Source organism: Streptomyces sp. NPDC044033 (genome assembly GCF_056434425.1).
The window spans coordinates 810,640-922,602 of record NZ_JBWKFF010000001.1 but is presented as its reverse complement, the minus strand read 5'-3'; the positions used below and the strand labels follow the sequence as shown (position 1 = coordinate 922,602).

The following is a 111,963-nucleotide window of genomic DNA, read 5'->3' as shown; positions in this document are numbered from 1 at the left end:
AGGCCGTACTTACAGTCCTCGATTTCATCGGCCAGCACCGCAAGGAATTTCGCTTCGAGGAACAGTTCCGGGCACTTACGAACCTAAGTCGAAAACGACTCGTCGACAATGTAGAGCATGACTTCCCATTGCTGCCCTCTGGATGTCAGATCATCCTCGATCGAAAGTCCAAAGAACGCATCCTTGAGAACATCAAGACGCAAATCAACATCAATGTAACCCAGCTCGCACGCGAGGTCGCTTCCTACGCCGAGCCTCAGCTTTCTGTTTTCCTAAGGGAAAGCCAACGAGAACTCAAAGAACTCTACCGCTCCAATAACTCCTGGACCCGTTTGCTGCGGAGAGCAAACGTCCTCACCTCCCAGGCGCCAGATGGCGAAGAGGCATTGCTTAAGCGCATGTCTGCCTTTTTGCACGTCGACGACCCTGAGCGCGTCGCCGCCTACACACTGCTGCTACAGGAAGACGCTCCGGGATATCATTCCCTTGATGCCCGCGGGCAAGCGTACGCTCGCATGCTCTTCTTCTCCCTCTGGCCGCTCGGCGGAGGATATTCCTCCTACGCGGCAGGCTTCAAAGAGCTACACAATCAACCAGAGTTGCGGAACGAACTCAGTCAGATCCTGGCCTACAACCTCGAACGCACAGAGCATTACCCCATTGCTCTACCAATCGAACAAGCCCAAATCCCGCTCACTATCCACGCCGCTTACAGCCGAGAAGAGATTCTGCCCGCCCTCGGCCAGGCTGACATCAACGGGTTCCTACCAGGGCACTTTCGCGAGGGCGTGAAGTGGTGTGAGAAAATCAAGACTGATGCACTCCTCATCACACTTGAAAAAGATGACAAAGATTTCTCACCAGAAACTCGCTACAAAGACTACGCAATGAGCCCAGAACTGTTCCATTGGGAGTCCCAAAACCAGACCTCCAGCACCTCCCCTACCGGGCTCCGCTACCAGCGGCACACACAACAAGGCTCCCATGTACTCTTGTTTGTCCGCCGCTACAAGAAGAACGACATCGGCGGACCACAGCCATGGATGCTTCTTGGCCCCGCTGAGTACGAATCTCACAAAGGCAGCAACCCCATGGGAGTCATCTGGAAACTCCAGAGTGAACTTCCCGCTGATGTCTGGACATACTCGGCCATCGCATCAGGGTGATCACTAGATGCTAATCTCACTCAAGGCTGAAGACACTTCCCACGCTTCCAAAGCAAAGTCGAACCTAGACTCGTCATAGGATCGGAGGCATTCCTCCTTTACCTCTCCGCTCTCCTCTCGGAAGCTGGCCCACTGTTTCTCCCAGCGCCGCTCAATTGCTTTGGCCGTGGAAGCGAGTTCGCGAATTCGTGTGAACTCCGGCGAGGTGACGAATGGACCGACTGTGGCGAAAGCCGATGTTACTTCTGCTGAGATCTCAGCGAGGCGAGTCAGTAGCTGTCGGACTGCAAGGGTTCCTGTGCGTGGAACTGGAGGCTCGATCTCACGCCATTGGACAGGAGGCGAGGTAAGAGTGATCCCCGGCACGACAAGAACGGCCAGCAAGAATTGATCGTCACGACGGCTATCAGGGATCAACTGGTGAATCTCAACGCCCGGCAAGTAGGCGAACTGCTGGGCAACCTGCACTAGGAAGGCGAGGTCCAACGAGTCCGCCCACTCTCGGTCAGCACCGCCCAGCTCCTCGACAATTTCCGCAAGGTCAGCGTCCGAGAACCCCATCATCCTGCGTCCTCCAGCTCGGCCTCGAAGTGCATCTGCGCATAGTCGAGGACGGTTTCAGGGTCTCGGCCGTGGGTGTGGAGCCAGTGGAGGAGGTCAGCGATCAGTGCGATCGCGGTCTCTTCGGCTACGGCGAGGCTGAGCGGGGTGGCCTCCCTCGCGGCGGGTGGTGGGTTTCGGTAGAGGGACAGGATGGCCTCGGCCTGGGTGGCTCGGGGGCGCGGTTGGGGTGGCTGGGCGCCTTGGACGGTGTGGTGGGCGGCCAGTTCGCACCAGGTTGTCTTGCCACTCCCCGAAGGGAGAACGCCCCAGCGTTCGGACACGGCGCTGATGAGGCCGAGGCCGCGGCCATTCTCTGAGGTGGGGGTCGCGGCCAAGAGGGTGGGGAGGGCTCGGCTGTCCGGGTCGCGGACCTCGATGCGGAGGTTTGGGCCGTCCATCGACAAGCCCAGGGTGGCGGGTGTTCCCGGTCCCACGTGTGTGATGACGTTGGTGACGAGCTCGCTGGCGCAGAGTTGAGCCGCGTCGATGAGCGCCGGCAGGCCCCACGTCATCAGGTGCGTTCGGATGATTCGCCGCAGTGCGGCCACTTCCTCGGGTTCGGCCAGGAAGGGAATCTCCCATGCCCTTCTCAGCCTGCTGTAGTCGATGTCCATACGCGCCAACCCCTTTGTTCGCCGCAGACGCGAGCACTCTCCGTCGTCTTGTGTGCGAGCATGGCAGCGCCTATCCCGCCATGCAATGTGCACAGAAGGATTCGCCCCATCGAGTGACTGGCGGCAGATCCTCTGCCCGATGAGACTGAACTCCACGTACCAAAAGAGGGGTTGAAGTGGCAGGTTCACCAACCGCTCGTCGCCGTCGGCTGGCGATCGAGCTCAAGAAGCTCCGTGAGGAGAACAGACTCACCTGCGCCCAGGTCGGGCAGGCGCTCGACTGGAGTGGCTCCAAGGTCAATCGCCTGGAGACGGGCCAAGGGCGAGTACAGCCGTCCGACATCGATGCGCTCTGCCGCTACTACAAGACCTCCGATGAGCTGCGTGAACTGCTGAAAGCGCTCGCCAAGGAGTCGAAGACCCGAGGGTGGTGGCATGCGTACGGCGACGCCGTGCCGGCCTGGTTCTCCGTCTATGTCGGGCTGGAACAGGCGGCTTCAGGGCTACGGACGTACGAATGCGAGTTTGTTCCCGGGCTGCTTCAGACGGCGGAGTACGCGCGGGAGTTGCACCGTGCGACGACGCGGTCCCATCCGGATGACACGGAACGAATGATCGCCGTGCGCATGGAACGCCAGGCCCTGCTCACCGCCCCCGTACCGCTGGACCTGTGGGCGATCGTGCACGAGAGCGTGTTGCGCCATGTCATCGGGAACGCCGAGGTGATGCGCGAACAGTTCCAATACATACTGGACATGGCCCAGTTGAAGAACATCACGGTCCAGGTGCTGCCGTTCGACGCTGGGGCCTACCCGGCGACCGGAGCGTTCACGCTGCTGGGGTTTCCCGAGCAGGAGGACCCCGATGTCGTGTACCGCGACGGGCTCTCGGACGCGGTCTACCTGGAGGACCCGCGAGACATCGCTCGGTACACGAAGGCTTTCGACAACCTGCGCGCGTTGTCCTTGAGCCCGCGGCGTTCGAGCGACCTGATCAAAAACGCGATGCAAGGACTTGCCTGATGACCGATTCAGCACCTCTCCGCTGGCGCAAGAGCAGCCACAGCAACGGCTCCGGCGGCAACTGCGTTGAGATAGCCATCCCCCGCGACGGGATGCTCGTACGGGATTCCAAGGACCTGGGGGGACCCATGCTCGGGTTCTCGCGGCAGGCTTGGGGAACGTTCGTTGACTCCGTACGACGGGGCGCGATGAGTTGACGGGGCCGGGTTGACGGAGGAATGCCCCTGCGGGCTCTTCGCGATCACACCGTCCCGACCCGCACCCCCCGTGCCCACCCCGCCCGGTCCCCCCTCGCCAGGGCCTCGGTCAGTGCCCTGACGAGGGCCGCCGGGGTGTCGCGCAGGGTGGTGGGGGTGGTGGTGAGGACGGGGATGGCGTGGGATTGCAGGCGTCGGCGGCGGGTCTGGGTGTGTTGCCGGGCGTCGCGGAGGAAGTGGTGGGCCGTGGAGTCGACTTCCAGCGCCACTCCCGCGCCGGGCCAGTAGGCGTCTGGGGCGGCGATGAACTCGCCGGTGGCGGTGTAGAGGTCCGGGGTCCACAGCGGGGGCGGAAGGGGCGACTCCGCGATCACGGTCCTTGCCTGTTCCTCCGCCGACGAGGCCACGCCCGCCGTGAGTTCCTCCGCCGCCGACGCGACCGTGGGGCTGCGGTCGAGGCCGGCCGCGGAGAGTTCGTCGATCAGGTCGTCCGCCGTGCAGAAGTCGTGCCGGACCGCCGCGGTGAGGATCGCCCGCAGGCCGTGCGGGCGGCCGGGCCAGCGTGCCGCCGTGTCGGCCGCGGCGCGGGCCGCGCTGGTGATGGGCAGGCTCCCGACGAGATGGTGCCGGGGCGGCCAGCGGCGCGTTCTGATGACTCGGACGTACCCGGCGTCCACGACCCGGCGGCCGTCCGGAATGAGCACCTCCACCGATGTCAGCCGAGCCGCCTCGTGCCGCGTCGTGGAACCCGGCGCCATATGGAGCGCCGCACGGCCCGTAAGCAGCGCCGAACTGCCCGAGAGCGGTGTCGCCGCCGCGCGCTGACCCGCCGCGTACAGCACCGCCGCCAGCAGGCGTTGGACCGTATCCGGCACGCCGGACTGGAGCAGGTATACGCGCGGCAGCACACGTTGCCACGGGCCGTTCTCGCGTGCCCTGTTCCAGATCGCGCCCTGGGAGACGCCCAGGGCGCGCAGCTGAGCGTGTGTCGCGAGGCCGCGTTGGCGGCGCACCAGTCGGGTCAGTACCGCCCGGTCGTACGAGATCGGCGTAGGCATGGGCAGTTGCTGCCCAGCAGGAACGGTCCCTCTTCCCCCGGGTCTCCGACTTCTCTCCGCGCGCCCCTCCCTGCGGAAGTCCGCACCTCATCATCGGGTGGCTTCTTCCGCGACGCGTCAGCCGCTCGCTGCCGCCCCCCTCCGCGTCAGCCGCCCGCTGCCGCCGCCCCCTCCAGGCGTAGGGTCGAGGACACGTTCGAGTTGTCTTGTCATGGATCGTGGAGGTTGCGGGAATGGCTGGGGTTCCGACATCTGTAGTGGCGGCCGGTGGGCTGGTCGGGGGTTACGGGGTGGCCCGTTGGACCAAGAAGCGGCCGCTGGGCGGGGCCGCGCTGGCCGCGGCCGGTGCCGTCGCGGCGCGGCAGTGGCAGCAGCGGTCCGGGACCGGCGCAGCCGCCGCGTTGACCGGGCTGTACGTGGCCGCCTTCGCCGGATCGCACCCGCTCGCCAAGAAGGTCGGCGCCTGGCCCTCCGTCTTCGCCGTGGCCGGCGGGGTCGCCCTCGCCTCCTGGGCCGTCGAGCGGCGGAGCTGAGCAGAGCCCTGGGCCGCTGAGCAGCCCTTCCTCGGCCGTCGAGCGGCGGAGCTGAGCAAGCCCCTCCGGGCCGTCGAGCGTCGGGGCCGAGCAGCGGCACAGCCGTACGCGCCCCCGGCCCCGTCCGAAAGACGGCTTTACGGGTCCGGCCCTGCCCCGGCCCGTATCGCCGCCCCTCCCTCTGACTACTTCGACGCCTCCGTCAGCAGGTCCACCTCATCGGCCGTCAGCTGGAGGTCCGCCACCGCCAGCAGCGCCGGCAGCTGCCCCGTGTTGCGCGCGCTCGCGAGCGGGCACGCCACCGTCGGCCGGGCGGCGAGCCAGGCCAGGGACACCGTGGCCTGCTCGGCGCCGTGGGCCTCCGCGACCTTGTCCAGCGCCTCCAGGACGCGCAGGCCGCGCTCGGTCCGTACGTACTCGGCCGCGGTCCCCGACCGCGCGCTGTCCACGGCCGCGCCCGGGCGGTACTTGCCGGTCAGGAAACCCGACGCCAGGCTGTAGTACGGGACCGCCGCCAGGCCGTGGCTCTCGGCCGTCGCGGCCAGGTCGCCCTCGTACGTATCGCGCGAGACGAGGTTGTACTTGGGCTGGATCGCCACGTACTTGGCCAGCCCTTCCGCGTCGGAGAAGGTCAGCGCCTCCGCCAGCCGGTCCGCCGTGATGTTGGAGGCGGCGATCTCGCGGACCTTGCCCTCCCGCACCAGTTCGTCGAGGGCCGTGATGAACTCCGGCACCGGCACGGACGGGTCGTCGTAATGCGTGTAGTAAAGGTCGATGTAGTCGGTGCGCAGGCGGCGCAGGGACTCCTCGACGCCTGCCTTGATGGCGTTGGCCGCCAGGCCCCGGGGCTCCGGGACGCCCGCGCCGACCTTGGTGGCGAGGACGACGTCCTCGCGGTTGCCGCGCGCGGCGAACCAGTTGCCCAGGACGGTCTCGGACTCGCCGCCCGAGTTTCCGGGGACCCACGCGGAGTAGACATCGGCGGTGTCGATGAAGTTGCCGCCCGCCTCCGTATAGGCGTCCAGTACGGCGAAGGACTCCGCCTCGTCGGCTGTCCAGCCGAAGACGTTGCCGCCGAGGCAGAGCGGGTGGACGGACAGATTCCCGATCTTCTTGCGCTTCTCAGCCATGCGCCCATTTAACGCCTTGCACAGGCGCGTTAACGGCATGGATGGATTCATCCGTCCCGTTTTGGCCACTGTGGCCACAGTGGCCTCAAGCGTCCCAACACCCTTGTGGCGTTACGGCTTCATCCCGTGCCCCCGCAGCCATGTCATCGGGTCCACGGGCGCGCCCCCGCCCGGCCGCACCTCCAGGTGCAGATGCGGGCCGGTGGCATTGCCGGTCGCGCCGACCCGGCCGATGACATCGCCCGTCCGCACCGTGCCGGAGTTCACGGCGATCGACGACTGGTGGCAGAACCACAGCTCAGTGCCGTCGTCCAGGGTGAGCACCGTGCGGTAGCCGTACGAGCCCGCCCAGCCGGCCTGGGTGATCGTGCCGCCGTGCACCGCCTTGATCGGCGTACCCGTCGGCGCCGCGAAGTCCTGCCCGGTGTGGTTGGCCGACCACATGTCGCCCGACTGGCCGAATCCGGCGGTGAGCGTGTACGAGCCGACGGGCAGCGCGTACGCGGTGGCGAGCTTCGCCTGCCGCTCCCCCTCCGCCTTCTTGTGGGCGGCCTCCGCCGTCTCCGCCGCTTTCCGCTCGGCCGCCGCCTTCTCGGCCTTCTCCTTGGCCTTCTCCTCGGCCGCCGCCTCCGCCTTCCGCTTCGCCGCCTCGTCGGCGGCCTTGGCCGCCGCGTCCCGGGCGGCGGCCTCGCGCGCCTCGGTGTCGGCGAGGGACTGCTGGTGCTCGGCCTGCTGGAGGATGCGGGCGCGGAGCGCCTCGCCCGCGTTGGCGGTGCCGTTCGCCGCGTCCTCGGCGGAGAGGCCGAGCCCGGACAGCGGCTGGTCCGCGCCGGGGGCCTCCGCGGCGGCCGGGGCGGAGTCGTCCGCCACGAGTGAGCCGATACCCGGCAGGTCCTTCGCCGCCGGCAGCTTCCCCGGCAACTCGCTGATCTGGTCGGCCAGGTGCGCCAGGTCGGGCATGGATATCGGGGGCGCCGGACGGTCCTCGGCGCTGGCCATGCCGCCCGCTCCGACCGCCGCGATGACGCCGACGCCGAGCACCGCTCCGCTACGGGCCATCGTGCCGCCGCGCTGCTTGCCGACCCGGTGCTTGCCGCGGACCGGGCCCACGGAGTCCTCGGTGGGGTTCCACTCCTCCCACAGCTCCGCCCCCCGCTCGCCCGACCAGCCCTCGTTGGGGTCTGCTTCGAAATCCGCGGCTACGTCCGCGTCGAAATCCGCGGCGGCACCCGCGGCGAAATCCGTGGCGAGGTCAGTGCCGGGGCTCAGACCGGTCTCGGGGCCGGAGGTGGGTTCCGCACCGCCGGGAGCGCCCGGCGAAGCCCCGAGTGAGGTGCCGAGGGCAGGTTCATACGACGGCTCATACGAGGACTCATACGGAGGGGCGTACGACGGGTCATACGTCGGCTCGTCGAGGGCAGGCTTGTTGGACGCCACGGGGGCGCACTCCTTTCCTTCCTTCTCGCCTACCGGGTTAGCTGACGGGTTCGGAGCAGGAAGGTCTCCTACGGGCCCCTTCTCGCGAAGGCGCCCGACTCACCCCAAGGTTGGTGGTTCCCCGGTTCCCTGGTGCCTCGTGTCGCCGGTGTTGCCGATGGTGCTGGTGCGCACGGTGTTGCCGGTGTTGCTGGTGCCTGCGGGATTCGGCGAAGGCGCACGGTGCCGCCTCTTGCGACGGTTGTGACGACCGCGCTGCGTTATCGAACGTTAATAGAAGCGAGACCCGGATACCAAGCTGTTGCCCGTAATCCGCACAGGCTTTGGTGAGGACTTTATGGACACGCGTCGGCGAAAGCGGTCGAGTCGGCGCGCGGGCCGAAACCCCTCAGCGGCGATCGTGCAGCAGTCGTTATGCGCAGGGATCAAGATCCACTACGCACCGTGCTCGCCTGCCGGCCGCCGCCCGCAACGCCGGATCGCCAGCAACGCCATGTCGTCCGACGTCCCCCCGCCCGTATGCCGCGCGACGTCCGCGGAGAGCGCCTCCAGCAGCAGGTCCGGGCCGTCGAACAGCCGCCCGCTCAGCCGCGCTTGCGGGTCGTAGAAGTCGCCCCGCTCGTCCCTGGCCTCCGTGACCCCGTCCGTGAACAGCAGCAGCGTCGTCCCCGCCGGGAAGTCCCACGCCTCCACCCGGTCCGGCCATACGCCCAGGTCGCCCATGCCCAGCGGCAGCGCCGGCACCTCCGGTGACGTCTCCACGGCCTTGCCGTCCGCGTACAGCAGCAGCGGCGGCGGATGGCCGCGGTTCACGATGCGCAGCACCGCGCCGCCCGACGCCGCCACCTCCACCTCCGCCAGTACGGCCGTGGTGAACCCCTCGAACTGGTCCAGCCCCTCCCGGCGCACCCCCTCCCGCTGCAACGCCCGCTCCAGGCGGGCCGCGAGCCCTTCGAGGGTCGCCTCCTGCTCCGCCGCCTCCCGGAACGCGCCGATCACGACGGCGACCGCCTCGACCGCCTCCAGGCCCTTGCCCCGGACGTCGCCGACGATGACGCGTACGCCGTGCGGGGTGTCCTGCACCGCGTACAGATCGCCGCCGATACGGGCGTCCGCCTGCGCCGCCACATAGCGCGCCGCGACGCGCAGCCCCTCGCCGATACGGGCCGGGGGCGTCGGCAGCACGGCCCGCTGGGCCGCCTCCGCGATGCCGCGCGCGGACCGCAACTGCTGGTCGCTGCGGCGCACGATGCGGTTGATGCCGAGCGCGAGCACGGCGACGGTCAGGACCGTGGCGACCTTGGTCGCGGACTCGAACGAGTTCACCGCACGGTGGTACGCGTTGGTCCCGGCCGCGGCGGCGACGGCCGCGACGGCGGTGACGACCGTGCCGCGCCGCCCGAAGAGCGGGGCCGCGACCAGCGGAGCGGCCGAGAGGAAGGGGGCCCCGGTGTACTTCGGCGGGGTCAGGAGGTCGAAGAGGACGCCGCCGACGATGAGCACGGCGGGCGCCCAGCGCGCCAGGCGGTTCGCGATCGCGCCGCGGCGCGAGAGGCCGTGCGCGGGCGCTCGTGCGGGCGTGCCCCTGCGTGCCCGGCCTCCGGGGCCTCGCTTCCCCACCGTTCTCTCCTGACCGGTCCGTCCCGCGCGGCGCCCCTCCCAGGCTTCCGGTCGACGCCGGTCCCGGCGACCGCTGTTCGTCCAATCGGGTGACCGCCACCCGCCCCGTCAAACGGGGCCGTCGACGGCGGATCGGGGCGCGGCACGGGCGTAGGCGCTGGTGAGGGTGGTGAGACGGGGAGCGCGCGAGCCATCGGAACGGGCGTACGAGTCAGGAGAGCCGCGCGCGCCGGAGGCCGCGCGCCCCGGCCCAAGCGGCGAGCCGCGCGCCGGGCGCCCCGCCCCGAAACGGACCGGGCCCTGGACACCCCGATCCGGGGTGCCCAGGGCCCAGGGCGTCACAACAGCGCCAGGCGCCAAGCGTGCAGGTGCAGATGCCAGGTGACACGCGTCAGGCACCATGCCTCAAGCGCCAAGCGTCAGGCCGCCGGAGTCCGTCCCCGGCCGCGCCCGGAGCCGCCGTTGCCGCCGCCGCTGCCGCCGCGCCCGCCGCCGCTCCGTCCACTGCCGCCGGCCGCGCCCGAGCCCGAGCTCTGGTACGTACGGCCGCGACCGCCCCGGCTGCCCCGGCTGCGACCGCCGGTGCCGGTGCCGGAACCCGAGCCGGAGCCCGTACCCGGCCGGGACGTCCGCGACTTCGGCTTGCCCTGGGGCTGCGCCGGGGCCGGCGGAGTGATGACGACCGGGACGCCGCTGGGGACGCGGGCGCCCGTGATGCGCGCCAGCTCGGCGTCCTCCGGGCCCACCTTCACGACCTGCGGGGTGATCTTCGCCGTGACCATCATCCGGGTCATCTCACGCCGCTGCTCCGGCAGTACGAGCGTGACGACGGTGCCGGACTCGCCGGCGCGCGCCGTGCGGCCGCCGCGGTGCAGGTAGTCCTTGTGGTCGACGGGCGGGTCCACGTTCACGACGAGGTCGAGGCCGTCGATGTGGATGCCGCGGGCCGCGACGTTGGTCGCGATGAGCGCCGTGACCTGCTCGGTACGGAACTGGTCCAGCGTGCGGTTGCGCTGCGGCTGGCTCTTGCCGCCGTGCAGCGCGGCGGCCCGTACGCCGCTCGCCAGCAGCCGCTTGACCAGCCGGTCGGCGCCGCGCTTGGTGTCCACGAACATGATCACGCGGCCCTCGCGGGCGGCGATCCGGGTCACGGCGTCGCGCTTGTCGTCGTCCGAGACGTGCAGCAGGTGGTGCTCCATGGTGGAGACCGCGCCGACGGACGCGTCGACGGAGTGTGTCACCGGGTCGTTCAGGAAGCGGCGTACGAGCCGGTCGACGTTGCGGTCCAGCGTCGCGGAGAACAGCATCCGCTGGCCCTCCGGCTGCACCTGGTCGAGGAGCCGGGTGACCTGCGGCAGGAAGCCCATGTCGGCCATCTGGTCGGCCTCGTCGAGGACCGTGATGGATACGTCGCCGAGCGCGCAGTCACCGCGCTGGATGAGGTCCGCGAGGCGGCCGGGCGTGGCGATCAGGACCTCGGCGCCGCGCGCGAGGCTGTTCGCCTGCCGGCCGATCGACATGCCGCCGACCACCGTGGTCAGCCGCAGGTTGACGGCGGTGGCGTACGGCGTGAGCGCGTCCGTGACCTGCTGCGCGAGCTCGCGGGTGGGGACGAGTACGAGCACCAGCGGGCGCTTGGACTCGGCCCGGCGGCCGGCGGTACGGGCCAGCAGCGCCAGGCCGAAGGCGAGGGTCTTGCCGGAGCCCGTACGGCCGCGGCCCAGGACGTCCCGGCCGTGCAGCGCGTTGGGCAGCGTGGCGGCCTGGATCGGGAACGGCTCGGTGACGCCCTCCCGGTCCAACGTGGCGAGCAGGCCGTTCGGCATGCCCATGTCGGCGAAGACCTCCACGGGCGGAAGCGCCGGGGTGGTGCTGACGGGCATCGCGAACTCGCCGCCCTCGGAGGCGGCCGGCCGCCGGTTCGGCTGCTGGCGGCCGGGCTGCCGGCCGCCGCCGGACTGTCGCGCCGGTGTCTGCGGGCGGGAGCGGGGCGTGCGGGCGGGGCGTTCGGAACGAGTCATTCGAGAGGACCTTCCCTCAATGGGGTGGCACGCCTCAGGAACGACTTCGCATCGCAAGCCCGTACCGGGACGGACGGGCGCGGAAAAGCCGGGGCGTGCGGGGAGAACTGGGCGGTGGAGCGGTGGTGAGGCTGTGGAGCGGTGGCGCGGTGGTGAGTCGCTGGAACGGTGGAACAGCGGTGGAGCGGAGCAGCAATGGGGCCCGCACCCAGCGGTGCGGGCCCCATTGCGTGGTGCATACGTCTGATCAAATGATCAGGCGCCGACGATGTTCTCCGCCTGCAGGCCCTTCTGGCCCTGCGTGACGTCGAAGGTCACCTTCTGGCCCTCAAGCAGCTCACGGAAGCCGGAGGAGGCGATGTTCGAGTAGTGGGCGAAGACGTCGGGGCCGCCGCCGTCCTGCTCGATGAAGCCGAAGCCCTTTTCCGAGTTGAACCACTTCACGGTGCCGGATGCCATGTCTATCTCCTTCAATGGGGTGGGCCCCACACCGGAATAGACCGGCGAAAAACAAAAATGCGCCTTCGGCTACATAACCGTCAGGCGCACACGAGTTCATGGGTACCACAACTGCAACTCGAACAACCGTAGCACGATCTGGGCCCGGCTCGCACCACACGCCGGGCCCAGGGGAAATCGGATCAGAGTTCGACGCCCTGGGCGCGGGCGTGCCGGTCGGCGGCCACCTCCGCCTCCGCCTCGTCCAGGTAGACCTCGCAGACCAGCCGGCCGCCCTCGGTCAGGTTGTGCTCCAGCTCCCAGAGGCTGACCTCGCCGCCGCCCTCCAGCAGAAAGGCGTGCTCGTAGAACCGGCACCAGGTCGCGTCCCGCCCGCAGCCGCGCCGCCGCGGCTTGGTGATCAGCGAGATGTGGTGCCCCCGAGCGGCCTGGAGCAGCTCGCGGACGACCTCGCCGGGCCCGTCCGCGTTCTCCGCGCGGCGCAGCAGCCGGCGCGCGTGGTCCGGCGAGTCCTCGGCCGCGTACTCCCGGCGCGGCTGCGTCGGCACCATGGCGAGCAGCAGCTCCTCGGCCAGCCAGCCGGGCAGCTCCTCGGCCTCGGAGGCCGGGCCGCTGCCGCCGATCCGCTCGTGCACGCGCCGCTCCGCGCGGTCCAGCGCCGCCTCCTCGGCGTACACCTCGTAGAGGTAGCGCTCGTCGGGGCCGGTGTCGTGCTCCAGCTCGTACAGCAGCAGGCTGCTGCCGTCGGCGAGCAGGAAGACATGCCGGTACGTGTTGCACCGCAGCGGCCGGGGCGGCTCGTTGCGCTGCCGGTACGAGCGGAGCTCGGCCTGGTGCATCAGCGCCGTGCCGAGCCGCGCGAGCACCGGCTCGTCGATCTCGAACCCGTTCTGCGCACGGTCCAGCAACTCCGACAGCTGCCCCGCGGGCGCCCCGCACCCGCTGCCGCCCCCGCCCACTCGCGAGCTCTCCATGAATCCGCACCTCCCGGCTCTCGCCGAACCCGCCCCGCGCACTTGGCCCCGCGCACTTACCGTAGCGGCGCGAACACACGCCACGGGCCAGATTCGGCCGAAGTGCCTCCGCATCCACGTCGCCCCGGTACCGCGCGGATACCGCTTCCGCACGTCAGCAGGGGTTCGGGCGGTGCGTGGGGGCGTATCGACGGGATTCCGGGCGCGACCGCCCGCCCAGTACGCGGGTCGCGCGCTCCGCCCCGGCACGCGCCGAACTATTCATCATGGTTACGTAGCTTTCATGAGCAATGATCCGATCCGTACCCCGGATCTGTCGGACCGCCCCTACCGGCTGACCGCCGAGCGCACCATGGGCGCGTCGCCCGAGACGCTCTACCGCGCCTGGACCGACCGCTTCGACAGCTGGTTCGCCGCTCCCGGGTCGGTGCTGATGTCGGCGGCCGAGGTGAACGCGCCGTTCTTCTTCGAGACGGAGCACAAGCCGGAATCCCAGGACCGGGTGCGCCGCCACCCCCACTACGGTCGGTTCCTGCGGCTCAAGCGGCCCGAACTCGTCGAACTGACATGGGTCACCGGGGCCGGCGGCACCGAGGGCGCGGAGACCGTGGTGACGGTGGAGCTCGCGCCGCACGGAAGAGGTACGCACCTGCGGCTCGCCCAGGCGGGCTTCCCGCACGACAAGGCGCGCGACGGGGCCGCGGACGCCTGGCCGATGGTGCTGGAGCAACTGGACCGGCGCACGTCAGGGTGACGGGCGCGCTGACCACCGTACGCCCGGGTAACCGACGCGCTGACCGGCAGACGGCCGGGACGGCGAAGACGGCGGGGCAAGAGCGTGGGCCGAGCCAGCCGCACAGACGCGGGGCGTCCTCCAGCGCGGACAAGGCTTGGCCGAAGCGTTACGGCCGGGGTACAACGCCCTACTGTCGTCGACATGACGGAGTCAGTGGCAGAGAGGCGCCCACACGAGAACGACCCCGGCGCGGCACGCCTGATCGTCCTGTCCGACGGCATCTACGCCATCGCGATGACACTGCTCGTCATCAACGTGGCGATCCCCGCGCATCTGGAAGACGCCGCATTCCACAAGGCCCTGGGCGATGTGCTTCCCAACCTCGGCGCCTTCGCCCTCAGCTTCGCCCTCATCGCCGGATTCTGGCGTGACCACCGCCGCATCCTCACCGCACGGCCCGCAGAGACGGCCGTGGTCACCCGCCTGATCCTCCTCGGCCTCGGCCTGGTCGCCGTGCTGCCCTTCCCCACCGCACTCCTGGCCGAGTACGCCTCTCAGCCTGAAGCCGTCGCCCTCTACGCGGGCGCCATGGCCGCGATCCACGCGGTGCACACAACCCTGCTGCTGCTCACGCAACGCCAAATGCACCCCTCGGCCATGTCATCCGCCGCCGCGGCGCGCCGCCGCTTCACCGCCCAGCTCGGCTCCAGCGTCCTGATCTTCGGCCTCTCCATCCCCCTGGCATTCGTCGACACCCAGGCAGCCATGTGGTTCTGGCTCACGCTCGTCCCCGCCCACTACTTCCTCGGCCGACGCCTCCGCCGGCACCCGCAACAGTGAACGGCCGGGGCCGGCACGATCCAGTCAGAGTCGGCCCGCACTTCACCGTCGGCAATGCGGCTGGACTGCGTACGACGCCGCCCGGCACGCCATGGCCGAAGAGTTCGCCCTGATGGTGCGCGCCGCCACCTCTTCCGACGGGCCCGGTCGTCACCTCCGGCACCCGCTCATTCCGGGCGGTCGTGAAGGATCCCGGAGGAGACCCCCACGAGCCGACCTGCCCCGCAATGCCCTCGGACAGTCCGCCTCGTGGGGCGGAACCCCGCATCGCGCTCACAAGCGACGCCAGCGGGCCGAGGCGAAGGAGAAGACACCGAAGAGAATCAGCCCGATCGCGACGGCGACCAAGAGCCAGGGGCCCGCCGGGGTCTGCGTGAAGCTGCGGAGCGTGGCGTCCACCCCCTTCGCCTCGTCCGCGTCGAACTGGACGGCTGCGATCAGGATGAAGATTCCGGCCGCCGCGAACACCGTGCCGCGCGCCACGCCGCCGCCTACCCCCAGACCGGTCACGATCTGCCGCGTACGGTGACTCAGCGCGCCCACGTACAGCTGGCGCAGGAACTTGCGCATGGCCGCCCGGCCGGCGGCGCTCAACGTCTCCTCCTTGGCGGCATGAGCGGCAGAACCTGCGCCCCCGCCCCTGTGCTGCGCTTGAGACGACGTCACCGGGTCCTCCCCACGGCCATGGGCGCGCGATGCGCACCCTGCCCCCGAGTGCCCCCGCGAGGGGGCGTGATGCGCCGTCCTCGAAGCAGCCTGTTCACCACCGGCAGGGGTACTCGGCCGGCATGCGCACCCCCGAACCGCGTCTCGGCGAACGCACGAAGCTCGCCTCCTCGGCCGTGAAGGGCTTGACCGGCGGCCGAAGCACCCGCCGTGCCGCCTTGCGCGCCACCGGCTCACTGGCCCTTGCCTCGGCCGCCATCCAGACCGCCACCAAGGTGCTCGACAAGCGCCGGCCGCTCCGGCATCCGCCGAGCGAGGCGGCGTCCTCCCACCGCACAGCCGGTGCCGCCGCCTTCGCGACGGCCGCCGCCTTGGAGACACCCCGCCTGGGGGCCGCCCTCATTCCCATCGCCGCGAGCGTCGCCGTTCACCGCCTCCGTGCGGGAGTTCACGCTCCGGGCCGCGTTCTGACGGACGTCGCCTTCGGCATGGGCGTCGCGGTGGCCACCTGCCACTGGTGGCCGCCGCACCGCGACGAGCCCGCCGACAGCGCCCGCCCGACGATCCCGGTCCCCGCCCTTCCGTCCGGCGAGGGACTGGTCGTGGTCGTCAACAGCGACGCCGGCAGCGAGATCCCGGCCGAAGCCGAACTGCGCGCTCTCCTGCCGAAAGCGGACGTGCGGCTCTGCGCGGCGGGCGAGGACCTGCACACCGTGCTCCGGCGGGCCGCCGCCTACGTATCCGCGCGCGGCGGTGCGCTCGGGGTCGTCGGGGGCGACGGCACCGTCAACGCGGCGGCCGCGCTGGCCGCCGAAAGCCGCCTGCCGCTCGCGGTGTTCCCCGGCGGCACCCTCAACCACTTCGCCGCCGACCTCGGGCTGCCGACCCTGAAGGACACCGCCGAGGCGGTGGAAGCAGGCCGCGGCGGAACCGTCGACCTCGGCCGGATCACCGGCGACGGCAACCGCACCTACTTCCTCAACACCTTCAGCATCGGCGTCTACCCCGAACTCGTCCGGGCCCGCGAGGAGCGCGAGACGTACCTCGGCAAATGGCCGGCCCTCGCCATGGGCCTGCTCCGCGTCCTCGCCGACGGCGCCCCCATCGACGTCACCGTCGACGGACAGCCCCGGCGGCTGTGGCTGCTCTTCGCGGGCAACAGCCGCTACGCCCCGCCCGGCTTCGCCCCCTCCTCCCGCCCGACCCTTGACGACGGGCTCCTCGACCTCCGCCTCGTCGACGGAAGGCATCCCTTCGCCCGCACCCGGCTCGTCGCGGCTTTCCTCACCGGAACCCTCGCTCGCTCCCGCGTCTACCAGGAAACCACCGCTGACCACCTGCGGATCGACGGCGTGGGAAAGGCCACCGACTACACCCGGGACGGTGAGGTGAGCCCCGCCGCCGACACCCTCGTCCTCGACAAGAGGCGCCACGCCCTCACGGTCTACCTGCCCGCGCCACCGTGATCCCGTGCCACTGGCGAACGGCGACGCGGCGCCCGTCCGGGGCTACGCTGCCGAGCAGGCTCCCCGGCTCCCGGCTGCGCACCACTCCACGCTCGCCGCCTTCGAGGGCTGGCGATGGCAGGAGATCGGACAGATCCGCCGGCAGCCACCCGCCCCGACAGCGGCACGCGTACTGATCCTTCGGCTGGGAGAGCGCACGACAGACCATCCCGACGCTCTGGCTCACCATGCCGGGAGCCGGCAACCCGAATAGCCGTGCCCGCCGGCCGGATCCGGACGTGCGAAGACGATGCCGGACCCTTGTCCGGGAGCCACACGGCGGGATACCCGAGCGGAGCGCCCGAGGGTCGACCCGGACGAAGGCACCGGAGAGTTGGGCAGTTCGATGACCTCAGCCAGAAGAGCCGAAGCCGCGGCCGTCACACGCTGCGCGGCGTAGGACGTGGTGGCTTGACGCGTAGTGCCTACCTCACAACGCGGCGGCAAGAGCGACGGCCTGTGCATGCCCCGAGCCGCCACAGGCGCTCACCGGCGGGCGAGTTGCCGCTCACCGGCCGCGCCGGGCGCGTAGGGCAGCCCGTAGTGCTTGAAGATCGCTTCCTCGCCCTCGGCGGGCAGGACATCGTCGGTGCCGATCGAGGGGGCCGTCTTCACCAGCGCTTTGGCATAGGTGACCTTGAGGTAGTCCGGGCCCGCGATCGCGCCGTCGAGGGGGACGAACAGCAACCGGTGCCGGGTGGGCAGTCCGGTCCGTACGGTGGCCATGGCCGGTTCGTCGGTGGTGGTGTCCACGTAGACCGCTTCGAGGACACCGATCTTGTGCGCCTCGGTGTCGATGACGGCGAGGTCGCGCCACTCCCGGACATCGGCTGCGTGAATCATGACGTCTCCCTCCTGAGGTCCCATCCCACCAGCACGCTGCTCAACGCCGTTCCACCGCATGAAGCCGCCGCAGCCCACGGCGCAACGCCCGATCCATCCGCTCGGGAAGCGACTTGCCCTCCGTGGTGGCGACCAGGGCCGCGGCAACCTCTCGGAGTTTGAGATCGCACTGCCGCGCAACGTCCACCAGCAGTCCCCTCGCTGCCGCGCGGCGGCAGGGGGTCAGGGCCATCACCATGCCGCATGCCTGGTCGACTACCGCGCGGCCGGCCATCATGCGGCGCAGCTGGTCGATCTCGGTGCGCAGAGCGGTGACGTCCCGTCCCGGTGGCGTGCTTCCCCATGTGGCCTCGGCCCTCAGATTCCACCGTTCCTCTTGGATCGTGGTGGTCCGCCGCATGACAGGTGCCTCTCGCAGAGTTCCTCGTATCCAGCCTGACCGACGCCGCCGGGAGCATCGGGTTGGGCATCCCCAAGGTCACCGGCGGTGTTCGCGGTCCCGGCGGTCCTGGCGCATCCAGCGCCCTCGGCGCTGGCGTCGGTAGCGGCGGTCCCAGCGTTCCTGGCGATCCCGGCGGTCCCGGTATTCCCCGTACTCGGAATCACTCCCACGCCTCCAGCCCCGGGTACCGCCCCTGCCGTAGTGGACAAGGGCGAAGACCAGCACGGCCGCGGCCACCCACCACAGGGCATTGAGGAAGCCGAGCCCGACCAGGATCGCGAGGAGGATGAACAGGAGCACGAACACGACGGGCCTCCCCAGAGCGGAACGAGTGCATCGCTGCCGGGGGCTGGGGCCTCACTTGACAGCATAGTCCTGCCCAAAGATTGCAGATACCGTGCGACGCACCGCTTATCTCCCCGGCAGAGATGGCCACTTGACATCTGGCCAGTGAATGCGGAAGGGGCTAGCGTGCGCTGTGCCGCCCCAGCCCCTGGCAGCGCCGAACAGCCCTCGCGCCCCCGGGGCGCACCGTGCGCATCCCTGCCGCAGCCCGCCTCGTCACGAGCGTGGCCGCTCCCGCACCCTCCCCTCGCCCGGTATCCCGGCGCGGCCTCGATGCGCTCCATGCGGGCGACGATCCGCTGCCCGCCGCGTCGCACGCATCTGACCACAGGCGGTACGCATGTACGCGCTGATCGTTCCGGCCTCGGCCCCCTTCGTCCTGCTCGCCACCGTCATGGGCCTGTCCTGGTGGGAGGACCATGTCCTGCCACCGGCCGAGCCGGCCGAAGCTCCGATCGCCCCGGTGGCCTCGGCCGCGCTCACTCGGCACGACAGCCCCCAAGGGGTGCTGACAAGGGGCGTTGACAGAGGAAGTCGCCGGGCGTTGACGGACAGCACGGCGTAGGGCCATGCCGCTCCGGATCGTTCGGGCGCGGCATTCCGCCTTCCCGTTTCGCCCGGACCCAGCGGAAACCAGGAACCCTCCCAGCGATCTGGAGGCCCGGCGACGGTGTTGTGGATTCTTCTCTTTCTGCTGATCCTGGTGGTCTTCGGGTTCGGTTTCACCCTGCAGATCCTGTGGTACGTCGCGGCCGCGCTTCTGATCCTCTGGATCATCGGCTTCACGATGCGCGGACGCGGCGGCGGTGGCCGGCGCCGGTTCGGACGCGGCGGCGGTGGCCGGCACCGGTTCGGCCGTAGCCACGGCTGACCCACCCCAGCTTCCCCTCCCTCGCCCGCGGACAGGGCGGCTTGCACGGCGATCAGGCGCGGGAACCCATCCAGTGGACGGACGACCAGAGGACAGCCATGAGCGTGGGACGGACGATCAGGCACAAGGCACAGGCATTCACAGGCCGGATCACGGAACGCTTCGGCAGGAACACCGGCAACAAGCGGCTGCGGCGGCAGGGCAGGAGCGACCGGATCTCCGGAGATCTGAAACAGTCCGGCGACCGGGCCAAGGGCGCCTTCCGGCGCTGACCACGAACGCCCCGGTCGGCGCCCACGCCGCATGGGCGCCGACCGGCCGGCCTCAGCACGAGTGAACCGACAGGGTCTGGTGGAAACGCGGCAGAGCCGCCTGCGGATCGGTGAGGGAGGCGGCGCAGCCGTTTCCGAGGAGTCGCCGGAGAACGCCCCTTGGCCAGGACTCCGGCGCTCCCGCTCACGCATCGCTCACGCACGAGCCGGAAACGAAGCGGCGCCCCGACCGGCCTGAGCCGATGGGAGCGCTGTCTCGCAGGTCGGAGGAGGTCTCTCGACCGATGACGGTGGGCCATCAGGGGCTCGAACCCTGAACCAATGGATTAAAAGTCCACTGCTCTGCCAATTGAGCTAATGGCCCGCACCCCGCAGCATAGCCCGGCGGTGCACGGAGTCCCGAGTCGTGTCCCCGCGAACCGCCGCCGAGGTCCAGGCGTGCGCCACGCGGGGGCGTGCCCGAGGCGGCTCGGGCCCGGACAACGCACAGGGCCCGTACAGCACTTGCGTGCGGTACGGGCCCTGCGGTCAGTCAGCCATGTCAGCCGTTGCGCTTCCAGCGCGGCTTGTCGTCGCGACGGCCGAAGGAACCGGTGCTGGTGGCGCCGCGGTGGCCGGAGGTGCGGCCCTGCGGGCGGTCGCCGCCGGTGCGGAAGCCGCCGCCCGAGGCGGGGCGCTCGTCGCGGCGGTCGCGGTTGTACGGACGGTCGCCGCCACCGGAGCGGAAGCCGCCGGTCGGACGGTCGTCGCGGCGGAAGCCACCACCGGAGGACGGACGGTCGCCACCGGAACGGAAACCACCACCGGAGGACGGACGCTCGTCGCGGTTGTACGGACGGCTCGGACGCTCCCGGTCGCCACCGGAACGGTTGAAACCGCCACCCGAACGGTCATCACGACGCTCGAACGAACGGCCACCACGGTCGTCCCGACGGTCGCCACCGGTGGACGGACGGTCATCGCGGCGGAAACCGCCACCGGAGGACGGACGCTCATCACGGTTGTACGGACGGCTCGGACGCTCCCGGTCGCCACCGGAACGGTTGAAACCACCACCCGAACGGTCATCACGACGCTCGAACGAACGGCCACCACGGTCGTCCCGACGGTCACCGCCGGAACGGTTGAAACCACCACCGGAGGACGGACGCTCATCACGGTTGTACGGACGGCTCGGACGCTCCCGGTCGCCACCGGAACGGTTGAAACCGCCACCCGAACGATCGTCGCGACGCTCGAACGAACGCCCACCACGGTCGTCACGGCGGTCATCGCGACGGTCGTCACGGCGGTCGAAGCTGCCCCGCTCGTCACGGCGCTCGTTCGCCTGGGCCGGCACCGACGCCGCGGCGGCGGCCGCGGCCGCCTCCTGCGCCTTCTCGGTGGCGGCGGCCTCGGCGGCGGCGGCCACGGCGGCCTCCGGGTCCTCGCCGCGCTCACGGGCCGAACGCGCCAGCAGGCGGTCCGCCTCCCCGCGCAGCTCGGTCGCCCGGCGCTGCACCCGCTCCAGCTGCCGGCCGAGGTCCTGGACCTCGCGCTCGGCCTGCTTGGCGGCGTTGTTCGCGGAGTCCGCCTGCACCTCGGTCAGCGAGCGGGCGCCGGTGATCTGGGCGACCTCGTCGTCGAACGCGCCGGCGCCGCCGACGATGTGGCGCGAGGCGTCGACGCCCGCGTCCTCCATCAGCCGGAAGATCTGCTTGCGCTGGTGCGGCAGGGCGAGCGAGACGACGGTGCCGGACTGGCCCGCGCGGGCCGTACGGCCGGAACGGTGCAGGTAGTCCTTGTGGTCGCCGGCCGGGTCGACGTTGAGCACCAGGTCGATGCCGTCGACGTGGATGCCGCGGGCGGCGACGTCGGTGGCGACCAGGACGTTGACCTGACCGTCCTTGAAGTCCGCCAGCGTGCGGGTGCGCGCGCCCTGCGTCATGCCGCCGTGCAGCGCGTCCGCCTGGACACCGGAGTCGATCAGCTGCTCCGCGATGCGGTCGGCGCCCAGCTGGGTCCGTACGAAGATGATCGTGCGGCCCTTGCGGGCGGCGATGGCGGCGGTGACCGGCGCCTTGTCCTTCGGCTTCACGACGAGCACGTGGTGGCTCATGGTGGTGACCGCGCCCTGGGCGGCGTCGACCTCGTGGCTGACCGGGTCGGTCAGGTACCGCTTGACCAGGGTGCCGATCTCGTTCTCCATCGTGGCGGAGAAGAGCATGCGCTGGCCGTCGCTGGGCACCAGGTCGAGCAGCTCGGTGACCTCGGGGAGGAAGCCCAGGTCGGCCATCTGGTCGGCCTCGTCGAGTACGGCGACCTGGACCTTGTCGAGGGAGGCGGCGCCGCGGTTGATGATGTCGCGCAGCCGGCCCGGGGTGGCGACGAGGACGTCGACGCCGCGCTCCAGGGCGTAGATCTGGTTGCCCATCGAGGTGCCGCCGCAGACGACCTTCATCTTGAGGCCGAGCACGTCACCGTAGGGCTGGAGCGCGTCGGCGACCTGCATCGCCAGCTCGCGGGTCGGGGTGAGGATCAGGCCGCGGGGGTGCTTCTTCTCGGTGCGGCCGCCGGCCAGCTGGGTCAGCAGCGGCAGGCCGAAGGAGAGGGTCTTGCCGGAGCCCGTACGGCCGCGGCCGAGGATGTCCTTGCCGGACAGGGCGTCCGGGATCGTCGCGGCCTGGATCGGGAACGGCTTGGTGACGCCGTTCTGCGCCAGCTTGCGGACGATGTGCTCGTTGAGCCCGAGTTCGCCGAAGGTGACGGTCGGCTCGGCGTCCTCCTCGGCCTCTTCGACCTCCTCGACGGCTTCTGCGGTCTCGTCGGTCTCGTCGGTCTCGTCGGCCTCGGGCAGGGAGACGCTCTCGGTGCTCACGGTGTTCTCAGTGCTGTCGGTGCTGTCGGTGCTCACGACGTGCTGCGCGTCTTCGACGCTCTCAACGCTCTCGGGGATCACTGCGTTGTCAGCGGAGACTGCTGTGCTGGAAACTGCTGTGCTGGAAATGGACATGCGAAATGCGAAACCTTCCGGAGTCTCGGCACGCGCCCAAGCTCCGTGTCGGCTTCACAAATGACCGCCTCTATGCGGTCAGCCACGGCAAGGTAAGGAACGCGCCACGCGGCGCGCTTCGGTTCGGCGCCGGGCAAATGGGATCAAACGATCTACCACCATACGCACCCCACCCCGCGCCACGCAAGTCGCCCCTGTTTCGCCTCCGCCACAGGCCGCGGACCGCGGCCGCCCGCCCCGCCGTACGCCCCTCCGCACGCCCCCGTCGTACGTCCGCCGCGCCCCCGGTCGCCGTACGTCCGCTACGCCACCGGACCGGCCTGCGGCGACACCAGCGGCTCCCGCATGGGCGCCGATGCCGCCGAAGACGACGTCGGCGACGCGGGCGGCTGCGAGACGGTCGGCGGCGGGGTCGGCTCGACCGGGTCCGTCGGCTTCGGGGGCTCCTTGGGCCCGGACGGGTCGCCCGGCACGGACGGGGGCCCCGGCCGCCCCGGGAGCGGCGGCTTCGGCCGCGTACCCGGCCGGTCCGGCCGCTCCGGCCGTTTCCCGGGGGCGGGGTCGGCAGCGCCGGCGGGGGCGGAGGACGAGGCGTTCGCGGCGGCCGCCGACCCTCTGGGGGCCGGTTTCCCGCCGTGGCCGTCGGTCCGCGGGCTCTTGCCGCCCTCGGCCGTCTTCGTGTCCGTATCCGTACGCGCCTGGCCGTCGCCCTTCGCCACGCCGCCGTCCGGCTGCGCCCCGCCGCCCCGGTGACCGGACGACTTGGACGGCGCGGGCTTCGCCGGGTCGCTCACGCTCATGCACCCGCCGAGGGCCATGGCCGCGACGGCGACGGCCGCGGCGCGGACGAGCGCGACGGGTACCTGGGATACGGGCGGGGACATCGCGCGCATGGGCATGGGGACCACCTTCGGGTCGCGGGGCACGGGCCCCCTGCCCAACTGGCCTCCCCCCGCGCAGGACACGCGCCCCGCGCATGCCCGGCGCGGTTCGCCCGGCCCCGCCACCCCACAGGTCAGCCGCCGCTCACCCGTACCCCAGCGCGTGCAGCCGCTCGTCATCGATCCCGAAGTGGTGGGCGATCTCGTGAACGACCGTCACCTCCGTCTCCGCGACCACGTCTTCGCGGGACGCGCACATCCGCACCGTCGGCCCCCGGTAGATCGTGATGCGGTCCGGCAGCACCCCCGCGTACCACTCGCCGCGCTCGGTCAGCGGCGTCCCCTCATAGAGCCCGAGCAGCTCCGGCTCCTCCGCGGGCGGCTCGTCCTCCACGAACACCGCGACGTTGTCCATCAGCCTCGTCAGCTCCGGCGGAATCCGGTCGAGCGCCTCGGCGACCAGTTCCTCGAACTCCTCGCGCGTCATCTCCAGCACACCGGCCATTGTCCGTGACGGGCCCCGGCCCCGCCGGGCGGAAGCCGCTCCGGGCGCGACCCCCGGCGACCGCCCCAGGACCGCACCCCCTCCCCCAGCGGCCCCCCGAGGCCCCTTTGGCAGCTCTTCGGGAAACCGTTTTGGCGATACCTCCCCGCATCCCATATGCTTCTCACGTCCCCGACGCGCTGCGAAGCGCCCAGGTGGGCCATCAGCCCTCATCGTCTAGTGGCCCAGGACGCCGCCCTTTCAAGGCGGTAGCACGGGTTCGAATCCCGTTGGGGGCACGCATTACCGTGTGCGAGACTGGTTCACGCCGGTTTCGCACAATGCAAGGTCCTGTGGAGCAGCTTGGAGTGCTCGCCACCCTGTCAAGGTGGAGGCCGCGGGTTCAAATCCCGTCAGGACCGCTGCGGCTGGGTAGCTCAGTTGGTACGAGCGATCGCCTGAAAAGCGATAGGTCGCCGGTTCGACCCCGGCCCCAGCCACACCCTGTGGCACAGGCCCCGATCCCCCGGATCGGGGCCTGTCGCGTTGTACGGGGCCTTCACGAGACCCGGGCGCCCTGTCTTCGCTTGCGGAAACGTCACCGAGGCAGCGGACCAGGTCCCCCGAGTCGGCGCGGACGAGGAGCGGCGTCCGGCAACTCCTCCTAGATCTGCCCGAAGAGCGTCGCATGCCCGGAGGCGGCCCGAGTGAGGCCGAGGAGGAGGACGCACAGCACGGTGCCCTTGCCAGCGCCGCCCAGGCCGAGGAGACCGGCGATACGGCCGGGGCGGACGGCGAAGGAAAGGTCCCCGACCGCCGTGAGCCGACCGGATCTCTTCGTCACCCCCGTGGAATTCGATGACCGCCGAGTCGCGCAGAGCCGCCCCTGACCGCGGCGGCCCCGACGAGGGCGGATGCTCCCGCGACAGCGCAGACGAGCACGGCGGTCGCGATGACACGTGTCGAGCCGTCCAGCTTGAACGCGGTCGCGACGGCGGCCAGTGCGACCAGTACGCCGAGACCGGCGACGGACAGGGCGGTGCCGACAGCACTCCTGCGGTTCATGTCTCTCCTCTACCTCATGGCGTTCGGTACCGTGCTGACTGATCCGACGCCGTGGTGGCGGGTGCTGCCCGCCACGGCATCGGCACTCAGTCACTGCTCATCATCAGGTGTCGATGCCGACCGCGGCACTCGCCGAGGCGACGCCGCTGATCGCGCCTCCGACCGAGAACCCGGTCCAGCGCTCCGGGGCCTCCATGGCCTCCAGCTCCTGCATGCCCAGTTCGAGCGGCGGAGCCGGCTCCTTGGCCCCCTCCATCATGTGTCACACCGGCCCACAGCCCGCGCAGCCGCCGCCTTGAGCACCAAGGCTCGCCTCGCGCTGACGTGTCGGCACGGGGTGGCCGGATCGAGACGGATCGAGCAGGACTCAGCAGGACACAGACACGGTAAATTCCCCGGCTCTCGCGGATCTCCGCAGGTCAGCGCTGCGGCTGGGTAGCTCAGCGATCGCCTGAAAAGCGATAGGTCGCCGGTTCGACCCCGGCCCCAGCCACACCCTGTGGCACAGGCCCCGATCCCCCGGATCGGGGCCTGTCGCGTTGTACGGAGCCGGGGGCGGGGCTTGTACGGGCCCGTACAAGCCCCGTCCCGGCTCAGCCGGAAGCGGCGGCGTGCGCGTGCGCACGTACGGCGGGCCGGCCGCCGGGGTGCCGGTGGCGCCAGATCCAGAAGACCGCGGTGGCCACGACGGCCCAGACCGCCATCACCACGAACGGGAAGGCGTGCTGGTACCGGCCGAAGTAGACGGCGGTGTGCTGCGCGTTGACGGACGCGCCCGGCGGCAGCCAGCGGCCGATCCGGCCGAGTACGGACGGCAGCAGCGGCCAGGACACGGCGCCGCCCGAGGACGGGTTGCCGAGCAGCACCATCACGCCCCAGGTCGGGATCATCGCCCAGCGGCCGATGAGGGTGTTGAACATCGTGAAGACCATGCCCGACGTGAACATCGTGAACGCCAGGATCAGCCAGGACTCGATGAACGGCAGGTCCAGCGCGCCCAGCAGCCAGTCCACGACCGCGGCGATGGTGAAGGCGCCGAGCAGCGAGTAGGCGGCGGTGAAGGCGACCCGCTCGGCGGGGTTGAGGCCCCGGGCGTGCACGCTGAGCTGGATGGCCCCGACGAAGCCGATGATGACGGCGGCGAGCGAGATGTAGAAGAGCGCGAGCCCCCGCGGGTCGCCCTCCTGGAGCGGCTTGACGTCCTTGACGGCCACCGGCACCCCGACCGCCTTGCCGACCTTCGGGGCGGTCTGGGTCAGCACCTGGGCGACGGTGGCACCGGAGGCGCCCGAGACGTCGAACCGGACGCCCCCGTCGGCGACGTCGAGGACCGCGAAGACCTGCTGCTCGTCGATGGCGCGGCGGGCCTGGTCGTACGTCCGGTAGTCGTGCAGCTTCAGCGAGGCGTTGAGGGCCTTCTCCATGCCGCCGATGAACGCCTTGCCCCGCGGGGTGTCCTGGCCGCCGACGACCGCCGTGGGGATGTGGTGCGGGGTGGGGTTGGCCATCGTGTAGGTGTACGAACCGGCGAAGAGTCCGGCCGCCGCGGCGAGGATGAACAGCAGCACCGTCGCGGGCAGGAACGGCGAGTTCTTGAAGGCCGTCCACCGGTCGGCCCTGCTGGGGGGCCTGCCGTGGGCGCCGTGCGCATGGGTCTCGCCGGGCGAATAAGTCTCCTGGTCGTCCTGTTGATCATCCATAAGGCCAAGCTAAAGCACCTATAGGGGACATTCTCGGTTGGGTTCGCAGGCCACAAATGATTCGCCAGTCTTTTCCGGGAGGTGAGATCCTGGAGGCCGTATGTCCAGTCAGCCTGCACCCGCCCTGCCCGCCCTCCTGGAGCGGCTCCCCGACCTGATGCTGCGCGATCAGCAGCGGCTGGGCCGCCGGCTCGACGGCGCGCGCCGCATCCGCAAACCCGAAGCCCGTTCGGCCGTACTGGCCGAGATCGCGGCCGACCTCGACACGGCCGAGCTGAGGGTGGCCGGCCGCCGCGAGGCCGTGCCGCCGATCAGCTACCCCGAACAGCTGCCGGTCAGCCAGAAGAAGGACGAGATCCTGGCGGCCATCCGCGACCACCAGGTCGTGATCGTCGCCGGCGAGACCGGCTCCGGAAAGACCACCCAGATCCCCAAGATCTGTCTGGAACTGGGCCGCGGCATCAAGGGGCTGATCGGGCACACCCAGCCGCGCCGGCTCGCGGCCCGGACCGTCGCCGAGCGCATCGCCGAGGAGTTGCGCACCCCGCTGGGCGAGGCCGTCGGCTGGAAGGTCCGCTTCACCGACCAGGTCGGCGGCGACACCCTGGTGAAGCTGATGACGGACGGCATCCTGCTCGCGGAGATCCAGACCGACCGCGAGCTGCGCCAGTACGACACGATCATCATCGACGAGGCGCACGAGCGCAGCCTCAACATCGACTTCATCCTCGGCTACCTGGCCCAGCTGCTGCCGCGCCGCCCGGACCTGAAGGTCGTCATCACCTCGGCGACCATCGACCCGGAGCGCTTCTCCCGGCACTTCGGCGACTTCGCCTCCGTGGACGCCGCCGGCGGCGGGGGCGAGGCGCGGCTGGCCGCGCCGATCGTGGAGGTCAGCGGCCGTACGTACCCCGTGGAGGTGCGGTACCGGCCGCTCCTGGAGGAGGGGTCCGAGGACAGCGACCGGGACCAGATCACCGCGATCTGCGACGCCGTGGACGAGCTCCAGCGCGAGGGCGACGGCTTCGGCGACATCCTGGTCTTCCTCTCCGGCGAGCGCGAGATCCGCGACACCGCGGACGCCCTGGAGAAGAAGAAGCTCAGATCCACCGAGATCCTGCCGCTGTACGCGCGCCTTTCGCACGCCGAGCAGCACCGGGTCTTCCAGCGCCACCAGGGGCGGCGAATCGTTCTGGCGACCAATGTCGCCGAGACGTCCCTGACCGTGCCGGGCATCCGGTACGTGATCGACCCGGGCGCGGCCCGCATCTCCCGCTACAGCCACCGCACCAAGGTCCAGCGGCTGCCGATCGAGCCGGTCTCGCAGGCCAGCGCCAACCAGCGCAAGGGCCGCTGCGGCCGTACGAGCGACGGCATCTGCATCCGCCTCTACTCCGAGGACGACTTCCTCTCCCGCCCGGAGTTCACGGACCCGGAGATCCTCCGTACGAACCTGGCCTCCGTCATCCTCCAGATGACCGCCGCCGGGCTCGGGGACATCGAGAAGTTCCCCTTCATCGACCCGCCGGACCGCCGCAACATCAAGGACGGCGTGGATCTGCTGGTCGAGCTGGGCGCGATCGACCCGAAGCAGAAGGACATGAAGAAGCGGCTCACCCCGATGGGCCGCAAGCTCTCGCAGCTGCCGGTGGACCCGCGGCTGGCCCGGATGGTGCTGGAGGCCGACCGGAACGGCTGTGTGCGCGAGGTCATGGTGATCGCCGCGGCGCTCTCCATCCAGGACCCCCGCGAGCGGCCCTCCGACAAGCAGGCGCAGGCGGACCAGCAGCACGCCCGGTTCAAGGACGAGACGAGCGACTTCCTCGCCTTCCTGAACCTGTGGCGCTATGTGCGCGAGCAGCAGAAGGCGCTGTCGTCGTCGGCTTTCCGGCGCATGTGCCGCGGCGAATTCCTGAACTATCTGCGGATACGCGAGTGGCAGGACATCTACAGCCAGTTGCGTACGGTCGCGAAGACGATGGGCATCCACCTCTCCGAGGAGGACGCGGCGCCGGACCGCGTCCATACGGCGCTCCTTTCCGGGCTGCTCTCGCACCTCGGCCTGAAAGAGGCGGAGAAGAACGAGTATCTGGGCGCGCGCAGCGCCAAGTTCGCCGTGTTCCCGGGGTCGGCGCTCTTCAAGAAGCCGCCGCGCTGGATCATGTCGGCGGAGCTGGTGGAGACCTCCCGGCTGTGGGCGCGGGTCAACGCGAGGATCGAGCCGGAGTGGGTCGAGCCGCTCGCCCAGCACCTGGTCAAACGCACGTACAGCGAGCCGCACTGGGAGCAGAAGCAGGCGGCGGTGATGGCGTACGAGCGGGTGACGCTGTACGGCGTGCCGATCGTCGCGCAGCGGAAGGTCAATTACGGGCGTATCGACCCGGAGACGAGCCGCGACCTCTTCATCCGCAACGCGCTCGTGGAGGGCGACTGGCGCACGCACCACCAGTTCTTCCACGACAACCGGAAGCTTCTCGGCGAGGTCGAGGAGCTGGAGCAGCGCGCCCGCCGCCGCGACATCATGGTGGACGACGAGACGCTCTTCGACTTCTATGACAAGCGGCTGCCGGACGACGTCGTGTCGGGGGCGCATTTCGACTCGTGGTGGAAGCGCAGACACCGCGAGGAACCGGAACTGCTCAATTTCGAGCACTCCATGCTCGTCAACGAGAACGCCGAACAGGTCACCAAGGACGACTATCCGGACACCTGGCGGCAGGGCGGCCTGAAGTTCAAGGTCACCTACCAGTTCGAGCCGGGCGCGGACGCCGACGGCGTGACCGTCCACATCCCGCTCCAGGTCCTCAACCAGGTGTCCGCCGAGGGGTTCGACTGGCAGATCCCGGGGCTGCGCGAGGACCTGGTCACCGAGCTGATCCGGTCCCTGCCCAAGCCGATCCGCCGCAACTACGTGCCCGCGCCGAACTTCGCCAAGGCGTTCCTGGAGCGCGCGGTGCCGCTCCAGGAGCCGCTGACGACCACCCTGACGCGGGAGTTGCAGCGGATGGTGGGCGTGCGGATGGAGCCGGACGACTTCGACCTCGGCAAGGTCCCCGACCACTTGAAGATCACCTTCCGGGTGGTCGACGAGCGCCGTCGCAAGATCGCCGAGGAGAAGGACATCGAGGCGCTGCGCCTCGCCCTCAAGCCGAAGACGCGGGCGGCCATCACCAAGGCCTTCGAGCAGGCCGCGGAGACCTCCGGCGGCGGCGGCCCGGAGCAGCGCTCCGGGCTCACCTCGTGGACGGTGGGCACGCTGCCGCGCACCTTCGAGACCCGGCGGGCCGGCCAGCCCGTGAAGGCGTACCCGGCGCTGGTCGACGAGGGCGCGTCGGTGGCGGTGAAGCTCTTCGACACCGAGCCGGAGCAGCGGCAGGCGATGTGGCGCGGCACGCGCCGGCTGATCCTCTTGAACCTGCCGTCGAACCCGGCGAAGTTCGCCCAGGACAAGCTGTCCAACCAGCAGAAGCTCGCGCTCTCCCGGAACCCGCACGGCTCCATCGCGGCCCTCTTCGAGGACTGCGTGGCCGCCGCCGCGGACCGGCTGATCGCGGCCCGCGGCGGGCCCGCCTGGGACGAGGAATCGTTCCGCAAGCTCTTCGACGCGGTGCGGGCGGACATCGTCGACGCGACGCTGGACGCGATCCGCAAGGTGCAGGAGGTCCTCGCCGCCTGGCAGGCGTGCGAGCGCCGGCTGAAGGCGACCACGTCGCTGGTGCTCGTACCGTCGCTGACCGACGTCAAGGAGCAGCTGGCCCAGCTCATCAAGCCGGGCTTCGTCACGGCCCACGGCGCGCGGCGGCTGCCCGACCTGATGCGCTACCTGGTGGCGGTCGACCGGCGGCTCCAGCAGCTCCCCACCAACGCCCAGCGGGACCGCGCCCGGCTGGAGAAGGTCAAGGAGATGCAGGACGAGTACGCCTGGCTGCTGGAGCAGCTGCCGAAGGGGCGGCCGGTGCCGCAGCAGGTCCTGGACATCCGCTGGATGATCGAGGAGCTGCGGGTCAGCTATTTCGCCCACGCGCTGGGCACGGCGTACCCGGTCTCGGACAAGCGGATCATGAAAGCCGTCGACGAGGCGGCCCCCTGAGCCACTGGTTCGACCGCACCCCCTGAGCTGCTGTAGAGTCTTGCTTCGCAGCCGCACGAGAGTGCGGGGGCGAAGCGAGGTCCTGTGGAGCAGCTTGGAGTGCTCGCCACCCTGTCAAGGTGGAGGCCGCGGGTTCAAATCCCGTCAGGACCGCAGCATATGAGAGGCCCGCATCCGATCGGATGCGGGCCTTTCTGCTGTCCGTCCGCGGCAGCCCGCCGCGACCCGCGCCCGCAGGCCGTCCCGGGAGGCCGCGTCCGGCCTCCTTTCCGCCTCAGAAGATCCCCTCGGCCCCACAAAGGCCCGTGAAGCCCGTGAGGCCCGCGTGGAGCGCCTGTACGGCCTGGGCGGCCCTTCCGAGCCACTGGCCGTTCCGTGGCCCTTGACGGCGGCATGGTCCACCGGTACCCAGGCAGAAGGAGGTGCGGCGCTCCATGACGAGAACTTCTCCACACGAGACCCGGGCGCTGTTGCGCGCTCACCTGTCGGCGGCGTCGGGCTACCGCCATCTGTCCAGGCACTGCCCCATATGCCACCGGCTCCTGCGGCTGGCGGCGCTGGAGCGGCCGGCCGACCGCAGCAGGGACGAAAGTCCCCCGGCTGGGTGACCAACGGCGGGCGGTTCGGCGCCAGTCGGGTGGAAGGCTATGCGTGGGAGCGTTCTCATGCGTCCCTTTATCGCAGCTGTGCCGTAGGCCACAAGAACGACGCACTGTGACGGGAGTCACCGAAAGAGTTTCAAGGTGGGAGGAACTTACCCCTCACCTACAAAGGGTCAATTTAATATGTGCAATTGCACTCCCCTTAAACGGACTCCGGACGGAGCCCCACGAACCCTCCCGAGCCACCCGTACGGATGCCCCGCAACCACTCGTACGAGTTCACCCGAGCCCATACGAGCCACCCGCCGGCCATCCGTCGGCCACCCCGACCGGCGCGATCAGGGCATAAAAAGATCGCGCTGAACCCGGCGGAGTCCAGCGCGATCGACGACTGCCCAATGGAGCCGGGCGTGGGGCCTGTTGGGGCAGGCGCCCAGTCGTGGTGCAGCTAGATGGAACTGATGACGCGGATGAAGCTGATGACGCAGGTGAAGCGGGTACTGCCGATGGAGCTGGGTGGGCGGCTACCGAGTTGGGGGACCCGGCGGACAGCCCGGTAACGCAAGGGTGTAGCGGTTGTTCAGGCTTCGCTGCGCTGCTGCGGAATGCCCGCCAACAGCGCGCGGACCTCCGCTTCGCGGTAACGCCGGTGTCCTCCGAGCGTGCGGATGGACGTGAGCTTGCCTGCCTTGGCCCAGCGCGTGACCGTCTTCGGGTCCACGCGGAACATCGTGGCAACCTCAGCCGGGGTCAGCAGCGGCTCGGCATCAGGGGTGCGAGCGGTCATGAGCGGCCTCCTCGGGAGAACCGAACCATCACGGTTCTTTCCTCTAAATTCTGCACCTTGACCCGCGTTGCCCGAAATGGCGGACGCGGGCCGAGTCGGTTATAGGACGAACGGCTTGTCCTCGGCACTACAACTACACCATCCGTCCAGCCGCGTCGGCCAAACCGATGGAATTGCCCTCTCAGGTGTTCAACCTCGACGGAACCCGATGGACCATGCCATAGCGGACAGTCACGCCGCCGTGACGATCAGTCACAGCGGGATCAGGGGGTACCGAACCCGCCAAGGAGTGCAATGCCGAGCAATCCGCCCGCAGTTGAACGGAAGGAGCCATTCCCAGGCTCCTTGTCCTATTTTGACACGACAGTGGGGGATGCGCGCAAGGCCCGAAGTCAGTGCTTTAGGTCACGGTTGCGGCAATGGCCCGGATCGGGACCTAGGTCCTTACCGTGGCGGCAACTCATCCGCCACATCAGCATCTCACCGACCCGCCTGCCACTGCTGACTCTGTCATCCCTCTGGCCACGAAAGACTCCTGAGACTTCGACAGACCCGTGAGCACCTCGGCTCACGTACAGGCGCCGATTCGCGTTCGGACCCCGGCGGCTCGATATCGAACCCGGCTCAGCACGCGCCCGGCCACGCACCACCCCCCGTAGAGGACTCGACCCACACGCCGGCCCCGGCACGGAACCCGGCCCACGGAACCCGGTCCACGGCACCGCCCTCCGTACCGGGCCCCCGCCCCACGCTCCGGCCTCAGCTCGCGTACTGGCGGTCCCGTACCGCGCTCCACCGGTCCGTCAGCCGCTCGTACGCGACGCCGGCCCTCGCGCCGTCGCCCTCGCGCAACGCCGCCAACCCCTCCGCCACGTCCTCGACCGACCGGTCGTCGGCGAGGTCCGCCTCCGGCACCACGTGCACCAGCCCGCCGTAGTCCAGCTCGACCAGGGAGCGCGGGTGGAACTCCTCCAGCCAGCGCCCCACCTCCATCAGGCCGTCGATCAGCGGGCCCTCTTCGAGCGAGTCCTTGAGCGTGCGCAGCCCCCGGGCCACCCGGCGCCGGGCCTCGACCATCGGCGTGCGGTAGCGCAGCACCAGCCCGTCGTCGCCCTTGTCGTACTCGCGCTCTCCGGCGGCGAAGAGGACGAACCAGCGCACCGGCACATGCCAGGTCGCCGTCTTGATCCACGGCCGGGCGTCCGGGTTGCGCTCCAGCCACCGCCCGTAGTCCGCCTCCGCCTGCCTGCGCACCACCGGGGGCAGGGCCACGTCCAGAACGAGCCCCGGAAGCTGCTCAGTGAGCCCTTCAAGGGCCTGCCAGCCGCGCAGCCGCGTCCGCCAGGGGCAGACGCAGGTGACGCCGTCCACGACGGCGACGAACGCGTCGCCGCTCTCGTGCACCGGCACCGCGACCGGCGGCGTCGGCAGCAAGTCCGCCAGCGAGCGCCGGAGTTCGTCCTGCGCGCTCGGAAGCTTCTCCCGCTTGGCATAGCGCGCCCAATGGCCACGCTCGGATTCCGGGAAAGCGGCCAGTGGCTCGTAAACCCGCAGATACGCTGCATACGGGACAATCACTGACGACGCCAAGGTCACGCCCGCTCCCTCAAGCCGGAGTCCGTCACTGGGAGTTGTCCTCCCCGCACTGACCAAATCGTCCCACGCCACCGGTGCCTGGGAGAGTGATCCTCGGCACCTACCCGATCTACCGGGCCGCCAGGTCTTACGCTCTTGCCGACCGGCCCTCCCCCACCCCTCGGAGGGCTTCCTCCGCGACATATGGGAGTCACCACAGTGACCGACGTACGTCCCACCGGCGAAGGCGGCAACGTGCTGCACACGCTCTTCCGATCGGACCAGGGCGGCCACGAGCAGGTCGTGCTCTGCCAGGACCGGGAGAGCGGCCTCAAAGCTGTCATCGCCCTCCATTCCACAGCCCTGGGCCCCGCCCTCGGCGGCACCCGCTTCTATCCGTACGCCTCGGAGGAGGACGCCGTCCAGGACGCGCTCAACCTCTCCCGCGGCATGTCGTACAAGAACGCGCTCGCCGGGCTCGACCACGGCGGCGGCAAGGCCGTGATCATCGGTGACCCCGCGCCGGTGGCGGAGGGGGGAGCGAAGTCGGAAGAGCTGCTGCTCGCCTATGGCCGGTTCGTGGCTTCCCTCGGCGGCCGCTATGTGACCGCGTGCGACGTCGGCACGTACGTACAGGACATGGACGTCGTCGCCCGCGCCAACCGCTGGACCACGGGCCGCTCGCCCGAGAACGGCGGCGCCGGCGACTCCTCCGTGCTCACCGCCTTCGGCGTGTTCCAGGGCATGCGCGCCTCGGCGCAGGCCGCCTGGGGCGAGCCCACGCTGCGCGGCCGCACGGTCGGCGTCGCCGGTGTCGGCAAGGTCGGCCACCACCTCGTGCGCCACCTCGTCGAGGACGGCGCCTCGGTCGTCATCACGGACGTACGGGCGGAGTCGGTCGAGCGCGTCCTGGCCCACCACCGGGAGGGGGTCAGGGCCGTCACCGACACCGGCGCGCTCATCCGCGCCGACCTGGACGTGTACGCGCCGTGCGCGCTCGGCGGCGCGCTGAACGACATCACCGTGCCCGCCCTCACCGCGAAGATCGTCTGCGGCGCGGCCAACAACCAGCTCGCCCACCCGGGCGTCGAGAAGGACCTCGCCGACCGGGGCGTCCTCTACGCGCCGGACTACGTCGTGAACGCGGGTGGCGTGATCCAGGTCGCGGACGAGCTGCACGGCTTCGATTTCGACCGGGCGAAGGCCAAGGCGACTCGGATCTTTGACACGACTCTGGCCATATTCGACCGGGCCGGGTCCGAGGGGATCCCGCCCGCCGAGGCGGCCGACCGGCTGGCCGAGCAGCGCATCGCCGAGGCGCGCGCGGTCGCTCTGTAGCCCGTTCACAGTCGTCAACGGCGACCGCCCGGCGGGCGGCGAGGGAGAGATCTCTCACCACCCGTCGGCGGGTCGCCGTCCAGGACACGTTAAAATCGCAGATGACCAGCGGGGACGGGGCTCCTCGCGGGTTCTGCTCCGGGGCGCGTCACGCGGGCGACGTACCGTATGACCGCGGAAGCAGGTACCGTTGAAGCCCTACAGACCGGTCTCTCCTTCGAGAGTCCGCTCTGACTCATGAACGCGTGTCAAGACTCTGGGGCCGTCGAGCCCCGTCATTGAGGGGGTCGAGCCATGGGGCGCGGCCGGGCCAAGGCCAAGCAGACGAAGGTCGCCCGCCAGCTGAAGTACAACAGCGGCGGGACAGACCTCTCACGCCTGGCCAACGAGCTGGGTGCAACTCCCACAAAGCAGCCGCCGAAGAGCGAGCCGCTTGTTGAGGACGAGGACAAGCTGGACGACGATCCGTACGCTCAGTACGCGGATCGTTACAACAATGACGATGCCGAGGCGGAGGACGACGACCAGTCGTCCGATCAGCACTCGCATCGTCGCCGCACTTGACGCTCTTCAGGCGTCCGCCTCCGCGGCACGACCACTGACCCGGTCCAGGGCCCGTCCCCGGACCGGGTTCTGTGCTGCCCCGAGCCGGATCAGACGGCGTCATCACCGTAGGCACCGGTCAGCGCCACTGCCTCGGCGCCCGCGCCGCGCTCGGTGATCTCACCGGCCACCCAGGCGTCCACGCCGCGGTCGGCGAGCGCCGTCAGCGCCACCTCCGCCGATGCCTCGGGCACGACGGCCACCATGCCGACGCCCATGTTCAGCGTCTTCTCCAGCTCCAGGCGCTCGACGCCGCCGAGCCGCCCGACGAGGTCGAAGACCGGGCCCGGCGTCCAGGTCGAGCGGTCCACAGTGGCGTGCAGCCCGTCCGGGACGACCCGGGCCAGGTTGTTCGCGAGCCCGCCGCCGGTGATATGCGAGAAGGCGTGCACCTCGGCCGTACGGGCCAGGGCCAGGCAGTCCAGCGAGTAGATCTTGGTGGGCTCCAGCAGCTCCTCGCCGAGGGTGCGGCCGAACTCCGCGACCTCGCGGTCCAGCTCCCAGCCGGCCCGCTCGAAGAGGACATGGCGTACCAGCGAGTACCCGTTCGAGTGAAGCCCGGACGATGCCATGGCGATCACCACGTCACCCTTACGGATGCGATCCGCGCCCAGCACCTGATCGGCCTCGACCACGCCCGTACCGGCGCCGGCGACGTCGAAGTCATCGGCGGCCAGCAGCCCCGGGTGCTCGGCGGTCTCGCCGCCGACGAGGGCGCAGCCCGCCAGGACGCACCCCTCGGCGATGCCCTTGACGATGGCGGCGACCCGCTCCGGGTGAACCTTGCCGACGCAGATGTAGTCGGTCATGAAGAGCGGCTCGGCGCCGCAGACCACCAGGTCGTCGACGACCATCCCGACCAGGTCGTGGCCGATGGTGTCGTAGACGCCCATCCGGCGGGCGATGTCGACCTTGGTGCCGACGCCGTCGGTCGCGGAGGCCAGCAGCGGGCGCTCGTACCGCTTCAGGGCGCTCGCGTCGAAGAGCCCGGCGAAGCCGCCGAGCCCGCCGACGACCTCGGGGCGGGTGGCCTTGCGCACCCACTCCTTCATCAGTTCTACGGCACGGTCGCCGGCCTCGATGTCGACGCCGGCGCTCGCGTAGCTGGCACCCGTGTCCGGACGCGAAGCGGCCTCAAAAGACTCTGCAGGCATTGCTGGAACTTTCGTGTCGGTGAGCGGAGGCGTTACGGGCGGCGGAGCGCGTCCGCCGCGTCGGGCCCGCCCGCGAGCTCGGTCTCCAGGAGGTGCTTGCCGAGCAGCTCCGGGTCGGGCAGCTCCATCGGGTACTCGCCGTCGAAGCAGGCCCGGCACAGGTCCGGCTTGGCGATCGTGGTCGCCTCGATCATCGCGTCGGTGGAGATGTACGCGAGGGAGTCGGCCCCCAGCGACTTGCCGATCTCCTCGACCGAGAGACCGTTGGCGATCAGCTCGGCGCGGGTCGCGAAGTCGATGCCGAAGAAGCACGGCCATTTGATCGGCGGGGACGAGATCCGGATGTGGATCTCGGCCGCGCCGGCCTCGCGGAGCATCCGGACCAGGGCGCGCTGGGTGTTGCCGCGGACGATCGAGTCGTCGACGACCACCAGGCGCTTGCCGCGGATGACGTCCTTGAGCGGGTTGAGCTTGAGGCGGATGCCGAGCTGGCGGATGGTCTGGCTCGGCTGGATGAACGTACGGCCGACATAGCTGTTCTTGACCAGGCCGGTGCCGAACGGGATGCCGCTGGCCTCCGCGTACCCCACGGCGGCGGGGGTGCCCGACTCCGGAGTCGCTATCACCAGGTCCGCCTCGGCCGGCGCCTCGGCGGCCAGCTTGCGCCCCATCTCCACCCGGGAGAGGTGGACGTTGCGGCCGGCGATGTCGGTGTCGGGGCGGGCCAGGTAGACGTACTCGAAGACGCAGCCCTTGGGCTTGGCCTCGGCGAAGCGGGTGGAGCGCAGTCCGTTCTCGTCGATGGCGACGAGTTCGCCCGGCTCGATCTCCCGTATGAAGGAGGCGCCGCAGATGTCCAGGGCGGCGGTCTCGGAGGCCACCACCCAGCCGCGCTCCAGACGGCCGAGGACCAGCGGGCGGATGCCCTGCGGGTCGCGGGCCGCGTACAGCGTGTGCTCGTCCATGAAGACGAGGGAGAAGGCGCCCATCACGTCGGGGAGGACCTTGGCGGCCGCCTCCTCGATGGTCAGCGGCTTGCCCTCGGAGTCGACCTGACCGGCCAGCAGCGCGGTGACCAGGTCGGTGTCGTTGGTCGCGGCCACATGGGTGGCCCGGCCGCCGTCGCGAGGCAGGTCGGCGACCATCTCGGCGAGCGTGGCCGTGTTGACCAGGTTGCCGTTGTGGCCCAGCGCGATGGAGCCGTGGGCGGTTGCCCGGAAGGTCGGCTGCGCGTTCTCCCACACCGAGGCTCCGGTGGTGGAGTAGCGGGCCTGGCCGACCGCGATATGTCCCGTCAGGGAGCTGAGTGAGGTCTCGTCGAAGACCTGGGAGACCAGGCCCATGTCCTTGAAGACCAGGATTTGGGAGCCGTTGCTCACCGCGATGCCCGCGGACTCCTGTCCCCGGTGCTGTAGCGCGTACAGCCCGAAATAGGTGAGCTTGGCGACCTCTTCGCCCGGAGCCCAGACACCGAAGACGCCGCAAGCGTCCTGGGGGCCCTTCTCGCCGGGGAGCAGGTCGTGGTTGAGTCGTCCGTCACCACGTGGCACGTCTTCGAGTCTAGGGCAGGGAAGTGGTTCATCCGAACCGGGGATTGCCAGGAATTGCTCACACCACGGACAGCCACCTGGCGCACACGGGGGATCACCGCCGGGTCCGGGCACGGCCGATGGGGCGCGGGCCTGTCGACCGGTCCGCGCCCCATCTGCCCGTACGGGCCGCTCCGGTGGTTACCGGACCGCTTGCTGGGGGGCCTGCACGGCCTTGGACGGGGCCGCCTCGCGGCCGAGTTCGCGCACGGCGCGCGGGTCGGCCTTCTCGTCCAGCGTGATCCTGCTGTTGGCGTCGAACAGAGGCGAACCCGGCACGAACGCCTTGGTCTGCAGGGCCTTGTTGAGCAGCACGGCCGCCTTGGGGCCCAGCACCAGACCACCCTGGACGTTGACTTCGCGGGCCTTGGTGTTGACGGCGGCGTTCACCTTGGGGCGCGAGAAGGTGCCCAGTTCGATCGGCGTCTTGCGGTCGAGGTTCGCGCGCATGATGCCGGTGGTCAGGTCGGCCTGGAAGGCGGTGAGCCGGGCGATCCGCTGATTGCGGAGGTTGACCATGGCCATGCCGGTGGTCTTGAAGGCGAGCCGCCCGCCGACCTTGCCCTTGACGTTCGAGACGGCGCCGGACTTGACGCCGAAGTCGAGGGTCTGTTCCGCGTCGACCTTGGCCCCGAGGTTGCCGCGGGCGTCCAGCCGGGTGAGCAGGATGCCCTTGGCGCGGAGCTGCGCGACGGTCTCGGCGGAGACCGTGATCTTGGTGACGCCGCTTTTGACCGCGATCTCGGCCTTGGGGACGGGCGCGGTCCGGACGGTCTCGCTCCGGTCGCCGGAGGCGGCCGAGGCCATCCCGGGAACGGCCGCGAGGCCGAGCGCGAGGGCGCCGGTGGCCGCGACGGCAGCGCCGCGGGTCAGGGCGCTGCGGGAGGTGGCAGGCGTGAATGAGGACATTGCGTGACGTTCCCTTCTGAACGGTCGATTCGCATACACCACGGAATGCCACAGGTGGTGATGGCGCGACTCCAGAGGGTTATTAGGGGGTAGGGCTTCACCCGCTTGCCGAGACGGCGCAGGCCCGGCCGGACGCGGGCCGCGCCGTACGGGTCGGCCCGGCCGGCCGTCTCGGCGCAGTCGGCGGTCCCGGCCCATTCGTACGGGTCACCCCATTCGTACGGATCGGTCCGGCCGGACGGGTCAGCCCACGCGTACCGATCGGCACGGCCGGACGGGTCAGCCCATGGGCCGGGCAGGTCAGCCCAGCAGCGGCAGCCGGTCGGCCAGGTCCGCCCGTTCGCCGCTCGCCGAGACCGCGCCGGCCTCGACGGCGGTCACCCAGTCCGTACGGCCGGCGGCCAGCCGGATCCAGGTCAGCGGGTCGGTCTCGACCACGTTGGGCGGGGTGCCGCGGGTGTGGCGGGGGCCCGCCACGCACTGGACGACCGCGAAGGGCGGCACGCGGACCTCGACGGAGCCGCCGGGGGCCTTGGCGGCGAGCGCGTCGGCGAGCAGCCGGGTGACGGCGGCGAGCGCCTGCCGGTCGTGGGAGACGGCGGTGCCGGTCGCGGCCGTCAGGTCGTCGGCGTGCACCACGGTCTCCAGCAGCCGGGTCACCAGGAAGTCGTTGACGGTCATGGCGCCGTAGCCGGTCGGGACGAGGGAGGCGGTGCCGGCCTCGGCGACGGCGGCGGTCAGCCGCCCGATGGCCGCGTCCAGCCGGGCGACGACCGCCCCGGGCCCCGACTCCCCCGCGGCGGCGAGCGCGTCGCCCTCGGCCGCGGTCGCCGCCGCGATGTCGTCGGCCTGCTCGCGGAGGGCGGCCAGATACCCCTGGAGATCGAGCTCGGCCGCGGCGGGCGCGGGCCGCTCGGCGAGGGCGCGCGGCAGCGTCTCCAGGCAGACGGCGATGTGCACGATCAGGTCGCGCACCGTCCACTCCCCCAGCCGGCTGCGGGCCGCGAGCAGCGGCTCCGCGTCGGGCGCGGCGCACAGCGTGCCCACCGCGCCCCGCACCGCCCGCAGTTGGCCGTCCAGGGCGGCCCGCACCTTGGCGGGGTCGTACGTACGGGCGCGGGGCTTGCGCTGAGCGGAAGGCATGGGCCCGACCCTAATCGGCGACGCGGGTTTTCTCCGCTGCCGCCCCGGCCGTCACGACCTCGCCGCCGCGGGGCACTCCGACGCCGCGCCGGCGGAACGGGACGCCTCTACCGAGGTGGTCGCGGTCCCGGTCGGGCGGCTCAGGGCTGGGCGGCGGCCACCATCACGAGCAGCGGGACCACCCGGGCCGCGGGCACCTCGTACTGGCCCCGCGACGGTGTGTGCAGCCAGCCGGCCGCGCTCAACTGCCGCAGATGGTGGTAGATCTGGCCGGTGGTGCCGATCCCGTCGAGTTCGGTCAGCGCCGCGACGGTGTCGCGGCCGTCGAGGATCTCGCGCAGCAGCCGCAGCCGCACGGCCTGGCCCAGCGCGGCGAACGACTCCGCGGCCGCCGGCCAGTCCGCGTCCAGGACGGTGTCGGTGGTCAGTCCGTACTGCCACTCGTACCGCGGCCCCGCCGGCATCCGCACGGCCCCGGTGAACAGCACACCCCCACTGGCGGCCCCGCCCTCGGAGAGCCGCTCCTTCAGCCCCTCCAGGGCCCAGTAGTCACCGCCGTCCGCCTCCTCGGCGGCTCGGGGGCCGTCACCGTGCCGCTCCTCCAGTGCCGCGAGCCGCCTCTCCAGCTCCGCCACGCGCTCTTCAAGATCCATAATCACAAGTTACGTACTTACGTAGTTATTGGCAAGTCTGGGCACGGAAACCGCCGATGGCCGGCCTCTGACAGACGGGGTACGGGTGCGTACCCGTACCCGTACACTTTCGGAATGACGGAAGGAGCCCACATGTCCGACGCCAACGTCCGCATCCCCGCCGCCGCCCGCGACCGGCTGGCGGAAATAGCGGCTGCCGAGGGCCTGTCCCTGCGCGCCTACCTCGCCCGCCTCGCCGAAACCCTCCTCACCCCCGCCGAGCGGGCCGAACGGGCCGAACAGGCACGCGCTGTCCTGCGGGAGTGGAATGGCTACAACCCGACCGAGGCCGAACAGGCCGAGCTGGACGCCGAGCTGGACCGGCGGCTGGCCGAAGCGACCGCCGCGTGACCGACACCCTGCACATCGTGCTGGACGACACGGCCATGGTCGCCGCCGGACGCGGCAACGTCCTGGCCTCCCGGCTGATCCATCGCGTGCACGCCGAGTCGGGCTGGTATCTGTACGCCCCGGCGTGCGCGCTGGTCCAAGCCGACCGCTCCCGTCCCGGGACCGCCGAGCACATCGCCGCGCTGCCCGGCATCGCCATCCTCGATCTGGACCTGCCCGCGGCTCTCGCCGTCGCCCGCGACGGCACCTGGGCCGCCGCTCACAGCCGGTACGTCGCCCAGCCGACTCCCGACCGGCCCGAGGGCGCGGTCATCGCCACCGCCTCCCCGGAGAACTGGAAGGGCCAGCCGGTCCGCATCCTCGATATCGCCGCCTGACCCCGCGCACGGCCTCCGACGCACGACGGCCCGCCCCCATCGCGGGGGCGGGCCGTCAGTCCGTACAGCGGGCCGAGGTTCAGGTCAGCAGGCCCGGGATCGTGGCCTCGTGCGCTTCGCGCAGCTCCGCCAGGGACAGGGTGAACTGGCCCTGGATGTCGATCTCCGCGCCGTCGATCACGCCGATACGGGCCACCGGAAGGCCGCGCGCACCGCACATGTCGTTGAAGCGGAGCTCCTCGCTGCGCGGGATCGCGACGATCGCGCGGCCCGCCGACTCGGAGAAGAGGAAGACGAAGGGGTCCAGCCCGTCCGGGACGACGACGCGGGCGCCCTTGCCGCCGTGCAGGCACGACTCGACGAGGGCCTGGATCAGGCCGCCGTCGGAGAGGTCGTGCGCCGCGTCCACCATGCCGTCGCGGGAGGCGGAGATCAGGATCTCCGCGAGCAGCTTCTCCCGCTCCAGGTCCACCTTGGGCGGCATCCCGCCGAGGTGGCCGTGGACGACCTGGGACCAGGCCGAGCCGCCCAGCTCCTCCTCCGTGTCGCCGAGGAGGTAGATCAGCTGGCCCTCCTCCGCGAACGCGACCGGCGTGCGCCGGGTGACGTCGTCGATGACGCCCAGCACCGCGACCACCGGCGTCGGGTGGATGGCCGTGTCCCCGGTCTGGTTGTAGAGGGAGACGTTGCCGCCGGTCACCGGGGTGCCCAGCGCCAGGCAGCCGTCCGCCAGACCGCGGGTGGCCTCGGCGAACTGCCACATGACGGCCGGGTCCTCGGGCGAACCGAAGTTGAGGCAGTCGGAGATGGCGAGCGGCTTGGCGCCCGTGGCCGCGACGTTGCGGTACGACTCGGCCAGCGCCAGCTGCGCGCCCGTGTACGGGTCGAGCTTGGTGTAGCGGCCGTTGCCGTCCGTGGCGATCGCGACGCCGAGGTTGGTGTCCGCGTCGATCCGGATCATGCCGGAGTCCTCCGGCTGCGCGAGGACCGTGTTGCCCTGCACGAACCGGTCGTACTGGTCCGTGACCCAGGACTTCGACGCCTGGTTCGGGGACGAGACGAGCCGGAGCACCTGCGCGCGCAGCCCGTCGCCGGTGGCCGGGCGCGGCAGCTTCGCGGCGTCGTCGGCCTGGAGCGCGTCCTGCCAGTCGGGCCGGGCGTACGGACGCTCGTAGACCGGGCCGTCATGGGCGACGGAGCGCGGCGGCACGTCCACGATCTGCTCGCCGTGCCAGAAGATCTCCAGCTGCGAACCCTCGGTCACCTCGCCGATGACGGTGGCGATGACGTCCCACTTCTCGCAGATCTCCAGGAAGCGGTCGGCCTTGTCGGGCTCGACGATCGCGCACATGCGCTCCTGCGACTCGCTCATGAGGATTTCCTCGGGCGAGAGGGAGGAGTCGCGCAGCGGCACGGTGTCCAGCTCGACGCGCATGCCGCCGCTGCCGGCGCTGGCCAGCTCCGAGGTGGCGCAGGACAGCCCCGCGCCGCCGAGGTCCTGGATGCCCGCGACGAGCTGTTCGGCGAAGATCTCCAGGGTGCACTCGATGAGGAGCTTCTCCTGGAAGGGGTCGCCGACCTGGACGGCGGGCCGCTTGGCGGGCTTCGCGTCGTCGAAGGTCTCCGAGGCCAGCACCGAGACTCCGCCGATGCCGTCGCCGCCGGTCCGGGCCCCGTACAGGATGACCTTGTTGCCCGGGCCGGACGCCTTCGCGAGGTGGATGTCCTCGTGCCGCATGACGCCGATGCAGCCGGCGTTGACCAGCGGGTTGCCCTGGTAGCAGGGGTCGAAGACGACCTCGCCTCCGATGTTGGGCAGGCCCAGGCAGTTGCCGTAGCCGCCGACGCCCGCGACGACGCCCGGCAGGACGCGCTTGGTGTCGGGGTGGTCGGCCGCGCCGAAGCGCAGCGGGTCCACGACGGCGACGGGGCGGGCGCCCATGGCGAGGATGTCGCGGACGATGCCGCCGACGCCGGTGGCCGCGCCCTGGTAGGGCTCGATGTACGAGGGGTGGTTGTGCGACTCGACCTTGAAGGTGACCGCGTAGCCCTGGCCGACGTCGACGACGCCCGCGTTCTCGCCGATGCCGACGAGCATCGCGTCGTTGGCGGGGACCTTCTCCCCGAACTGCTTCAGATGGACCTTGCTGCTCTTGTACGAGCAGTGCTCGGACCACATGACGGAGTACATGGCCAGCTCGGCGCCGGTCGGGCGGCGGCCGAGGATCTCGCGGATACGCGCGTACTCGTCCGGTTTCAGGCCGAGTTCGGCCCACGGCTGCTCGGCGTCCGGCGTCTGCTCGGCGTTCTTGACAGTATCGAGGGTCACGCTCGGTCGCTCCTTCGCGCGTGGTGGCGCTGTCGTCCCGTCCCGGGGCGCTCAGTCGCTCCCTCGGCCGTTGTGGTGTCGGGAGTCATCAGGCGCCCACCAACTGCTGCAGAACCGAGGTGAAGAATCCGAGGCCGTCCGTGCGGCCGGTGCCGATCAGCGGCTCCACCGCGTGCTCGGGGTGCGGCATCAGACCGACGACGTTGCCCGCCGCGTTGGTGATGCCGGCGATGTCGCGCAGCGAGCCGTTGGGGTTCATGCCGAGATAGCGGAATGCGACGCGCCCCTCGGCCTCCAGCTCGTCCAGGGTGCGCTCGTCGGCCACGTACCGGCCGTCGATGTTCTTCAGCGGGACGCTGATTTCCTGGCCGGCCTCATACGTGTTCGTCCAGGCCGTGTCCGCGTTCTCCACCCGGAGCCGCTGGTCGCGGCAGATGAAGTGCAGATGGTTGTTGCGCAGCATCGCGCCGGGCAGCAGGTGCGTCTCGGTGAGGACCTGGAAGCCATTGCAGATGCCGAGTACCGGCAGCCCCTGCCGGGCGCCCTCGATGATCATCTCCATGACCGGCGAGAAACGCGAAATGGCGCCCGCCCGGAGGTAGTCACCGTAGGAGAAGCCGCCGGGCAGGACCACGGCGTCGACCTGCTTGAGGTCCCTGTCGCGGTGCCACAGCGGCACCGCCTCCCCGCCGGCCAGCCGGATCGCGCGCTGGGTGTCGCGGTCGTCGAGCGTGCCGGGGAAGGTGACCACGCCGATACGGGTGTTCCCGAGGCCCGAAGAGCCCCCGTCACGGGTGGTGGAAGAGGCTCCGGCGGTCATGAGTCGACCCGGACGGTGAAGTCCTCGATGACGGTGTTCGCGAGGAAGGTCTCCGCCATCTCGCGGATACGGGCGAGGGCGGCGTCGTCGAGCGGGCCCTCCACTTCGAGTTCGAAGCGCTTGCCCTGACGGACGTCGGCGATCCCCTCGAAACCCAGGCGTGGCAGTGCGCGGTGCACCGCCTGCCCTTGCGGGTCGAGGATCTCCGGCTTGAGCATGACGTCGACTACGACGCGTGCCACTGGCACTCCCGGTGGTGTGGTGCGTAAGGCGGTCCCGCCAGCGTACCCGTCCGGAAAATCTACGCGCATAGATACAGATCGGACCTCCATCGGGCCAACTGCCGCCGCACGGTCACGTTCTGGCATCACCGCGGGTATCCGCCGGGGAAAATTCCGGGGAAAACGTACTGTCCTGATTGCGCTGGGACACGCGGGCGGAATTAACTGGGCTTCACAATGCAATGTCCCGCGCTGTACAAATGAAAAAGCATTGATCCGTGACAACCGACCCCCTCGCATCTCCGCACGTCCTCGTGGAGCTGCTGGCCGAAAGGACCGATTTCCGTGGCGCAGCGCGTAGTGGTCACACTCTCCGATGACATCGACGGCGGGGATGCCGCGGAGACGGTCACCTTCGGCCTCGACGGTAAGTCGTACGAGATCGACCTCAACACCGCCAATGCGAAGAAACTGCGCGTGGCCCTCGCCCCCTACCTGGAGGCCGGCCGCAAGCAGTCCCGCTCGGGCAAGGTCTACCGGCGCACCGCCGTCGCCCCCGACCCGGCCGCCGTACGGGCCTGGGCCCGCTCGCACGGCATGGACGTACCGCCCCGCGGCCGCATCCCCAAGAAGGTCTACGAGGCGTTCAACGCCGCCGCCTGAGCCGATTTGCATGACACCCCAGGTGATCCGCTAGAGTCTGGAGCACGCCGAGGGGCCGGGCCGAGAAAGCCGGGACTCACGGATCACGCGGGTGTAGCTCAGTAGTAGAGCGCCCCCTTTCCAAGGGGGAGGCGCAGTGTGCGATTCCTGTCACCCGCTCTCATCATCTCCGGTCCACGCAAGTGGATCAGAGGAAGTGATGGAAGTGCCGGTCAGTGTGGACTGACCGGATGCGTGCGGACGTAGCTCAGTTGGTAGAGCACCACCTTGCCAAGGTGGATGTCGCGAGTTCGAGTCTCGTCGTCCGCTCAGAGAATGAAGGCCCGGTCTCCTGGAGACCGGGCCTTCGTCGTGTTCACGACCCCCTCACCTCCCCCCGGCTCATGACATTCGTCAATCGCACTGATGACAGCTCGCACTGACCATCACGCCGACCGCGCGAAATCCTTGATCCATGGACATCGGGGAGAACGTGATCGACGTCACCGGGCTGCGCCGCCGCTACGGGCCGCCCGGCGACGGCAAGAAGAGCTTCGAGGCGGTGCGGGACATCTCGTTCCGCGTGGGGCGCGGGGAGTTGTTCGCCCTGCTCGGGACGAACGGGGCGGGCAAGACCTCCACCGTGGAGCTGATCGAGGGCCTGGCCCGGCCGAGCGGCGGCTCGGTGCGGGTGCTGGGCCACGATCCGTACGGGGAGCGGCGCGTGGTGCGGCCCCGGATCGGGGTGATGCTCCAGGAGGGCGGATTCCCGGCCGAGTTGACGGTGGCCGAGACCGTACGGATGTGGTCGGGGTGCACGACCGGGGCGCGGCCGGTGGACGAGGCGCTGGAGCTGGTGAAACTGGCGGACCGGCGGAGCGTGCGGGTCAAGCAGCTCTCCGGCGGCGAGCGCCGCCGGCTGGACCTGGCGCTGGCGCTGCTGGGCCGGCCCGAGGTGCTCTTCCTCGACGAGCCGACGACCGGGCTCGACCCGGAGGCCCGGCACGAGACCTGGCGGCTGGTGCGGGAGCTCCGCGAGAACGGCACGACCGTCCTGCTGACCACGCACTATCTGGAGGAGGCCGAGGAGCTGGCCGACCGGGTCGCGATCATGGACAAGGGGCGGATCGCGGCCTCCGGGACGCTCGCCGACGTGATCGCCACGCACCCGGCCCGTATCCGCTTCTCGCTACCCGAGGGCTGGTTCGTCGGCGATCTGCCGCCACTGGCCGAGCTGGGGGTGGAGGACTACGCGGAGACCGACAGGGGGGTCGAGCTGCGCACCCGGGAGCTCCAGCGGTCGCTGACCGGGCTGCTGCTCTGGGCCCGGGACAAGAACGTGGAACTGGACGGACTGGACCCACGGACCGCCTCGCTCGAAGAGGCGTTCCTGTCGATCGCGGGGAGGGCCGCCTGATGGCTGTGACGGAACGCGGGGAGACGACGCGACCGGCGACGGGGCCGGACCCCCGGAGCGCGGCGGCCGTCACGGTCACGCGGATGCTGGCGCTGGGCCGCGCCGAGGCGACGCTGATGGGGCGCAACAAGACGGCGCTGTACGTGGCGCTGCTGATGCCGGTCTTCATGGTGTGGATGATGCACTCGGCGACGGCGAAGATCGATCTCGCGAAGACCGGGATGTCGGTCAACGAGGCGACGATCACCGGGGCGTTCGGCTTCGTGCTGATCTTCGCCGTCTATCAGAACCTGTCCGGGGCGTTCGTCGCCCGGCGCGAGGAGCTGGTGCTCAAGCGGCTCCGTACGAGCGAGGCGAGCGATCCCGAGATCCTGGCCGGCTCCGCGCTGCCCGCCGTGGGCCTGGCGCTCGCGCAGTGCGTGGTGCTGCTGGTGGCCGGTGCGGCCTGGCTCCACCTGCGCGTACCGGCCCGGCCCGATCTGCTGATCGCGGGGTTCGTGCTGGGCGTCGTGCTGTTCGTGGCGCTGGCCGCCGTGACGGCGACGGGCGCGAAGACGGCGGAGAGCGCGCAGCTGCTGTCGATGCCGCTGCTGCTCGTCTCGGTGGCGGGTTCGGGGATGGCCGTTCCGCTGAAGGTGCTGCCGGACGTCGTCGCGGACGTCTGCAAGGTGCTGCCGATGACGCCGGTCGTGGAGCTGATGCGCGGCGGCTGGCTCGGCACCCTCGGGTTCGCCGAGACGCTGGGGTACCTGGGCACCGCGCTGGCCTGGGTCGTACTGGCCGTGTTTGCTGTACGCAGGTGGTTCCGCTGGGAATCGCGGCGTTGAGGGACCGGCTCGGCAGGGAGTAGCGGCACATGTTCGGACGGGGAAAGCAGCGGGTGCGGTGGCGGGACCGGTCCAAGGTCTCGAAGGTCGACCGCTACACGCGGTGGACGCTGTACGGCCTCCCGTGGCTCTTCTTCGTGCTGGGCGCCCTCTCGCTGGTCGCCGAGACCGAGCAGCCCGTGCTGACGGGGGCGCTGATCGCGCTGGGCGCCGTCCATTGCCTGTTCGGGGTCGGCCTGACCCGGCGGGCGCTCGCCCGCTATCTCGGCCAGGGCGACGCCCCATGGCGGCTGCTGGCCGGCCACGCGGTCCTGCTGCTGGGAACGCTGGCCGTCCTGGTGGCGCTCACCGCGCACGGCGAGCCCCAGCACCCGACCGGCGGCGGGTGGGTGCCGATCGCGAGCCTGCTGCCGGTCGCCGGGGCGGCGAGCCTGCTCGTGCGGCTGCGCACGTACGTCATCGGCTGCGCCGTGGCGTCGCTGCTGGCGCCCGTGGCCTTCATTCCGAGCGGCGTCGACCGGGCGGGCCTGATGGCGATGGGGATCGTCGTCTTCGTGTTGGGGCTGTGGGTGGCCGCCGTGGTGCGCACTTCCGGGTGGCATCTGTCCGTGGTGTGGGAGCTGGAGGGCGCGCGCGACGCCCAGGCGCGGCTGGCGGTCGCGGAGGAGCGGCTGCGGTTCGGGCGGGACATGCACGACGTGATGGGCCGCAACCTCGCGGTGATCGCCCTCAAGAGCGAGCTGGCGGTGCGGCTCGCGCGGCGCGGTTCGCCCGCCGCGCTGGACGAGATGACCGAGGTGCAGCGGATCGCCCGGGAGTCCCAGCGGGAGGTCCGGGACGTGGTGCGCGGCTACCGGGAGGCCGATCTGCACACGGAGCTGGCGGGCGCGCGGAGCGTGCTGGCCGCCGCCGGGATCGACTGCCGGGTCGACATGGACGCCGTGGGGGCGGCGGCCGGCGCGCGGGCCGAGGCGGAGTACGGCAATGGGGCCGGAGGCGGGGGCGCGCTGCCTGCGGCGGTGCAGGCGGCGCTGGGCTGGGTCGTACGGGAGGGCACGACGAATGTGCTGCGCCATGCCGAGGCGTCGCACTGTGCGGTGCGGGTGTCGGTGGCGTACGGGGCCGACGGGGGCGCGGCGGTGCTGGTGATGGACAACGACGGAGTGGTGGCGGGGGGCGCGTCCAACGGGGGCGGCTCGGGGCTGAACGGATTGCGGGAGCGCCTCGCGGCGCTCGACGGCACGGTGGTGGCCGAGCAGCGGCCGGGGGGCTCGTTCCGGCTGACGGCACGGGTGCCGTTGGCCGCGGGAGCGGCGGACCGGGAGGACGGCGGGGGGACGGCCGCACCGCCTTCGGGCTCCTCGGTGGAGCCGTCGGGCCGCCGTCGCTCCCTCCGGGGCGTGGCTCGCGGGCTGCCCCGGCCCGGCGGGCGGGGCGCCGCGGCGGCAGGCCGTGCGGCGAAGGGGGCGCCGTAGGAAGAGGGTGACGGGGCGGAAGGGGCAGCGGGGGCAGCGGGGGCAGGAGCAGGGAACGGCGCGGACGGCCGGGCAGGCCGGAGGGCCGTCGGGCGGTGGGAGGAGAGCGGGTCATGGAAGAGAACGGGTCGGCTGAGCACGCGGCGGCTGAGCACGCGGCGGCTGAGGACGGATCGGCTGAGGGGACGCCGGTCGCCGGGTCGGGCGCGGGGGCGGGGGCGGGCGGCGGAGTGAGCGACGGCTCGGGGACGGGCGGTGGGGTGAGCGACGGCTTGGGAACGGGCGGTGGGGTGAGCGGCCGCTCGGGGACGGGCGGCGGAGTGAGCGGCCGCTCGGGGACGGGCGGCGGAGTGAGCGGCCGCTCGGGGACGGGCGGCGGAGTGAGCGGCCGCTCGGGAGCGGGCGCGGGGTCGGCTGAGGGGGCGGCCGACGGATCGGCTGAGGGGGCGGTCATCCGCGTTCTGCTCGCCGACGACGAGCATCTGATCCGGGGGGCGTTGGCCGCGCTGCTGCGGCTGGAGGACGATCTGCGGGTCGTCGCCGAGGCCGCGACCGGGCCGGAGGCGGTGGCCATGGCGCGGGCGCACCGACCGGATGTGGCGGTGCTGGATCTCCAGATGCCGGGGGCGGACGGTGTGAAGGTCGCCACATCGCTGCGGAGCGAACTGCCCGCCTGCCGCACCATGATCGTGACGAGCCATGGGCGGCCCGGCCATCTGAAGCGGGCGCTGGAGGCGGGGGTGCGGGGGTTCGTACCCAAGACCGTGTCGGCGCAGCGGCTGGCCGAGATCATCCGCACGGTGCACGCCGGAAGCCGTTATGTGGACCCGGAATTGGCGGCTGACGCCATCAGCTCCGGGGCTTCGCCGCTGACCGCTCGGGAGGCGGAGCTGCTGGAGCTGGCGGAGAACGGGGCGCCGATCGCGGAGATCGCCGAGCGGGCCGGGCTGACGCAGGGAACCGTCCGCAATTACCTCTCGGCCGCCGCCGCGAAACTGGGTGCGGAGAACCGTCATGCCGCGGCGCGCGCGGCGCGCGCTCAGGGTTGGCTATAGTTGGTCCCGCACCGCACGCACAGCGCGGCGCACGCGGACGTAGCTCAGTTGGTAGAGCACCACCTTGCCAAGGTGGATGTCGCGAGTTCGAGTCTCGTCGTCCGCTCAGAAGTGAAGGCCCCAGCCGTTCAGCGGCTGGGGCCTTCGGCGTTTTACGACGGGCCCCCCGACGGGTCCCCCGGCAGGTTTCCGGGGAAGCGCAGGCGGAACCGGGCGCCGCCCCCTTCGGCCTGTTCGGCGGTGAGTTCCGCGCCGTGCGCGCGGGCGATCTGGCGGGCCATGGCGAGTCCGAGGCCGGAGCCGGGGAGCGCGCGGGCCTGACGGGAGCGGTAGAAGCGGTCGAAGACGTACGGGAGGTCCTCGGCGGCGATGCCGCGGCCGTGGTCGCGGACGGTGAGATCGAGGCCGCCGCCGTACGAGCCGGTGAGCGCGACCTCCACCGCGCCGTGCGGCGGGCTGAACTTGGCCGCGTTGTCGAGGAGGTTGGAGATCAGCCGCGCGAGGCGGGCGGGGACGCCGGGGACGGTGCCCGTGTACGTACCCCCGCTCACGCCCGTACGCCCGCTCGCGCCCGTACCCGCGCTCATGCCCGTACCCGCGCTCGCGCCCGTCCCCCTGTCCAGGCCCGCGACCGTCACCGTCACCGTGAACGCCGTGTCCGGCCAGTGCTCGCGGGCCTGCTCGACGCAGCGTTCCGCGAGGCGGTCCAGGCGGACCTGTTCGACGAGCGGCTGCGGCTCCTCGTCGCGGGCCAGCTCGATGAGGTCGTTGACCAGGCCGGTGACCTCGCGGAGCTGGCGGCCGAGCGCGCCCGCGGCCCGGTCGCGCTGGGTGTCGGAGAGCCGTTCGGAGCGGGCGAGGAGTTCGGCGTTGGTGCGCAGTGCCGTGAGCGGGGTGCGCAGCTCGTGGGAGGCGTCGGCGACGAGGCGGCGCTGGGCGGCCACCGACTGCTCCAGCTCGCCGAGCATGGTGTTGAAGCTGGTGGCGAGGCGGGTGATCTCGTCCTGGCGGCGGGCTTCGTAGGGGGCGAGTTCGATGCGGTGGGCGGGGTCGCGGGTGGCGGCGATGCGTTCGGCGGTGGCGGTGAGGCGGGTGACGGGGCGCAGGGCCGTACGGGAGGCGAAGTAGCCGAGCCCCGCGGCGAGCAGCACCCCCGCGCCGCCAACCGCGCCGAGCAGCAGCCCCGCCTGCCGGACGCCCTTCTCGACGATGTCGGAGCGGATCGCCACCTGGAGCGCGCGGTCGTTCTTGGTGGGGGTGGTGAGCATCCGCAGCGGGTGGCCCTGGTGGGTGGTGTCGCTGTAGTACGCGCCGCGGGCCCCCGCGGCGACCTGCCGGGTGGCCTCGGTGACGGGCAGGGCCAGGCTCTTCTCGCCGGACGCGGCGGGTTTCCCGGGGTCGGCGGGGACGATCTGGGCGCAGGCGGGGGCGGAGAGCCAGCGGCAGTCGCTCTGGAGCGCGCCGTTCTTGCCGCTCCAGTCCTCCTGTTTGATCAGCGTGGACTGCTGGGTGAGCTGGAGGTCCAGCTGCCGTACGAGCTCGTAGCGGATGACGACGTAGGCGGCGGCGAGCACGCCGAGCGCGACGAGGGCGACGGCGGCGGAGGTGACGAGGGCGAGGCGGGTGCGCAGCGGGGTGCGGCCCAGCGGATTGCGGCTCAGCGGATTGCGCGGCGGGCGGCGGCTCAGCGCGGTGCGCCGGTGGCCGCCGCTCACCGTTCGGCCAGCAGGTAGCCGATGCCGTGCACGGTGTGGACGAGGCGGGGCGCGCCGTCCGCCTCCAGTTTGCGGCGCAGGTAACCGATGTACACGGCAAGGGAGTTGGAGTCGGGTCCGAAGTCCGTTCCCCAGACGAGCTGTTGGATCGTCTCGCGGGGCAGCACCTGCCCGGGGTGGCGCAGCAGGACTTCGAGCAGGGTGAATTCGGTGCGGGTGAAGTCGATGCGGTTGCCGCCCCGGCGGCCGGTGCGGGTGACGGGGTCGACGGTGAGGTCGGCGAAGGCCAACTCGGCCTCCTCCTGCGGCGGCAGGGCGGCGGTGGCGCGGCGCAGCAGGGCGCGCAGCCGGGCGAAGAGCTCGCCCAGCGCGAAGGGCTTGACGAGGTAGTCGTCGGCCCCGGCGTCGAGGCCCGCGACGCGGTCGGAGACGGCGTCGCGGGCGGTGAGCACGAGTACGGGCGTACGGTCGCCCATCTCGCGCAGCCGGCGGCAGACGGCGAGGCCGTCGAGTACGGGCATCGCGAGGTCGAGGACGATGGCGGCGGGCGGCGCGGCGGCGATGGCGGAGAGGGCTTCGAGGCCGTCGGCGGCGGAGCGGACCGCATACCCTTCGACGGTGAGTCCGTCGACGACGGCGGCCAGCACCTCGGGGTCGTCGTCCACGGCGAGGATGTCGGGTTCGACGGCCGCGCCGTCGGCCGGCGGCTGCGCGACGGGCATGGGCGGGGCCTCTCACGTGGGTGCTTTTCCACGCATACCTTGGCAGAACCGTTCTTAAAACACTCTTAGAGCGGCTCGCGACGCTGCTCCCATGGCTACAGCACACGACACCCAGGGGCCTCGCGGCCCGCTCTCGGTGATCGTCGGGGCGGGCGGCACCGGCGGGCACATCTACCCGGGGCTGGCCGTCGCCGACGCGATCCGGCGGGCCGAGCCGGATGCCGTGATCAGCTTCATCGGCACCGAACGGGGGCTGGAGACCCGGCTGATCCCGGCGGCCGGATACCGGCTGCACACCGTCGACATGATCCCCTTCGACTCCTCGATCGGCTCCCGCCGCTTCCTGCTCCCGGCGGATCTGCTGCGCTCCGGGCGGCAGGCCCGGCAGCTGATCGAGGCGCAGGGCGCACAGGTCGTCGTCGGCATGGGCGGCTATCCGAGCGCGCCCGCCGTGCTCGGGGCGCGGCTGGCCGGGCGGCCCTCGCTCGTCCATGAGTCCAACGCGGTGCCGGGGCGCGCGAACCGGTTCGCGACGGCGCTGACCCGCAATGTGGCGCTGGCCTTCGACCGCAGCCGCGAACATCTCTCCACACGGGCCGCGCTGGCCGCCGAGACGGTCGGGATGCCGCTGGTGGGGGCGGTGGCCGGGCTGGACCGGGCGGCGCTGCGCGCCGAGGCGCGGGCGGAGTTCGGGGTGCCGGACGGCGCGCGGCTGGTGCTGTTCAACGGCGGCAGCCTGGGCGCCGCGCGGCTGACGGAGGCCGCGGTGGAGCTGGCGCGGCGGTGGCGGTTCCGGCCGGACGTACGGCTGGTGATCAAGACCGGGCCGACGACGCTGGACGAGGTGCGGGCGCGGCTCGTCGCGGACGGCTGCGCCGAGGTGGCGCGGGCCGTCGGCTATCTGGACCGGATGGATCTCGCTTACGCGGCGGCCGACCTGGTGGTGTGCCGGGCGGGTTCGGCGACGGTCGCCGAGCTGTCGAGCGTACGGATGCCGGCCGTCCTCGTCCCGTATCCGCACGCGCCGCACGACCACCAGACGCACAACGCGCGGGTGCTCTCCGACACGGGCGCGGGGCTGCTGCTGCCGGACGGCGAGACGAGCGGCGCGCGCCTCGCCGAGCTGATCGAACCGCTGCTGGCCGATCCGGCGCGGCTGGCCGCGATGGGCGCGGCGGCGGACCCGGGCACGCACGCGCGGGCCGCCGACCTGATGGCGCAGTGGGTGCGGCGGCTGGCGGGGCGCACCGCGCCCACCGACCTTCCTTATCCGACCCCTGAGAGGACACACGCATGAACGAGAGCATCTGGGCCGGTCGTACGGTCCTGGTCACCGGCGCCGAGGGCTTCATCGGTTCGGCCCTCGTCGACCTGCTGGTCGAGCGCGGCGCGCGAGTGCGGGCGCTCGTGCACTACAAGCCGTACGCCGAGCGCGGGCATCTCGCGCGCTACTTCGCGGCGGACTCCCCCGTCGAGATGCTGGCGGGCGACGTCCGGGACGCGGGGCGGGTGATGGACGCGGTCGCCGGGTGCGACACGGTCTTCCACCTCGCGGCGCTGATCGGGATTCCGTACAGCTATGAGGCGCCCGAGGCGTATGTGCAGACCAATGTGGTCGGCACACAGAACGTCGCCGCGGCCTGCCGGCGGCACGGCGTGCGGCGGATGGTGCACACCTCGACCAGTGAGGTGTACGGGACCGCGCTGACCGCCCCGATCAGCGAATCGCACCCGTTGCAGCCGCAGTCGCCGTACTCCGCCTCGAAGATCGGCGCGGACATGATGGCGCTGTCGTACGCGCACGCCTTCGAGCTGCCGGTGACGGTGGTGCGCCCGTTCAATACGTACGGGCCGCGGCAGTCCGCGCGCGCCGTCATCCCCACCATCCTGGCCCAACTGCACTCCGGGGCCGAGAAGATCAGGCTCGGCTCGACGACGCCGACCCGCGACTTCACCTATGTCACCGACACCGCCGAGGGGTTCCTGGCGATGGCCGAGTGCGACCGGGCGATCGGGCACGCCGTCAACCTGGGCACGGGCCGCGAGATCTCCATCGGGGACCTCGCCCAGTCGCTGATCAAGGCGTCGGGGCGGGACGCCGAGGTCGTCGTGGACGCCGGGCGGCTGCGGCCGGGCGGGAGCGAGGTGGAGCGGCTGCTCTCGGACAACTCCCGTGCCCGTCAGTGGGCGGGGTGGGAGCCCCGGGTGGACCTGGAGGAGGGGCTGGCGCGGACGTCCGACTGGGTGCGGGACAACCTTCGGCTGTTCGCGGCGGACCGCTACCAGGTGTGACATTGCCGCGGGGCGGGGCGGCGCTTTCAGGGCTCCGCCTCGGCCCCCGGTCCTCGGACTCCCCCGGCCACCGCTGGGAGGCGCCCCCGGACGGGCCGGTTGGCGTGCTCCTCGCGTGGAAAGGCAGGCCGGAATGGGCCCGCACCGCGTCAGATCTTGAGTACGCGGATGCCGGGGCCGCACAGCGTGCGGAGATCCTCGGGGTCCGAGGTCAGGACGGCCGCTGGTGCGGGTGAGGCGAGTGCGGTGGCGGCGACGATCGCGTCGAGTGCGTATTTGTGGCCGTGCACCCCGGCTTCGGCGAGGAGTCTGCTCGCCTGCCGGGCAATGGCCTCGGTGGGCGGGATGATGTTGACGCGGGAGGCGGCGTAGTCGAAACGGGCCTGGTCGGTCCGGGGGTCGCGGGCCTCGACGAGGGTGACGGAGCTGATGACGACGCGAACGTCCTCCGCCTCGGCGGCGGCCAGCCATTCGGTGAGGTCGGTCGTGCGGCGCACCAGCTTGGACAGTCCCTCACCGTTCAGGACGAGCGTGCCGCTCACGCGGGGTCGGCCGAGTCGGCCTTGTTGCCGCGTAGGATCGCGCGCTTGGCCTCGACGGCGGCCTGGTCGACGGGGCCGTGTCCGGCTTCCGCGTCTTCGATGAGCTCGCGCAGGCGGTCCCGTTCCAGCTGGCGCTGGATGAGCGATTCGACGTAGGCGGACATGCCCCGCCTGCCGGTGTGGGCCTTGAGAGCCACGATGGTGCCCTCGTGGAGCGAGACGGAGACCGGGCGGACGGGGCCTTCGCCGGGAGCCGGGGAGATAGCCATGGCAGCAGTTTGACAAAACTCTTGTTATTGGGTTGGCGACACTGCGCCCCGGGGACCGTCCGGCGCCCGGGGCGCGGGCGCTACGCCCAGGGTGTGCCCGTCAGCCGTTCGTACGCCTCCACGTACTTGGCGCGGGTCTGCTCCACCGTCTCCGGCGGGAGCGGGGGCGGCGGTTGTTCGCTGTGGCGGTCCCAGCCGGAGGCGGGGGAGGTCAGCCAGTCGCGGACGAACTGCTTGTCGAAGGACGCCTGCGGGCGGCCCGGTTCCCACTGGTCGGCGGGCCAGAAGCGGGACGAGTCCGGGGTCAGCGCCTCGTCCGCGAGGACCAGTCGGTCCCCGTCGAAGCCGAACTCGAACTTCGTGTCGGCGAGGATGATCCCCCGCTCGCGGGCGATGTCACGGGCGCGCGTGTATACGGCGAGCGTGGTCTGGCGGAGCTGGGCCGCCGTCTCCGGGCCCACCTGCCGGGCCACTTCCTCGTAACTGACGTTCTCGTCGTGCTCGCCGACCGCGGCCTTGGTGGCCGGGGTGAAGATCGGCGACGGCAGCTCGGACCCGTCGACCAGCCCCTCGGGCAGGGCGAGCCCGCAGACCGTACGGGTCTCCCGGTACTCCACCAGGCCGGAACCGGTGAGGTAGCCGCGCGCCACGCACTCGACCTGCACCATGTCCAGGGACTTGCAGACGAGCGTGCGGCCCTCCCAGTCGGCGGGCGCGCCCGCCGGGAGCTCCGTCGACAGGACGTGGTCGGGCACCAGGTCCGCGAGCTTGTCGAACCACCACAGGGAGAGCTGCGTGAGCACCCGCCCCTTGTCGGGGATCTCGGTGGGCAGCACCCAGTCAAAGGCGGAGGTGCGGTCGCTCGCGACCATCACCAGCTCGCCGCGTTCGTTGCGGTAGAGGTCGCGGACCTTTCCGGTGTGCAGATGCACAAGACCCGGCACCTCTACGGGATCGGGCTTCTCGACGAATCCGGACACGCGTCCTCCCGGTGGGTTGCTCCAAGGGCCCCGATTCTTCCCTACTCTGCCGCACGCCTCCCCGCGAGGGTCACTCCGATGCCCGTGACGGCCGCCAGGCACGCGGCGGCGAGGAGGATCAGGGCGGGGTCGAAGGCTCCGCTGAGGAGCGTGAATACGTACGGGGCGAAGAAGCCCAGGTAGGCGAGAACCCAGAAGCGGGAGGTGAGCCGGGCCAGCCCGCCGGGGGGCGCGAGCAGCGCGACCTCGGTGAGCCCGTACGTCACGCAGAGCCCGTAGCCGGCGCCGATCAGCGCGGCGGCGACCAGCGCGACGGCGGGGTCGGCGTGTGCGGCCGCGAACGCCGCGATGAACAGGCCGACGGCCACGGCCAGCATCCCGGCGATGGCCGTCGCCACCCGGTGGCGGGCCGCGAGGCGGCGCGCGAGCGGCTGCACGAGCAGCCCGCTGCCGGGCGTGACGGCGGTGGCGACCCCCGCGTAGACGGTCTGCCAGCCGTCCAGGCCCCCGTCGACGAGCCCCGGCAGGGTGGCGAAGGCGAGCGTGGGCGCGGCGAACACCCAGGGGGCGACCGGCACGACGAGCGTCAGGAAGCGCGAACGGACGGGACCCATGTCGGGGGCTGGGGCCTGGGTGGCCGGGACCGGTGCCTGAGCGGCGGGAGCCGGTGCCTGAGCGGCCGGGACCGGTGCCTGAGCGGCCGGGACCGGTGCCTGAGCGGCCGGGACCGGTGCCTGAGCGGCCGGGACCGGTGTCTGAGCGGCCGGGACCAGCGCCTGAGCGGCCGGGGCCGGCGCGGCGCCCGTCGTCTCCGGCGAGCGGAACGCGGCCGCCGCCGCGACCGCCGACAGCACCAGGTGCGGCACGTACGCCGTCAGCATCGGATTCGGCGCCCACTCGGCGAGGAAGGACGCGGCGAGGCCGCCCGTCGCGAAGCCCGCCGAGAGGAAGAGCCCCGAGCGGCGGGCGGCGGCGCCCGGCGCGGAGGCGGTGTCGTGCGGCGGCGAGGACAGCTCCTTGATCCACACGCTGCCCGCCGTGAGCAGCACCCCCGCCCCCAGACCGGTCAGGAAGCGCCCCGGCCACAGCAGCCACACGGCCGTCGAGCCCGCCATCAGCGTGCAGGTCGCGACCGCGGAGAGCGCGAGCGCGCTCAGCGCGACCCGGCGGCGGCCGAGCCTGTCGGCCGCCGGGCTGCCGAGCAGCAGGCCGGGGATGAGACCGACGACGTACACGGCGAAGAGGCCGGTGGTCGCGGCCGTGGACAGACCCAGCTCGGAGCGGTACGCGCCGAGCAGCGCCGAGAACTGGTTGGCGCTCCAGCCGGACGCGGTCATGACCCAGCCCGCGCGCAGCCAGTCGCGACGGTCGCGGGGGCGGGAATGGTGGTGGGCCGGGGCTATTCGGCCGGCCTCCGTGTCGGCCTCGGCGGTCAGGTGGTCTGCGGGCATGCTCATGGCCGCATTTCTACGGGCCGTACGGGCCCGTGCGCACCAGCCGTTCAGGGATCGTGAACGAGGTTTCCCGGTCGCCCCGCGCCCCGCATATCGTGGAGGGCATGGATCTCCGTCGGCTGTCCTCCTTCCTGGCGGTGGTCGAGGAAGGACACTTCGGACGGGCCGCGGCGCGGCTCTTCCTCTCCCCGGCCGCCGTCACCGGCCATGTGCAGCAGCTCGAACGCGACATCGGCACGCACCTCCTGCACCGCGCCCCCGTCGCCCCCACCGCCGCCGGCGAGCGGCTGGCCGGGCACGCCCGTACGCTCCTGGCCGCCGCCAACGCCGCCGTCGACGACGTCATGGAGATCGCGCGGGGCCGCGAGGAGGGCCGGCCGCTGCGCGTCGGCGTCATGGGCCACGGCTCCGCCGAGGTGACCCCGGCCGCCGTGAACGCCTTCCGGCGGGCCCGGCCCGAGACACCGGTGACGCTCGTGCAGCTGAACTTCACGGAGCACTCCAGCGCCCTGAACGAGGACCGGGTGGACGTCGCCTTCGTACGGCCCGTACCGGACGACGACCGGATCGCCGTGGACGTGCTGACCACGGAGCAGCGGATCGTGGGGGTCTCGGCGGCCTCCCCGCTCGCGGACGCCGCGGGCACCGGAGTGCATCTCGCGGACGTGCTCGACCTGCCGTTCCTGCGGCTGCCGAGCCATACGCCGCAGCCCTTCACCGACTATCTGTACTTCGCGGAGACGCGCGGCGGCGACGCGCCCCGGCGGAGCCCGGACTACGCGCTGACCCCGCAGGACGTGCTCACCAGCGTGGCGTCGGGGCGCGGCGCGGGCTCCGGTCTGAAGTCCTTCGCGCGCTACTACCCGTGGCCCGGGACGGTGTACGTGCCGGTGCTGGACGCGCCGTGGGCGCACAGCGTGCTGGCGACACGCGCCGGGGACAGCGACCCGGAAGTGCGCATCTTCCGGGCGCTGACGGTGGCGCTGGCGCGCGAGCTGGGGCCGCGGACGGCCCGGTAGGCCCGGCAGGTCCTGACGGCCCGGCAGCCCCGGCAGCCCCGGCAGGCCGCGGACCGCCCGGCAGGCCCCTGCCCGATCCCCGGACAAGGGCCCCGAGGCCCGCACCGCACAGCCTCAGTCCCGCTTGCAGATCCGGTCGAGGAGATTGGCCGTGGCCCGCTGGATGCGGGGGTCGACATGGCCGGGGCGGTCCAGCGCCGGGGACCAGGCGAACGTGCCCGAGGCGAAGACGAGAGCGCCGCTGGGCGCGCGGTACAGCGAGGTCTCCTGATACCGCGTGCTGCCCTCGCTGTCCTCGTACGGGGAGTGGGCGAGGAGGATGCGACGGGTGTGCTCGGGCAGGGCGGTCCGGGGGTAGTAGCGGTCGGCCTCGCCCGCCACCATGCCCGGCAGCTCCTCGCCCTCCCCCGCGCCCACCGCCTCCCACAGCCAGTGCCCGGCGTTGCGCACGACCATGGGCGCGGGCTCCGGGACGCGGCCCGCGTACTGGATGCCCAGCAACTGCTGCTCCGGGGCGGCGACCTCGCGCCACAGGGCGGGGCGGCCGGGGCCGCGGCGCTTGCGGCAGGTCAGCAGGCGGTCGGCGGTACCGGCCGGCGAGGAGGCCAGCTCCACCTGCCAGTACATGGTGTTGGCGGAGAGGAAGACCAGCGACGTGCCGGAGTCGCGCGCCGCCTCGACGGTGCGGCGCATGGGCGCGGACCAGTACTCGTCGTGGCCGGGGAAGACCAGGCCGCGGTAGCGGGAGGCGTCGACGCGGCCGGCGTGCAGATCGCGGGTGTCGGCGTACGCGAGGTCGTAGCCGTACCGCTCGGCCCAGCGGATGAAGTCGTAGGCGTGCCCCACGTGGAGGGGCAGCCCCGCACCGGCGTACGGGCGGTCGAAGGAGACGGTGACCGCGGCGTCCTCCTCGCCGAGGAGGCGGCCGTCCCCGTCCCAGGCGTGGTAGAGGCTGGCGCCCGTATGGCCGTCCTCGGGGTAGAGGTTGTACGCCTGCCAGGTGATGTCGGGGAGGACGAGCAGCAGGTCGGCGGGGCGATCGTCGCGGACCGTGAAAGGGATGTGGCTGCGGTGGCCGTCGAGGGTGGTGAGCACGGCGACGTACGCGCCGAGGTTCCAGTAGGTGGGGATCTGGAGCCGCCAGGAGAGCCACCAGTGGTGGCAGGAGACGGTCCGGTCGGCGGCGAGCGGGGGCAGCTGGACGATGCCCGACAGCCGCGGACTCGTGGTGATCTTCTTGGCGCCGTCGCCGCTGTAGTGCCCGATGCGGTAGATGTCCACGCTGAACTGCTGGGGCGGGTCCACGGTGATGCGGAAGTCGATGGCGTCGCCCGGCGCGGCCGAGCCCGTGGACGCGAAGCCCTTGATCTGGCGGTGGACGTCGTCCGCCATGCGCGGGCCCCGGGTCCGCGGGGCCGGGATTTTGGCCCCGCCGCCGGACGGGCCGCGCTCCACGTCCACGTACCAGGGGATGATCTGGCCGGTGTCGTCGAAATAGTGCTCGCTCCCGCGCAGCCAGGGCACCGGGCCCTGGCCGAAGGGGTCCGAGACCGCGTGCGCCAGCGCCCCCGACTCCCATCGGCGGATCTGCTCCGTTCCCACGTGCGTCCCCTCCTTGCCTCTCGCCGCGTCCCCGCCGTGCTGCCCCGCTGCCTCGCTCACTGTGCTGTCGCGACGTTCCGTTTCGGCCGTGCCGGCCCCGGTCTTCGAAGGCAACGAGGCCCCAGCACATCACATAACGCACTCATATCGTCACCGCTTGTCGCTATTTTCCCGGCGGGTCGACTGCCGACCGATGGCCGCGCCGACCGCTGGATACCCCTGGGTTCCCCGGTTTCACACCAGCCGGACAGGCTTCTCCGGACGTACCCCGACCTCTCCGAGCCATCCGCGCAGCGGCCCGTCGTCGCCGTCCTCGACGAGGCTGAGAACAGGCCCGGCCAGATCGGTCCGGCGTGCGCCGCCGAACAGCAGCGCCGGCCCGTCCAGCCAGTCCAGGCCGGGCACCGCGCCCGCGGAGTCCATGGCCGCGCAGCACACCATCGCGGTGACGTGGTCGGTCAGCAGCTCACGGCCGGTGCGCGGCGGCTGCAGCGGGAAGGGCGGCGCGAGGCCGTCCAGCCACGGGTCGTCCGCCACCCGGTCGCCCGGTCCGCACTCGCGCTGGGCCGCCTCCTGCTGGGCGGCCTCCTCGCGCGCGACCTCGGCGGTGAGCCAGGTCGCCAGCCCGTCGCCGACGTCCGCACCGCCATCGGCGGAGGTGAGCCGCGCGATGACGCGGGCCAGCGTCGGCGCGGCCGGGGGCCCGGCGTCGGCCGGGACCCCCGCACGGTCCGTGGAGCCGCCCGCGCCGTCCGTACGCCCCACCGGGCTGTCGGCAGCAGCCGCGGGTAGTCCGTCCGTACGGGCCCGGGTACGAGCCTGTGTACGCGCCTCCGTACGGGCCTCCTGGGCACACGCCCCTGTACGGGCGCCCCCCGGCCCACCGACCGCCCCATGCGCAGCGGCCCCATTCGCGGCAGCCCCATCCGCGACGGCGGCATCGGTCGCGGCGGCGGCATCCGTTACGGCGGCGTCCGGGGGTGACGGGCTGTCCGGCGGGGTGACGTCGTCCAGGGCCCGGTGGAGGCGGGCGGCCTCCTGGCGCCATTTGCGGTCGACGACCTCCTCCGGATACTGGCCCCAGGCGACCGGGGACCAGTCCGGGCCCGGCTCCGGCGGACCGCCGTGAAAGAGCCGGGCGGCGAGCAGCGAGGTGGCCTCGTCGATGAGGCCGGGCTCCTCCAGCAGGTCGCACGCGGGGCGCTCGCCGAGCCGGGTGGTGAACCCGTCGGCGAGGCGGTCGCGGCGCGACAGCTCGGTGAGCGCGGCGACGACGCCCGCGTCCAGCCGGGACGGCCAGCGGCCCATCCGCCACGCGGGCAGCGCCACCCGGGTCAGCAGCCGGTCCCAGCCCGCGTAGGCGAGCCCGACCTGTTCCTGGGCGACGATCCGCAGCCCGTAGTCCACGCCCTGGGCGCGCTCGGAGGCGGCCGCGGCGACGCCCCGCTCCATCTCGGCGGCGTGCACCCGGCATGAGCGCAGCAGCAGCCGGGCGACCCATCCCACGAAGGCCAGCGCGGGCCTGCGCACGACGGCGAGCACGGCGGCGGCCGGTCCGGTCGCCGCGCCCCGCCCGTCTCCCGCGCCGACCGCGACGGCCGCGTCCAGTCCGCGCACGAACCGGCGGGCCGCGGCTATGTCCGGATTGGCGGAGGGCCCGGTGCCGGCGACGACGGGCGCGAGCAGCGCCCGCAGCTCGGCGACGCGCATCCACCACAGGAACGGCGAGCCGACGACCAGCACGGGCGCTTCTGCCTTCCGGGCCTCCGGGCCGCCCTGGCCGGTCTGGCCGGCCTGACCCGCCTGGCCGACTTGCCTGGCCTGCCTCGCCTGCCCGGCCTGTCCGAAGCGGCGGCGCGAGCGCCGGCCCCGCGGACCGTGCGCCGGGTGCGTACGGTCCTCCAGCCAGCTGTCGCAGTCCGGCGTCAGGGCTATCGCCGAGGGGGCCGGGACGTCGAGCCGGTCGGCGAGGTCGCGGACGAGGCGGTAGAGGTCGGGGGCGGTCTCCTCCGGCACGGGGACGGTGGGGCTGTACGCGGGCCGGGCCCGTACGACCACCGCGGCGACGCCCGCGGCCAGCACCAGCACGACGGCGGCGACGCCGACCACCGTCCAGCGCACCGCGTCCCAGCTGTCGCCGATACGGCCCATGGCGCTGCCCGCGAGCAGCACGACGGCGGCGGCCGCGGGGAGCAGCGCGACGGCCAGCGCGGCGCTGCGGATGCGCAGTACGGCGAGTGCCCTGCCGCGCGCCGCCTGGGCTCCTGCTTCCGGACCTGCCACGAGACCGATCACCCCCTGCTGCCTGCACTGACGGTGGGTGTACGCGGGCGTGCGCCGACGGCGACGCCCACGTGCCCACTCTGGCACCGGCCACTGACAACGCAATGCCGGTGGGCCAGTTGCCGGATGGCAGCTGGCTTGCGCCGCACCCTAGTTGGGGGTGGGCCGCGCGTCAGCAGGACGGGAGAGCGGTCACTCGATGGAATGGCTTTGGGTAAAGAACCTGTACTTCGGAGTAGGAAGGCCGCAGGGGGTGGCCAACAACCCCGGAACGGAGCGTTCCACCGGCGGCGGTCCGCCACGGCCCGCCACGGCCCCGAAGCCCGCACCTACGCGGTACGGACCCGCCTCAGCCCCTGGCAGCAGCCAGTCCGTGACGGCAACCGCCTCAGCCTGTGGCAGGAGCCGCCTCAGTCCGTCGAAGCAGCCGACTCGGCAGCCCGCGCCGCGATGTCCGTCCGGTGGTGCGAGCCGTCCAGGCGCAGCCGCGAGACGGCCTCGTACGCGCGGGTACGGGCCTCGCCCAGGTCGGCGCCGGAGGCCGTGACGGACAGGACGCGCCCGCCCGCGCTCACCACCCGGCCGGAATCGTCCCGCTTGGTGCCCGCGTGCAGCACGTACGCGTGCGGGGCGTCCTGCTCGGCGACGTCGGACAGGCCCTCGATCGCGTCGCCGGTGCGCGGGGTCCCCGGGTAGTTGTGCGAGGCGACGACCACCGTGACGGCCGCGCCCTCGCTCCAGCGCAGTTCGGGGAACGTCGCCAACTCCCCGGTGGCGGCGGCGTGCAGCAGCCCGGCCAGCGGAGTCTTGAGGCGGGCGAGGACGACCTGGGTCTCCGGGTCGCCGAAGCGGGCGTTGAACTCGATGACCCGCACGCCCCGCGAAGTGATCGCGAGCCCCGCGTAGAGCAGCCCGGAGAACGGCGTGCCCCGGCGGCGCAGCTCGTCCACGGTGGGCTGGAGGACCGTCTCAAGGACCTCGTCGACCAGCTTCGGGTCGGTCCACGGCAGCGGCGAGTACGCGCCCATGCCGCCCGTGTTGGGCCCCTCGTCCCCGTCGAGCGCGCGCTTGAAGTCCTGGGCGGGCTGGAGCGGCACGACCGTCTCGCCGTCCGTGACGGCGAAGAGCGAGACCTCCGGGCCGTCGAGGAACTCCTCGATGACGACCCGCTCGCAGGCCAGCGCGTGGGCGCGGGCCTCCTCGACGTCGTCGGTGACGACGACGCCCTTGCCGGCGGCCAGGCCGTCGTCCTTGACGACGTACGGCGCGCCGAAGGCGTCGAGCGCGGCGTCGACCTCCGCCGGGCCGGCGCAGACGTAGCTGCGCGCGGTGGGCACCTCCGCGGCGGCCATCACGTCCTTCGCGAACGCCTTGGAGCCCTCCAGCCGCGCGGCCTCGGCCGAGGGGCCGAAGGCCGCGATGCCGCGGTCCCGGACCGCGTCCGCGACGCCCGCCACCAGCGGCGCCTCGGGGCCCACCACCACGAGGTCGGCCCGGAGCGCGAGGGCGAGGTCCGCGACGGCCGCGCCGTCGAGGGCATCCACGGGGTGCACCGTCGCGACCTGGGCGATCCCGGCGTTGCCGGGGGCGCAGTGCAGAGCGGTGACGTCGGGGTCGAGCGAGAGAGAGCGGCACAGGGCATGTTCGCGGGCGCCGCCGCCGATGACGAGGACCTTCACGGGGTGCAGCCTACGGGAACGCCGATTCGGTCACCGCGCGCACTCTTTCGGGTGAGGGGAGTCCGCGGCCTATACCCGATACCGCGCCACTTCCGGTGGGAGATTCATCGATCTTGGGCTCAAGGCAAGCCGTTCGGCGGTAGGAATGGGGGCCTGCGCGTCAGTCGCCAGCCGTCAAGTCGTCACATAGGGAGCGCACGGGTGAGCCAGCCGGAGATGCAACCCGAGGGGCCACCACGGGAGGAGGGCGAACAGCAGGAAGAGCCGCGGCACGGCGACGATCTGCGCGGCCGGCCCTTCCCGCTCGGCGACTGGGGCGAGCCCGCGGACCGGCTGGACGAGCTGTACCGCTGGGTGGAGGACGGCGCGCTGCGCGTCATCTCCTGGTACCTCGCGGACCGGGTGAACAAGCGCCGCTGGGCGCGCGTGCTGCGGGCGGGCGCCGCCCTCGGCGCGGTGGCGGGCGCGTCGCTGCCGCTGCTGGAACTGGCGGGCGTGCTGCACGGCGGCGCCGCGTGGGGCTTCGTGGCGCTGCTCGCGGCGGTGGCGTGCGTGGGCTGCGACCGGTTCTTCGGGCTGTCCTCGGGCTGGATGCGGCACGTGGCCACGGCGCAGGCCGTACAACGCCGCCTCGGGGTGCTCCAGTTCGACTGGGCGTCGGAGAGCGTGCGCGAGGTGCTGGGCCCGACGGAGGGCACGGCGAGCGAGGCGGCCGAGCGCTGCCTGACGGTGCTGCGGCGCTTCTCGGAGGACGTGACGGAGCTCGTACGGTCGGAGACGGCGGACTGGATGGTGGAGTTCGGGTCCGGCACGGGTCCGCTGCTGCTGCAGTCGCTGGTGGCGTGGGGCCCCCGGACCGAGGGCGGAGCCCCCGTCACCCGCTTCCCGCTGCCGCCGGGCACCCGCCCGAACATGCCGCGCCAGCGCCCCCCTGAGCCGCCGCGCTGACGCTCCGGGGGTGCCGGGCTGACGCTCCGAGCCGCCGCGCCCGACGCTCCAGGGCGGTGGCTCGGAGCGTCGGACGCGGCGGGCTGGGGCCGGCCCCCCGAGGAGGCCGGACCCCGAGGAGGTCGGACCCCGTGAAGACCGGCCCCCGTGGAGGCCGACCCCCGTGGAGGCCGGCCCCCGTGGAGGCCGGCCCCCGTGGAGGCCGGCCCCCGTGGAGGCCGGCCCCCCTAGCTGAAGACGATCATCGATCCCTGCCCCAGGCTGCGCGTCACGGCGGCGTGCAGCCCCAGCCACACATGCCGTTCCCGTGCGAAGGGGCTGTCCTCGTACGGGCCCGGGGCCGCGGGTTCCTCCAGGCCGGTCGGGCGGGCCGGGGGCGCCGGAGCGGCGGGCGGGTTGGCGTGGTCGATGCCCAGCACCGGTGCCACCGTCTCCAGTTCGCGGAGCAGCCCGTATGCGGAGCCCAAGGGGCCGCCGCCTTCGAGGAGTTCGTCGTTGGAGAGCGGATGGGGGAAGTCGACGGGGACGTACGCGCCGGCGTGGTCGTAGTGCCACACCAGGTGTGACTGCTGGGCCGTGGACTCGAACATCTCCAGCAATTGTTCGTAGTCGCCACCCAGTTCATCGACCGGGGTGACGGCGAGTCCGCAGATGTGCAGGAGGTAGGCGCGGCGCAGGAAGTGCAGCGCGTCGTAGTCGAAGCCGGCCACCGGGGCGACATCGCCCGACAGTCCGGGCATGTAGTTGTAGACCGGTATCGGCTGCAGCCCCGCTTCGCCGAGCGCCTTGTCGTAGGCGGCGATCTCCTCCGCGAAGGGGTTGTCGGGGCTGTGGCACAGCACGTCTACGAGGGGGACCAGCCAGAGGTCACAGGCCACGTGAACTCACTCTCGTTCGCGTTGATGCGATGGTCGGGCAAGCGTAGTGCGGGTAAGCGATCCATCACACAGTGCGTGCGACGGCGAATGCGGCGGGGGACATCAGGGCCGCCGGGACCGGCGGCAGCCCGTACGGACGCGGCTCGGGGCTCAGCTCTCGGACACTGGCCCCGGACCTAAGCCGGTCTCCGCCCACCCCGCGCCCCACCCCGGCAACCGCGGCGGCGCGTCGACGAGCGCGAGCGAGTGCGCGTTGTACGCCGTGATGATCCGCCCCACCGCCCCGGAGTCCTGCCCCACCACCGCCTCGACCAGTTCGATATGGCCGTGCCACAGCCGCCCGCGCAGCTCCGGCAGCCGCCGCAGCCGCGGCACGGTGAAGATCCAGCTCTGTATCCGCACCCGGTCCAGAAAGTCCATGATGTACGGATTGCCGATGAGCCCGGCGAGTTCGCGCCAGAACCGCAGGTCGTACCCGATGAGTATGTCGAGGTCGCCCGTGCGCGCCGCGCGGCTCGCCTCCTCGGCCCGCCGCCGCACGGAGGCCAGCGTGGTCGGCGTGGAGGTCCGTACCGCGCGATCGGCGGAGCAGCGGAAGATCCCCTCGACGATCAGCGTGCGGGCCTCGACCATGTCGCGGAAGTCCTCGCAGGAGAACTCGTGGACGCGGAAGCCGCGGTGCTGCTCGACGTCGAGCAGCCCTTGCGCGGACAGGTCGAGCAGCGCCTCGCGGACCGGGGTGGCGGAGACTCCGTACTGCTCGGCGATCTCCTTGACCGTGAAGTGACGTCCGGGCGGCAGCCGGCCGGCGAGCACTTCGTCGCGGAGCGCGTCGGCGATCTGCGCGCGCAGCGTGGTGCGCAGGACTGCGTTGGCCCTTGCTGAGTTCCCTGACATCTGCGCCTCTCGTCTGTCGCGCACACGATATGCGAGGCGCGTTGCGGAGGCTGCTTCACTGCCGCGCATGACGCAGGCCGCGCCGTCGGGGGGAGGGGGAGAGACGGGCGCGGCCTGCGGGAGAGGGGCGAGTGGGGGGCGAGTGAGGGGCGAGTGGGGGGCGAGTGGGGGGCGAGCGAGCGGGGGGCGGAGTGATCCTCCTCAGACGGTGAACCCGTCCGCCACCGTCAGAGCGGCGTCGAGCAGGGCGAGCCCCTCCTTCGCCTCGGACTCGGAGATGGTGCAGGGCGGGCAGACGTGGGTGCGGTTCATGTTCACGAAGGGCCACAGCCCGGACTTCTTGCAGGCGGCCGCGAAGGCGGCCATCGGCGCGTTCGCCTCGCCCGACGCGTTGTACGGCACCAGCGGCTCGCGCGTCTCCCGGTCCCGTACGAGCTCCAGCGCCCAGAAGGCGCCGGTGCCGCGCACCTCGCCCACCGAGGGGTGGCGCTCGGCGATCTCGCGCAGGCCCGGCCCCAGGACGTCCGCACCGATACGGGCGGCGCCCGCCACGATGCCCTCCTCCTCCATCACGTTGATCGTCGCGACGGCGGCGGCGCAGGCCAGCGGGTGGCCGGAGTAGGTGAGGCCGCCCGGGTAGGGGCGGGTCTCGAAGGTGGCGGCGATCTCCGCCGAGATGGCGACGCCGCCGAGCGGTACGTAGCCGGAGTTGACGCCCTTGGCGAAGGTCAGCAGGTCCGGGACGACGTCGAAGAGGTCGGCGGCGAACCACTCGCCCGTACGGCCGAAGCCCGCCATCACCTCGTCGAGGATGAAGACGATGCCGTACCGGTCGCAGATCTCGCGGACGCCCGCGAGATAGCCGGGCGGCGGGGCCATGATCCCGGCCGTGCCGGGGATCGTCTCCAGGATGATCGCGGCGATGGCGGCGGGCCCCTCGAAGGCGACGGTGTCCTCAAGGTGCCGGAGCGCGCGGTCGCACTCCTCCGCCTCGGTCCGCGCGTGGAAGGGCGAGCGGTAGAGGAAGGGCGCCCAGAAGTGCACGACGCCCGCCGAGGCGGTGTCCGACGGCCAGCGGCGCGGGTCGCCGGTGAGGTTGATCGCGGCGGCGGTCGCACCGTGGTACGAGCGGTAGGCGGAGAGCACCTTCGTACGGCCCGTGTGCAGCCGGGCCATCCGCACGGCGTTCTCGACGGCCTCCGCGCCGCCGTTGGTGAAGAAGATCTTGTCGAGGTCGCCGGGGGTGCGCTCGGCGATCAGCCGCGCGGCCTCGGAGCGCGGCTCGACCGCGAAGGCGGGCGCGAAGGTGGCGAGCCTGCCGGCCTGTTCCTGGATCGCGGCGACGACCTTCGGGTGCTGGTACCCGATGTTGGTGAAGACGAGGCCGCTGGAGAAGTCGAGGTAGCGGTTGCCGTCGTAGTCCCAGAAGTACGAGCCCTCGGCGCCCGCCACCGCCAGCGGATCGATGAGCCCCTGCGCTGACCAGGAGTGGAAGACATGCGCGCGGTCGGCGGCCTTCACGGCGGCGCCTGCCGCGGGGTCGGGCTGCGCGGTGGCCTGCTGCTGGGGCTGCGTGCTCACAGTCGATACCTCGGATCGATGAGGGGCGCTCGGGCCCGCCGGGACGGGATGCGGACACCGCCAGGTTAGGGACCGGGCGGAGGGCCCGGTACCGGCAGTGTGTATGGCAGTCGCCCCGGACGTGGACACACTGCCGACCCTCGGGGGGGTGGGGGCGGTGGGGGCGGGGTCCCGGCTGTGGGCTGAGCGGCCGAGGGCTACGGGTTACGGGTTACGGGCCGGGGGCCGGGGGCTACGGGCCGGGGGCTACGGCATCAGCCACGGCTCCTGCGGCAGCGGGCGCCCGGTCTCGATGAACGTCTTGAGGTTGGACAGCACCGCCGCCCACCCCCCGGCGGTGGCGTCCCGCTCGGCCTCGTCGGCCAAATCCTGATGGGTCACGGTGAGCCGGACGATCTCGCCGTACGGTTCGATGTCGAAGGTCACGCGGGAAGGCTCGGCCTCCCGCCCGCCGCCGGGCTCCGCCCAGGTCGTCACCAGCCGCGTGGGCTCCGCGTTCACCACGACCGTACCGACGACGTCGGCCGTGCCCGAGCCGTCCGTACGCCGGTGCTCCCACGCGGAACCGACCTGCCAGTCCGAGACATTGCTGTGGCCCCAGAAGGCGGCGGTCTGCTCGGGATCGGTGAGCGCGTTCCAGAGCCTTTCCGGGGTGCTCTGGATATAGGTGACGTAGACGAATTCCAGCTTGCCGGCCATGACTTCCTCCATTTGCTGAGCTTGCTTTGCTTGCTCGTCTGCGCTCGTTGCTCGTCTGCTCTGGTTGCTCGCCTGCTCCGCTTGCCATTTGCGGGCTGTTGGCTGTCTGACTGTCAGCGCTGCCGCACAGCTCTCCCAGTGTCCGCCCATCGCACTCACACAGCCTGCCGGGGTCTTTCGGGCCGGAGGCCGTCTACTCTCTCCCCCGCACGTGACCAGCGGGGGAGAGGAAACGCGCCACCATGCGCGGAACACGCCGGACACGCGAGACACACGGAATACGCGAAATACGTGGAAAACCACGTGGACCAGCGCGGCAGCACTGGCCGCCATCGCCGCTCTGACGCTGACGGCCACCACGGCCTGCGGCATGACCGGCTCCGCCAAACGGGCCAAGGGCTCGGTACCGATCACCTTCCGGGGTGCCTGGGAATGCGCGATCGTGGAAATGGGACACGAGACCGGCCGCATTCTGCGGATCGATATTGGGCGGACGAAACACACCCGCTCCATAAAGGTCCGGACCACCGGGCCGCGCGCCTACTGCCAGGCCGTCGGCACCTTCACCACCATTTCCACCTATCGCCTGGCGTACCGGGCCCGGACCACCGACTCCCTTCCCCGCAAGGGCTCTTGCGAGGAAAGGCGGAAGCAGTCTCTGTGGCGCGGCGACAACGGCACCGTCTCCTGGGAATCCGACGGCTCCACCGCCGTCCTGCACCGCGCTCCCGACGGCAATTCCACCGTCGACTCCCAGTACCGCGGCACCTGGAAGTCCGCCGCCACGGGCCTGACGGTCACGGTGAAGCAGGGCACCATCGGCACCGAGTCCGCCAAGATCACCCGCGACTCCCCCGGCCGCCACTACACGGCCGCCGCCTATGGCCTCGGCTCCCACGGCTCGGGCGGCCTCACCCTCAGCCCCATGAAACTCCCCGCCACCGAATCCCCCACCTGCCCCGAAAGCGACGCCTCCCTCACCCTCAACGCCAACCCGTCGGCCCCGTACGACCGCAACAGCCTCGTGGCCACGCGCCTGGGCGACCCCGCACACCGGACGACGCTCACGCGGGTGCGGTGACGCGGGCTCGCACCGCAGGGGCTGACGCAGGCTCGCACCGCAGGACCCGTCCGGCCTCCGCAGGAGGAGGGCAGGGGCCGGGCGGGTCAGCGGGCGGCCTCGGAGTCGACCGGTCAGCAGCCGTCCGCGCTACGGACGGTCAGCCGCCGTCGGCGCTACGGACGGCGGCTCCCTTTGTCTCCGCCCTGCACCTTCTTACGGCAGTCCGGCAGCCGTTCACCTACGGTCGTCGGGTCCACCACCGGCCAGTCGTCCAGCGAGTAGCAGAGCTGTGCGTGCAGGAGTTCGGCATCGGCGGGCACGAGCCGGAGCGTGACATCACCGCCGAACTCACCGTCGCACTGCAACCAGAGGTGGATCGCGATCCGCCCGTCCTCCTCCCGCCGCACCGGCTTGCTCGGCACCCGGCTGATACTGAGGGGCCCCGGAACCCCGGGCCCCGACGGCGTCGACGTACGTACCCCCATCAGCGGGCCACCCCCGCCTTCTCAGCTCGGTCCGCGATCGGCGTGAGGCGAACCCGCATACCGTTGGGCCCGATGTCGATCCCACTGAACGCGAATACGGGCGCCACGTACGGAAGCGGCGACTCGTCCGCCGCCCCGCACGCGCTACGCCCCGCCCCCGGCGCCGGGCCGCCGAGCGGCCTGGCGGCCGGGGTGTCGGGAGATCTCCCCTCTGTGGTGGCGGTGAACAAGGATGTGACGCAAGCGAGTGTTCGCCGCAGGATGGAATGGATACGGTGGGCCATGTTGACGCTCCTGGTTAGCGTTGACCATGCCCCGGGGTGCTGCGAACACCGCCGGGGCGCTCAATTGCCTGCTGTAACAGCGTGACTACAGCGCGCAGTTGCGACGGTAGCGCCAGACAGCGCTGCCCATCAACCTTGATGCGCCATTAGGTGCGGAATTGGCATATGCCAGGGGCTGCCCTCGGCTTGCGCGTCACATCACGGCGTCGAACTCGCCCGTCTTCGTACCCGCCAGGAAGGCCCGAAGCCTCGCCGGTGTGGTCTTGATGACAACGCCCGGTTCGTCACTCTCACGCAAGAGCACGGCCCCGCCGTGTGCGGCGAGTTCAAGGCAAGCGTTGCCGTCGGCCTCCGCCGAGAACGAGGACTTACGCCACTGGATCGTCACGATTCTCACGCCTTCATAGTTGCCGAGCTGCTTCACGGATGAACTCCCGTGAACGGGCTGGACAAAGACAGCGCTGTTCCATGCGGTCCAACACCATGCGAGAGTTCGCGAGATGCGTCTCCGAATGCAGGAACGCCGCCCCTCCCGGGATGTCCGTCTGCATCGTATCGAGCTGTGGAACTGGACCACACGCGTGGAAAGTTGAGCTTCCCGCGTTGGGGAACCCACCTGCTGCGAATGGCAGGACGCGAACGGTCAGCCTGTCCCGATCACTCTGGTTGAGCAGGTGGTCCAGCTGAGCTCTGGCCACGGATCGCCCGCCGAACTGCATGCGCAGCGCGGACTCGTGGATGAGGAACGTACATTCCGGCGGCTGCGACCGGTCGAGTACCCCGCTGCGCCTGATCCTGAAGGCCAGCCTCTTCTCCAGGGCATCAGATGCCAGGGACGGCACCGCTTCTTCGAATAGGGCACGCGCATAGTCCTCGTGCTGCAGGAGCCCCGGCATGTGCATCACCTGTGCCGCCCGGATCGCCACCGCGTGGTGCTCAAGCTCCGCGAGGTCCAGATTGACCGCACTGAACGTACCCCGGTACTCGTCCCACCAATTCTCACCGCGCTCGCGGGCCATCTCGACGAGCGCGTCGACGTACGCCCGGTCCGGGCACGAGTAGTTCACGGCCCATACGCGGACCCGATCAGCACTGACTCCGAACCTGGCGGACTCGGTGTTGCTGATGGTGGTCTTGTCGACGCGGTGCACCGCAGCGGCTTCGGCAACCGACAGCCCCACATGCTCGCGCATCTTGCGCAGCTCCGCGCCCAACCGCCGTTGTCGCTCGGTCGGAGGTTTGCGTACCGGCATCGACTCCCCTTCCCCTGGAACACACAGCGTATCCGGGCCGTCACGCGCGCCCCCTGGCGGCGTCACGCCGGGCCGCCGTCCCCGATCCCGCCCGTCGTCACACCCGCCACAAGGCCCGGAACTGCACAGGGGCGGGCTGCGCGGGAAGTGTGCGGTTCGATGCTGCCGCGTGGGGCGGTATTGGGGGTGGGTCGGGTGCGGGTTTCGTTTCGGACCCTTCGGGTCCAGGGCGCTGGCAGCGGGAGGGGAGGGGGCGGGGCTGGGGTCGGTTCGCTGGCTGCGGGTGGGTTCGTGGCTGGGGCCAGAGAGGCTCGCTGCGCTGCGCCGCTGGCTGCTGCCGCGAAGTGGCTGTTGCCGGTGAGCGGGTGCGGGTGCGGGTGGGTCACGGCCTGTGATCCACAGCGACGAGCCGCAGGGGGTGCGGCGCGCTGCGCTGCGCCTCGGTCGTGCTTGCTGTCCGGGGGCGGTTTCCGCCCGCAGAACGAGGGCCCTGAGGTGGGGAAACCCTCCTCCGACGCCAAATGTGCCCGATATGCCCGATCTATTAGGTTGAACGGGCAACAGGGGGACTTACCATCCGATTCCGTGTCCGAAAAGGCGCTTTTGCCTGGCGGTAAGTCCACCCTACCTACGAGTAGGGCACGAGCCCCTTCGGCAGCAACCGGCGGCGTAGCGCAGCGGAGCTTCTTGCGACCCCGGCCCCTGACCGGGCGACGATCAGCAACCGGCCCGGGCCACCCCCTCCGCCGCCGGAACCCTAGGCCGCAACCCCGAGACCACCCGCACCCGACGTCCCCACCACGACCACTTCGCGGCAGCGGCCAGCGGCGAAGCGCAGCGAGCCTCTCTGACCCCAACCCCGCTCCGGGCCGCAGGCAGCGGACCGAGCTCAGCCCCGTCCCCTCCCCTCCCGCTGCCGGCGCTCTGGACCCGAAGGGTCCGAGACGAAACCCGCACCCGACCCACCCCCAATACCGCCCCACGCGGCAGCAGTCTGTGACACCAGCCCCGAACAGAGCGGCAAGGAACGAACCAGCCCCGCCGCTGCCGGCCTTCAGATCACAGACCCGAGACGCACCCGCACCCGCACCCGCTCACCGGCAACAGCCGCATCGCCGCAACAACTTCGGCCGCCGACAGCCCCACACGCTCGCGCACCTTGCACAACTCCGCGCCCAACCGCCGCTGTCGCTCGGGCGGCCGATGAGCAACCGCCGGGGCATCCCCTTCCACAGCACTGATATGCCCGCCCGCCCTCTCACAAGGGCGGGCGGGCATATGGGTGCGCGGTTTCCTACAGGCCCCTACCGGCCCCTACAGACTCCTACAGACTCCTACAGGAAGGAGTTGATCTGGATCGTCTCCGTGCGGCCCGGGCCGACGCCGATGGCGGAGATCGGCGCGCCGGACATCTCCTCCAGCGCCTTGACGTACGCCTGCGCGTTCTTCGGCAGGTCGGAGAACGTCTTGGCCTTGGTGATGTCCTCGGACCAGCCCGGCAGGTTCTCGTAGATCGGCTTCGCGTGGTGGAAGTCGGTCTGGCTGTACGGGAGCTCGTCGACGCGCTTGCCGTCGACCTCGTACGCGACGCAGACGGGGATCTGCTCCCAGCCGGTGAGCACGTCCAGCTTCGTGAGGAAGAAGTCCGTGAGGCCGTTGACGCGCGTCGCGTACCGCGCGATGACGGCGTCGAACCAGCCGCAGCGGCGGTCGCGGCCGGTGGTCACGCCGCGCTCGCCGCCGATCTCGCGCAGCGCCTCGCCGTCGGCGTCGAGCAGCTCGGTCGGGAACGGGCCCGAGCCGACGCGCGTGGTGTACGCCTTGAGGATGCCGATGACCCGGTTGATCTTCGTCGGGCCGACGCCCGTACCCGTGCAGGCGCCGCCCGCGGTCGGGTTCGAGGAGGTGACGAAGGGGTACGTGCCGTGGTCGACGTCCAGCAGCGTGCCCTGGCCGCCCTCGAAGAGGACGACCTTGCCCGAGTCGATGGCGTCGTTGAGGATGAGCGTCGTGTCGGCGACGTAGCCCTGTAGCTGCGGGGCGTAGCCGAGCAGCTCCTCGACGACCTGCTCGGCGACGATCGCGCGCCGGTTGTAGAGCTTGGCGAGGAGCTGGTTCTTGAAGTCGAGGGACGCCTCGACCTTCTGGAGCAGGATCGACTCGTCGAAGAGGTCCTGGACGCGGATGCCGACGCGGTTGATCTTGTCCGCGTAGGTCGGGCCGATGCCGCGGCCGGTGGTGCCGATCTTCCGCTTGCCAAGGAACCGTTCCGTCACCTTGTCGACGGTCGTGTGATACGGCGTGATCAGATGAGCGTTACCACTGATCATGAGCTTGGACGTGTCGACGCCACGCTCGTTCAGTCCGCTCAGCTCGGAGAGCAGGACCGCCGGGTCGACGACGACTCCGTTACCGATCACCGGGGTGCACCCCGGCGAGAGGATGCCGGAGGGGAGGAGGTGCAGTGCGTACTTCTGGTCACCGACGACGACCGTGTGGCCGGCGTTGTTGCCTCCCTGGTAACGCACCACGTAGTCCACTGAGCCGCCGAGCAGGTCGGTGGCCTTCCCCTTGCCCTCGTCACCCCACTGAGCACCGAGCAGCACAAGTGCGGGCACAGGCGTACACCCCTTCCGGGCGGGGCATGTCCAACGTGCGCGATGGTTTCTGACATCGCTAGAGCCGTCGAACCGGTGCCCCGGAATAGACGAAGCCCCTGGCGCAATAGCGCAAGGGGCTCTTGCACCGAGATGCTACCTGAGGAAGGACCGAGGTGTCGGCTCCAGAGCCCCACACGAGTGGCGCGCACCCGTTGCTCGTGGTCATCGACCCCGTTGCCCGCCGCGTGGACGGCGAGTCCGTACGGATCGCGAAAGACGTGCTGTGCGCGGCCGCCACGACCAAGATCTGCTTGCCCGAAGGGCCGGAGGAGGTCGAGCGGGCGCTGTCCCGCCGGGGCCATCGCCGGACCGTCGTGATCGGCGACGATCTCGCCCTGCTGCGGGTGGTGGGGCTGCTGCACCGGCAGCGCGAGTTGCCGGGGGCGACGCTGGCGGTGGTCCCCGTGGGCTCTGCCGCCTCGGTCTCGCTGGTCCGCGCGCTGGGCGTGCCGACGGGCGCGGTGGCGGCGGCCCGTGCGGTGCTCGACGGCGCGGAGCGGCGGCTCGACCTGCTGGTCGACGACAGCGGGGGCGTGGTCCTCGGGGGGCTGCGCATCCCGTCGGGCGGCGGCTGGGGCGGTGCGTTCGGCCCGTACGAGGCGGAGGACGAGGCGCCCGCCGACGACGCGCACGCGCCCCACCTGCCGTACGTGCCCGAGGCGGCCCCCTCCGGCGACTCGCGTACGGACGGCCCGCGTACGGACGGCTCGCGCGGCTCGGGCACGGGCGGCTCACGCGCGAACGGCGACCGGCGCGACGGGCCGGGCGCCGCGCCCGCCCCCCACGACGACCAGCGCGGCGGGCGGCATCAGCACCAGCCCTGGTGGACACCGGCCGCCCGGACGGCGCGTACGGCCCTGACCCTGCTCGCCACCCCCGCGTCCGCCCGCCGCCGCCCTCCCCCGCCCGCCGCCCAGCGACTGCGGGTGGAAGCCGACGGGGTGCTGCTGGCGGATCTGGACCGGCCGGTGGAGCGGGTGACGGTGTCCGCCTCGGCGGCGGACGGGCTGGCCGACGTCGTGGTGCACCGCAAGCTCTCCGACGACGGGATACGGGCCCGCGCCCGCGCCGTCACGGTCTCCGGGCCGGACTTCCGCTACCGCGCCGACGCGGTGGTCGGCGGGCCCGTGCGCACCCGCACCTGGACCGTCCTCCCGGACGCCTTCCAGCTGACGCTGCCCCGGCAGCAGGACTGAACGGGGGCGTGGGCCGGGGAGTGCGGAAGGGCCGCGCGCGCCCGGCCCCGCGCCCGCACGTCCGCCCGTAGGCCCGTAGGCCGCCCGTACGTCCGTAGGCGATGACGGGCCTTACGCCTGCGGCCCGAACTTCGCCGTTCGGTGCTCGCGCCAGCGCTCCAGCATGCCCAGCAGTTCGTCGTGCATGAACTGGAAGAACTCCACCGTCTCCGACACCCGCTCCCCCGCCGGCGTGTCCGGCCCCAGCGCCTGCGCCCCCTCGCTCAGCAGCTTCCCCCAGCGGGAGACGAGCTGGTCGCGGCGGGTGATGGTCTCGTACCAGAGTCCGTCGTGCAGTCGGTAGCGGTCCCGTCGTGAGCCGGGTTCACGCTCGCGGCCGACCATGCCGATGTTCGTGAGGTAGCGGACCGCGCCGGAGACCGCCGCCGGGCTGATCTTCAGCTGCTCGGCGAGTTCGGCCGAGGTGAGCGCGGCCGTGTCAGTGGCGAGGAGCGCGACGAAGACGCGGGCGGCCATGCGCTGCATGCCCGCGTCGGTCAGCGCTCCGGCGAACCGCTCGACGAACTGGGAGACGGCCTCCGGGTCCCGCTGATGACCGCCGGGGCCCGCTCCGCCTCCGGCGGCCCCTGCCGTCCCGGAAGCGGCCCCCTCTGTCCCAGAAGCGGTGCCTTCCGTCCCGGAAGCGGTGCCCCTCCCGGAAGCGGTCTCCTCCCGCAGTGCCGCACCCGTCACGTCGCGCTCGCCCATGTCTGCATCATCTCCCCTGGCCAGGCCGTCGCTCCAAGTTTATACACTTCCTTAACTTCACAAGTTTGTGAAAAGACCGTAGCTTCAGAAACATGACGACGGCAATCAGCGTTTCCGGTCTCCACAAGTCATTCGGCCGGACGCACGCGCTCGACGGCCTCGACCTCTCCGTCGAAACCGGTGAGGTACACGGCTTCCTCGGCCCCAACGGATCCGGGAAGTCCACCACCATCCGCGTCCTGCTCGGCCTGCTCCGCGCCGACCGGGGCGCCGCTCAGTTGCTCGGCCGGGACCCCTGGCACGACGCGGTCGAGCTGCACCGGCGCCTCGCCTACGTCCCCGGCGACGTCACGCTGTGGCGCAACCTCTCCGGCGGCGAGGTCATCGACCTGTACGGGCGGCTGCGCGGCGGGCTCGACGCGGCCCGCCGCGCGGAGCTGCTGGAACGCTTCGAACTCGACCCCACCAAGAAGGGCCGGGCCTACTCCAAGGGCAACCGCCAGAAGGTCGCCCTCGTCGCCGCCTTCGCCTCCGATGTCGATCTGCTGGTCCTGGACGAGCCCACCTCCGGCCTCGACCCGCTCATGGAGGAGGTCTTCCAGGGCTGCGTCACCGAGGCCCGCGAGCGCGGCCGGACCGTACTGCTCTCCAGCCATGTGCTGAGCGAGGTCGAAGCGCTCTGCGACCGCGTCAGCATCATCCGCGCCGGCCGCACCGTCGAGAGCGGCTCCCTCGCCGACCTGCGCCATCTGACCCGTACGAGCGTGAGCGCGGAACTGGCCGCGCCGCCGGGCGGGCTCTCCGGACTGCCCGGCGTCCACGACCTGTCCGTACAGGGCAAGCGGGTCCGGCTGAACGTCGACACCGACAAGCTCGATCCCGTCCTGCGGCAGCTCACCGAATCCGGCGTGCGGTCCCTGACCAGCACCCCGCCCACGCTCGAAGAGCTGTTCCTGCGCCACTACCAGCCCGAGACCGACGCCCCGGCGGCGCCACGGACCGGGGCGGCGGCCCGATGAGCACCCTCGTCAAGCCCGGGGGCGTACACCTCGCCCGGCCCGGGGCCGCCCATCTCGCCGGCACCGGGCCGCTCACCCGCCTCGCGCTGCGCCGCGACAGGATCATGCTGCCCGTGTGGGTGTACGCGCTGTCCGCCGCCGTCATCTCGACGGGGCTGTCCTTCAAGAAGCTCTACGGCACCGCGGCGGAGCGCGCCGACTTCGCTCGGTCGATGTCCGTAAACAGTTCGCTGCGCGCGCTGTACGGGCCGGTGCTCGGCGACTCGGTCGGCGCGCTCACCGCCTGGCGCATGATGAGCTTCGGGGCAGCCCTGACCGGCGTCATGAGCCTGCTCATCGTGGTGCGCCACACCCGCGAGGAAGAGGAGAGCGGCCGCCAGGAACTGCTGTCCTCGGCCGGGGTCGGCCGCCGCGCGCCGCTCACCGCGGCCCTGTCCACCGCCCTGGCCGCCAACGTGCTCGTCGCCGCCCTGATCGCCATCGGCCTCCCGGCCATCGGCCAGGGCGCGGCGGGCGCGCTCGCCCTCGGCCTCGCCGTCGGCGCCACCGGCATGGTCTTCGCGGGCGTCGCCGCCGTCGCCGCGCAGCTCACGGAAAGCGCCCGGCTCGCCAAGGGGATCACGGCGGCGGTGATCGGCGTGGCCTTCACGGTACGGGCGGCCGGGGACGCCTCCGCCGCGCAGGGCCGGTCGCCGCTGGTGTGGCTCTCGCCCCTCGGCTGGCCCGAGCAGGTCCGGCCGTACACGGGCGACCGCTGGTGGGTGCTGCTGCTGCCGCTCGCGCTGACGGCGGCGACCGTGCTCGGCGCGTACGCCCTCACCGCCCGCCGCGACCTCGGCGCCGGCCTCCTCGCCACCCGGCCCGGCCCCGCCACCGCGGGCACCGCGCTCCGGGGCCCGTACAGCCTGGCCTGGCGGCTCCAGCGCGGCACGCTCCTCGGCTGGGCGGCCGGGCTCGTCTTCGCCGGGGCCGTCTTCGGGTCCATCGCGCACGGCGCGGCCGACATCGTGGGCGACAACCGGCAGACGCTGGAGATGTTCGAGCGGCTGGGCGGCAGCCACGGGAAGGCCGGCCTCACCGACGCGTTCCTCGCCGCCATCACCGGCATGCTCGGCCTGGTCGCCGCCCTCTACGCGACGGGCTCCGTGCTCCGGCTGACCGGCGAGGAGACCGGCGGCCGCGCCGAACCGCTGCTGGCCTGCGCCGTCGGCCGGCTGCGGTGGGCCGCCGGCCATCTGGTGATCGCGTTCGCGGGCACGGTCGCCGTCCTCGCGGCGGGCGGCCTCGCCATGGGCCTCTCGTACGGGGCGACGGCCCACGACATCAGCGGCCAGCTCCCGCGTGTACTGGCCGCCGCCCTCGCCCAGACCCCGGCGGTCTGGGCGCTGACCGGGCTCACGGTCCTGCTCGCGGGCGCGCTCCCGCGCCTGGCCGCCGCCGCGTGGGGCGTGGTCGGGGTGGCCCTGGCCGTCGGCTGGCTCGGCCCGGTGGTCAACGCCCCGCGGTGGGTCATGGACCTCTCGCCCTTCGGCCACCTGCCCAAGCTGCCGGGCCCGGTGGGCTCCGCGAGCCCGTTCCTCTGGCTGACCGCGCTGGCCGCGATGCTCACGGCGGCGGGGCTGTACGGGCTGCGGCGGCGGGACGTCGGCTGACGCGGCGGCCACCGCAGCGCCTTCCCGGACGTGCCTCCCCGGACGTGCCTCCCCGAACGTGCGGCGCCGGACCTGTAGCGGAGTCCGGCGCCGCACTCGCACTCCCTGGTCACCCTGGTTCGACCAGCATCTCCTTCAGCCCCCGGATCACGAAGCCCGGTTTCCGCACAGGTTCCGACACCAGCCGCAGGCCCGGCGCGCGGCGCAGCAACGCGCCGAAGGACGCCGCCAGTTCGAGGCGGGCCAGCGGTGCGCCGAGGCAGTAGTGGATGCCCGCGCCGAGGCTGAGGTGCGCGATGTCGGGGCGGGTGAGGTCGAGGGCGTCCGGGCGCTCGAAGCGCGCGGGGTCGCGGTTGGCGGAGCCGAGGAGGAGCGCGACCTCGCTGCCGCGCGGCAGGTGCGTACCGGCGACCTCGATGTCGTCGAGCACCCAGCGTTCGAACAGGTGCAGCGGAGTGTCGAAGCGCATCAGTTCCTCCACCGCGCCCGGCAGCAGACCGGGGTCCGCGCGGAGCGCCGCGAGCTGCCCGGGGTGGCGGAAGAGCGCCAGCCAGGCGTTGCCCGTCGTGTTGACCGTGGCCTCGTGCCCGGCGTTCAGGAGCAGGGCGCAGGTGGAGACCATCTCCTGCTCGCTGAGCCGGTCGCCCTCCTCGTACGCCGCGATCAGCGCGCTGATCAGGTCCTCGCCGGGGTCGGCGCGCCGGGCGGCGATGAGTTCGCGCAGATACGCGGAGAATTCGAGCGAGGCGCCTACCGCCGCGCGGGCGCTGTGCTCGCTCGGGTTGAGCTCGTACATCCCGCAGATCGCGGCCGACCAGGGGCGCAGCAGCCCGCGGTCCGCGGCGGGCACCCCCAGCATCTCGGCGATCACGGCGACGGGGAGCGGTTCGGCGACCGTCGCGACCAGGTCGCCGCCGCCGTCGGCGAGGAGCCCCGCGACCAGCTCGTCGGCGGTCCGCTCGACGTACGGGGCGAGCCGCTCGACCGTGCGGGGCGTGAACGCCTTGGAGACGAGGCGGCGCAGCCGCGTGTGATCGGGCGCCTCCAGGTCCAGGAGCCCGTTGTCGTTCAAGGCGTGGAACGGCTCGTGCCAGTCGGGCGGCGCGCTGCGGCCGAACTCCTCATGGCTGAAGCGGTGAAGGTACGTACGTCCGAGCCGCCGGTCCCGCAGCAGGGCGCGTACGTCGTCATAGCCAGGCACCAGCCACTGCCGGGAGGGCGCGAACCAGTGGACGCGCCCCCGCTCGCGCAGTTCGGCGTAGCCGGGATACGGGTCCGCCGCGAACTCGGGCGACCAGGGGGCGAACGCGAGGGCTTCGCTCATGCTCCGGAAGCGTAACCGGCGACCTCACGCACCGGGAGTGGTGAATTCCCATTGCCCGCCCATTGATCACCCATTGATCTCGTGCGGCTCGCCCCTGCGCCCCTCTTAGGCCGGCGCCAATTGCGCGGCGAATACGCGGGGTTGCCGCCGCGCGCAACGGGCAGAAGGCCACCAGCGATCCAGGGGACGGCCCACGCACCCGCCCCATCGCGGGGAGACACCTTTACCGACGGACGAGCGGAACACCGTCTCGGGCGGCCGGTATCCGGCACGGAGGTATCTCGTGGATCGACTGGATTCCCGCGGAGCGCGGCGCGCGCTGAGGGTTCTGGGGTCGGTGCTGGCGGCCGGCGCGGTGTGCGCCGCGCTCAGCATCGCCATGACGCTCGTACCCGGGCTGCGCACCACCGGCAGCGGCAACGCGGGGCAGGCATACGGGGCCGCGGCGTCGTCCAGCGCGGTGCTGGTGCTCTTCTATATGGCGAAGACGCTCCGGCTCCAGCGGGACGAGACGACGCTCCAGCGAGCGGAGTTGTCCTTGCAGCGCCAGGAAATGCAGCTCCAGCGCACCGAATTGGAGTTGCAGCGCGAGGAGCTGCGCCGGTCGGCCGGGGAATTGCACCGCAGCGCGGAGGCCGACCTGCGCCGCCTCCATATGGACCTGCTCAAAATCAGCATCGAGCACCCGGATCTGGCGAAGGCGTGGCCGGAGTACACCCCCGGGCTCTCGGTGAAACGGAACCGGCAATACACCTATGCCAATCTCATGTACTGCCACTTCATGCTGGCGCACCAGCTGGGCATGGTGACGGACCGCGAAGTCCTGGGGCATTTGCGCTACATCACCGGGACCGAGATCTTCCGGGGCTACTGGGAGGCGGCCCGCAACCTGCGGGCGGAGATGGACCCGGCCTCGCAGGAGGCCCGCTTCGCCGCGCTCGTGGACGAGGCGATCCTGCAGGCCGACGCCCAGGCGGCATCGGCGGTGACCGCGTCGCCGGACGGGCCGGGCCTGTGACGCGGGCTGCTACGGGCCGGTCCGGACCGGCTCCGGGCCTGTGACGCGGACCGGCTCCGGGCTGCTTCGGACCGGCTCCGGGCCGCTTCGAACCGCTCCGGGCGGCCGGCCGGGAGCGCCCGTGACGCCTGGGGACAGTGGTCGTTGAACGTGTGATGACTATCTGGATCTCAAGGCGACTGGGCGCGACCCCGTCCGAACGCGGCAGCCTCGGCAACGCAAGCTGCCCGGACCTCTTCGAGCTGAACGACGGCCGCTTCGCCGTCATCGGCACGGACATGACGGCGGAGCTCGACGACGCCCTGCCCCCCGACGCGGGCCGCGCCGACTACGAACGGATCGTGGTCATCACCCGGGAAACGCTGCTGAGGGCCAAGGGCGACATCGCCGGACTGTGAGCTCGCGCCCGGCCCGGCGGCGGCCGACCCGGCGGCGGCTGGGCCTCCCTCGATAGCTCGCCATTTAGTTGTGTCACCTACAATAATGTCACTGACACAACTAAATGGAGTCCCACCATGCCAGACGCAACCCCACGACGACCATGGCTCGTGCTCGCCATCTGCTGCATGAGCATGCTGATCGTCAGCCTCGACAACACCATCCTGAACGTCGCCCTGCCCACCATCCAGCGTGATCTGCACACCTCCGTGTCCGGGCTGCAATGGACGGTCGACGGCTACACGCTGGTACTGGCCAGCCTGCTGATGCTCGCCGGCTCCACCGCCGACCGCGTGGGCCGCCGCCGCGTCTTCCAGGCCGGGCTGGTGATCTTCAGCGCGGCATCCCTGCTGTGCAGCCTCGCCCCCGGGCTCGGCTGGCTCGTCGCCGCGCGCATGCTCCAGGCCGTCGGCGGATCGATGCTGAACCCCGTCGCCATGTCGATCATCAGCAACACCTTCACCGAACCCCGGCAGCGCGCCCGCGCCATCGGGGTGTGGGGCGGCGTCGTGGGCATCACCATGGCCGCCGGGCCGATCACCGGCGGAGCGCTGGTGGAGTCGGCCGGCTGGCGGTCCATTTTCTGGATCAACGTGCCGATCGGCGTGGCCGCCCTGTTCCTGGCCCGCAAGTTCATACCGGAATCGCGGGCGCCGCGGCCCCGCCGAGTGGACCCGATCGGCCAGGCGCTCATCGTCGTCCTGCTCGTCGCCCTCACCTACGCGATCATCGAATCGCCGGAGCGCGGCTGGACCTCGCCCCTCGTCGCCGGCAGCGCGGCCGCCGCGCTGTGCGCGCTGCTCGGGCTCCTCTGGTACGAACCGAGGCGCACCGACCCCCTCATCGACCTGCGGTTCTTCCGTTCCGCGCCGTTCGCGGGCGCCACCGTGAACGCGATCGCCGCGTTCGCCGCGCTGGGCGGCTTCCTGTTCGTCAGCTCCCTGTACCTCCAGAACGTGCGGCACCTCGACCCGCTGCACGCCGGGCTGTTCATGCTGCCCATGGCCGTCATGGCGCTGCTGATGGCACCGCTGTCCGGCCGCATGGTGGCCTCGCGCGGCCCCCGGCTCCCCCTGCTGCTCGCCGGGACGGCGCTGTCCGCGAGCGCCGTGCTCCAGGCGCTCACCTACTCCGCCCACCTGCCGACGGCCGTACTGGTCGTCGCGTACCTGCTCTTCGGCACCGGCTTCGGCCTGGTCAACGCGCCCATCACCAACACCGCCATCACGGGGATGCCCCGCGCACAGGCCGGCGTCGCGGCGGCGGTGGCCTCCACCAGCCGGCAGGTCGGCCAGTCCCTCGGCGTGGCCGTCATCGGCGCCCTCATGGCCGGCGAGGCGTACGCGAACCCGGCGGCCCTCACCGACGCGGGCCGCACGGCATGGTGGATCATCGCCGGCTGCGGCGCCGCCGTGGTGGTCATAGGTACGCTCGCCTCCGGCCGCTGGGCCCAGGCAACGGCCCAGCGCACAGCGGAGCGGTTCGCTTCAGAGGAGACTCCGGAGGCCGCGGGGAACAAGGAGACAGTGAGCACCTGATGGAGCGTCTTGATGCCGACGGGCCCCACGAGGGGGACGACTCCACCGCCCGGGCGGCCGCCCGGGCCTGGCAGGGGATGAGCACGCTCCTGATGGAGCGCTACAACCGCCGCAAGGCAGTCGCCGAAGCCCTCGGCATGAGCTTCAGCCGCGTCAGGGCGCTGCGCCGGCTCCGCTCCGGTCCGATCCCCCTGCGGGAACTGGCCGAGCGGATGGGCAGCGACCCGCCCTACACCACCGTCATCGTCGACGACCTCGTGCGGCGCGGCCTCGCCGAGCGCATCGCCAACCCCGCCGACCGCCGGTCCAAACTGGTCCGCCTCACCGAGGAGGGCGAGGCGGCGGCCGCCCGCGCCACCGACATCCTGTCCATCCCGCCCGACGCCATGCTCGACCTGCCCCCGGAGGACATCCAGGCGCTCGACCGCATCGTGGCGCGGCTTCTGCAGTGACCCCGCCACGGCACCGCCGCCCCACCGGGGGTGCGGGCCGGGCGGGCGTACGGGCCGGGAGACGGGCTTACGGGCGCGGGTTCACGGTCCCGGGCGGGCGTACGGGCGCGGGTTCGCGGTCCCGTCCCGGGGCCGCCGTCGCCTCAGCCGCCCGGCGTCACCAGCCCCGCCTCGTACGCGAAGACCGCCGCCTGGGTGCGGTCGCGCAGCCCCAGCTTCACCAGGATGCGGCTGACATGCGTCTTCACCGTCGACTCGGCGACGACGAGCCGCACCGCGATCTCGGAGTTGGAGCGCCCCTGGGCGACCAGCACCAGGACCTCCGTCTCGCGCTCGGTGAGGTCGGCGACGCGGTCCTGGGTGGGGGTGCGCGGGGTGCCGAGGCGGGAGAACTCCTGGATGAGGCGCTTCGTCACGGTCGGCGCGAGCAGCGCCTCCCCGGCCGCCACCACCCGCACCCCGTCCGCCAGTTGGCGCGCCGAGGCGTCCTTCAGCAGGAAGCCGCTGGCCCCGGCCCGTAGCGCCTGGTAGACGTACTCGTCGAGGTCGAAGGTGGTCAGCACCAGCACCTTGGCGTCCGCGTCGGCGGCGACGATCTCGCGGGTGGCCTCCAGGCCGTTGAGTTCGGGCATCCGGATGTCCATCAGCACGATGTCCGGGTTGAGGGCCGCGACCTGCCGCACCGCCTCGCGGCCGTCCACCGCCTCCCCGATGACCTGGATGTCCGGCTGGGCGTTCAGCAGCACGGAGAACCCCTCGCGGACCATCATCTGGTCGTCGACGATCAGTACTCGAATGGTGTCGCTGGTGCCGCTGTCTCCGCCGGCCACGCCGCCTCCCCCGTTCACGCCGCTCACACCGTTCATACCGTTCACGCCGCTCATACCGTTCAGCCCGGTCACGCCGATTCCTCCGCGGCCTCGACGGGGATGAACGCCACGACTTCGAACCCGCCGTCCTCCGTCGCCCCCGCCGTCATCTCGCCGCTGAGCATCGTCACGCGCTCCCGCATCCCGAGCATCCCGTGGCCCGAGCCCGGCGACGGCTTGGCCAGCCGGTTCGCCGGGCCGTTGACGATGCGCAGCCCGAGCCCGCTCATCACGTACGACACCTCGACGCGCGCCTCGGCGCCCGGCGCGTGCCGCAGCGTGTTGCTCAGCGCCTCCTGCACGATGCGGTACGCGGACAGTTCCACGCCCTGCGGCATGGTGCGCACCACGCCCGTCGTGACGTGCTCGACCGTCAGCCCCGCCGCCCGCACATTGTCGACCAGTACGCCGAGGGCGGCGAGCGTCGGCTGCGGCGCCTCGGGGTCGACCTCGCCGAACGCGTCCGGGTTCTCCGACCGTACGACGCCGAGGACGCGGCGCAGCTCGGTGAGGGCCGAGACGGCGTTCTCGCGGATGGTGGCGAACGCGGCGGCCAGCTCGGGCGGGGTCTCCTCGACCCGGTACGGCGCGGCCTCCGCCTGGATGGCGACCACCGACATGTGGTGCGCGACCACGTCGTGCAGTTCGCGGGCGATGGTGGTCCGCTCCTCCAGCACCGTGCGGCGCGACCGCTCCACCTCGGTGACGGCGGCCTGCACGGCGACCTGCTGCTTGGACTCGCGTACCCCGCGCAGGCCCAGCATGACCAGGAGCAGGGCGCCGAAGACGATCAGGAGCACCAGGGTGTCCCGGGTCCAGAGGTGGCCGCGGAACGGTATCCCGAGCACGACGATGAGCGCGACGGTGATCCCCCACATCTCGCCGGACGCCCGCGGCCGGAGGCGGAACGCGGCGATCAGCATCACCGCCCCGTAGGAGACGACGCCGGTCGGGGTCCACGGCCAGAAGGACTGGAAGCCCGACAACAGCGCCGTGGGGATGGCCGCGGCGACCGCCAGCCACCACGCGCCGACCGGCCGGAGGAGCACGACGGCGAGTGGCACTCCGGTCGCGAACATGCCGAGCAGCCCCGAGAGCCCGGGTTCGAAGGACATGAAGGGCATGAACGTCAGCAGGAAGGCCGCTGCCAGGAACACGGCGTGCGGGAGCCAGCGCGCGTAGACGACAGCCTTTCGCGGCACGAACCGCAGCAACGGATGGTCATCGGCGAGCGGCGGCGCCGGGCGGAACGCGAACGCGTCCGTGATCAGGTCTTCGCGGATCGTCTGGAACACGCCCCGCGCCACCCGGATCTCACTGTTCGCGCCGTTCGGCCGCTGATAGGTGTCGTTCACATCAACCACGGTAAGCAGCGGAGGTGCCCGCCGTCGTCCCCGCTGGTGAGGATCTGTACGGGTCCGCCTCAAGTACTACACGCTACGACCCGGCGGCCCGGAGGGCGGCCAGGAACAGGGCGAAGGCGTCCGTGCCGGGCGTGACGGGCGCGTAGTGGCCGGTGCCGGGCAGCTCGTGGAGGACGATGTCGCCGCCCGCCGCCGCGGCCTCGGCGGCGTAGCGGCGGGAGACGTCCACGGGAACGTCCGGGTCGGCCGTGCCGTGCAGGATGACGACGGGGGCGCGGGGCGGTAGCAGCCGCGCGGGGTCGGCTTCGGCGCCGCGGGCCTCCGCCCCTTGCAGCAGTTCGGCCACCGCGTCGTCGCTCAGCCGCAGCTCGCGCGCGTACGCCAGGTCCGCTACGGGCGCGAGTGCGACGACCCGGTCGATGCGCGGGGCGTCCGCCTCCCGCCAGCGGCTGCCTGCCGGGAGGCGGTGGCGGGAGGCGGCCCAGAGGGCGAGGTGGCCGCCCGCCGAGTGCCCGGCCACGACGTGGCGCACTCTGCGGCTCCGGCCCGCGCTTCGGTTCGCGCAGTGGGCCGCTCCCGCCTCCACGGCCCGTACGACGTCGTCGAACGTCCCGGGCCAGCCGCCGTCCCCGCCCACCCGCCGGTACTCGGCCAGCGCCACGGTCACCCCGTGCCGGGCGAGCGCGGCGGCCGGCGGCGAGAGGTGCGCGCGGTCGTACGCCTGCCGCCAGAAGCCGCCGTGCAGCAGCGTCACGAGCGTGTCCGTACCGGTGTCCGCCGCCGCTCCCGCTCCGCCGCCGGACGCTTCGTAGACGTCGATGACCTGCGAAGGGTGCGCGCCGTAGCGGACCGTCCGGTCGGGCGGCACGGGGGCGAGCGCGAGCAGCGCGGCCTCCTCCTCGACGGGGCCCGGATCGGTGGCGGCCCCCGGTTCCGGTCCGGCCCCTGGCTCCGCGTCGGCCTCTGGCTCAGCTGCCATGGGTCAGCCCGCCGTCCCGCCGCCCGTCAGCACCTCCGCCAGTACGCGCGCGGCGCGCTCGGCGTCGGCGAAGCGCGTGTAGAGCGGGGTGAAGCCGAACCGCAGGACGTCGGGGCGGCGGTAGTCGCCGACGATGCCGCGCCGGATCAGCTCCGCCATGACCTCGCCCGCGTCCGGGCAGCGCAGCGCGACCTGGCTGCCGCGCTCCGCGTGCGCGGCAGGGGTAGCCGACTCGACCCGCCCGGCCGGCACGTACGCGGCCACGCAGCGCAGGAAGAAGTCGGTCAGCGCCAGGCTCTTGGCCCGTACGGACGCGACGGAGACGCCGTCCCACACGTCGAGCGCGGCGTCCAGGGCGAGCATCGAGAGGATGTCGGGCGTGCCGACCCGGCCCCGGGCCGCGCCGTCGGCGGGTGCGTAGCCGCTCGCCATCGCGAACGGGTCCGCGTGCGAGTTCCAGCCGGGCAGCGGCGAGTCGAAACCGGGCTGGAGGTCGCGGCGCACGTACAGGTACGCGGGCGAACCGGGGCCGCCGTTGAGGAACTTGTACGTACAGCCGACCGCCAGGTCCACGCCGTGCGCGTCGAGGTCCACGGGCAGCGCGCCGGCGCTGTGGCACAGGTCCCAGACGACCGGCGCGCCCGCCGCGTGCGCGGCGGCCGTGATGCCGGGGAGGTCGTGCAGCCGGCCGGTGCGGTAGTCGACGTGGTTGACGAGCACGGCGGCGGTCCGCGGCCCGACGGCGTCCGGGATCTCCGCGACGGGCAGCGGGCGCACGGCGCAGCCGGTCATCCGGGCGGCGGACTCGGCGATATAGCCGTCGGTGGGGAAGGTCGCGGCGTCGACGAGGACCTCATCGCGGACGTGGCCGCCGTCCCCGCCCGCGTACGGGGCACCGGAGCCGGAGGCCGAGGCGCGGGCGGGGCCGGAGCCGGGCGCCGGGTCGCCGACGGGGCCGCTGCTGGACCCGGACCCGGACGCCACGTCGCGCGCAGGGCCGCTGCCGGGCCCGGACGCCGGTTCCCCGCCGGTGCCCGTGAGGCCCCCGGCGCGGGCGAGGCGCACGGCGGCGACGACCGCCTTGAAGACGTTGACGCTCGTCGAGTCGCCGACCACCACCTGGCCCGGGGCCGCGCCCACCAGCCGGCCCACGCGGTCGCCGACGCGCTCGGGCGCGGTCCACCAGCCGCTCTCGTCCCAGGAGCGGATCCGCATCCGCCCCCACTCGTGCTCGACGGCCTCCGCCAGCCGCCCCGGCACGGCGCGGTGCAGCGCGCCGAGGGAGTTTCCGTCCAGGTAGACGACCTCGTCGAGGCCGTACCCCGAGAACTCCGCGCGCTTGCCGCGCAGTTCGTCGCCCTCGTCCAGCTTCGCGGCCTCGGCCCGCAGCTCCATCGCGTCCATCCCGGGGTCAGACATGGCTGCGGGCCGTCCACAGCTCGGGGAAGACGTTCTTCGAGGCGCGTTTCTCCAGCCAGGCCACCCCGGCGGAGCCGCCCGTTCCCGTCTTCGCGCCCATCGCCCGCCGTGTCGCGAGGAGATGGTCGTTGCGCCAGCGCCAGACCAGTTCGGCGACCTCGGTCAGGGCCTCGCCGAGCCGGACCAACTCCCCGCCCCCGGCGGCGTCCCCGGCCGCCGAGTAGATGTCCTGCCAGATCCGCTCGACCGCCTCGTCCGGCTCGTACCGGGCCGTCGGGTCCCGGTCCAGCACCGCCGCCGGAACGGCGAATCCGCGCCGCGCGAGATAGCTCAGCACCTCGTCGTACACGCTCGGCTCGGCGATCGCCTTCTCCAGCTCCGCGAGCTCGCGCGGCGAGCCCCGGTGCGGTACGAGCATGGAGGCGGACTTCTCTCCGAGCAGGAATTCGAGCCGCCGGTACATCGCCGACTGGAACCCGGAGCCCTCACCGAGCGCCGCCCGGTAGGCGTTGAACTCGCCGGGGGTCAGATGGGCGAGGGGCTTCCAGGACGCGTTGAGCGATTCGAGCTCGTACGTGGAGCGCTTCAGCGCGGCCAGCGCGCCCGGCAGGTCGTCCTCGCGCAGCGAGCGGGCCGTGGTGTGCCACTCGTGGACGATAACGGTGAACCACAACTCCATGACCTGGGTGGTCACAAGGAAGACCATCTCGCCGGGGTCGTCGGAGAGCGGCTGCTGAAGGTGGTTGAGGACGGACGCGTGCACGTAGTCCTCGTAAGGGGTGGTGCTCTCGGCGCCGATGCTGAGGTCGGGCGCGAAACGCGCGGCAGGGTCCTCCGGCGTGTAAGGGGACACTTCGGTTTCGTGTGACATCGCTGTCCCTTCGGTACTGCTGCCGGGTAGCGGTCCGCCCCTTCCAGTCGGCATCGGAGCCCCGGTCCCCTCTCGGCCCGGATCACCGGGCCTCAGCGCATCATGCGTCGCCCCGCCGGATACGGCAAGCCCTCGGCGAGAGGGGGCGCGCCGACGCACCGACGCGCCGGGCGCCCGGTCTCGCGGGCCGCCCGGCGCGTCGGTGCATCGCGCCGCGGTACGCGTCAGCCCAGCGTGTCGGCGGCCGTCGGGGACGACTCCCGCAGGAACGTCGAGCAGCGCTCGTACTCCTCCTGCTCGCCGATCGACTGCGCGGCCCGCGCCAGGGCGTGCAGCGCGCGCAGGAAACCGCGGTTGGGCTCGTGCTCGAACGGCACCGGGCCGTGGCCCTTCCAGCCGGCGCGGCGCAGCGCGTCGAGCCCGCGGTGGTAGCCGGTGCGGGCGTAGGCGTACGACTCGACGACCCGGCCGCCCTCGAACGCCTCGTCGGCGAGCTGCGCCCACGCGAGGGAGGACGACGGGTACTTGGCGGCGACCTCGGAGGAGGCCGCGCCGGAGGCGAGCAGTTCGCGCGGTTCGGGGTCGTCGGGCAGATAGGCCGGGGGCGGTCCCCCGAGCAGGTTCTCGTGAATGGACATGGGCTCCAGTCTGCCTGGTGCGCGGGCCGGTGGGGCGCTCGCGGGTGATGTCCGTACGAGAGACCCGGCCGGCGGCTGCCCCGCCGTCGGTCGCGTCCGGGCCCGAAGCCGCACGAGAGGCCCGGCCGATGCCCGCCCCGCCGTCAGCCACGGCCGGATCCGAAGCCGCACGAGAGGCCCGGCCGATGCCCGCCCTGCCGTCAGCCACGTCAGTCACGGCCCGACCCGGGGTCGAGCGGTGGAGCCGTCACCCCGCAGTGGTAGGCGCACTCCGGGTGGCATATTCGGGGTTCGGCGGTCGCCGGTTCGCCGGCCTCCGCCGCTCCCCCGCCGCCCCCGGACTCCTTGCGCACCGCGAACCAGCCGATGAGCGCCGCCACCACCAGCGCCCCCGCGCACATCGGCATCGCCCGCCGGAAGGTGTCGCCGAACTGCCCGGCGTCCCGGTACGCGTCCGGGCCCATGCCCGCCAGCAGCGGCAGGGCCGCCACCGCGACGAGTCCCGCCGCCCGCGCCGCCGCGTTGTTGACGCCGCTGGCCAGCCCGGCCCTGCCGACGTCGACGGAGGCCAGCACGGTCGCGGTGAGCGGGGCGACGAGCACGACCATGCCCAGGCCCAGCACGATCAGCGCGGGCAGCACGTCCCGCACGTACCCGGCACCGGGCGTCACCCGCGTCATCAGCAGCATCCCGGCCGCGCACAGCAGCGGTCCGACGGTGAGCGGTACGCGCGGCCCGATGCGCTGGCCCAGCTCGCCGGAACGGGCGGACAGCAGCAGCATCAGAACGGTCGTCGGGAGCAGCGCGGTCCCGGCGGCGAGCGCCGAATACCCGGCCACGACCTGGAGTTGGAGCACGGAGAGGAAGAAGAAGCCGCCGAAGGCCGCGTAGACGCAGACGGTCACCGCGTTGACGGCCGTGAACTGGTGCGAGGAGAAGATGTTCAGCGGCAGCATCGGCTCGGCGCGCCGCCGCTCCACGTACCCGAAGGCCACGCCCAGCAGCACCCCGGCGACCGCCGGACCGATCACCCAGGGCGAGGCGCCCTTGTCAGGCGCGGCGATCAGGGCATAGGTGACCGCTCCGAGCGCGAGGGCCCCCAGAGCCGCTCCCAGCACGTCGAACCGGCCTCGCGCCCGCGGGTCGCGGGTCTCCGGTACGTGCCGGAGGGCGACCGGCACGCAGACGGCGGCCAGCGGCAGGTTGATCAGGAACACCCAGCGCCAGCCGGGCCCGTCGACCAGCCAACCGCCCACGAACGGCCCGATCGCCGAGGCCACGCCGCCCAGTCCCGACCAGGCGCCCACCCCCCTGGCCCGGTCGTCCGGGTGGAAGGTGGCCTGGATGAGGGCGAGCGAGCCGGGGGTGAGCAGGGCGCCGCCGATGCCTTGCAGCGCGCGGGCGGCGATCAGCACCCCGGCGTTGGGCGCGAGGCCGCAGAGCAGCGAGGCGAGCGCGAACCACACCACCCCGACGACGAACACCCGGCGCCGCCCGAACCGGTCGCCCAGCGCTCCGCCCAGCAGGATCAGCCCGGCGAGCGTGAGCATGTAGGCGTTGACGGTCCACTGCAGCACCGCGAGGTCGGCGTTGAGATCGGCGCCTATCCGGGGCAGCGCCACATTGACGACGGTGCTGTCCAGCATCGCCATCCCGGACCCGAGCACCGCGGTGAGCAGTACCCAGCGCCCCGCGGGTGTGCCGACCCGTACCGCGCCGGGCCCTTCGGCGGCGGGCTCTCCCGGCCCGGTGACGGCCGCCGGCCGCGGGGCGGACTCCCTCGGGGAATGGCTCATACCCGGATCATCCCCGCGCCGGCCGGGCCGGGCCAGAGATAGGACACGGTCCGGGGGCCCGTACGACGAAGGGACCCGGTCCGGAGCCCGTACGACGAAAGGGCCCGGCTTCCCCGCTCGGTGAGCCGGGGAGCCGGGCCCTTGGGCCGGGCTGAGCGCGTACGGACGTACGCGAGCGCCCTACTTCAGCTTGGTGCCGGTCGAGCGCAGGTGGGAGCAGGCCTCGGTGACGCGCGCGGCCATGCCGGCCTCGGCGGCCTTGCCCCAGGTGCGGGGGTCGTAGACCTTCTTGTTGCCGACCTCGCCGTCGACCTTCAGGACGCCGTCGTAGTTGCGGAACATGTGGTCCGCGACCGGACGGGTGAAGGCGTACTGCGTGTCGGTGTCGAGGTTCATCTTGACGACGCCGTTCTCCAGCGCGGTACGGATCTCCTCCTCCGAGGAGCCGGAGCCGCCGTGGAAGACGAAGTCGAACGGGTCGGCCTTGCCGTACTTCGCGGCGATGCCGTCCTGGAGGTCGCGGAGCAGCTCGGGGCGGAGCACCACGTTGCCGGGCTTGTAGACGCCGTGCACATTGCCGAAGGAGGCGGCCAGCAGGTAGCGGCCCTTCTCGCCCAGGCCGAGGGCCTCGGCGGTCCGCTCGACGTCGGAGACGGTGGTGTAGAGCGAGTCGTTGATCTCGTGGGTGACGCCGTCCTCCTCGCCGCCGGTCGGGGTGATCTCGACCTCAAGGATGATCTTCGCCTTGACGGCGGCGGCAAGCAGCTCCTGGCCGATGGCGAGGTTGTCGTCGAGGTTCTCCGCGGACCCGTCCCACATGTGCGACTGGAACAGCGGGTTCTGACCGGCGGAGACGCGCTCCTGGGAGATGGCCAGCAGCGGACGGACGTACCCGTCGAGCTTGTCCTTCGGGCAGTGGTCGGTGTGCAGCGCGATGTTGACCGGGTACTTCTTGGCGACGATATGCGCGAACTCGGCGAGCGCGACGGCGCCCGAGACCATGTCCTTGCTGTACTGGCCGCCGAGGAACTCCGCGCCACCCGTGGAGATCTGGATGATGCCGTCGCTCTCCGCCTCGGCGAAGCCGCGCAGCGCGGCGTGCAGAGTCTGCGTCGAGGTCACGTTGATGGCCGGGTAGGCGAACTTGCCTGCCTTCGCCCGGTCGAGCATCTCGTTGTAGACCTCGGGGGTTGCGATGGGCATCTGTCCGCTCCTTGTGATGTGCGGGTGGGTTTGTGGCCCTGACCTAGGAGGTGCTGGAAATCCAGGGGGGCGACGTCCTCGTCGGGGCCCATCTTTCCAGACTCGGCCAATTGCTCCACACGGCGGACACTCCGGACGCGCGAAAGGGGCGGGGTGTTTCACGTGAAACACCCCGCCCCTCCAAGAAGCCCCAGGTCAGCGCCGGGTGCCCGCTCAACCCAGGTCGAGGTCGCCCAGAGAGTAACCCGTCAGATACCGCAACCCGGCGTCCGCGACGGCCGATGCGGCACCGCGGTCGACGATCGTCGCGACGGCGACGACCTCGGCGCCCGCCTCGCGGGCCGCCTCGACGGCCGTCAGCGGAGAGCCGCCGGTGGTGGAGGTGTCCTCGACCACCAGCACCCGGCGGCCCTTGATGTCCGGGCCCTCGATACGACGCTGCATGCCGTGCGTCTTCTGCGCCTTGCGCACGACGAAGGCGTCCAGCTTGCGCCCGCGCGCGACTGCCGCGTGCAGCATCGAGGCGGCCACCGGGTCGGCGCCGAGGGTGAGCCCGCCGACCGCGTCGAAGTCGAGGTCGGCCGTCAGGTCCAGCATGAGCCGGCCGACCAGCGGGGCGGCCTCGGCGTCCAGGGTGATCCGGCGCAGGTCGATGTAGTAATCGGCCTCCAGCCCGGACGAGAGGGTCACCTTGCCGTGGACCACGGCCTTGTCCTTGATCTGCCGCAGCAGGTCGTCACGCACGTCACTCATGCCGATGAGCTTACGGTCATCGGCCGGACGCCCGCGCCCACTGCCCGGACGTCCGCACGCTCCGCACGTCCGCACGCTCCGCTGAAGGCTCGTGCCCGCTCAGGACAGCGTCCGCCAGCTCCACGTCGTGGAGATCTCCAGCGGATCGATCGGGGTGACCAGGCGGGGCAGGCTGTTCAGGCCGTTCGGCGGCCCGGACTGCGGCTCGACGCAGATGGCCTCCTGCTGCTCGTCGTAGACGACGACCCACTCGGAGCGGCTGGTCACCTTCAGCTCCAGCTGCCCCGGCCAGGTGAGCGTCACATCGACGCCGTCGGCCATCCCGAAGCAGTCGTCCCAGGGGCCGGGCAGCGGGTCGATACGGCGCCCGGTCGGCAGATGGTCATCGCCGCGCTCCTCCTGCCAGTCGGGCGCGAAGTCGATCCGGGCGTCCTGACCGCCCAGGTTCCGCAGGAACCAGGGGTGCCAGCCGGCCTGCGCCGGGAACGAGTCACTGCCCGCCTCGACGCTCATGGTCAGCGTCACCGCGCTCTCCGCCAGCTCGACCACCTGGGTGACCCGGCCCGGGTAGGGCCAGGGCTCGGCGAGGTCGTAGGTGAAGGTGGCGGCGGACTCGTCCGCACGGACCGTGCGCCAGGCGGTGTCCCGGCCCGTGCCGTGAATCGCGTGCGGCGGGGAGTTGACCGGCAGTTGATGGCGCTCACCGCCGTTGCGGAACTGGCCCAGCTCCGTCCGGCCGCACCACGGCACCATCGGGAAAGAGCCGTACTTCGCGCCCTGCCGAAGCACCTCCGTCCCGTCGATGCGCAGACTGCCGATACGGCAGCCGTTCTCGGGCAGGACCGTCAACTCGGCACCGCCCGCCGCCAGTCGTACGCCGTGCGCCTCGGGCGCGGTCTCCGTCGTGTTGTTGGTGCTCACGCCTACGACCCTAGGCCCTGTCACCCTGCCCCGGCACGCCCGCCGTCGGCCACCGCGGCGCCGCCGGGCGGACGCCCGTACAGCAGCTCATGAAGACCGCTCGTGGAGCCCGCTCGTGAAGCCCGCCGGCGAAGGCCGCTGGCAAAGCCCGCCGGCGAAGGCCGCTGGCAAAGCCCGCCGGCGAAAGCCGTTCGTGGCAGACGCCCGCGGCGAGCACCCGCGCGGATGCCCGTACGGCCGTACGCCGGTACGGCCACTCGTGCCCGTACCGGCTACTTCCGGCGGCGGAGCACGCGGCCGACGACGACCGCGGAGGCGAGCACCACGGCCGCGGCGGGCGCGGCCCAGCGCAGCGTGGCCGTCGAGGCGAGCGCCTCGGGCGCGGGGACGGGTGCGTAGCGGCCGCGCGGCGGCGCGTGGTCGACCTCTTCCGCGCTGCGGCCGATCATCGTGCGGCGCGCGTGCGCGGCCTCGGCGGGCGGCTCGCCGGGGGCGGGAACGGCGACGGAGGCGACGATGCCCTCGTCCTCGTCGTCCCCGAGCGGATCGTTCGGATCCAGGACGTCATCGGCGTCATCCACGTCGCCGCCGTCATGGACGCCATCCGCGTCATCAGCGGCGTCCGCGTCGAGGGAGGGCGGCGGGATCTCCGTCTCGAAGACACCGGCCCTCCGAGGCTCGGCACCGCCATCTGCCGCCCCGGCCTCCGAGGAGTCCGCGCCCAGGTCGGCGGAGAACGCCTCGGCCCACCGGTCCAGCAGCCGCCGGGCCGCCGTCTGAGCCGTCTTGGCGTCGACGTCCGCGAGCCTGCCGCCGCTGCGCACCGTGCCCGCGCACCTCAGCCGCGTGCCGCCGGGCACCGCGTCGGGGGTCAGGGTCAGCGTGAGCGAGACCTCGCCGGAGCCGCGCGCCTCCGTGCCCTCGCCGGTGATCTCGTACGAACCGGAGCGCTCGGCGAGGCGCAGGGTGCCGCGGTAGGTGATGGTGGAGCCGCCGACCCGCAGGCGCAGCCGCCCCGCGAGCGGGCCGCCCTGCGCATCGTCGGCGTCCTGCTGGAGCCCCGGCAGACAGCGCGCCGCCCGCGCCGGGTCCGAGAGGGCCTGCCGGACGGCGTCGGCGGGAAACGGAACGAACACCTCATGCTCCATAGCCACCGAGCCTACCCACCATGACTCTTCCGAGTGCCCCCGCCCGGCGGAAGTTTCCCGCCACGCGCCACCACCGGGCGGCGTGCGCCGATCCGCAGGCCCTGCACGGGTACGGCGCGGATACGGCGCGCCACGGCCCGCACCGCTCGCCTGCGCGAGCCCGTGCGGGCCAGTGCGGACCGGTGCCGAGCCGATGCGGACCGGTACGAGCCGGTACCGCGGCCGGTGCGGGCCGTCGCCGCGACCCGTCGGCCGGTCGGTGGGCGGACCGGCCGCCGGGTGAGCCGATCAGTCGGCGACCGTGAAGCGCTCGCCGGTGTGCTGCGGCTTCTCGGCCTCGTCGACGAGCGCGACCGCGTAGTCCTCGGCGGAGATCCGGCTGTTGCCGTCGGCGTCGGTGACCAGGTCGTCGAGCGCCGTGCGGTACGTACCGGTGCGCTCACCCGGCTCGATCGTCGCGGCGGGGCTGACGTTCGTCCAGCGCACGTCGCTGACGGTCCGGTAGAAGTCCAGCGCGTCGCCGTGGGCGTGCATGATCTGGAGCAGGAACTCCGGCAGCCCGTCCGTGTCCCAGACCTGCTTGCCGTCGGGGGTCCGCAGGGAGCCCGCGCCGCCGACGGTGATCAGCCGCGGGGCGGCGTCGCCCAGCGTCCGCAGACCGGCGACCAGCGCCTTCGCGGCAGGCTCGATGGTCGCGAGGTGGCCGGGCCCGTCGCCGCCGCCTACCGCGCTGATCACCACGGACTGCCCGGCGGCCGCGGCGGCGACCGACGCCGGGTCGAGGACGTCGCCGGTGGTGACGGTGAGCCGCTCGTGCGCCTCGGTGATCTTCGCGGGGTCGCGGACGACGGCGGTGACCTGGTGGCCCCGGTCCAGCGCCTCGCGCAGGACGCGGCTGCCGATGGTGCCGTTGGCTCCGAAGAGAGCGATCTTGGCCATGAGGGGGTGCTCCTAAGAGGTATCGAGGTTTTCGGGGGCGGGGTGTGATCGCGGAGGCCCGCGGTACGGGCGCGCGGGGTCAGTGCTGGTCGAGGGCGCGGGTGAGGTCCTGCGCGGAGGACATCGGACCGCCGAGCCGCCGCACTCCGGCGGCCGTGTGGAGCAGCAGCGTCGGGAAGCCCTCGACGCCGAGCCGGCGGACCTGCCGGAACTCCTCCTCCGCGGCCCGCCGCGTCGCCGGGTCCGCGTAGGCGGCGGCCGCCGCTTCGGCGTCCAGACCGAGGGCGGTGGCGACGCCGGCCCGGGTGTCCGGTTCGGACAGCGCGAGCCCGTCCCGGTACCAGGCGGCCTGGAGGGCGCCCGCCATCTCCAGTGTCCGCTCGGGCGCCTGCCGCCGCAGCGCGGCGAGCGCGGTGGCGGCGTCGGCGGAGTCCAGCACGGCGGTGCCCCGGGCGAACGCCTCGGCGTAGCCGTCGCCGAACACGGCGCCGGTCAGCTCGGCTATCCGCGCGTCGGACTCGGGGATGAACGGGTACGCGGACACCGGCTGCGCCCGGGGCCCGGTGAAGAGCCCGCCGCTGAGTACGCGCAGTTCGATCCGTTCGGCGTTGGCCGCCGCGAATTCGCGGATGACGGGGCCGAACCCGTAACACCAGCCGCAGTAGGCATCGAAGGCGTACGTGAGCTTCGCGCGCTCCATGGCTTCCTCTCCTCGGGTCGTCTTCCCGGACACTCCTTGTCCGTTACGACCAAGCTACGAGCGCCACGATCCGCCGGCCAGGTACGCTTGCGACCAGCCATGGTGAAAAAGCGACACGCCGATCCAGATGCCGAAATCGCCGCCGAGCCCGCCGCCGCGACCGAGCGCGCCGATGCGACCGAGCGCGCCGATGCGACCGAGCGCGCCGATGCGACCGAGGACGCCGGCATCATCGAGCTCGCCTACCAGGCCCCGCCCGGCACCCCCGCCGGACTGGAGGTCATGACCTTCGCCGAGCTGCGCGCCCGCGCCCCCGAAGGGCTGCTACGACGGCCCCAGCGGCTCGACTTCCACCAGTTGCTCATCGTGCGGTCCGGCTCGGGCGCGCACACCGTGGACTTCACCGGCTACGCACTCGGCCCGGGCTCCGTGCTGTGGGTGCGCCCCGGCCAGGTGCAGAGCTTCGGTGAGGCGGCCGGCGAAGCCCAGGCCGATGCCGACACCGACACCATCAACGGGTACGTCGTCCTCGCCCAGCCCGGTTTCCTGCCGTCCGGCACCGCCGCCGCTGCCAAGGCCGAGGACCCCTTCCGCCCCGTCCTGTGGCAGCCCGTGGGCCCGGACCTCGCCGCGGTGGACCGCGCCGTGGACCATCTGGCCGCCGAGTTCGGCTGCGGCCGGGGCCTGCCCGCCGAGGTGCACACCGAGGTACTGCGGCATCTGTTCACCGTGCTCGTACTGCGTCTCGCGTATCTGACGGCCCCGGTGGGCAGCAGCGTCCCCGCACCCAGCGAGACGTTCGAGCGGTTCCGGGCCGCCGTGGAACGGGAGTTCGCGACCAGCCACCGCGTCGCCGACTACGCGCGCATCCTCGGCTACTCCCCGCGCACCCTCGCCCGCGCCTCCCTCGCGGCGGCGGGGGTGGGTGCCAAGGAGTTCATCGACTGCCGGGTGGTTCTGGAGGCGAAGCGGCTCCTCGCCCACAGCGAACTGCCCGCCGCCCGTATCGCCGACCGCCTCGGCTTCGACGACGCGGCCAACTTCTCCAAGTTCTTCGCGCACCGCACGGGGCTGTCCCCCGGCGCGTTCCGCACATCCCTCAAGCCCGCGCCGAACACCGGCTGAGGCCGGCCCACGTCGTATACCGGCTACCCCCGGGCCCCCTCCGCGCGCCCGCCGACGCCCCACGCGAACGGCGCCCACCGCGAGGAGCGGTGAGCGCCGTGGAGGCGCGAGATGCGCGCTGCCGGCGGGGCGGTGCCGACGGCGTCAGGCGCTGACGGCGTCAGGAGTCGACGTCGCCAGACATCGACGGCGTCAGGCGTTGACGCAGGTGTTGCTGGAGGACGGGTTGAGCAGGCCGATGATGTCGATGCTGTTGCCGCAGACGTTGATCGGCACGTGGACCGGGATCTGCACCAGGTTGCCGGACAGCACGCCGGGCGAACCGATGGCCGCGCCCTTGGCGGAGGCGCCGTCGTGGTGGGCGTGGGCCGAGGCCCCGCCCGCGGTGCCCACCATGGCGGCGGCCGCGGCGATGGTCAGGACAGCGGCCTTGGCGATACGCGACATGACACTGATTCCTTACGTAGCCGTACGAGGAGAAGGAGAGCCGTTTTCCGCCCGGAGAACGGGCGAAACCCGATCCGACCAACTTTTCGTACAGGCACGGCTGATCGACGCGCAGGCAAACGGGTGACCACTGCACATCAGTTCAACTGACAATGCATCAGACATTTCATCTGACAATTCAGCCGACAGTTCAACTCCCGTCGCCGGTATGTGCTGACAGCCCGGCTCAACGGCGTTATACAGGCGGGCAGTCGAAGCGGTACGGGCATACGGACGCACGCCCGCCGGGCAGATAGCCGACGCCCGCCCACCCCGGCCTGGCCGCCCCGCTCACCGCGGCACAGACAGCCGCACCGCCACCCTCGTACGCGTCGCGACGAGCCGCCCCTCCTGCGGATAGGCGTGCCACGTACGCCAGCTGACCTGGCCTTCGTGGCGCTGGGCGAGCATCGCGGTGAAGGCGTGCGGGCTGCCGGGGAACGTGCCGGCGAGCCCGTGCGGATGGTCGGCGACCAGCGCCAGCAGCTCCTGGGCGCGGCCCGCGAAGGAACCGCGCGACAGCGTCTCGACGCGCGCCGCGAATTCGTACTCCCAGTCGCCCACGCGCTTCGCCACCCCCAGCGGCAGGGGGGTGCTGCTGCCGGGCAGACAGGCCACGGTCTCCGAGCAGTTTCCTTCCACACCGTCGAGGAGCACCTGGTGGGAGGCGCCCAGCAAGCGCAACTGGACGGTTGTCCCATCCAGTTGGAGGTCAAGGTTGGCCAGGGATGGCAGAGGGTCCTTACCCAGGCACCAGGCCAGATCGGCGGCGCGGGTATCGGTATAGGGAGTGCTGAGGGTGGTGAGCATGGGTCGGCTCCGCAAGCACGCAGTGGAAGGTGGGCCGGCCCGCCCCGGAGGAGGACCAGGGTGTTCGAGTACGCCGGCTCGTGCCCACGTGGGGTTCGTGGGGTCCGAGGACTGTGATTCCGAGGACTTGATTACTCTGCTCAAAAGGGAATCATGAAATGCACGGCGCCCACAGCGTTTTTACCCATCTTCGCCGGGTTTCCATCCCCCCGAGGGCTGCCCAGCTCAATTGTTCAACACCGGAGCGCCCGGCGGACTTTGAGTCCACCGGGCGCATTGACGGCCGGGCCGTTGTCTTCGCGGCCGGAAGCCGGAATCAGCTGCCCCGTGTCAGCTGCTTCCGCAACCGCCTCCTCCTCCGCCGCAGGAGGAGTGCCCTCCCCCGCCGCACGAGTGGTGGCCGCCGCACGAGTGGTGCCCGCCGCCCCCGTGGTGGTGTCCGCCGTCCGACCCGCCGTCCCCGGCCCACCAGCTTCCGGTACCGGCCGCGGTCCCCCCGCCGTACGTGCGACGGCGCGCCGTCCTATTGCCCGGTGACCGGGTGCGGCCGGCCAGGACTCCGACCAGCGTCAGACCGGCGATCGCGATCAGAGCCGCGATGAAGATAGTCATCAGTGCCTCACTCCCTCCCGCTTCGAAGCGAGGCCCCCCCCGCTCCGTGCCTGCCGGGTTTGTGCCCGCACCCGCCTTACGGCAAAGCAGAGTTGAGCAAGACCAGAGGTTCACGGCGGCCGGTCATGACGAACCGTCAGGGAGCCGCCGCGACCAACTGCTTCACCGCCGTACGCAGCGACTCCTCGCGCTTGCAGAAGGAGAAGCGCACCAGCCAGGACGGGGCGCCCTCGGTCACGTAGAAGGCGGCGGTCGGAATCGCTACGACCCCGGCACGCTCCGGGAGTTCACGGCAGAAACGCACCCCGTCCCCGTGGCCCCACGGCCGTACGTCCGCCTGCACGAAGTAGCCCGCGTCCGCTCGGAACGGGCGCAGTCCGGCCTGCGCCAGCCCCTCGCCGAGCAGGTCGCGGTGGCGCCGCAGGGTGCCGCGCAGGCCGTCCGCCCACTCCTCCACCGAGCCGAGCGCCCGCGCCAGCGCCTCCTGGTAGGGCGTGCCGGAGGCGTACGTGAGGAACTGCTTCGCCGCGCCGACCGCGCCGACCAGCCGGGCCGGGCCGCAGACCCAGCCGATCTTCCAGCCGGTGACGTTGAAGGTCTTGCCCGCCGAGGAGATCGCGAGGGTCCGCTCCCGCATGCCCGGCAGCGCCGCCAGGGGCAGATGGCGCGCGCCGTCGTCGTACACGAGGTGCTCGTACACCTCGTCCGTGACGGCGATCAGCTCGCGTTCGCGGCACACCTCGGCGATGACCTCCAGCTCGGCCGCGGTGAACACCTTGCCCGTCGGGTTGTGCGGGGTGTTCAGCACCAGCACCCGGGTGCGGGGCGTCACCGCGGCCCGCAGGGCGTCGGCGTCGAGGACGAAGGCGTCCCCGTCGAGGGCCAGCGGGACGCCGACGAGCCGGGCGCCGGCCAGCCGGGCGTCCGCCGCGTACGCGTCGTAGCAGGGGTCGAAGGCGATGACCTCGTCCCCGGGGTCGCAGAGCGCCAGCAGGGCGGCGGCGAGCGCCTCGGTGGCCCCCGTGGTGACGAGCACCTCGCCCTGCGCCTGGTATTCGAGCCCGTACCGCCGCAGCTGGTGCGCCGCGACGGCCTCGCGCAGGGCCGGCGCGCCGACGGCCGGCGGGTACTGGTTGCTGCCGGCGAGCACCGCCCGCGCCACGTCCTCCAGCAGCGCGCCGGGGCTCTCCAGCTCGGGGACGCCCTGCCCGAGGTTGACCGCGCCCGTGCTGCGGGCGAGTTCCGTCATCTCCGTGAAGACCGACGTGCCCATGGCCCGTACCCGCTCCGCGGGCCTCCACGCCGCCGAGCCCACCGCGCCGCGCGCGTCGGCCTGCCCCCTCATGTCCATACGGTCCCGCTTTCCCGAGTCGTTCCCGAGTCGTCTCCCGAGCCGGCGGCCGGAGCCCGGCCCACCGGGCGCTGCTGCCCTCACGATAGGCGCGGGCGGGCGGGGACCGGGCCGCCGCCCGCACCGGGGCAGGACGGCCGTACGGGCCGGGGCCGGGGCCTCGTACGAGCCGGGGCCGCGATCTCGTACGAGCCGGGGCCGGGCCGCCGACCGCTCCAGGGCCGACCGCTCCAGGGCCAGGGCACCGCACGAGCCGGCACACCGTGCAGACCCGCCCCGGCTCCTGGGCACCATGCCCGTACACACCATGCCCCTACGCACCATGCCCGTACGCACCATGGCCCGCGATGTCACGCCGCCACGCGGACCCTGCGTCCGAGCGGGTGCACGGTCCCTTCGGACGGCCGACAGCGGTCGCGTACCCGGTGGCGGGCCCGCAGAGTCGGGGTGCCGGGCCCGCCACCCACGTGGGGCCGGCCCGTACTCGCAACCGCCCCCGCACCGGAGGTGAGCCGTGTCCGCCGACACCGCCATGCCCGTACGAGCCCCGGAACCGCAGCCGGCCGACGGCGCGGGAGTCTCCCGCAGGAGCGAGCGCATCCGTTGCGCGCTGCGCCGCGCGGCCCCCGCGCTCGGCCTGTACGCCGCCGTGCGGCTGACCGGGATGCTGACGATGGCGGGGTGGGCCTGGTGGATCGGCAGGCACCCGCGGACCGCGCTCGGGCTGGCCTGGGACGGCACCTGGTACACCGGCATCGCCCGGGACGGATACGGCTCGGTCTACCCGAGCGCCGGCTGGGCGGGGCTGCACTTCAGCGACACCGCGTTCTTCCCGCTCTTCCCCGGCCTCATGCGGGGCGTCGCGACCGTCCTGCCGATCGGGCTGGTCAACGCCGGGCTGCTGATCGCCTGGGCCTCGTCGGCGGCCGCGGCCTGGGGGCTGTACGCGGTCGGCGAACGGCTGCACGGGCGCCGGGTGGGGACGCTGCTCGTCCTGCTGTGGGGGCTGCTGCCGCACGCGATCATCGAGTCGATGGCGTACACCGAGCCGCTGATGACGGCGCTCGCCGCCTGGTCGCTGTACGCGGTGCTGACCGGGCGCTGGGGGTGGGCCGGCGGCCTCTCGCTGCTCGCCGGCGTCTGCCGCCCCAACGGCATCGCGGTGGCGGCGGCCGTCTGCTGCGCGGCGGCGGTCCCGCTGTGGCGGGACAAGGGGGCCCGGCGGAACTGGCGGGTGTGGACGGGGGCCGCGCTCTCGCCAGTCGGCTGGCTCGGATACGTGGCCTACGTCGGCGCCCGGCAGGGCAGCCCGCTCGGCTACTTCGCGGTGCAGCGCGGCTGGGGCTCGCGCTTCGACTTCGGCTATGACGCGCTGATGTTCATACGGCATCTGGTGATCGGCCTGAGCCGCCTCGGGTACTACGTGACCTTCGCGGTGATCGTCGCGGCGCTGCTGGCGCTCGTCTGCCTCGTCCTCGACCGGCCGCCGCTGCCGGTGCTCGTCTACACGCTGGTACTCGTCGTCATCGCGCTGGGCGGCTCCAAGTACTTCGCGTCGAAGCCGCGCTTCCTGCTGCCCGCGTTTCCGCTGCTGCTCCCGGCGGCGCTGGCGATGGCGAGAGCCCGGCCGCGCACCGCCGTCGTGACGGCCGGTGCGCTGGCCGGGCTCTCGTTCGGCTACGGGACGTACCTGCTGATGGTCGCCCCCATGCCGATGTAGCCGGTCGGGCCGGGACGGGGCTCGCTCAGGACTCTTCGTCGCCGGGCTTCGCCTCGCCGCCGTCGCCGTCGATCTCGGCCTCCAGGCCGAGCTGCTCGACGAGCCACTTGTCGAACTCGATCGAGGCGCGCACCCAGCTGACCGTGGAGGACACGAAGTGCTCCAGCGAGACGCCCACGCCGATCAGCATCTGCGCCTCGCCGATGAGGCGGACGCTGCCGTCGTCGTTGGTGTGCGTGTAGACCTTCGGCCACAGGGTGCGGCGGTTCCAGTCGTCGATCGCTTCGAGAAGCTTGGCCTTCTCCTCGATGGCGTGCGCACGGTCATAGAAGGTGCGCACGGAGAAGACCTGCTGCTCCTCCTCGCCGCGGAACATGAAGTACGTGCGGAACTGCTCCCACGGCGCGGCGAGGTCGCCCTCGTCGTCGACGACGTACTTCAGCTCCATCTGCTCAAGGAGCTGCTTCACCAGGTCCTGGTCGGGGATTACGGGGCCTGCCGGACCCTCCTCCTGGGGTTCGGGCTGGCCCCCGAAATTCGGAATCGAGGACGGGTCGATGCTCACCGTGGATTTCCCTTCGTACGGTTGCCGACATCCTCCCCCACACCCGCCCCGTCCTGGCAAGCCCGGACGGGGCGGGTGGTTCCGGAAGGGGCCGTTCAGCCCGCGGCCGCCCAGCCGACGGCCACCAGGGCTGCCGTCCGAGCGGCCACCGGGGCTGCCGTCCGAGCTGTTATTCAGGCGGCCGTCCGAGCTGCCGCCCGAGCTGCCGTCCGGGCGGCCGTCCGGATGACAGCCCGGAGGCCGTCCGGACCGCGGTCGCTCAGGCCGCCGCCGCCGAGGTGACGGTCAGCCCCTCCGAGCCGGGCACCCGGTCCACCCGGACCGTGTCCCCGTCGCGGATGTCCCCCCCGAGGATGGCGCGGGCCAGCTGGTCGCCGATGGCGGTCTGCACGAGGCGGCGCAGCGGGCGGGCGCCGTAGTTGAGGTCGACCGCGGTGTCCGTCTCGTCCGGGTCGTGACCGAGGGCGCCCAGCCAGTTCAGCGCGGCGTCCGTGACCTCCAGGACGAGCCGGCGGTCGGCGAGGCGGCGCTGGAGGTGGTCGATCTGGATGCGGGCGATGCGCTGGAGCTGGTCGGTGCCGAGCGCGTGGAAGACCACCAGGTCGTCCAGGCGGTTCAGGAACTCGGGCCGGAAGGAGGCCCGTACGGTCTCCAGCACCTTCTCCTTCTTCTGGTCCTCCTTGAGCAGCGGGTCGACCAGGAACATCGAGCCGAGGTTGGAGGTCAGGATGAGGATGGTGTTGCGGAAGTCGACGGTCCGCCCCTGGCCGTCCGTGAGCCGCCCGTCGTCGAGGACCTGGAGCAGGATGTCGAAGACCTCGTGGTGCGCCTTCTCCACCTCGTCCAGCAGCACGACGGTGTACGGGCGGCGGCGCACGGCCTCGGTGAGCTGGCCGCCCTCCTCGTACCCGACGTAGCCGGGCGGGGCGCCGACCAGCCGGGCCACGCTGTGCTTCTCGCTGTACTCGCTCATGTCGATGCGGACCATGGCCCGCTCGTCGTCGAAGAGGAAGTCGGCGAGCGCCTTGGCCAGCTCGGTCTTGCCGACGCCGGTCGGGCCGAGGAAGAGGAAGGAGCCGGTGGGCCGGTCGGGGTCGGCGACGCCGGCGCGGGTGCGGCGCACCGCGTCGGACACGGCCCGTACGGCCTCGCTCTGGCCGATCAGGCGCTTGCCCAGCTCGTCCTCCATGCGCAGCAGCTTCTGCGTCTCGCCCTCCAGCAGCCGGCCGGCCGGGATGCCGGTCCAGGCGGCGACGACGTCGGCGATGTCGTCGGGGCCGACCTCGTCCTTGACCATCGAGTCCTTGCCGGAGACGGCGGCCTCCTGCTCGGCCTCGGCGGCCGCGGCCTCCTCCAGCTCGCGCTCGACGCCCGGGATCTCGCCGTAGAGGAGCTTGGAGGCGGCGTCGAAGTCGCCGTCGCGCTGGGCGCGCTCGGCCTGGCCGCGCAGCTCGTCCAGCTTCTCCTTCAGCTCGCCGACCCGGTTGAGGGACTGCTTCTCCTTCTCCCAGCGGGCGGTGAGGCCGCGCAGCTCCTCCTCCTTGTCGGCGAGGTCGCGGCGCAGCTTCTCCAGGCGCTGCTTGGAGGCGGGGTCGGTCTCGTTCTTGAGGGCCAGCTCCTCCATCTTGAGCCGGTCCACGGAGCGCTGGAGCTCGTCGATCTCGACGGGCGAGGAGTCGATCTCCATGCGGAGCCGGGACGCGGCCTCGTCGACGAGGTCGATGGCCTTGTCGGGGAGGAAGCGGGAGGTGATGTAGCGGTCGGAGAGGGTGGCGGCGGCGACCAGGGCGGAGTCGGCGATCTGCACCTTGTGGTGCGCCTCGTACCGGCCCTTGAGGCCGCGCAGGATGGCGATGGAGTCCTCGACGCTGGGCTCCGCGACCAGCACCTGCTGGAAGCGGCGCTCCAGGGCGGGGTCCTTCTCGATGCGCTCGCGGTACTCGTCCAGGGTGGTCGCGCCGACCATCCGCAGCTCGCCGCGGGCCAGCATGGGCTTGAGCATGTTGCCCGCGTCCATGGCGGAGTCGCCGCCGGCGCCCGCGCCGACGACGGTGTGCAGCTCGTCGATGAAGGTGATGATCTGGCCGTCGCTGGACTTGATCTCCGCGAGTACGGTCTTGAGCCGCTCCTCGAACTCACCGCGGTACTTCGCGCCCGCGACCATCGCGCCGAGGTCGAGCGAGACGAGCCGCTTGTTCTTCAGCGACTCGGGAACGTCGCCCTTGACTATCCGCTGGGCCAGCCCCTCGACGACGGCGGTCTTGCCGACGCCGGGCTCGCCGATGAGGACGGGGTTGTTCTTCGTGCGCCGGGACAGCACCTGCACGACGCGGCGGATCTCCTGGTCCCGGCCGATGACCGGGTCCAGCTTGCCCTCACGGGCGGCTGCCGTGAAGTCCGTGCCGAACTTCTCCAGCGCCTTGTACGTGCCCTCCGGGTCCGGATTGGTCACCCGCTGCCCGCCCCTCGCGGTCTCGAACGCGTCCAGCAGCTTCTTGGCGGACGCCCCCTGCTGGTCCAGCAGCTCCCCGGTCTGCCCGCCCTTCGCGGCGAGCCCGATGAGCAGATGCTCGGTGGAGATGTACGCGTCGCCCAGCTCCTTCGCCCGCTGCGAGGCGTCGGCGATGGCGGCCAGCAGATCGCGGTTGGGCTGCGGCGGCGCGACGGTGGAGCCCTGCACGCTGGGCAGCGCGGCGAGCTGCCGGTCGGCCCCGGTCCGCAGCACCACGGCGTCGGCCTCGACGGCGGCCAGCAGGTCCAGGATGTTCTCGTTCTCCTGGCCGGTCAGCAGTGCGATGAGCAGGTGCGCCGGCGTCATGTCCGCGTGCCCCGCGGACACGGCCCGGTCATTGGCGGCGCTCAGCGCCTCCCGGCTCTTGTTCGTCAGCTCGGCTTCCACGTCGGCGTACTCCTCCTCGTGCTCGGCTCACGCATACCGTCCTGCCTACTACAGCATGCAGTAAGTTGAGTCTATTCCACTCAACCTCAAGATTGGGCATCGCCCCGAACAGATCTACGTCTCTTACGAGTGAACCGGCCCGATGATCCCCCCGCCACCGCTGGCCGCGGGCGACGCTATCCGTCACCGACAAGGGGAGCAGCATGGCGACGACGGCTCACGCGCCGATGCCGGGTGGGCCTGCCCTCCTGGACTATTTCCTGGCCCTGGAAATCTCCGAAGGTTTCCGGGCCCAGTTCATCGGGGGCGAAATCGTTGTGTCACCCGTGCCGGACGGAGATCGTGAGGACTGCCTCAGCACCCTCAACCAGCAGGTGCTGAGGCAGTCCACGACCGACATGGCCGGGTCCGGGAACAAGGGGCTGAAGGTGCCCGGCGAAGGCTCGCACCCGAGCGACCACGTCATCCCCGATGCCACCTTCGCCCCACGCGACCGACGTCTGTTCCGGGGCGCGCCCTCCTGGATGCCCAGCGACGGTGTCGCCATGGTCGCCGAGGTGACCTCCAGCCAGCCCGACCGCGACCGTGTCGCCAAGCGCCGCGCCTACGCCCGCGCCGGAATCCCGCTCTACCTGCTCGTCGATCGCCACAAGGCCACCACCACCCTCTTCAGCGAGCCCGAGGGCGGCGACTACACCGAGACCCACCTGGTCCCGTTCGGCAAGCCCGTCCCCCTCCCCGCGCCCTTCTCCTTCGACCTGGACACGTCCGACTTCCTCTGACCCCGGCCCGCATACCCTTCCCCCCATGGCCCACGACCTCCGCGCCCCCGCCCCCGAGTACCTCGACTTCTGGCGGGAACGCCATGTCTGCACCCTCACCACGCCCCGCCCCGGCGGGGGCCCGCACGTCGTGCCCGTGTGCGTGACGTACGACCATGACGCCGGGCTCGCGCGGATCATCACCCGCGGGGGCAGCACCAAGGCCGCCAACGTCCGGGCGGCGGGGCCGGAGGGGGCCCGGGTCGCGGTCTGCCAGTTCGAGGGGAAGCGGTGGGCGACGCTGGAGGGGGTCGCGGTGGTCCGTACGGAGGCCGAGCGGGTCGCGGACGGCGTCGCCCGGCACAGCGAGCGGTACGGCCGTACGCCCGCCCCCAACCCGGAGCGGGTCGTCATCGAGATCACCGTGACCAGGGCGCTGGGCCGGGTCTGAAGCACCCGCGCGCGTACGACGAAGGGGCCGGGGAGAACATCCCCGGCCCCTTCGGTCAGCACACGTCACTCCGGACGCTTCGGCCGCCAGACCACGAGCGCGCTGGTCTGCTGCACGTCCTGGTACGGGACCAGGTCGCGCCGGTACGAGGCGTGCACCTGCGCCTCGCGCTGCCGCATCGCCGCGGCCGCGCCGTCCACCGCCTGCGAGAGCTCGGCGACGCGCGCCTGGAGCGCGGCCACCTGGTTCTCCAGCTCGATGATCCGCTTGATGCCCGCCAGGTTGATGCCCTCGTCCTGACTCAACTGCTGCACCGTGCGCAGCAGATCGATGTCGCGCGCCGAATAGCGCCGCCCCCGGCCGGGCGTGCGGTCCGGGGAGACCAGGCCGAGCCGGTCGTACTGACGGAGCGTCTGCGGATGCAGACCGGACAGCTGTGCCGCCACCGAGATCACGTACACCGGCGACTCTTCGGTCAACTGATAAGGATTCGACATAGGAGTGCGCCGGCTGCGCCCGCCTCGGCCGTCCATCTCAAGCTCCCTTCGCGGCCTGGAACAGCTCTGCCCGCGGGTCCTCGCCCGCGGTCGCCTCGCGATAGGACTCCAGCGTGTCCCGCGCCTTGTCGTCAAGGTGCTTGGGCACGGTCACCTCGACGGTGACCAGAAGGTCGCCGCGGGAGCCGTCCTTGCGCACGGCGCCCTTGCCGCGGGCGCGCATCGTACGGCCGTTGGGCGTGCCCGCCGGGATCTTCAGAGTGACGGCCGGGCCCCCCAGGGTGGGGACCTTGACCTCGCCGCCGAGCGCCGCCTCCGGGAAGGTGACCGGCACGGTGACGGTGAGGTTGTCGCCCTTGCGCCCGAAGACGGGGTGCGCGTCGACGTGCACGACCACGTACAGATCGCCGTTCGGGCCGCCGCGCTCGCCCGGCGCGCCCTTGCCGCGCAGCCGGATGCGCTGCCCGTCCGAGACGCCCGCGGGGATGCGGACCTGCATGGTGCGCGACGACGTGGCGCGGCCGCTGCCCTTGCAGACGTCGCACGGGTTCTCGGGGATCAGCCCGCGGCCCTTGCAGTCCGGGCAGGGGTCGGTGAGCGAGAAGCCGCCGCCCGTACCGCGGGAGACCTGGCCGGTGCCCACGCACGTCGGGCAGACGCGCGGGGTGCCGTTCTTGTCGCCCGTACCGGCACACGCCTTGCACGCCGCCGACGAGGACATCCGCAGCGGGACCGTGGCCCCGTCGACCGCCTCGGTGAAGCTGAGCGTCACCTCGGACTCGATGTCCTGGCCGCGGCGCGGCTGGGTGCGCGTGCCCGTACCGGCGCCGCGGTTGAAGAGGCCGCCGAACACGTCCCCGAGGCCGCCGCCGAAGCCACCGGCTCCGCCGCCGCCCTGCGGCCCGCCCTGGGCGCCCCCGAAGAGGTCGCCCAGGTCGAAGTTGAACGATCCGGCACCGCCCTGGCCGCCCGGACCGGCCCGGTAGCCGCCGTTGCCGAAGAGGGTGCGCGCCTCGTCGTACTCCTTGCGGCGCTTGGGGTCGGCCAGGACGTCGTTCGCCTCGGAGATCTCCTTGAAGCGGTCCTCCGCCTTGGCGTCGCCCTTGTTGGCGTCCGGGTGGAACTCGCGGGCGAGCTTCCGGTACGCCTTCTTGATCTCCGCTTCGGTGGCGTCCTTCGGGACGCCGAGGACCTTGTAGTAGTCCTTCTCGACGAAGTCCTTGGTGCTCATCCCCGACGTCCCTCCTCCCGGCCGCTGCCTTCTTGCCGCACGTCAGCCCTCTTTCGGGCCACCGCTCTCCTCATCAGAGCCGTCCGCGTCGGCAGCGCCCTCGTCCGACTTGGCCTGCGCGCCGGGCTGCGGCTCGGCGACCGCGACCCGGGCCGGACGGATCGTACGCTCCCCGATCCGGTACCCGGGCTGGAGGATCGACACGCACGTGGTCTCGGTGACATCGGGCGCGTAACTGTGCATCAGGGCCTCGTGCACCAGCGGGTCGAAGGGCTCGCCCTCCTTGCCGAACTGCTGCAGTCCCATCTTGGCCGCCACCGTCTCCAGTGACTCCGCGACGGACTTGAAGCCGCCGACCAGCTCCCCGTGTTCACGGGCCCGGCCGATGTCGTCGAGCACGGGGAGGAGCTCGGCCAGGAGGTTCGCCGTGGCGGTCTCCTTGACTGCGGCCCGGTCCCGCTCCACGCGGCGACGGTAGTTCTGGTACTCGGCCTGCAACCGCTGGAGGTCCGAGGTGCGCTCGTTGAGCGCCGTACGGGCCTGGTCCAGCTGTGCGGTCAGAGCGATGTCCTGCTGTGCGTCCCCGGCCGGGGCCGGGGGGGGCGCCCTCCCGGCTGGCGCAGGCTACTGCTTCCAACATGTCGGGGGTGCGTGTGCGGAGGGGGAGGGGGGTTTCTCCTCCCAGAAAAGGGTG

106 protein-coding genes, 9 tRNA genes, 1 pseudogene and 1 riboswitch (1 of these 117 only partly in view) are annotated in these 111,963 nt (G+C 71.9%); of the genes and pseudogenes, 45 read left to right on the top strand and 71 right to left on the bottom strand.

Annotated features, from left to right (window positions below; all coding sequences use genetic code 11):
- A protein-coding gene (locus tag AC07AB_RS04175) for a DEAD/DEAH box helicase (RefSeq protein WP_478559609.1) crosses the window boundary here: on the top strand, positions 1-1,166 show its end. It extends 1,975 nt beyond the left edge of the window; 1,166 of the gene's 3,141 nt are visible here — the last part of the coding sequence; its start codon lies beyond the left edge, outside the window; its stop codon occupies positions 1,164-1,166.
- A 3-nt stretch (positions 1,167-1,169) separates the two neighbouring features.
- Here the strand turns inward: AC07AB_RS04175 and AC07AB_RS04170 are convergent, their stop codons facing one another.
- Together AC07AB_RS04170 and AC07AB_RS04165 are read right to left on the bottom strand one after the other, a co-directional pair.
- Positions 1,170-1,727, bottom strand: coding sequence for a hypothetical protein (locus AC07AB_RS04170; RefSeq protein WP_478559606.1), 558 nt, complete (start codon positions 1,725-1,727; stop codon positions 1,170-1,172).
- Positions 1,727-2,383: an ATP-binding protein gene (locus AC07AB_RS04165; RefSeq protein ID WP_478559603.1), complete on the bottom strand. Its 657-nt coding sequence runs from the start codon at positions 2,381-2,383 to the stop codon at positions 1,727-1,729. The genes AC07AB_RS04170 and AC07AB_RS04165 overlap by 1 nt, the downstream gene beginning before the upstream one ends.
- A 176-nt stretch (positions 2,384-2,559) precedes the next feature.
- Here AC07AB_RS04165 and AC07AB_RS04160 point away from each other — a divergent pair, with 176 nt between their 5' ends.
- Positions 2,560-3,405 carry a helix-turn-helix domain-containing protein gene (locus AC07AB_RS04160; RefSeq protein ID WP_478559600.1) on the top strand — a complete coding sequence of 282 codons (846 nt, stop codon included), beginning with the start codon at positions 2,560-2,562 and terminating at the stop codon, positions 3,403-3,405.
- The gene (locus tag AC07AB_RS04155; protein ID WP_478559597.1) at positions 3,405-3,602 is read left to right on the top strand and encodes a DUF397 domain-containing protein; all 198 of its coding nucleotides are present in this window, start codon (positions 3,405-3,407) and stop codon (positions 3,600-3,602) included. The genes AC07AB_RS04160 and AC07AB_RS04155 overlap by 1 nt, the downstream gene beginning before the upstream one ends.
- 44 nt (positions 3,603-3,646) lie before the next feature.
- Here AC07AB_RS04155 and AC07AB_RS04150 read toward each other — a convergent pair whose 3' ends face one another.
- Entirely contained in the window at positions 3,647-4,660 is a 1,014-nt protein-coding gene (locus tag AC07AB_RS04150) for a hypothetical protein (RefSeq protein ID WP_478559594.1), read from the bottom strand.
- 233 nt (positions 4,661-4,893) lie between these two features.
- On the opposite strand from AC07AB_RS04150, the gene AC07AB_RS04145 reads away from it, so the two are divergent.
- Positions 4,894-5,193, top strand: a complete 300-nt coding sequence (locus AC07AB_RS04145) for a hypothetical protein (protein WP_478559591.1) — start codon at positions 4,894-4,896, stop codon at positions 5,191-5,193.
- 185 nt (positions 5,194-5,378) lie between these two features.
- Here the strand turns inward: AC07AB_RS04145 and AC07AB_RS04140 are convergent, their stop codons facing one another.
- The 6 genes from AC07AB_RS04140 to AC07AB_RS04115 all read right to left on the bottom strand — a co-directional run bounded on the left by AC07AB_RS04140 (position 5,379) and on the right by AC07AB_RS04115 (position 12,834).
- Positions 5,379-6,323: an aldo/keto reductase gene (locus AC07AB_RS04140; protein ID WP_478559588.1), complete on the bottom strand. Its 945-nt coding sequence runs from the start codon at positions 6,321-6,323 to the stop codon at positions 5,379-5,381.
- Between the two features lie 111 nt (positions 6,324-6,434).
- Complete coding sequence (locus AC07AB_RS04135; protein ID WP_478559585.1) at positions 6,435-7,760, bottom strand: M23 family metallopeptidase; 1,326 nt, start codon at positions 7,758-7,760, stop codon at positions 6,435-6,437.
- Between the two features lie 12 nt (positions 7,761-7,772).
- Positions 7,773-7,918, bottom strand: a riboswitch (cyclic di-AMP (ydaO/yuaA leader).
- 277 nt (positions 7,919-8,195) lie between these two features.
- The gene (locus AC07AB_RS04130) at positions 8,196-9,380 is read right to left on the bottom strand and encodes a PP2C family protein-serine/threonine phosphatase (RefSeq protein ID WP_478559582.1); all 1,185 of its coding nucleotides are present in this window, start codon (positions 9,378-9,380) and stop codon (positions 8,196-8,198) included.
- A 419-nt stretch (positions 9,381-9,799) separates the two neighbouring features.
- A complete protein-coding gene (locus tag AC07AB_RS04125) occupies positions 9,800-11,401 on the bottom strand; it encodes a DEAD/DEAH box helicase (protein ID WP_478559579.1) in 1,602 nt (533 codons plus the stop codon).
- A 255-nt stretch (positions 11,402-11,656) separates the two neighbouring features.
- Positions 11,657-11,860, bottom strand: a complete 204-nt coding sequence (locus AC07AB_RS04120) for a cold-shock protein (RefSeq protein WP_478559576.1) — start codon at positions 11,858-11,860, stop codon at positions 11,657-11,659.
- A 182-nt stretch (positions 11,861-12,042) separates the two neighbouring features.
- Positions 12,043-12,834: a DUF6227 family protein gene (locus AC07AB_RS04115; RefSeq protein ID WP_478559573.1), complete on the bottom strand. Its 792-nt coding sequence runs from the start codon at positions 12,832-12,834 to the stop codon at positions 12,043-12,045.
- A gap of 283 nt (positions 12,835-13,117) precedes the next feature.
- Between AC07AB_RS04115 and AC07AB_RS04110 the strand changes: the two genes are divergently transcribed.
- Together AC07AB_RS04110 and AC07AB_RS04105 are read left to right on the top strand one after the other, a co-directional pair.
- A complete protein-coding gene (locus AC07AB_RS04110) occupies positions 13,118-13,588 on the top strand; it encodes an SRPBCC family protein (RefSeq protein ID WP_478559570.1) in 471 nt (156 codons plus the stop codon).
- Positions 13,589-13,771: 183 nt separating this feature from the next.
- Positions 13,772-14,410: a TMEM175 family protein gene (locus AC07AB_RS04105; RefSeq protein ID WP_478559567.1), complete on the top strand. Its 639-nt coding sequence runs from the start codon at positions 13,772-13,774 to the stop codon at positions 14,408-14,410.
- 273 nt (positions 14,411-14,683) lie between these two features.
- On the opposite strand, the gene AC07AB_RS04100 is transcribed toward AC07AB_RS04105, so the two are convergent.
- On the bottom strand, positions 14,684-15,004 hold the full coding sequence (locus AC07AB_RS04100) for a DUF1206 domain-containing protein (protein ID WP_478559564.1): 321 nt from the start codon (positions 15,002-15,004) through the stop codon (positions 14,684-14,686).
- Positions 15,005-15,198: 194 nt separating this feature from the next.
- Between AC07AB_RS04100 and AC07AB_RS04095 the strand changes: the two genes are divergently transcribed.
- A complete protein-coding gene (locus AC07AB_RS04095) occupies positions 15,199-16,542 on the top strand; it encodes a diacylglycerol/lipid kinase family protein (protein WP_478559561.1) in 1,344 nt (447 codons plus the stop codon).
- Between the two features lie 525 nt (positions 16,543-17,067).
- Here the strand turns inward: AC07AB_RS04095 and AC07AB_RS04090 are convergent.
- The 3 genes from AC07AB_RS04090 to AC07AB_RS04080 all read right to left on the bottom strand — a co-directional run bounded on the left by AC07AB_RS04090 (position 17,068) and on the right by AC07AB_RS04080 (position 18,172).
- Complete coding sequence (locus tag AC07AB_RS04090) at positions 17,068-17,424, bottom strand: PRC-barrel domain-containing protein (protein ID WP_478559558.1); 357 nt, start codon at positions 17,422-17,424, stop codon at positions 17,068-17,070.
- 40 nt (positions 17,425-17,464) lie between these two features.
- A complete protein-coding gene (locus AC07AB_RS04085; protein ID WP_478559555.1) occupies positions 17,465-17,824 on the bottom strand; it encodes an ANTAR domain-containing protein in 360 nt (119 codons plus the stop codon).
- A gap of 78 nt (positions 17,825-17,902) precedes the next feature.
- Entirely contained in the window at positions 17,903-18,172 is a 270-nt protein-coding gene (locus AC07AB_RS04080; RefSeq protein WP_478559553.1) for a hypothetical protein, read from the bottom strand.
- 379 nt (positions 18,173-18,551) lie between these two features.
- Between AC07AB_RS04080 and AC07AB_RS04075 the strand changes: the two genes are divergently transcribed.
- The 3 genes from AC07AB_RS04075 to AC07AB_RS04065 all read left to right on the top strand — a co-directional run bounded on the left by AC07AB_RS04075 (position 18,552) and on the right by AC07AB_RS04065 (position 19,354).
- Complete coding sequence (locus AC07AB_RS04075; protein WP_478559550.1) at positions 18,552-18,776, top strand: hypothetical protein; 225 nt, start codon at positions 18,552-18,554, stop codon at positions 18,774-18,776.
- 105 nt (positions 18,777-18,881) lie between these two features.
- Positions 18,882-19,082, top strand: coding sequence for a hydrophobic protein (locus AC07AB_RS04070; RefSeq protein ID WP_478559547.1), 201 nt, complete (start codon positions 18,882-18,884; stop codon positions 19,080-19,082).
- A 98-nt stretch (positions 19,083-19,180) separates the two neighbouring features.
- The gene (locus AC07AB_RS04065; protein ID WP_478559544.1) at positions 19,181-19,354 is read left to right on the top strand and encodes a CsbD family protein; all 174 of its coding nucleotides are present in this window, start codon (positions 19,181-19,183) and stop codon (positions 19,352-19,354) included.
- 291 nt (positions 19,355-19,645) lie between these two features.
- Here AC07AB_RS04065 and AC07AB_RS04060 read toward each other — a convergent pair.
- The 4 genes from AC07AB_RS04060 to AC07AB_RS04045 form a co-directional block, all read right to left on the bottom strand.
- Positions 19,646-19,718: transfer RNA gene (locus tag AC07AB_RS04060), tRNA-Lys, on the bottom strand.
- A gap of 177 nt (positions 19,719-19,895) precedes the next feature.
- Entirely contained in the window at positions 19,896-22,346 is a 2,451-nt protein-coding gene (locus tag AC07AB_RS04055) for a DEAD/DEAH box helicase (RefSeq protein ID WP_478559541.1), read from the bottom strand.
- Between the two features lie 302 nt (positions 22,347-22,648).
- On the bottom strand, positions 22,649-23,245 hold the full coding sequence (locus AC07AB_RS04050; protein ID WP_478559538.1) for a hypothetical protein: 597 nt from the start codon (positions 23,243-23,245) through the stop codon (positions 22,649-22,651).
- A gap of 127 nt (positions 23,246-23,372) precedes the next feature.
- Positions 23,373-23,723 carry a metallopeptidase family protein gene (locus tag AC07AB_RS04045; RefSeq protein WP_478559535.1) on the bottom strand — a complete coding sequence of 117 codons (351 nt, stop codon included), beginning with the start codon at positions 23,721-23,723 and terminating at the stop codon, positions 23,373-23,375.
- 214 nt (positions 23,724-23,937) lie between these two features.
- Between AC07AB_RS04045 and AC07AB_RS04040 the strand changes: the two genes are divergently transcribed.
- The 3 genes from AC07AB_RS04040 (at position 23,938) to AC07AB_RS04030 (ending at position 24,211) form a co-directional block, all read left to right on the top strand.
- Positions 23,938-24,010: transfer RNA gene (locus AC07AB_RS04040), tRNA-Glu, on the top strand.
- A gap of 48 nt (positions 24,011-24,058) precedes the next feature.
- A tRNA-Asp gene (locus AC07AB_RS04035) sits at positions 24,059-24,133 on the top strand.
- A 4-nt stretch (positions 24,134-24,137) separates the two neighbouring features.
- A tRNA-Phe gene (locus AC07AB_RS04030) sits at positions 24,138-24,211 on the top strand.
- 164 nt (positions 24,212-24,375) lie between these two features.
- Here the strand turns inward: AC07AB_RS04030 and AC07AB_RS04025 are convergent.
- The 3 genes from AC07AB_RS04025 to AC07AB_RS04015 form a co-directional block, all read right to left on the bottom strand.
- Complete coding sequence (locus AC07AB_RS04025) at positions 24,376-24,555, bottom strand: ATP-binding cassette domain-containing protein (protein WP_478559532.1); 180 nt, start codon at positions 24,553-24,555, stop codon at positions 24,376-24,378.
- Positions 24,552-24,776, bottom strand: coding sequence for a hypothetical protein (locus AC07AB_RS04020; protein WP_478559529.1), 225 nt, complete (start codon positions 24,774-24,776; stop codon positions 24,552-24,554). The genes AC07AB_RS04025 and AC07AB_RS04020 overlap by 4 nt, the downstream gene beginning before the upstream one ends.
- A 103-nt stretch (positions 24,777-24,879) precedes the next feature.
- Positions 24,880-25,035, bottom strand: coding sequence for a daptide-type RiPP (locus AC07AB_RS04015; RefSeq protein ID WP_478559526.1), 156 nt, complete (start codon positions 25,033-25,035; stop codon positions 24,880-24,882).
- A gap of 170 nt (positions 25,036-25,205) precedes the next feature.
- Between AC07AB_RS04015 and AC07AB_RS04010 the strand changes: the two genes are divergently transcribed.
- A tRNA-Phe gene (locus AC07AB_RS04010) sits at positions 25,206-25,269 on the top strand.
- A 100-nt stretch (positions 25,270-25,369) separates the two neighbouring features.
- Here the strand turns inward: AC07AB_RS04010 and AC07AB_RS04005 are convergent.
- Positions 25,370-26,476 carry an ABC-2 transporter permease gene (locus AC07AB_RS04005; RefSeq protein ID WP_478559523.1) on the bottom strand — a complete coding sequence of 369 codons (1,107 nt, stop codon included), beginning with the start codon at positions 26,474-26,476 and terminating at the stop codon, positions 25,370-25,372.
- A 100-nt stretch (positions 26,477-26,576) separates the two neighbouring features.
- On the opposite strand from AC07AB_RS04005, the gene hrpA reads away from it, so the two are divergent.
- From hrpA to AC07AB_RS03990, 3 genes are all read left to right on the top strand, one after another.
- Positions 26,577-30,566 (top strand): ATP-dependent RNA helicase HrpA, encoded by a 3,990-nt coding sequence (gene hrpA, locus AC07AB_RS04000; protein WP_478559521.1) that lies wholly within the window; start codon positions 26,577-26,579, stop codon positions 30,564-30,566.
- A 78-nt stretch (positions 30,567-30,644) separates the two neighbouring features.
- A tRNA-Asp gene (locus tag AC07AB_RS03995) sits at positions 30,645-30,719 on the top strand.
- A gap of 281 nt (positions 30,720-31,000) precedes the next feature.
- A complete protein-coding gene (locus AC07AB_RS03990; RefSeq protein ID WP_478559518.1) occupies positions 31,001-31,174 on the top strand; it encodes a DUF6274 family protein in 174 nt (57 codons plus the stop codon).
- Positions 31,175-31,748: 574 nt separating this feature from the next.
- Here the strand turns inward: AC07AB_RS03990 and bldC are convergent.
- Complete coding sequence (bldC, locus tag AC07AB_RS03985; RefSeq protein WP_003949541.1) at positions 31,749-31,955, bottom strand: developmental transcriptional regulator BldC; 207 nt, start codon at positions 31,953-31,955, stop codon at positions 31,749-31,751.
- A 759-nt stretch (positions 31,956-32,714) separates the two neighbouring features.
- Positions 32,715-33,551, bottom strand: coding sequence for a DUF8083 family protein (locus AC07AB_RS03980; RefSeq protein ID WP_478559515.1), 837 nt, complete (start codon positions 33,549-33,551; stop codon positions 32,715-32,717).
- Between the two features lie 183 nt (positions 33,552-33,734).
- On the opposite strand from AC07AB_RS03980, the gene AC07AB_RS03975 reads away from it, so the two are divergent.
- Both AC07AB_RS03975 and AC07AB_RS03970 read left to right on the top strand, forming a co-directional pair.
- A complete protein-coding gene (locus AC07AB_RS03975; protein WP_478559512.1) occupies positions 33,735-34,868 on the top strand; it encodes a Leu/Phe/Val dehydrogenase in 1,134 nt (377 codons plus the stop codon).
- Between the two features lie 294 nt (positions 34,869-35,162).
- Positions 35,163-35,432: a DUF3073 domain-containing protein gene (locus AC07AB_RS03970; protein ID WP_478559509.1), complete on the top strand. Its 270-nt coding sequence runs from the start codon at positions 35,163-35,165 to the stop codon at positions 35,430-35,432.
- Between the two features lie 89 nt (positions 35,433-35,521).
- Here AC07AB_RS03970 and purM read toward each other — a convergent pair whose 3' ends face one another.
- From purM to AC07AB_RS03945, 5 genes are all read right to left on the bottom strand, one after another.
- The gene (purM, locus tag AC07AB_RS03965) at positions 35,522-36,625 is read right to left on the bottom strand and encodes a phosphoribosylformylglycinamidine cyclo-ligase (protein ID WP_478559506.1); all 1,104 of its coding nucleotides are present in this window, start codon (positions 36,623-36,625) and stop codon (positions 35,522-35,524) included.
- 32 nt (positions 36,626-36,657) lie between these two features.
- Positions 36,658-38,175 (bottom strand): amidophosphoribosyltransferase, encoded by a 1,518-nt coding sequence (gene purF, locus AC07AB_RS03960; protein WP_478559503.1) that lies wholly within the window; start codon positions 38,173-38,175, stop codon positions 36,658-36,660.
- Positions 38,176-38,355: 180 nt separating this feature from the next.
- Entirely contained in the window at positions 38,356-39,123 is a 768-nt protein-coding gene (locus AC07AB_RS03955; RefSeq protein WP_478559500.1) for a hypothetical protein, read from the bottom strand.
- Positions 39,124-39,423: 300 nt separating this feature from the next.
- Positions 39,424-40,266 (bottom strand): sterol carrier family protein, encoded by an 843-nt coding sequence (locus tag AC07AB_RS03950; protein ID WP_478559497.1) that lies wholly within the window; start codon positions 40,264-40,266, stop codon positions 39,424-39,426.
- Positions 40,267-40,406: 140 nt separating this feature from the next.
- Positions 40,407-40,919, bottom strand: coding sequence for an ArsR family transcriptional regulator (locus AC07AB_RS03945; RefSeq protein WP_478559494.1), 513 nt, complete (start codon positions 40,917-40,919; stop codon positions 40,407-40,409).
- Positions 40,920-41,051: 132 nt separating this feature from the next.
- Here AC07AB_RS03945 and AC07AB_RS03940 point away from each other — a divergent pair, with 132 nt between their 5' ends.
- Positions 41,052-41,309, top strand: a complete 258-nt coding sequence (locus AC07AB_RS03940; RefSeq protein WP_478559491.1) for a hypothetical protein — start codon at positions 41,052-41,054, stop codon at positions 41,307-41,309.
- On the top strand, positions 41,306-41,686 hold the full coding sequence (locus AC07AB_RS03935) for a PIN domain-containing protein (protein WP_478559488.1): 381 nt from the start codon (positions 41,306-41,308) through the stop codon (positions 41,684-41,686). The genes AC07AB_RS03940 and AC07AB_RS03935 overlap by 4 nt, the downstream gene beginning before the upstream one ends.
- A gap of 79 nt (positions 41,687-41,765) precedes the next feature.
- Here the strand turns inward: AC07AB_RS03935 and purL are convergent, their stop codons facing one another.
- The 3 genes from purL to purS all read right to left on the bottom strand — a co-directional run bounded on the left by purL (position 41,766) and on the right by purS (position 45,077).
- Positions 41,766-44,015 (bottom strand): phosphoribosylformylglycinamidine synthase subunit PurL, encoded by a 2,250-nt coding sequence (gene purL / locus AC07AB_RS03930; protein WP_478559485.1) that lies wholly within the window; start codon positions 44,013-44,015, stop codon positions 41,766-41,768.
- Between the two features lie 88 nt (positions 44,016-44,103).
- Positions 44,104-44,835, bottom strand: a complete 732-nt coding sequence (gene purQ / locus AC07AB_RS03925) for a phosphoribosylformylglycinamidine synthase subunit PurQ (RefSeq protein WP_478559482.1) — start codon at positions 44,833-44,835, stop codon at positions 44,104-44,106.
- Positions 44,832-45,077, bottom strand: a complete 246-nt coding sequence (gene purS / locus AC07AB_RS03920) for a phosphoribosylformylglycinamidine synthase subunit PurS (protein WP_362160031.1) — start codon at positions 45,075-45,077, stop codon at positions 44,832-44,834. Before purS ends, purQ begins: the two co-directional genes overlap by 4 nt.
- A 324-nt stretch (positions 45,078-45,401) precedes the next feature.
- Here purS and AC07AB_RS03915 point away from each other — a divergent pair, with 324 nt between their 5' ends.
- From AC07AB_RS03915 to AC07AB_RS03880, 8 genes are all read left to right on the top strand, one after another.
- Positions 45,402-45,719: a histone-like nucleoid-structuring protein Lsr2 gene (locus tag AC07AB_RS03915; protein WP_363135354.1), complete on the top strand. Its 318-nt coding sequence runs from the start codon at positions 45,402-45,404 to the stop codon at positions 45,717-45,719.
- A gap of 87 nt (positions 45,720-45,806) precedes the next feature.
- Positions 45,807-45,878: transfer RNA gene (locus AC07AB_RS03910), tRNA-Gly, on the top strand.
- A 77-nt stretch (positions 45,879-45,955) separates the two neighbouring features.
- Positions 45,956-46,028 (top strand) — tRNA-Gly (locus tag AC07AB_RS03905).
- A gap of 145 nt (positions 46,029-46,173) precedes the next feature.
- Positions 46,174-47,115 (top strand): ABC transporter ATP-binding protein, encoded by a 942-nt coding sequence (locus AC07AB_RS03900; RefSeq protein ID WP_478559479.1) that lies wholly within the window; start codon positions 46,174-46,176, stop codon positions 47,113-47,115.
- Positions 47,115-47,942 (top strand): ABC transporter permease, encoded by an 828-nt coding sequence (locus AC07AB_RS03895; protein ID WP_478559476.1) that lies wholly within the window; start codon positions 47,115-47,117, stop codon positions 47,940-47,942. The genes AC07AB_RS03900 and AC07AB_RS03895 overlap by 1 nt, the downstream gene beginning before the upstream one ends.
- Positions 47,943-47,971: 29 nt before the next feature.
- The gene (locus AC07AB_RS03890) at positions 47,972-49,417 is read left to right on the top strand and encodes a sensor histidine kinase (RefSeq protein ID WP_478559473.1); all 1,446 of its coding nucleotides are present in this window, start codon (positions 47,972-47,974) and stop codon (positions 49,415-49,417) included.
- Positions 49,418-49,869: 452 nt separating this feature from the next.
- Positions 49,870-50,472 carry a response regulator transcription factor gene (locus tag AC07AB_RS03885; protein ID WP_478559747.1) on the top strand — a complete coding sequence of 201 codons (603 nt, stop codon included), beginning with the start codon at positions 49,870-49,872 and terminating at the stop codon, positions 50,470-50,472.
- Between the two features lie 33 nt (positions 50,473-50,505).
- Positions 50,506-50,578: transfer RNA gene (locus tag AC07AB_RS03880), tRNA-Gly, on the top strand.
- A gap of 46 nt (positions 50,579-50,624) precedes the next feature.
- Here AC07AB_RS03880 and AC07AB_RS03875 read toward each other — a convergent pair.
- Both AC07AB_RS03875 and AC07AB_RS03870 read right to left on the bottom strand, forming a co-directional pair.
- Positions 50,625-52,118 (bottom strand): ATP-binding protein, encoded by a 1,494-nt coding sequence (locus tag AC07AB_RS03875; RefSeq protein ID WP_478559744.1) that lies wholly within the window; start codon positions 52,116-52,118, stop codon positions 50,625-50,627.
- Positions 52,119-52,183: 65 nt separating this feature from the next.
- Positions 52,184-52,909 (bottom strand): response regulator transcription factor, encoded by a 726-nt coding sequence (locus AC07AB_RS03870; RefSeq protein WP_478559470.1) that lies wholly within the window; start codon positions 52,907-52,909, stop codon positions 52,184-52,186.
- 91 nt (positions 52,910-53,000) lie between these two features.
- Here AC07AB_RS03870 and AC07AB_RS03865 point away from each other — a divergent pair, with 91 nt between their 5' ends.
- The gene (locus AC07AB_RS03865; RefSeq protein ID WP_478559467.1) at positions 53,001-54,206 is read left to right on the top strand and encodes a UDP-N-acetylglucosamine--N-acetylmuramyl-(pentapeptide) pyrophosphoryl-undecaprenol N-acetylglucosamine transferase; all 1,206 of its coding nucleotides are present in this window, start codon (positions 53,001-53,003) and stop codon (positions 54,204-54,206) included.
- Positions 54,203-55,201: an SDR family NAD(P)-dependent oxidoreductase gene (locus tag AC07AB_RS03860; protein ID WP_478559464.1), complete on the top strand. Its 999-nt coding sequence runs from the start codon at positions 54,203-54,205 to the stop codon at positions 55,199-55,201. The genes AC07AB_RS03865 and AC07AB_RS03860 overlap by 4 nt, the downstream gene beginning before the upstream one ends.
- A 149-nt stretch (positions 55,202-55,350) precedes the next feature.
- On the opposite strand, the gene AC07AB_RS03855 is transcribed toward AC07AB_RS03860, so the two are convergent.
- From AC07AB_RS03855 to AC07AB_RS03840, 4 genes are all read right to left on the bottom strand, one after another.
- Positions 55,351-55,743, bottom strand: coding sequence for a type II toxin-antitoxin system VapC family toxin (locus tag AC07AB_RS03855; protein WP_478559461.1), 393 nt, complete (start codon positions 55,741-55,743; stop codon positions 55,351-55,353).
- Entirely contained in the window at positions 55,740-56,012 is a 273-nt protein-coding gene (locus tag AC07AB_RS03850) for a hypothetical protein (RefSeq protein WP_478559458.1), read from the bottom strand. The genes AC07AB_RS03855 and AC07AB_RS03850 overlap by 4 nt, the downstream gene beginning before the upstream one ends.
- A gap of 80 nt (positions 56,013-56,092) precedes the next feature.
- Complete coding sequence (locus AC07AB_RS03845; protein WP_478559455.1) at positions 56,093-56,992, bottom strand: phosphoribosylaminoimidazolesuccinocarboxamide synthase; 900 nt, start codon at positions 56,990-56,992, stop codon at positions 56,093-56,095.
- 41 nt (positions 56,993-57,033) lie between these two features.
- Entirely contained in the window at positions 57,034-58,449 is a 1,416-nt protein-coding gene (locus AC07AB_RS03840; protein ID WP_478559452.1) for an MFS transporter, read from the bottom strand.
- Positions 58,450-58,550: 101 nt separating this feature from the next.
- On the opposite strand from AC07AB_RS03840, the gene AC07AB_RS03835 reads away from it, so the two are divergent.
- Positions 58,551-59,465, top strand: a complete 915-nt coding sequence (locus AC07AB_RS03835; RefSeq protein ID WP_478559449.1) for a LysR family transcriptional regulator — start codon at positions 58,551-58,553, stop codon at positions 59,463-59,465.
- Between the two features lie 114 nt (positions 59,466-59,579).
- On the opposite strand, the gene AC07AB_RS03830 is transcribed toward AC07AB_RS03835, so the two are convergent.
- The 3 genes from AC07AB_RS03830 to purD form a co-directional block, all read right to left on the bottom strand.
- Complete coding sequence (locus AC07AB_RS03830; RefSeq protein WP_478559446.1) at positions 59,580-61,067, bottom strand: N,N-dimethylformamidase beta subunit family domain-containing protein; 1,488 nt, start codon at positions 61,065-61,067, stop codon at positions 59,580-59,582.
- 234 nt (positions 61,068-61,301) lie between these two features.
- Positions 61,302-63,350 carry a hypothetical protein gene (locus tag AC07AB_RS03825; protein WP_478559443.1) on the bottom strand — a complete coding sequence of 683 codons (2,049 nt, stop codon included), beginning with the start codon at positions 63,348-63,350 and terminating at the stop codon, positions 61,302-61,304.
- A gap of 410 nt (positions 63,351-63,760) precedes the next feature.
- Positions 63,761-65,029, bottom strand: coding sequence for a phosphoribosylamine--glycine ligase (gene purD, locus AC07AB_RS03820; protein ID WP_478559440.1), 1,269 nt, complete (start codon positions 65,027-65,029; stop codon positions 63,761-63,763).
- A gap of 201 nt (positions 65,030-65,230) precedes the next feature.
- On the opposite strand from purD, the gene AC07AB_RS03815 reads away from it, so the two are divergent.
- On the top strand, positions 65,231-65,977 hold the full coding sequence (locus AC07AB_RS03815) for an SLATT domain-containing protein (protein ID WP_478559437.1): 747 nt from the start codon (positions 65,231-65,233) through the stop codon (positions 65,975-65,977).
- Positions 65,978-66,204: 227 nt separating this feature from the next.
- Here AC07AB_RS03815 and AC07AB_RS03810 read toward each other — a convergent pair whose 3' ends face one another.
- From AC07AB_RS03810 to AC07AB_RS03795, 4 genes are all read right to left on the bottom strand, one after another.
- Complete coding sequence (locus tag AC07AB_RS03810; protein WP_478559434.1) at positions 66,205-66,855, bottom strand: hypothetical protein; 651 nt, start codon at positions 66,853-66,855, stop codon at positions 66,205-66,207.
- Between the two features lie 150 nt (positions 66,856-67,005).
- On the bottom strand, positions 67,006-67,752 hold the full coding sequence (locus AC07AB_RS03805) for a GntR family transcriptional regulator (protein WP_478559431.1): 747 nt from the start codon (positions 67,750-67,752) through the stop codon (positions 67,006-67,008).
- Positions 67,753-67,953: 201 nt separating this feature from the next.
- Positions 67,954-69,333, bottom strand: a complete 1,380-nt coding sequence (locus tag AC07AB_RS03800; RefSeq protein ID WP_478559428.1) for an aminotransferase class III-fold pyridoxal phosphate-dependent enzyme — start codon at positions 69,331-69,333, stop codon at positions 67,954-67,956.
- Between the two features lie 246 nt (positions 69,334-69,579).
- Positions 69,580-70,044, bottom strand: a complete 465-nt coding sequence (locus tag AC07AB_RS03795; protein WP_478559425.1) for an SRPBCC family protein — start codon at positions 70,042-70,044, stop codon at positions 69,580-69,582.
- Positions 70,045-70,402: 358 nt separating this feature from the next.
- Here AC07AB_RS03795 and AC07AB_RS03790 point away from each other — a divergent pair, with 358 nt between their 5' ends.
- Positions 70,403-71,113 carry a hypothetical protein gene (locus tag AC07AB_RS03790; protein ID WP_478559422.1) on the top strand — a complete coding sequence of 237 codons (711 nt, stop codon included), beginning with the start codon at positions 70,403-70,405 and terminating at the stop codon, positions 71,111-71,113.
- A 155-nt stretch (positions 71,114-71,268) separates the two neighbouring features.
- On the opposite strand, the gene AC07AB_RS03785 is transcribed toward AC07AB_RS03790, so the two are convergent.
- From AC07AB_RS03785 to AC07AB_RS03770, 4 genes are all read right to left on the bottom strand, one after another.
- Positions 71,269-71,517 carry a hypothetical protein gene (locus AC07AB_RS03785; RefSeq protein ID WP_478559419.1) on the bottom strand — a complete coding sequence of 83 codons (249 nt, stop codon included), beginning with the start codon at positions 71,515-71,517 and terminating at the stop codon, positions 71,269-71,271.
- A 540-nt stretch (positions 71,518-72,057) separates the two neighbouring features.
- Complete coding sequence (locus AC07AB_RS03780) at positions 72,058-72,288, bottom strand: DUF397 domain-containing protein (RefSeq protein ID WP_478559416.1); 231 nt, start codon at positions 72,286-72,288, stop codon at positions 72,058-72,060.
- Positions 72,266-73,117: a Scr1 family TA system antitoxin-like transcriptional regulator gene (locus AC07AB_RS03775; protein ID WP_478559413.1), complete on the bottom strand. Its 852-nt coding sequence runs from the start codon at positions 73,115-73,117 to the stop codon at positions 72,266-72,268. Before AC07AB_RS03775 ends, AC07AB_RS03780 begins: the two co-directional genes overlap by 23 nt.
- Before the next feature lie 1,334 nt (positions 73,118-74,451).
- Entirely contained in the window at positions 74,452-75,735 is a 1,284-nt protein-coding gene (locus AC07AB_RS03770; protein ID WP_478559410.1) for an adenylosuccinate synthase, read from the bottom strand.
- A 155-nt stretch (positions 75,736-75,890) separates the two neighbouring features.
- On the opposite strand from AC07AB_RS03770, the gene AC07AB_RS03765 reads away from it, so the two are divergent.
- Positions 75,891-76,973 carry a diacylglycerol kinase catalytic domain-containing protein gene (locus tag AC07AB_RS03765; protein WP_478559407.1) on the top strand — a complete coding sequence of 361 codons (1,083 nt, stop codon included), beginning with the start codon at positions 75,891-75,893 and terminating at the stop codon, positions 76,971-76,973.
- 111 nt (positions 76,974-77,084) lie between these two features.
- Here the strand turns inward: AC07AB_RS03765 and AC07AB_RS03760 are convergent, their stop codons facing one another.
- Positions 77,085-77,720, bottom strand: coding sequence for a GbsR/MarR family transcriptional regulator (locus tag AC07AB_RS03760; protein ID WP_478559404.1), 636 nt, complete (start codon positions 77,718-77,720; stop codon positions 77,085-77,087).
- Positions 77,721-77,812: 92 nt separating this feature from the next.
- Between AC07AB_RS03760 and AC07AB_RS03755 the strand changes: the two genes are divergently transcribed.
- Together AC07AB_RS03755 and AC07AB_RS03750 are read left to right on the top strand one after the other, a co-directional pair.
- Complete coding sequence (locus AC07AB_RS03755) at positions 77,813-78,739, top strand: ABC transporter ATP-binding protein (protein WP_478559401.1); 927 nt, start codon at positions 77,813-77,815, stop codon at positions 78,737-78,739.
- Positions 78,736-80,391 (top strand): ABC transporter permease, encoded by a 1,656-nt coding sequence (locus AC07AB_RS03750; RefSeq protein WP_478559398.1) that lies wholly within the window; start codon positions 78,736-78,738, stop codon positions 80,389-80,391. The genes AC07AB_RS03755 and AC07AB_RS03750 overlap by 4 nt, the downstream gene beginning before the upstream one ends.
- 109 nt (positions 80,392-80,500) lie before the next feature.
- Here AC07AB_RS03750 and AC07AB_RS03745 read toward each other — a convergent pair whose 3' ends face one another.
- Positions 80,501-81,715, bottom strand: a complete 1,215-nt coding sequence (locus tag AC07AB_RS03745) for a cytochrome P450 (RefSeq protein WP_478559396.1) — start codon at positions 81,713-81,715, stop codon at positions 80,501-80,503.
- Between the two features lie 283 nt (positions 81,716-81,998).
- On the opposite strand from AC07AB_RS03745, the gene AC07AB_RS03740 reads away from it, so the two are divergent.
- The 4 genes from AC07AB_RS03740 to AC07AB_RS03725 all read left to right on the top strand — a co-directional run bounded on the left by AC07AB_RS03740 (position 81,999) and on the right by AC07AB_RS03725 (position 85,161).
- Positions 81,999-82,733: a DUF6082 family protein gene (locus AC07AB_RS03740; RefSeq protein ID WP_478559394.1), complete on the top strand. Its 735-nt coding sequence runs from the start codon at positions 81,999-82,001 to the stop codon at positions 82,731-82,733.
- A gap of 155 nt (positions 82,734-82,888) precedes the next feature.
- Positions 82,889-83,131 (top strand): hypothetical protein, encoded by a 243-nt coding sequence (locus tag AC07AB_RS03735; RefSeq protein WP_478559391.1) that lies wholly within the window; start codon positions 82,889-82,891, stop codon positions 83,129-83,131.
- 117 nt (positions 83,132-83,248) lie between these two features.
- On the top strand, positions 83,249-84,709 hold the full coding sequence (locus tag AC07AB_RS03730) for an MFS transporter (RefSeq protein WP_478559388.1): 1,461 nt from the start codon (positions 83,249-83,251) through the stop codon (positions 84,707-84,709).
- Positions 84,709-85,161 (top strand): MarR family winged helix-turn-helix transcriptional regulator, encoded by a 453-nt coding sequence (locus AC07AB_RS03725; RefSeq protein ID WP_478559385.1) that lies wholly within the window; start codon positions 84,709-84,711, stop codon positions 85,159-85,161. Before AC07AB_RS03730 ends, AC07AB_RS03725 begins: the two co-directional genes overlap by 1 nt.
- 143 nt (positions 85,162-85,304) lie before the next feature.
- Here the strand turns inward: AC07AB_RS03725 and AC07AB_RS03720 are convergent, their stop codons facing one another.
- From AC07AB_RS03720 to AC07AB_RS03660, 13 genes are all read right to left on the bottom strand, one after another.
- Positions 85,305-85,931: a response regulator gene (locus AC07AB_RS03720; protein WP_478559741.1), complete on the bottom strand. Its 627-nt coding sequence runs from the start codon at positions 85,929-85,931 to the stop codon at positions 85,305-85,307.
- 128 nt (positions 85,932-86,059) lie between these two features.
- Positions 86,060-87,385, bottom strand: coding sequence for a sensor histidine kinase (locus AC07AB_RS03715; RefSeq protein WP_478559382.1), 1,326 nt, complete (start codon positions 87,383-87,385; stop codon positions 86,060-86,062).
- Between the two features lie 82 nt (positions 87,386-87,467).
- Positions 87,468-88,373 carry an alpha/beta hydrolase gene (locus AC07AB_RS03710; RefSeq protein WP_478559380.1) on the bottom strand — a complete coding sequence of 302 codons (906 nt, stop codon included), beginning with the start codon at positions 88,371-88,373 and terminating at the stop codon, positions 87,468-87,470.
- A 3-nt stretch (positions 88,374-88,376) separates the two neighbouring features.
- On the bottom strand, positions 88,377-89,792 hold the full coding sequence (locus AC07AB_RS03705; protein ID WP_478559377.1) for a kynureninase: 1,416 nt from the start codon (positions 89,790-89,792) through the stop codon (positions 88,377-88,379).
- Complete coding sequence (locus AC07AB_RS03700) at positions 89,785-90,663, bottom strand: tryptophan 2,3-dioxygenase family protein (protein WP_478559375.1); 879 nt, start codon at positions 90,661-90,663, stop codon at positions 89,785-89,787. Before AC07AB_RS03700 ends, AC07AB_RS03705 begins: the two co-directional genes overlap by 8 nt.
- 224 nt (positions 90,664-90,887) lie before the next feature.
- Complete coding sequence (locus AC07AB_RS03695) at positions 90,888-91,301, bottom strand: DUF3151 domain-containing protein (RefSeq protein ID WP_478559372.1); 414 nt, start codon at positions 91,299-91,301, stop codon at positions 90,888-90,890.
- A 209-nt stretch (positions 91,302-91,510) separates the two neighbouring features.
- Positions 91,511-93,097 carry an MFS transporter gene (locus tag AC07AB_RS03690; protein ID WP_478559369.1) on the bottom strand — a complete coding sequence of 529 codons (1,587 nt, stop codon included), beginning with the start codon at positions 93,095-93,097 and terminating at the stop codon, positions 91,511-91,513.
- A gap of 180 nt (positions 93,098-93,277) precedes the next feature.
- Positions 93,278-94,300: a class II fructose-bisphosphate aldolase gene (gene fbaA / locus AC07AB_RS03685; protein ID WP_478559366.1), complete on the bottom strand. Its 1,023-nt coding sequence runs from the start codon at positions 94,298-94,300 to the stop codon at positions 93,278-93,280.
- Positions 94,301-94,513: 213 nt separating this feature from the next.
- Positions 94,514-95,053: an orotate phosphoribosyltransferase gene (pyrE, locus tag AC07AB_RS03680; protein ID WP_478559363.1), complete on the bottom strand. Its 540-nt coding sequence runs from the start codon at positions 95,051-95,053 to the stop codon at positions 94,514-94,516.
- Between the two features lie 99 nt (positions 95,054-95,152).
- Positions 95,153-95,974 carry an aldose epimerase family protein gene (locus AC07AB_RS03675; protein WP_478559361.1) on the bottom strand — a complete coding sequence of 274 codons (822 nt, stop codon included), beginning with the start codon at positions 95,972-95,974 and terminating at the stop codon, positions 95,153-95,155.
- A gap of 272 nt (positions 95,975-96,246) precedes the next feature.
- The gene (locus AC07AB_RS03670) at positions 96,247-97,122 is read right to left on the bottom strand and encodes a CoxG family protein (RefSeq protein WP_478559358.1); all 876 of its coding nucleotides are present in this window, start codon (positions 97,120-97,122) and stop codon (positions 96,247-96,249) included.
- 288 nt (positions 97,123-97,410) lie between these two features.
- On the bottom strand, positions 97,411-98,061 hold the full coding sequence (locus AC07AB_RS03665) for an NAD(P)-dependent oxidoreductase (protein ID WP_478559356.1): 651 nt from the start codon (positions 98,059-98,061) through the stop codon (positions 97,411-97,413).
- A gap of 79 nt (positions 98,062-98,140) precedes the next feature.
- A complete protein-coding gene (locus AC07AB_RS03660) occupies positions 98,141-98,761 on the bottom strand; it encodes a DsbA family protein (protein WP_478559353.1) in 621 nt (206 codons plus the stop codon).
- A 99-nt stretch (positions 98,762-98,860) separates the two neighbouring features.
- On the opposite strand from AC07AB_RS03660, the gene AC07AB_RS03655 reads away from it, so the two are divergent.
- Positions 98,861-99,886, top strand: coding sequence for an AraC family transcriptional regulator (locus AC07AB_RS03655; RefSeq protein ID WP_478559350.1), 1,026 nt, complete (start codon positions 98,861-98,863; stop codon positions 99,884-99,886).
- A gap of 192 nt (positions 99,887-100,078) precedes the next feature.
- Here the strand turns inward: AC07AB_RS03655 and AC07AB_RS03650 are convergent, their stop codons facing one another.
- From AC07AB_RS03650 to AC07AB_RS03640, 3 genes are all read right to left on the bottom strand, one after another.
- Entirely contained in the window at positions 100,079-100,333 is a 255-nt protein-coding gene (locus AC07AB_RS03650) for a chaplin (protein WP_478559347.1), read from the bottom strand.
- Positions 100,334-100,663: 330 nt separating this feature from the next.
- The gene (locus AC07AB_RS03645) at positions 100,664-101,182 is read right to left on the bottom strand and encodes a DUF2617 family protein (protein ID WP_478559344.1); all 519 of its coding nucleotides are present in this window, start codon (positions 101,180-101,182) and stop codon (positions 100,664-100,666) included.
- Positions 101,183-101,930: 748 nt separating this feature from the next.
- Positions 101,931-103,139 carry an aminotransferase class I/II-fold pyridoxal phosphate-dependent enzyme gene (locus tag AC07AB_RS03640; RefSeq protein ID WP_478559341.1) on the bottom strand — a complete coding sequence of 403 codons (1,209 nt, stop codon included), beginning with the start codon at positions 103,137-103,139 and terminating at the stop codon, positions 101,931-101,933.
- 520 nt (positions 103,140-103,659) lie between these two features.
- Between AC07AB_RS03640 and AC07AB_RS03635 the strand changes: the two genes are divergently transcribed.
- Entirely contained in the window at positions 103,660-104,865 is a 1,206-nt protein-coding gene (locus AC07AB_RS03635) for a hypothetical protein (RefSeq protein WP_478559338.1), read from the top strand.
- Between the two features lie 25 nt (positions 104,866-104,890).
- Here AC07AB_RS03635 and AC07AB_RS03630 read toward each other — a convergent pair whose 3' ends face one another.
- Positions 104,891-105,430 (bottom strand): YbjN domain-containing protein, encoded by a 540-nt coding sequence (locus AC07AB_RS03630; RefSeq protein WP_478559335.1) that lies wholly within the window; start codon positions 105,428-105,430, stop codon positions 104,891-104,893.
- Positions 105,431-105,689: 259 nt separating this feature from the next.
- The gene (gene clpB / locus AC07AB_RS03625; RefSeq protein ID WP_478559332.1) at positions 105,690-108,329 is read right to left on the bottom strand and encodes an ATP-dependent chaperone ClpB; all 2,640 of its coding nucleotides are present in this window, start codon (positions 108,327-108,329) and stop codon (positions 105,690-105,692) included.
- 203 nt (positions 108,330-108,532) lie between these two features.
- Between clpB and AC07AB_RS03620 the strand changes: the two genes are divergently transcribed.
- On the top strand, positions 108,533-109,111 hold the full coding sequence (locus AC07AB_RS03620) for a Uma2 family endonuclease (RefSeq protein WP_478559329.1): 579 nt from the start codon (positions 108,533-108,535) through the stop codon (positions 109,109-109,111).
- 25 nt (positions 109,112-109,136) lie between these two features.
- Positions 109,137-109,541 carry a pyridoxamine 5'-phosphate oxidase family protein gene (locus AC07AB_RS03615; protein ID WP_478559327.1) on the top strand — a complete coding sequence of 135 codons (405 nt, stop codon included), beginning with the start codon at positions 109,137-109,139 and terminating at the stop codon, positions 109,539-109,541.
- A gap of 65 nt (positions 109,542-109,606) precedes the next feature.
- Here AC07AB_RS03615 and AC07AB_RS03610 read toward each other — a convergent pair whose 3' ends face one another.
- The 3 genes and pseudogenes from AC07AB_RS03610 to grpE all read right to left on the bottom strand — a co-directional run.
- Entirely contained in the window at positions 109,607-110,074 is a 468-nt protein-coding gene (locus AC07AB_RS03610) for a heat shock protein transcriptional repressor HspR (protein ID WP_478559324.1), read from the bottom strand.
- 1 nt (position 110,075) lies between these two features.
- A complete protein-coding gene (gene dnaJ / locus AC07AB_RS03605; RefSeq protein WP_478559322.1) occupies positions 110,076-111,269 on the bottom strand; it encodes a molecular chaperone DnaJ in 1,194 nt (397 codons plus the stop codon).
- A 42-nt stretch (positions 111,270-111,311) separates the two neighbouring features.
- Positions 111,312-111,866 (bottom strand): annotated as a pseudogene (gene grpE, locus AC07AB_RS03600) (nucleotide exchange factor GrpE); the annotation flags it as partial.
- Between the last annotated feature and the right edge of the window lie 97 nt (positions 111,867-111,963).

Coding starts and splice junctions, on each gene's coding strand:
- AC07AB_RS04170 (WP_478559606.1), bottom strand. CDS start 1,727: ATGGGGTTCTCGGACGCTGACCTTGCGGAAATTGTCGAGGAGCTGGGC.
- AC07AB_RS04165 (WP_478559603.1), bottom strand. CDS start 2,383: ATGGACATCGACTACAGCAGGCTGAGAAGGGCATGGGAGATTCCCTTC.
- AC07AB_RS04155 (WP_478559597.1), top strand. CDS start 3,405: ATGACCGATTCAGCACCTCTCCGCTGGCGCAAGAGCAGCCACAGCAAC.
- AC07AB_RS04150 (WP_478559594.1), bottom strand. CDS start 4,660: ATGCCTACGCCGATCTCGTACGACCGGGCGGTACTGACCCGACTGGTG.
- AC07AB_RS04145 (WP_478559591.1), top strand. CDS start 4,894: ATGGCTGGGGTTCCGACATCTGTAGTGGCGGCCGGTGGGCTGGTCGGG.
- AC07AB_RS04140 (WP_478559588.1), bottom strand. CDS start 6,323: ATGGCTGAGAAGCGCAAGAAGATCGGGAATCTGTCCGTCCACCCGCTC.
- AC07AB_RS04125 (WP_478559579.1), bottom strand. CDS start 11,401: ATGACTCGTTCCGAACGCCCCGCCCGCACGCCCCGCTCCCGCCCGCAG.
- AC07AB_RS04120 (WP_478559576.1), bottom strand. CDS start 11,860: ATGGCATCCGGCACCGTGAAGTGGTTCAACTCGGAAAAGGGCTTCGGC.
- AC07AB_RS04115 (WP_478559573.1), bottom strand. CDS start 12,834: ATGGAGAGCTCGCGAGTGGGCGGGGGCGGCAGCGGGTGCGGGGCGCCC.
- AC07AB_RS04110 (WP_478559570.1), top strand. CDS start 13,118: ATGAGCAATGATCCGATCCGTACCCCGGATCTGTCGGACCGCCCCTAC.
- AC07AB_RS04105 (WP_478559567.1), top strand. CDS start 13,772: ATGACGGAGTCAGTGGCAGAGAGGCGCCCACACGAGAACGACCCCGGC.
- AC07AB_RS04095 (WP_478559561.1), top strand. CDS start 15,199: ATGCGCACCCCCGAACCGCGTCTCGGCGAACGCACGAAGCTCGCCTCC.
- AC07AB_RS04090 (WP_478559558.1), bottom strand. CDS start 17,424: ATGATTCACGCAGCCGATGTCCGGGAGTGGCGCGACCTCGCCGTCATC.
- AC07AB_RS04085 (WP_478559555.1), bottom strand. CDS start 17,824: ATGCGGCGGACCACCACGATCCAAGAGGAACGGTGGAATCTGAGGGCC.
- AC07AB_RS04075 (WP_478559550.1), top strand. CDS start 18,552: ATGTACGCGCTGATCGTTCCGGCCTCGGCCCCCTTCGTCCTGCTCGCC.
- AC07AB_RS04065 (WP_478559544.1), top strand. CDS start 19,181: ATGAGCGTGGGACGGACGATCAGGCACAAGGCACAGGCATTCACAGGC.
- AC07AB_RS04055 (WP_478559541.1), bottom strand. CDS start 22,346: ATGTCCATTTCCAGCACAGCAGTTTCCAGCACAGCAGTCTCCGCTGAC.
- AC07AB_RS04050 (WP_478559538.1), bottom strand. CDS start 23,245: ATGCCCATGCGCGCGATGTCCCCGCCCGTATCCCAGGTACCCGTCGCG.
- AC07AB_RS04020 (WP_478559529.1), bottom strand. CDS start 24,776: ATGAACCGCAGGAGTGCTGTCGGCACCGCCCTGTCCGTCGCCGGTCTC.
- AC07AB_RS04015 (WP_478559526.1), bottom strand. CDS start 25,035: ATGATGGAGGGGGCCAAGGAGCCGGCTCCGCCGCTCGAACTGGGCATG.
- AC07AB_RS04005 (WP_478559523.1), bottom strand. CDS start 26,476: ATGGATGATCAACAGGACGACCAGGAGACTTATTCGCCCGGCGAGACC.
- hrpA (WP_478559521.1), top strand. CDS start 26,577: ATGTCCAGTCAGCCTGCACCCGCCCTGCCCGCCCTCCTGGAGCGGCTC.
- AC07AB_RS03990 (WP_478559518.1), top strand. CDS start 31,001: ATGACGAGAACTTCTCCACACGAGACCCGGGCGCTGTTGCGCGCTCAC.
- bldC (WP_003949541.1), bottom strand. CDS start 31,955: ATGACCGCTCGCACCCCTGATGCCGAGCCGCTGCTGACCCCGGCTGAG.
- AC07AB_RS03975 (WP_478559512.1), top strand. CDS start 33,735: ATGGGAGTCACCACAGTGACCGACGTACGTCCCACCGGCGAAGGCGGC.
- AC07AB_RS03970 (WP_478559509.1), top strand. CDS start 35,163: ATGGGGCGCGGCCGGGCCAAGGCCAAGCAGACGAAGGTCGCCCGCCAG.
- purM (WP_478559506.1), bottom strand. CDS start 36,625: ATGCCTGCAGAGTCTTTTGAGGCCGCTTCGCGTCCGGACACGGGTGCC.
- AC07AB_RS03955 (WP_478559500.1), bottom strand. CDS start 39,123: ATGTCCTCATTCACGCCTGCCACCTCCCGCAGCGCCCTGACCCGCGGC.
- AC07AB_RS03950 (WP_478559497.1), bottom strand. CDS start 40,266: ATGCCTTCCGCTCAGCGCAAGCCCCGCGCCCGTACGTACGACCCCGCC.
- AC07AB_RS03945 (WP_478559494.1), bottom strand. CDS start 40,919: ATGGATCTTGAAGAGCGCGTGGCGGAGCTGGAGAGGCGGCTCGCGGCA.
- AC07AB_RS03940 (WP_478559491.1), top strand. CDS start 41,052: ATGTCCGACGCCAACGTCCGCATCCCCGCCGCCGCCCGCGACCGGCTG.
- purQ (WP_478559482.1), bottom strand. CDS start 44,835: ATGACCGCCGGAGCCTCTTCCACCACCCGTGACGGGGGCTCTTCGGGC.
- AC07AB_RS03900 (WP_478559479.1), top strand. CDS start 46,174: ATGGACATCGGGGAGAACGTGATCGACGTCACCGGGCTGCGCCGCCGC.
- AC07AB_RS03895 (WP_478559476.1), top strand. CDS start 47,115: ATGGCTGTGACGGAACGCGGGGAGACGACGCGACCGGCGACGGGGCCG.
- AC07AB_RS03890 (WP_478559473.1), top strand. CDS start 47,972: ATGTTCGGACGGGGAAAGCAGCGGGTGCGGTGGCGGGACCGGTCCAAG.
- AC07AB_RS03870 (WP_478559470.1), bottom strand. CDS start 52,909: ATGCCCGTCGCGCAGCCGCCGGCCGACGGCGCGGCCGTCGAACCCGAC.
- AC07AB_RS03865 (WP_478559467.1), top strand. CDS start 53,001: ATGGCTACAGCACACGACACCCAGGGGCCTCGCGGCCCGCTCTCGGTG.
- AC07AB_RS03860 (WP_478559464.1), top strand. CDS start 54,203: ATGAACGAGAGCATCTGGGCCGGTCGTACGGTCCTGGTCACCGGCGCC.
- AC07AB_RS03850 (WP_478559458.1), bottom strand. CDS start 56,012: ATGGCTATCTCCCCGGCTCCCGGCGAAGGCCCCGTCCGCCCGGTCTCC.
- AC07AB_RS03840 (WP_478559452.1), bottom strand. CDS start 58,449: ATGAGCATGCCCGCAGACCACCTGACCGCCGAGGCCGACACGGAGGCC.
- AC07AB_RS03835 (WP_478559449.1), top strand. CDS start 58,551: ATGGATCTCCGTCGGCTGTCCTCCTTCCTGGCGGTGGTCGAGGAAGGA.
- AC07AB_RS03805 (WP_478559431.1), bottom strand. CDS start 67,752: ATGTCAGGGAACTCAGCAAGGGCCAACGCAGTCCTGCGCACCACGCTG.
- AC07AB_RS03795 (WP_478559425.1), bottom strand. CDS start 70,044: ATGGAGGAAGTCATGGCCGGCAAGCTGGAATTCGTCTACGTCACCTAT.
- AC07AB_RS03790 (WP_478559422.1), top strand. CDS start 70,403: ATGACCGGCTCCGCCAAACGGGCCAAGGGCTCGGTACCGATCACCTTC.
- AC07AB_RS03775 (WP_478559413.1), bottom strand. CDS start 73,117: ATGCCGGTACGCAAACCTCCGACCGAGCGACAACGGCGGTTGGGCGCG.
- AC07AB_RS03760 (WP_478559404.1), bottom strand. CDS start 77,720: ATGGGCGAGCGCGACGTGACGGGTGCGGCACTGCGGGAGGAGACCGCT.
- AC07AB_RS03755 (WP_478559401.1), top strand. CDS start 77,813: ATGACGACGGCAATCAGCGTTTCCGGTCTCCACAAGTCATTCGGCCGG.
- AC07AB_RS03750 (WP_478559398.1), top strand. CDS start 78,736: ATGAGCACCCTCGTCAAGCCCGGGGGCGTACACCTCGCCCGGCCCGGG.
- AC07AB_RS03745 (WP_478559396.1), bottom strand. CDS start 81,715: ATGAGCGAAGCCCTCGCGTTCGCCCCCTGGTCGCCCGAGTTCGCGGCG.
- AC07AB_RS03735 (WP_478559391.1), top strand. CDS start 82,889: ATGACTATCTGGATCTCAAGGCGACTGGGCGCGACCCCGTCCGAACGC.
- AC07AB_RS03730 (WP_478559388.1), top strand. CDS start 83,249: ATGCCAGACGCAACCCCACGACGACCATGGCTCGTGCTCGCCATCTGC.
- AC07AB_RS03725 (WP_478559385.1), top strand. CDS start 84,709: ATGGAGCGTCTTGATGCCGACGGGCCCCACGAGGGGGACGACTCCACC.
- AC07AB_RS03720 (WP_478559741.1), bottom strand. CDS start 85,931: ATGATGGTCCGCGAGGGGTTCTCCGTGCTGCTGAACGCCCAGCCGGAC.
- AC07AB_RS03710 (WP_478559380.1), bottom strand. CDS start 88,373: ATGGCAGCTGAGCCAGAGGCCGACGCGGAGCCAGGGGCCGGACCGGAA.
- AC07AB_RS03705 (WP_478559377.1), bottom strand. CDS start 89,792: ATGTCTGACCCCGGGATGGACGCGATGGAGCTGCGGGCCGAGGCCGCG.
- AC07AB_RS03700 (WP_478559375.1), bottom strand. CDS start 90,663: ATGTCACACGAAACCGAAGTGTCCCCTTACACGCCGGAGGACCCTGCC.
- AC07AB_RS03695 (WP_478559372.1), bottom strand. CDS start 91,301: ATGTCCATTCACGAGAACCTGCTCGGGGGACCGCCCCCGGCCTATCTG.
- AC07AB_RS03690 (WP_478559369.1), bottom strand. CDS start 93,097: ATGAGCCATTCCCCGAGGGAGTCCGCCCCGCGGCCGGCGGCCGTCACC.
- fbaA (WP_478559366.1), bottom strand. CDS start 94,300: ATGCCCATCGCAACCCCCGAGGTCTACAACGAGATGCTCGACCGGGCG.
- pyrE (WP_478559363.1), bottom strand. CDS start 95,053: ATGAGTGACGTGCGTGACGACCTGCTGCGGCAGATCAAGGACAAGGCC.
- AC07AB_RS03670 (WP_478559358.1), bottom strand. CDS start 97,122: ATGGAGCATGAGGTGTTCGTTCCGTTTCCCGCCGACGCCGTCCGGCAG.
- AC07AB_RS03665 (WP_478559356.1), bottom strand. CDS start 98,061: ATGGCCAAGATCGCTCTCTTCGGAGCCAACGGCACCATCGGCAGCCGC.
- AC07AB_RS03660 (WP_478559353.1), bottom strand. CDS start 98,761: ATGGAGCGCGCGAAGCTCACGTACGCCTTCGATGCCTACTGCGGCTGG.
- AC07AB_RS03655 (WP_478559350.1), top strand. CDS start 98,861: ATGGTGAAAAAGCGACACGCCGATCCAGATGCCGAAATCGCCGCCGAG.
- AC07AB_RS03650 (WP_478559347.1), bottom strand. CDS start 100,333: ATGTCGCGTATCGCCAAGGCCGCTGTCCTGACCATCGCCGCGGCCGCC.
- AC07AB_RS03645 (WP_478559344.1), bottom strand. CDS start 101,182: ATGCTCACCACCCTCAGCACTCCCTATACCGATACCCGCGCCGCCGAT.
- AC07AB_RS03640 (WP_478559341.1), bottom strand. CDS start 103,139: ATGAGGGGGCAGGCCGACGCGCGCGGCGCGGTGGGCTCGGCGGCGTGG.
- AC07AB_RS03620 (WP_478559329.1), top strand. CDS start 108,533: ATGGCGACGACGGCTCACGCGCCGATGCCGGGTGGGCCTGCCCTCCTG.
- AC07AB_RS03615 (WP_478559327.1), top strand. CDS start 109,137: ATGGCCCACGACCTCCGCGCCCCCGCCCCCGAGTACCTCGACTTCTGG.
- AC07AB_RS03610 (WP_478559324.1), bottom strand. CDS start 110,074: ATGGACGGCCGAGGCGGGCGCAGCCGGCGCACTCCTATGTCGAATCCT.
- dnaJ (WP_478559322.1), bottom strand. CDS start 111,269: ATGAGCACCAAGGACTTCGTCGAGAAGGACTACTACAAGGTCCTCGGC.